This is a genomic window from Rhizobium sp. NZLR8, from assembly GCF_019685025.1.
GTDB lineage: Bacteria > Pseudomonadota > Alphaproteobacteria > Rhizobiales > Rhizobiaceae > Rhizobium.
The window spans coordinates 634,388-721,068 of sequence record NZ_JABDVY010000002.1 but is presented as its reverse complement, the minus strand read 5'-3'; the positions used below and the strand labels follow the sequence as shown (position 1 = coordinate 721,068).

The following is an 86,681-nucleotide window of genomic DNA, read 5'->3' as shown; positions in this document are numbered from 1 at the left end:
ATCAACACCGCCAAGGTCGAGATCGGCGCCACCGCCATCGTCTTCGGTCTCGGCGGCATCGGCCTCAACGTGCTGCAGGGCCTGCGGCTTGCCGGTGCCGACATGATCATCGGCGTCGACATCAACAATGACCGCAAGGAATGGGGCGAGAAGTTCGGCATGACGCATTTCGTCAATCCGAAGGAGGTCGGCGACGACATCGTGCCCTATCTCGTCAACCTGACGAAGCGCAATGGCGACCTGATCGGCGGCGCCGACTATACGTTCGACTGCACCGGCAACACCAAGGTGATGCGCCAGGCGCTCGAAGCCAGCCATCGCGGCTGGGGCAAGTCGATCATCATCGGCGTTGCCGGCGCCGGCCAGGAGATCTCCACCCGGCCGTTCCAGCTGGTCACCGGCCGCAACTGGATGGGCACCGCCTTCGGCGGCGCGCGTGGCCGCACCGACGTGCCGAAGATCGTCGACTGGTACATGCAGGGCAAGATCCAGATCGACCCGATGATCACCCACACCATGCCGCTCGAAGACATCAACAAAGGCTTCGACATGATGCACAAGGGCGAAAGCATCCGCGGCGTGGTGGTCTATTAAGCCATGAAAACCATCTCGACAGAGAAGTCACACGACGGCATCCAGGGGGGTTACGTTAATCGCTCGGAGGTCTGTGATTGCGACATGACCTTTGCTGTCTTCGTGCCGCCGCAGGCGCTCAAGGGCAACTGCCCGGTTCTATGGTACCTTTCCGGCCTGACATGCACGCATGCCAATGTCATGGACAAGGGCGAGTATCGGCGGCTTGCGGCTGAGCTCGGACTGATCGTCGTCTGCCCGGATACCAGCCCGCGCGGTGACCACGTCCCCGACGAAGCCGACAATTGGCAGTTCGGCAAGGGTGCGGGCTTTTATGTCGATTCCACCCAGCCGCCCTATTCGGCGAACTATCGGATGTACAGCTACATCGTCGACGAGTTGCCGCGGCTGCTGGCCGCGGAATTCCCGGTCGACATGGGCCGCCAGGGAATCTTCGGGCACTCGATGGGGGGGCATGGCGCGATCACCATCGCGCTCAAGAACCCGGATCGCTTCCAGAGCTGCTCGGCCTTCGCGCCGATCAGCCGTCCCTCGGTCTCCGGCTGGTCGAAACCGGCATTGCGGAAATATCTCGGGGCGGATGAAACGACCTGGCGGGCCTATGATGCCTGCTCGCTGATCGAAGACGGGTACCGGTTCCCGGAACTGTTCGTCGATCAGGGGACGGCGGATAGCTTCCTGGAGGACGGATTGCGTCCCGATGAGCTCAGGCAAGCCTGCGAAGCGGCGGGCATCGACCTGTCGCTTCGCATGCAGGAAGGCTACGGCCACTCCTACTCTTTCATTTCGACATTCATGGAAGACCATCTGCGCTGGCATGCGCAGAGGTTGGGAAATTAGTTTGGAAGGGCTCGGCCGGGCATAACGCAAACGGCCAGGGAGGGAAGGAGAAAAGCAATGAGCATAGCTATTCATCCGCTAGTGGATTCAGGCTTTCAGGCGACTGACGCTGCCTTTGCAGGCGGAACGCTCGTGTGCAAGTGCACGAGCAACCCCGTAAAGGTCAGGATCAAGGGCGATATCGCCCATAATCACGCCTGCGGCTGCACCAAGTGCTGGAAGCCAGAGGGCGCCGTCTTTTCGGTCGTGGCAGTTGCGCCGACCGACAGCGTCGAAGTGTTGGAGAACGGTGACAAACTTGCCGTCGTCGAAGCCGCGGCGCTGATCCAGCGGCATGCCTGCAAGCAATGCGGCGTGCATCTGTACGGCCCGGTCGAGCGTGAACATGCGTTCCAGGGATTGTCGTTCATCCATCCGGAGCGCTTCCAGGAAGGCGGCTGGGCAAAGCCGGGCTTTGCGGCCTTCGTGTCGTCGATCATCGAAAGCGGCTTCGATCCTGGCAAGATGGACGCCGTCAGAGCGCAGTTGAAGGCGTCGGGCCTCGAGCCGTACGATTGCCTCAACCCCGGCTTGATGGACTATATCGCAACCTGGACCGCCAAGAAGAGCGGAGCGCTCGCCCCGTGATCTAATGGGGACGCCGACCTCGGCGGCCCCAACAAAACCGCCGCCATCAGCGTGATATCCGCAGATGGCGGCGCGCCGCCGTGCCGCGGCCAGCTTTCGACGCCCGATGATTGGCGTTGACGCGCCGAAGGCGCTGATAACCCGCCACGAAGAACTCTCTCCGACGACCGACGCAGGTTTCCAGAAGGAATTGCCCGCGGTTTCGGCCAATCCGCGTATCGGGCGCAAGCCAATCCCTCACCTTGGAATTGAAACGGCGCCGAACCGGCAACGGCTCCGCGCGACTTCGCGATATTGTGTATCCTAGGAATAATAATTGTGTACGCAAAGTACACAATTATTTGACTCCTCCTGAGAGCCGTGCCATCTTCATGACGTAGAGCAACAATGGCTGGAGATCGACGATGGCGAGGACACCCAAGAGCAATCTCTACGAAGATCTGAAACGCCGGATTCTGACGATGGAACTGGACCCGGACGCCGATCTGGACGAGGCCAGTCTGAGCGAAAAATATGGGCTCTCCCGGACGCCGGTCCGCGACATATTCCGCCGCCTTGCCGGTGAGGGCTATATCGATATCCGCGAGAACAGGGGTGCGCGGGTCATCCCGATGAACCACTCCACGCTGCGCAATTTCTTTCTTGTCGCGCCGTTGATCTATGCGGCGATCGGCCGTCTCGCCGTGCAGAATTTCAAGCCCGCCCAGCTTGTCGACCTGAAGCAGACCCAGGAGCGCTTTCGCGCCGCCAGCGAGGACGCAGACGCCCTGAGAATGGTGCTGGAGAACAACCGCTTTCACGAGATCTTCGGCGAAATGTCGGGCAACGTCTATCTGCAGCCGAGTCTCGGCCGGCTGCTCATCGATCACGCGCGCATCGGCCACACGTTCTTCCGACCGAGGAACGAGGACATGAAGCGGCGGCTGCAGGTGGCGGTCGACCACCATGACGGCTTCATCGCCGCGCTCGGCGCTCACGACGAGAATGCCGTCGTCGATCTCGTTTTCGAACACTGGGAATTGTCCCGCGAGAACATGGAGATGTTCATCGCCCCGCAAGGCCTGAAAGCGGACGCCTTCCTCGGCGCTCCGGCCACGCAATTATTGGAGAAGTCACCGTGAAGTTTGAGGGGATCTATACGCCGGCGGTGACGCCACTCGATCAAAATGGACAGATCGACCGGGCCGGATTTACCGCCGTGCTCGAGTCGCTGATCGAGGCGGGAGTGCACGGCATCATCGTCGGCGGTTCGACGGGCGAATACTACGCCCAGAGCAGCCAGGAGCGTTTCGAACTCGCCGCCTATGCGCGAGAAGTCATCGGCACACGGCTGCCGCTCATCATCGGGACCGGTGCCATACGTACCGAAGATTCGGTCGAATATGCCAAGGCGGCGAAGGAAATCGGCGCGGATGCAATCCTGGTGTCGTCACCGCCCTACGCGCTGCCGACCGAACGCGAAAACGCCGTCCATGCGCTGACGGTCGATCGCGCCGCCAACCTGCCGATCATGCTCTACAACTATCCGGCCCGCATGGGCGTGGTGATGGGCGAGGAGTATTTCTCCCGCGTCGGCAAGTCGAAGAACGTCATCGCCATCAAGGAAAGCTCCGGCGACATGGGCAATCTTCATCGGCTCGCCCGGAAATTTCCGCATATCGCGCTGTCCTGCGGCTGGGACGATCAGGCGCTCGAATTCTTCGCATGGGGTGCGAAGAGCTGGGTCTGCGCCGGCTCAAACTTCCTGCCGCGCGAGCATGTCGCTCTCTATGAGGCCTGCGTCCTGGAAAAGAACTTCGACAAGGGCCGGGCGATCATGACGGCAATGCTGCCGCTGATGGATTTCCTTGAATGCGGCAAGTTCGTCCAGTCGATCAAGCACGGATGCGAATTGATCGGGCTGAATGTCGGATCGGTCCGCGCGCCGCTGCGTCCGCTCAACTCCGAAGAAAAGCGAACCCTCCAGACCGTCGTCGCCACATTGAAGCGCACGGTCGCCCAGATCACATCGGGAGCAAACCATGCATGAACCCTTGACCGCCGCCGAATACAAGGCGATCGCCACCGAGCTTCAGTTTCCGACGAATGCCTTCATCGATGGCGCATTCCGTCCGGCAAATTCCGGCAAGACCTTCGCCTCCACGAACCCCGCAACGGGCGAGGTCCTTGCCGAAATCGCCGCCTGCGATTCCAGCGACGTCGACTTCGCCGTTACGAAGGCGAGGGATGCGTTCGATGATGGACGCTGGCGGCTGCGCTCGCCGGGAGCGCGCAAGGAAGTGCTTCTGAAGCTCGCCAAGCTCATGGAGCAGAACAGGCACGAGCTTGCCGTCCTGGAAAGCATCGACAGCGGCAAGCCGGTGCGGGAATGCCAGACGGTCGATATTCCTGATGCCATTCATACGATCCGCTGGCATGCCGAGCTGATCGACAAGCTTTATGACAACACCGCCCCGGTCGGAGCCAACGCGCTGACGATGATCGTGCGCGAGCCGATCGGCGTCGTCGGATGTGTGCTTCCATGGAATTTCCCGCTGCTGATGCTGGCCTGGAAGATCGGCCCGGCGCTCGCCGCTGGCTGCTCGGTCATCGTCAAGCCGGCCCAGGAAACGACGCTGACGACGCTGCGTGTCGCCGAGCTTGCCCATGAAGCCGGCATTCCGGCTGGTGTGTTCAACGTCGTCACCGGCTCCGGCCGCGAAGTCGGCGAACCGATCGGCCTGCACATGGGTGTCGATATGGTCGCCTTCACCGGATCGACCCCGACCGGCCGCCGCTTTCTGCGTTATGCCGCGGATTCGAACCTCAAGAAGGTCGTACTCGAATGCGGCGGCAAGAATCCCGCGGTCGTTCTTGACGATGCCGAAGACCTGGATCTCGTTGCCGAGCAGGTGGTCAACGGCGCCTTCTGGAACATGGGTGAGAACTGCTCTGCCACGTCGCGTCTCATTGTTCATTCCAAGATCAAGGACGAGTTGCTGAAGCGCATCGGCGCCTATATGCGCGAATGGAAGACCGGCGATCCGCTCGATCCGGACAATCGCATCGGCGCACTGGTCAGCAAAGCGCATTTCGAGAAGGTGAAATCCTTCCTCGACGACGCCAAGACGGAGAAGCTAACGGTCGCCCACGGCGGCGAAACGCATGGCGGCATCTTCATCGAGCCGACGGTGTTCGATGGCGTAACGCCCGCCAGCCGCCTGTTCCAGGAAGAGATCTTCGGGCCGGTACTCTCGGTCACAACCTTCAATTCGCTTGCCGAAGCGATCGCCCTTGCCAACGACACCAATTACGGCCTGACGGCGTCGGTCTATACCGGCAGCCTGAGAAACGCCATCAAGCTCGCGCGCGAAATCCGCGCCGGCGTCGTCACCGTCAACTGCTTCGGCGAAGGTGATGCCACCACGCCGTTCGGCGGCTACAAGGAGTCCGGCTTCGGCGGCCGCGACAAGTCGGTCTTTGCTCACGACAATTACTGCGAACTCAAGACCATCTGGATCGACGTATCCGAGCGGTCGGTCGACGAGACCATCCGATGAGCCGCCATGTGATCAAGCACCTGCCGACCGACACCGGCGTTTCGGGATGGGAGGCGACCAGCGAACGCGCCTTTCCCGTAGCGGCGCTTGAGCACGACACTATTGCGGACTGGCTGATCATCGGCGGCGGATTTGCCGGCCTCTCGGCGGCGCGCCGCCTCTCGCAATTGCGCCCCCAGGACAAGATCGTCGTCCTGGAGGCTCGCGAGCTCGCCAAGGGTCCGGCCGGCCGGAATTCCGGTTTCATGATCGACGTGCCGCACAACCTGTCCTCGGGCGAGTATTCGGTGGCCGACGAAGAGGCGACCAAAGAGGAGATTCGGCAGAACCGCCTGGCGATTGCCTTCGCAGCCGATGTGGCGGCCGAAAACGGCCTGTCGCGGGAAACCTTTGACCCATCGGGCAAGGTGAATGCCGCGGCCTCCGACCGGGGCATGGGTCTCAACGACAATTACAGGAAGTCGCTCGAGAAGATCGGCGAGCAGCATCGCGTTCTCGATGCACATCAAATGCGAGAGATGACCGGTTCTCGCTATTACCATGGCGGCCTTTACACGCCGGGCGCGGTAATGATCCAGCCGGCCGACTATATTCGTGGCCTGGCGCGCGGGCTCCATTCGAAGGTCGCCATCCACGAGCACTCGCCGGTGCTGGAGCTTTCGCGCGAAGGCAGGACCTGGAAGGCGAAGACCGGTTGCGGCTCCGTTTCGGCGCCGAAGGTCATTTTGGGCGTCAACGGCCATATTCAAAGCTTCGGCCATTTCCGCGGCCGGCTGATGCACATCTTCACCTACGCGTCGATGACATCGGCCTTTTCCCAGAACGAATTCGCAGGTGACGTCACCGGTGTGGATCGCTGGGCGCTATTGCCGGCCGACCCGATGGGCGCGACGGTGCGCAAGATCACCAAGGACGGGCTTTCGAGGATCGTCGTCAGGACGAGGTTCACCTATGACCCGAGCCTGAAAGTGTCGGAGAAGCGCGTTGCCGGTATCGCGGTCGAACAGCGCCGGTCGTTCGATGCCCGGTTCCCCGGGCTGGAAAGCCTGCCGATGGAATATAGCTGGGCGGGCGCGCTCTGCCTTAGCCGGAACCATGTGCCGGCATTCGGCGAGGTCGAGGAAGGGCTCTTTTCCGCCTGCTGCGAGAACGGTCTCGGCACGGTCAAGAGCACTTTTGCGGGCATGATGGCGGCCGATCTGGCGGCGGGTGCCGGTAGCCTCGAACTCGACAAATACAGCAATCAGCCGGAACCGACGAGATTGCCTCCGGAGCCCATCGCGTGGCTCGGCGTCAACTCGGTCATCCGCTTTCAGGAATTGCGCGCAGGCCGCGAGGGATGATCCCTCTGCCCGCGCAATATGAAGACTGCCGCCCGCAGACTTCAATGAGTATGGGAACGAAAACCAGGAGTAAGAACAATGAAGAGTTTGTGGAAGGCGCTTTGCGCCGCTGCGGTGATAGGGATCAGCATCCTTCCTGCTCGCGCGGAAGAAAAGACGATCAATCTGGGCACGATGTCATGGGAAGACCTGACGCCCATCACCGGCATTACCAAGAAGGTTCTCGAAGATGCCGGTTACACCGTCAAGGTGACCGAGTTTTCCGAATGGGGCATCGCCTATGCCGCTCTTGCCAAGGGCGATATCCAGGCTCTCACCTCGCAGACCGACTACGTCGCTCAGGATTACTGGGACAAGAACAAGAACCGTCTCGAGAAGATTTCGCCGGTGTCGCACGGCCTCTACCAGGGCGTTGCCGTTCCGAAATATGTTCCGATCGACTCGCTCGATCAGCTCAGTGAAAATGCCGACAAATTCGGCGGCAAGATTATCGGCATCGAGCCGGGCGCCGGCCTGATGCGCGATACGGCGAATGCTGTCAAGGATTACGGCCTCAAGCTCCAGCTCGTCGAGGGCAGCACGGCCGCGATGACGGCGGCGCTGAAATCCGCCTATGATCGCAAGGAATGGATCGCGGTCACGATCTGGGAGCCGTCGTGGATGGTCCAGAAGTACGAGGTCAAGTATCTCAAGGACCCGAAGGGCGTATTCCCGCCGCCGCAGAGCTACTACTGGATCGGCCATAAGGGCTTCTCAGAAGAAAACCCGCACGCCCGCGAAGTCATGGCAAGCGTCTACGTGCCAATCGCCGACATCACCACCATCAACGGTGAAGTCAAGGACGGCAAGACGATGGACCAGGCCGTGCAGGATTGGATCGGCAGCCATGCCGACCTGATCAAGCGCTGGGAAAACATCAAGAAGAAGTAATCGCTTCATGGCCGTCCGATCCGTCGGGCGGCCAACCTGAAATGAAGAAGCCAGCGCCGATTGGCTCAAAGGGGATCGCGATGAAAACCGCCAATATCGATGCCGAAGATGTCCTGATCGACTGCCAATCCCTCTGGAAGGTCTTCGGAGGCAAATCCGCCGCAGCGATGAAGTCAATCAAGGAGCGCGGCCTCGGAAAGACAGACGTCTTGAAGGAATTCAATTGTGTCGTCGGCGTTTCCGATGCGAGCATCGAGGTCCGGCGGGGCGAAATCTTCTGCATCATGGGATTGTCGGGAAGCGGAAAATCGACGCTTATCCGCCTTCTCAACAAGCTGATCACGCCGAGTTCCGGCAAGGTGCTCGTCAAGGGACGCGACATCGCCGCCTTGTCGCCGGTTGATCTCAGGCAGATGCGGGCCAAGAACATCGGCATGGTGTTTCAGAGCGTCGCGCTGCTGCCGCACCGGACGGTGCTGGAAAATGCCGCCTTCGGCCTCGAGGTCCAGGGAATTTCCAAGCCGGAGCGAAACAAGACTGCCGCGGCCGCCCTCGAGAAGGTTGGCCTCGCCGACTGGCTCAGCCGATACCCCAACGAGCTTTCCGGCGGCATGCAGCAACGCGTCGGGCTTGCTCGCGCGCTCGCCTCCGACCCCGAGATCATTCTGATGGACGAGCCGTTCAGCGCGCTCGATCCACTGATCCGCCGTCAGCTTCAGGATGAATTCCGCCAGTTGACCAAAGCCCTGGGCAAATCCGCTGTCTTCATCACCCATGATCTCGACGAGGCGATCCGCATCGGCGACCGCATCGCGATCATGAAGGATGGCGTCATCATCCAGACCGGCACGGCCGAGGAGATCATCCTCAACCCGGCCGACGCCTATGTCGCCGAATTCGTCGCGGGAATATCCCGCCTTCATCTGATCAAGGCGCATTCGGTCATGCTTAGTGTCGCCGAATTCCAGCAGAGCACGCCGAACGTCGACATCGCGTTGCTGGCACGCACGACGCCGGACGCCGATATCGACGAACTCATCTCTTTGACGATGCAGTCGGAGCGCGATGCCATCGCCGTCGTCGACAGTGACCAGGTCGTCGGCGTGGTCACGCTGCGCAGCCTGCTGATGGGCGTCAAAGGAACCTCGGCCCACAATCTCACGGCGGCGTGACCCCAACTGGAGCTGATTGACATGGATAGTTCAGCCTTCACCGATGTTTTCGACGAATGGACGGACTCCGTGCTCGAATGGGTGAGCGACAATGGGGAGTTCCTGTTCGACTATATCAGACAGGTTCTCGAAGGGCTCTATGACGGAATCCTCTGGCTCCTGCAACTCCCGCCGTTCTACGTGGTTGCTCTGATCGTGGCGCTTATCGGCTGGCGGCTGGTCAATATCTGGTTCGCTCTGCTCAGCTGTATCGCGCTGGCGCTTTGTTTTTCGATGGGGCTGTGGCCGCAAACGATGAGCACCCTGGCTCTGGTCTTGACCGCAACCTCAATCGCCTTGGCGATCGGCATCCCGATCGGAATCGCCGCCGGCTTCTTCACGGCGCTGGATCGTTTCATGGAGCCCGGCCTCGATCTGATCCAGACGCTTCCGCCCTATATCTACCTGCTGCCGGCGATCGCTCTGCTCGGCTACGGACCGGCCACAGCGCTGATCGCCACCGTGATCGTCGCCGTGCCGCCGGCCATCCGCCTGACCTCGCTTGGTATCCGCATGACGCCCAAAGAGTTCATCGAACTTGGAGAGGCGCTTGGGACCACGCCGACCAAGATGTTCTTCAAGATCCGCCTTCCCTTTGCGCTGCCGAGCATCATGGCAGGCATCAATCAAAGCCTGATGATGGCCTTTGGCATGGTCGTCATCGCCGGCATCGTTGGTTCCGGCGGGCTCGGAGAGACGATCTACGGCGCGATCAGGACACTCGACATCGCCACCTCCATCAACGGCGCGATCGCCATCGTGGTACTGACTATGGTGCTTGACCGAATAACCCAGAGTGCCGCTCGGCTGGGCGCAGGGAGGAAGTCATGAATCCGTCAACCTTTCAGTTTTCGCCTGGCGCTTTCCTGGCTCCATCAGTCGATTGGCTCAACACCAACCTTCACCCGCTGTTTGCTGCCATCAGTTCCGTGGTCGAAGCGGTGCTTTCCGCATTCGAGGGGGCACTCCTCTTTGTGCCGCCCTATGCGCTGATTGCGATCGTCGTCCTCCTGGCATTTTTTGCCGTCAGCCTCCGCGCCGCAATCCTGGCAGGCCTCTGTCTGGGATTCTGCCTTCTTGTCGGGCTGTGGACGGCATCGATGCAGACCCTCTCGCTGGTGACCGTCGCAGTCCTTATCTCCGTGCTCATCGCCTTCCCGCTCGGCGTCCTGTGCTCACGCTACAAGACATTGGAGGCGGTGGTGCGACCGGTTCTCGACGTCATGCAGACCGTGCCGCCATGGGTCTACCTCATCCCCGCGGTGATGATCTTCAGCCTCGGACGGGTGCCGGCAATCATCGCCACCATCGTCTATGGCATTCCGCCGATGCTCCGCCTGACGACGCTGGCCTTCAACCAGGTCCCGAAGGTATTCATCGAACTCGGCAGCGCCATCGGCGCGCCGCCGCGATCGATCCTCTGGAAGATCGAAATCCCCCTGGCCAAGCAGACGCTGCTGGTCGGGCTCAACCAATGCATTCTCCTGTCGCTGGCGATGGTCGTGCTGGCCGGCCTCGTCGGCGCAGGCGGCCTCGGCGCGGAAGTGACGCGCGGCCTGACGCGCATGGAGATGGGCCTTGGCTTGAGAGCAGGCCTGGCGATCGTCGCGGTCGCCCTGCTACTCGACCGGGTATCCCGCGGCCTGCTCGACCGCGACAGGCTGCCGAAGGCGAGATGAGCAAGGACATAACAAGATGAGAAACAGCTTCTTCTGCATCGATGCGCATACCTGCGGCAATCCCGTCCGTCTCGTCGCCGGCGGTGGTCCGCTGCTTCCGCATGTGCCCATGGGCGAGCGCCGGGAGATCTTCGTCCGCGACCACGACTGGGTGCGCAAGGCACTGATGTTCGAGCCGAGGGGGCATGACATCATGTCAGGCTCGATCATTTACCCGGCCTATCGGGAGGACTGCGATTTCGCCGTTCTTTTCATCGAGGTGAGCGGCTGCCTGCCGATGTGCGGCGCCGGCACCATCGGCACCGTGACCGCCGCGATCGAGGAAGGGTTGATCAAGCCGCGCGAAGCTGGAAGGGTCGCCATCGAAACGCCTGCCGGCAGAGTGGACGTCACTTACGAGGAGAAGGGCGGATATGTCGATTCCGTTCGCCTCCACAATGTCGCGAGCTATCTCCATGAGGCCGATGTCGAGGTCGATGTGCCAGGAATGGGCCGTCTGCGCGTCGATATTTCCTATGGCGGCAACTATTATGCCGTCATCGAACCGCAAGAGAATTGGAGCGGGCTCGACGGCATGACGGCGTCCGATATCGTCGGCTGCAGCCAGAAGCTCAGGGCGGCACTTGCGAGTGTCTGCGATCCCGTTCATCCCGACGACGCCAGGATTTCCGGCGTGCATCACGCGATCTGGTGCGATCGCCCTGTGAACGACCACTCCGGTGGGCGCTGCGCGGTCTTCTACGGTGAGAAAGCCATCGACCGGTCACCAGGCGGCACCGGCACTTCGGCGCGCATGGCCCAACTCTATGGGAAGGGGCGGATGTCGGTCGGGTCGAGTTACCGTCATGAAAGCCTGATCGGAACCGTTTTCGAGGGCCGGGTTGAAGCCGAGGCAAGTATCGGATCTTATCGCGGTATTCTTCCGAGCATCGGCGGCTGGGCCCGCGTCATCGGGCACAACACCATTTTCGTTGACGATCGTGACCCCCTGGCGCACGGTTTTCAGATTCGATAAGCGCTGCTCAGCAGCGGCAAGGAGATGACTATGCGACCGGAGCAGCATCGGCAGGCAGACGGCGCCGCGAAACCCGCCCGGCTCAAGGTTGGGTTCGTTCTGGCGCGATCGTTCACGCTGTCGGCCTTCGCGCTCTTCATCGACACGCTGCGGCTTGCCAGCGACGAGCAGGATCGTTCCGGCAGGGTCCTTGCTGACTGGCAGGTGATTGGCAGCACGCGGCACCTGATAAACTCGAGCTGCGGCGTCCAGGTCGCTCCGACGTCCGATTTCGTCGATCCGTCGAATTTCAATTACATTGTGGTCGTCGGCGGTCTTCTGACGGTGGAGAACCCTGTCGACCAGCAGACCATCACCTTTCTCCGGCAGGCGGATGCCAAGAAGGTGCCGTTGATCGGCGTGTGCACGGGTTCGTTCATTCTTGCGGCGGCAGGCCTGATGAAGCGGCACGAGTCCTGCGTGAGCTGGCTGCATTACAAGGAGTTTCGCGAGCGGTTTCCCGACCTCGGCGTTCGGTCCGACCGGCTCTTCAATCTCGATCGCCAGCGTGGATCCTGCGCAGGCGGCAGCAGCGCCGCCGACATGGCTGCGTTGCTGGTCAGGAAGTATATCAGCCGCGATGCCGAGAGAAATGCGCTTGAAGTCCTTCAGATCGAGAAGGCCCGGACGACGGCTGATATACAGCCCCGACGTCCGCTATACGACGACTATGACGACGCCCGCGTCAAGGCGGCGATGATTACCATGGAGCAATTCGTCGACGGCAGCATATCGATCCAGAAGCTTGCCGCCATGGTCGGCCTGTCACGGCGGCAGTTGGAACGAATCTTCCTCGACAAGACGGGAATGTCTCCTGCCAAGGCCTATAATCGGGTTCGCATGGAGCGGGCAAAATCGATCCTCGTCCAATCGAAGGCGCCGCTGATCGAGATCGCGCTTGATGTCGGCTTCGAAAACGCCTCGCAGTTCACACGAACGTTCAAGCGCACCTTCGGGCAGACCCCGTCGCAGCATCGCGCAGCGGCTTCGAGAGTGCACTGAACGCACTTCAAATATCTTCCGCGGGAAACTGTCAGCCGCTCCCTTGGCCATGATCAGAGCCTGCGTTTCCAGTTTGATGCTCTCCGATCCCTTGGCGAGTGACGTCGCCCTCGCTCAGTGTTCAGCGCTCGATGACGAGATCGCTGAGCGGCTTCGAGCAGCAGGGCAGGAAAAAGCCGGCGTCGATTTCCCTCTGGCGGATTCCGCCATTGTGGCTCATGTCGACCGCGCCGGAGGTCAGCTTCGACTTGCAAGTGCCGCAGACGCCATTGGCGCAGGAGGAGGGAATCCTGACGCCCGCCTTCTTCGCGCAGGAGAGCACGCTTTGGCCGCTTGTTACTTCGATGCTGCGGGCCTGCTTGGAGAAGGTGACCTGAAAGGCCTTGGCGGCAGCATCCTGAACCGCGGGGATTTCCGGTTCGTCGATGACCGCGGCGTCGAAGCTTTCCTCGAGATAGTGCGAGGCGGGGACGCCGAGCTCGGCAGAAATGCCGCGCGCTGCCGCCATGAACGGCGCGGGGCCGCAGCACATCACCGTTCGCTCGGCGATATCCGGAACCGCAAGCCTGACATAGTCTGCCGAAATGCGACCGGTAAGGCCTGGCCACGACGCCTCGCCCGCGACGGTTTCCGGGAGGAAATGGAGCCGAAGGGCTTTCAGCCTACCGGCGATGCAGGCAAGCTCGTCGCGAAAGATCAGATCCAGCGGTGTGCGCGCGGCATGCATGAAGACGACGTTGGCAGGTTCGCAGCTGTCTGCGAGTTCCCGCAGAATGGACATGACTGGGGTAATGCCCGAGCCACCTGAAAGCAGCAGAAGCTTACGTCCCGGCGCCTCGGACCGGACGAAGTTGCCAAGCGGGCCGTTCGCCTTGACTGATGCCCCGGGAACGAGGGTGTCGTGAAGCCAGTTGGAAATCTTTCCGTCCGGAACGCGCTTCACCGTAACGGAGAAGGCGTTCGTCCGATGCGGCGAAGAGGAAATGCTGTAACACCGGTTTTCAGCATCTCCATTGTGTTCCAGGTCGAACAGAAAATACTGTCCGGCCTTGAATGCGAACCGCTTGCCCTCGCGTGATGCGAAAGTGAACGTCTTGACATCGTGGGTTTCCTGCTGGACGTCGAGGCAGACGAGCGCGTCGTCTTCCTCGGGATTCCAAACGCCGTTGAGAACGGCGTTTCCGGGCAATTCCTGCGGGTTCCTAGTATCCATGGGTGCGCATCCGGTCGATGTACCAGGTGGCGAACTTGTCGAGGTTCGTCTCGGAGAAGGGGGAGTAGGGCCCTGGCTCATAAGCGGGATCGAGCGTGCCGGCGTGGGAGCGGGCGACCAGGTCCGCGTCCTGATCCGTCGTCGCTACCCAGACATCCGTCAGCTTGTCGAGATCGTAATCGACCCCCTCGACGGCCTCCTTGTGGACCAGCCACTTGGTTCGGACAAGCGTCCTGCCTGCCGAGAGCGGGATGACAATTGCCACGACGGCATGGTCGCCCATGAAGTGGTTCCAGCTGTTGTGCCCCCAAAGATGCATGTCCCCGAGATCCTTGCGGGTCATCTGCCCGAGAAGCTTCGAGGATGCGGCGGTGGCATCATGGGTCTGGGATTCTCCGGCGCCTGATATGATCAGCCGCTGCGTGCGGAAGTTCGTGGCGCAGTCGGCGAGCTGCTCGACGGCGGCCGAAGGGAAGCCGTCGGCCTCCCATGCCTGCGTGCGCTTCTCATAGAGCCGAAAATGCTCCGCGGCCTGTTCACGATCTTCCGGGCTCAGCGTTTCTGGATCGAAGCCGAAGTCGAGATCGACGAAGGAGACGCAGAGTTCCGGGTGGTTGGCCGAGCAATGATAGCATTCACGATTGTTCTCCATGGTCAGCTTCCAGTTGCCGTCCTCGATGACGTCGGTCTGGTGGGCGATCTTGGCGTTGCGGATATCGTAGGGCGCGAGGCGCTCGGTCATCGCCTGCTCGAGGCCGGCAATGTCCTCGGGCGGATTGTCGGACAGGCAGACGTAAATCAGCCCACCGATCGATTTGAAGGTGACCGGCTTCAGGCCGCGACAGTCCTTGTCGAAATCCTTGCCCATATGAGGGGCGTAGCTGAGCTCGCCCGTCAGCTCATAGGTCCAGGTGTGATAGGGACAGACGAGCTTCGAAACGATCGTTTTGCCCGGATCGAGAAGGCGGGAGCCGCGATGGCGGCAGACATTGTGCAGCACGCGGATCTCGCCATCGTCGTCGCGCAGCAGGATCAGGCTCGTCTTGCCGATATCGATTACAGTGGCGTCGCCGGCTTCGGGAACATCGCAGTCGAGACCGACGCAGATCCAGTGCTTGTGGAAGAAGACCTCGATATCAGCGTCGAACACGTCCTCTCTGACATAAAGGCCGGCCGGCAGCGAATGGCCCTCGGAGCGGGAGTCCAGCAGCGCCGAAATCGAGGATGGAAGCCTGTTTAGCATGAGAACCCCTTATGTGATCGTTTCTGTAAATTGCTCTTGTATTGCAGGGGCTTCAACGGCATAAAAAATCACGTTCGCATAAGTTTTTATCATGCGAAAAGGAATTTCAGGATGCAGTTTCGAAGACGGCTCCCGTCGCTGACGGCGCTGGTGACCTTGGAAGCAGTGCTGCGCAGGAAGAGCTTCACCTTGGCTGCGAGCGAACTCGGCGTCACCCAGGCAGCGGTCAGCAGGCAGATTGCGGTGCTGGAGGAGGAGTTCGGCCAGCCCTTGTTCGTGCGCAAACATCGGGCGATCGAACCGACGGCGGCATGCGTCACCCTCGGCGCGACGCTGGCGAAGAGTTTTGCCGATATCGCCGAGAGCGTGGAAGCGATCCAGTCGCACGGCCAGGACGTCGTGACGATCGGGGCAACCGTCGCATTCTCCTCCTTCTGGCTGCTGCCGCGGCTGGCCGAGTTCCGCCGGGCGAACCCCGGCATTCTGGTGCGGGTGATATCGCAGGATAGCCCGATCGCTCTCCACGGCGGAGAGGTCGATGTGGCGATCCGATACGGCCTACCGCCCTTCAGCGATGGCACCGTCATCGCCTCGCGCGGCGACGTCATTTCCCCCGTCTGCTCCCCGGATTATCTCCGGCGTCGAGGCAATGGTCCGCTAGGCTCGGCTGACGAATTCATTGAAACGGACGTTCTCGATCGTTCCTGGTATAGCTGGGCACAATGGATTTCCCTGGCCGGCGCCAATATCGCGGTGAAGCCGTCGCTTCGGTTCAGCCACTATACCGAAACCATCGCCGCCGCCCGCGCAGGGCAGGGGATTGCGCTGGGATGGCGCATGCTGGTGGGTACTTTTCTGGAGGACGGAACCCTCGTGCAGGCCGACAGGGGCGAGCTTGCCGCCGAAGGCAGATACAACGTCATCGTGCCCGTCAAAGCCAAACGAAGCAATGCCCGCGACCTTGCCGCCGCCTGGCTGACGGCATCATTGCACGGTTGATCAAAAGCCCCCATTCACAAACCCAGTCCCACAGACGCCGTTCGGTGCACGCCCTTCGGGACGAAGGCGAAGCGATCGGAGAGGCTGAGGAAATCGGCCGCGAGGTGAATGACAGAAAGCCACATCTCCGTTCCCTGCAGGCTCGGTTCACCACCGTCGGCGAATGGGAAACCTTCGCCATCCCGCCATCTATCCAGAGCCCTCGAGATGAGATTGCGGGCAATCGCCTCCCCTTCGGCCCGTCGGTAGTCGGTCTGGCGGGCAATCAGCAGCAGAGGATGAATCGTATCGAGGAGATTGCACGCATTGTATTTCTGAGCAGCGAAGCCCTTGTGGTTACGATAGTTGAGGTGAACCGTTTCGAGCGAGGCGTACGGATGTGGAAGCGCGACGCCGAACTGGGCATAGGTGCCGCGCGTCAGACGGTAAAAGCCGTTCACCGGTTGCAGCCATCCTTCCAGCGCTGTCGGCTCGCCCCATAGGCCCGAGACGCTGTTGGCATGCCGGCTCAACCACTCGAAGAGTTCCTGGCGTGATTGCCTGATGCCGAAATACTTTGCATTGAAGTACATCGCGGTTCCGATGGCATCGACCACGCTCCCAGCCTGCCACGCCCGGGTCGACCAGGGCAGGGCACTCAGCCATTCGTCCAACTCTTTCGCGCCGAGCTCGACCGCGTGGACAGGATTCCTTGGACTGGAGCCAAGCAGCTCAAGCGCATATCCAACCGCAAGGACGTTATAGAGCGCCTTTGGATCCTCCCTCAATGACCCGCCATGCAGTCGCGAATGCTCTTCCGGGAACAGGCCGGCCTCTCGTTCCTGGAGATTTTGGAGAAGCTGGACGGTCTCCGACTGATTGATGTCGGGCGGCAGGTGGCCGAAGCCGGCCGCGATCTCGATTGCATCGCACAGATGCCGGATCGCCGGTCTCCTGATGCCGTCCGCCTCCAGCGATTCATAGGCCTCAGGCGTTTTCCAGCGTGCAAGAATATCAGGCCATTGCTCCTGCGCTTTCTGACCGAGCCTGATCAATCGATCTTCGACGTCTGCAGTGCCAGATTTCCTGGCCGGCGCGCCTCGGCTCCGCAGCACCTTTGCCGGTACGCCGCCGGCAATCGACAGGGCGGGAATGTCTTGCGTGACCACCGCCCCAGCGGCGATCACGGCGCCATTTCCGATGCTGACGCCATCGAGAATGACAGAATTGGCACCGATCCAGACATCGTCGCCGATCACGATGCCGAGGCTGATGACACCTTGGCGATGGATGGGTCGATCAGGATCGTCGAAGCCGTGATTGAAGCCGACAATCGATGCATGCGAGGCAATCCGCACGCCATTGCCGCACGTCACCTTGCCGGAAACACAGGCATAGGGATTGATGGAGCAATCGTCGCCGAGGATGACATCACCCCGAACAAGCGCGCGCCCGGCAATCCAGGACCTCTCACCCATCGCCAGGCTTTCGGTGAAGATTGCGGCATCTTCGGCGATATAGGACGTCTCGGCCAATTCAGCAGCGCAGGCTCGCCGAAGCTCCGCCTTACGGGCGAGATGGGCGGGATGATCGAGGTCCGACGCAATGCGCTCCCAGGGAAGATATTGCAGCCGGCGCGCTTCTCTCTGCTCGTTCGCCGATGCTTGCGAATTATTGGCCTGATCCATTTCGATCCTCGTCTTCGTTTCCGTGGCCGAATGTTGGCTTAGCAAGAGTGTCGGCAATCGTCACTCTTCATGAAAGACTCGACCCGAACTTGTCCCAGCTCTCCTTGACCGTTTCCATCGCGACATTCGTCGAGGTGCTGGCAACGTGGGGCAGTGTCGAGATGCGCTCGCCGAGAACGCGGCGGTAGCGGCCGATATCGCGGGTGCGGATCTTCAGGAGATAGTCGAACCTGCCGGCGATCATATGGCATTCTTCGACTTCCCTGATCTTCTTGATGGCTTCGTTGAAGCTTTTCAGCGCATCCTCGCGGGTATCGGAGAGTTTCACCTCGACGAAGGCGATATGGTCGAGCTGCATTTTCGATGGATTGAGGACGGCCTTGAAGCCTTCGATATATCCGTCGCTGATCAGCCTTTTGAAGCGGATCTGGCACGGCGTCTTCGATAGCCCGACACGCGCAGCGAGATCCGTGATCGACAGCCTGCCGTCCTCGGCGAGTTCGGCGAGGATCTTCCTGTCGAACTGGTCCAATTCACTAAAGATGCCGGTATCGATAGCCATTTGATCTTTCTGGTGTGAGTTAATAAGTTCATACAGCCTGGAAACTGAAAAAATCAAGTGAGATCGCGATTTGCGATTGTGTTAGATTGTCGACGGGCAATGGAGGAAGGGCGAAGCCGCCTGGCAGATTGCCGGGATGGCCGTCTGCGCCGAACCCAAAATGGGGATGATACATGCACAAGGGAGAGCCGGATGACGATCAAAAGCCGGACCTGCTCGTTCACTACCGGCCGCTGGCGATAAGGGCCGTGGCGGCGGCATTCACCGTCAAGCGCGACAAGCCGGATGCGCGCCCGCTTTGCGAGACGGAATATTCCGGCCCAGTTGTCACGGATGATGCCTGGGACGATGAGCCCGGTGTTCCATTTATCCGTTAGATCAGACACCGATTTGATAGGGACTCCCATGTTGAACGCAGCGATCGACCCCGCATCCTCCAGTAATCCCGCCAATGGCGCGCCGTTCTCCGGTTTTGCCCCGCCGATCCGGCCGCAATCCGAGCTTCGCCAGGCGATCACGGCTGCCTATCGCCGCCCGGAAACCGAATGCCTGCCGCCACTCGTTGCCGCCGCGCGCGTCTCCGAGGCGAAACGCTATGACATTCGCAGCACGGCCCGCACGCTGATCGAGGCTTTGCGCGCCAAACACAAGGGCACCGGCGTCGAAGGGCTGGTGCAGGAATATTCGCTTTCCAGCCAGGAAGGCGTGGCGCTCATGTGCCTTGCCGAAGCGCTGCTGCGCATTCCCGATACGGACACACGCGATGCGCTGATCCGCGACAAGATCGCCGAGGGCAACTGGACCTCGCATATCGGCGGCGGCAAATCCATGTTCGTCAACGCAGCCACCTGGGGCCTTGTCGTCACCGGCAAGCTGACCTCGACGGTCAACGACCGCAGCCTGTCGGCAGCGCTGACGCGGCTGATCGCGCGCGCCGGCGAGCCGGTCATCCGTCGCGGCGTCGATATGGCGATGCGCATGATGGGCGAGCAGTTCGTCACCGGCGAAACGATCGAGGAAGCGCTGAAGCGTGCCCGGCCGCTGGAAGCGCGCGGCTTCCGTTATTCCTACGACATGCTGGGCGAGGCCGCGACGACGGCCGCCGACGCCGAACGTTATTTCAAGGATTACGAAAAGGCGATCCACGCCATTGGCAAGGCCTCGGACGGGCGCGGCATCTATGATGGCCCTGGTATTTCGATCAAGCTTTCGGCCCTGCATCCCCGCTACGTGCGGGCGCAGGCCGGCCGGGTGATGAGCGAGCTGCTGCCGAAGGTCAGGGCGCTGGCCGTTCTCGCCAAGACCTATGATATCGGCCTCAACATCGATGCCGAGGAGGCCGACCGGCTGGAGCTTTCGCTCGATCTGCTCGAGGAGCTCTGCTTCGCCCCTGATCTCACCGGCTGGAACGGGCTGGGCTTTGTCGTCCAGGCCTACGGCAAGCGCTGCCCCTTTGTGCTCGATTACGTCATCGATCTCGCCCGTCGTTCCGGGCGCCGGGTCATGGTGCGTCTGGTCAAGGGCGCTTATTGGGATGCGGAGATCAAACGCGCCCAGCTGGACGGTCTCGACGACTATCCGGTCTATACCCGCAAGATCTACACCGACGTCGCCTATATCGCCTGCGCCCGCAAGCTGCTGAACGCACCGGATGCCGTCTTCCCGCAATTCGCCAGCCACAATGCGCAGACGCTCGCCACCATCTATCATCTTGCCGGTCCGGATTTCGCTGTCGGCAAATACGAGTTCCAGTGCCTGCACGGCATGGGCGAACCTCTCTACGATGAAGTCGTCGGCAAGGAAAAACTCGACCGGCCCTGCCGTATCTATGCGCCGGTGGGTACGCATGAGACGCTGCTTGCCTATCTGGTGCGGCGCCTTCTGGAAAACGGCGCCAATTCCTCTTTCGTGCATCGCATCTCCGATCCGCACGTCTCCGTCGAGGCGCTGATTGCCGATCCCGCCGAGACCGTTGCCGCCATGCCGGTCGTCGGCGCCCCGCACGCGCAGATCGCCTCGCCGAAGGCGCTTTACGGCAGTGCCCGCGCCAATTCCGACGGCCTCGATCTCTCGAACGAGGCGACCCTTTCCGATCTGGCGCAGACGCTTGTTTCCTCGGCAGCGAGCCCATGGCATGCGGGTCCGATCCTTGCCGATGGCTCCACGGACGGGGTGACGCGTGACGTCCTTAATCCTGCCGATCACCGCGACATCGTCGGCACGGTCACCGAGCTGAAGGTCGAGGAAGCAGCCCGGATCGTTGCCATGGCTGCCGAGCATGCGCCGCAATGGGCCGCCGTATCGCCCGCGGAGCGTGCCGCTTGCCTGGAGCGGGCGGCCGACATTATGCAGGCCCGCATCAAGACGCTGATGGGCATCATCATGCGCGAGGCCGGCAAATCGGCGGCCAATGCCGTCGGCGAGGTGCGTGAGGCGATCGACTTCCTGCGTTATTACGCCGAGCAGGCGCGCAAGACCCTCGGGCCGTCCCATGCGCCTCTCGGCCCGATCGTCTGCATCAGCCCGTGGAATTTCCCGTTGGCGATTTTCACCGGGCAGGTTGCCGCAGCCTTGGTGGCCGGAAATCCCGTGCTTGCCAAACCCGCCGGTGTCACGCCGATCATCGCTTCGGAGAGCGTGAAGATCCTCCACGAGGCGGGCGTGCCTGTGGCCGCCTTGCAGTTCGTGCCCGGCAGCGGTCGCCTCGGCGCCGGCATGGTGGGTGCCCCGGAAACAGCGGGTGTCATGTTTACCGGCTCGACCGAAGTCGCCCGGATGATCCAGGCGCAGCTGGCTGAACGGCTGTCTTCGACCGGCAAGCCGATCCCGCTGATTGCCGAAACCGGCGGCCAGAACGGCATGATCGTCGACTCCTCGGCCTTGGCCGAACAGGTGGTGGCCGATGTCATTGCGTCGGCTTTCGACAGCGCCGGCCAGCGGTGCTCGGCGCTCCGCGTCCTCTGCCTGCAGGATGATGTCGCCGACCGGACCCTCGCCATGCTGAAGGGCGCCTTCCGCGAGTTGACGATCGGCCGCACCGATCGGCTGAGCATCGATGTCGGACCCGTCATCAACGATGGCGCAAAGGCGGAGATCGACCAGCATATCGAGCAGATGCGTGGCATGGGTCGCAAGGTGGATCAACTGCCGCTGCCCGAAAGTGCGGCGGCCGGCACCTTCGTTCCGCCGACGATCATCGAGATCAAGTCCCTGTCGGACCTGACGAGGGAGATCTTCGGGCCGGTCCTGCATGTCGTCCGCTTCAAGCGAAACGGGCTCGACCGCCTGATCGACGACATCAACGCATCGGGTTACGGCCTCACCTTCGGGCTTCACACCCGGCTTGACGAAACGATCGCGCATGTGACCAGCCGCATCAAGGCCGGCAACCTCTACGTCAACCGCAACATCATCGGCGCTGTCGTCGGCGTGCAGCCTTTCGGCGGCCGCGGCCTGTCGGGCACCGGTCCGAAGGCCGGCGGTCCGCTCTATATCGGCCGGCTGGTGCAGCGTGCTCCGGTGCCGCCGCAGCAGGATTCCGTTCATACGGACCTCGCCCTTCGCGACTATATCGTCTGGCTCGACAAGAAGGGCTTGCCGGGCGAGGGAGAGGCAGCGCGTGGCTATGCGAGCCGTTCAGCGCTCGGACTTGAGCGTGAACTCACCGGCCCCGTCGGCGAGCTCAATCTCTATGCGCTCCATCCCCGCGGCCGCATTCTTGCCGTGCCGCAGACCGAAAGCGGGCTGCATCGCCAGATCGCCGCAGCCCTGTCGACCGGCAACCACATCGTCGTGGATGCGGGCTCCCTATCGAAATCGGTCCTGGCGGATCTCCCGGCGGCTGTCGCCGGCCGGGTTTCCTGGACGTCGGATTGGGAAAAGGAGGGGCCGTTCTCGGGCGCGCTCGTCGAAGGGGATCACGACAGTGTTCTGGTCGTCAATCGGAAGATCGCTGCTCTGCCCGGCCCGCTTCTGTTGGTCCAGGCCGCGACGATCGAGGAATTGGCGAGCGATCCCGAGGCCTATTGTTTGAACTGGCTGCTGGAAGAGGTGTCGACCTCGATCAACACCGCCGCTGCCGGCGGCAATGCCAGCCTGATGGCCATTGGCTGAGGAAACCGGATGGGGGCGTAGACAATGCGCCCTCTCCGCATGTTCCGCCAAAACTCGACACCATTGACCATTGTTTTAACAGTCGTGACTATTGTGGTGCGCTGAGGCGCGGCAACCCAACAGAGGGCTGCCGGTAAAAGTGCCTATTTTCCTGGGGCGGGGCTTCCTTATGGCGTTGATTGATCGACTGTTGCAGCGTGTGCGGATCGTGACGAAGGTCCTCTTCTTCGTGGTGCCGCTGATCGTCCTCATCGCCGGCATCGGGCTTTTCGGCTATTTCACCGCCGGTACGCTGAACGGGCAGATGACCCTGACCCGGCAGACGATCGAAGCTCTTTCTAGCTTTCAGCAACTGCGATCGGCTCTGACCGCCTTTACCGATCTTCCCACTGCCGCCACCCGCGATCGTCTGATCGCCAGCATTTCCGATCAGAATAAGGGCGCTGCGACGCTCGATGCGATGCTCTCCGATCCCGCGCAGAAACAGCAGATATCCATGGTGCGTGAACTAGGGGGCAAGATGCAGGGCGGCGCCGACGCGCTCTGGGCGGTGGCGCAGGAGCGCGCCAGTAACGAACAGGCGATCGACGACGCGGTCGCCCAACTGTTCAAGGAAAGCCAGACCGCCCGCAAACAGCTCGACGTTCTCCAGGATCAGGCGAATGGCAAGGAGGCCTTTGTCCGGGCGCTTCTTCTCGACGCCTCGGCCTATAAGAATCTGGCTGGACGCATTACAAAACTGCGCAAGGCGACCGGAGGGGCGACCGATCCCCAGAAGCTTGCCCAGGCGATCGCCAGCCTCCTGCCGCCGCTTGTCAAGGAGACGGGCGAAAGCGAGGCGCTTGCCTCCGAGAAAGCTCAAAGCCAGATTGCAGCGCTGAAGCCGATGCTGGACAAGCTCGCGGTCATGGCCAAGGACAGCAGCTTGTCGCTCGAGAGTTACGCTCCCGTCGACCAGGACCTGCAGGGCTTTCAGGAGCAGTTTGCAAAACTCGCCTCCGGCAATGCGGACACCGCGATCGAGCGCTTTGCCGGCATGGATGCGAGCATATCAACGCTTCGCTCGATGGTGATGATCGTCAACGCCGCTTTCAAATCGATCGACGATCTGCGCCTGCACCTGAGCGAACTGAACAGACGCGTCGACGCCGAGGCGCGGGATGCGGCTCTCGCCGATCTCAAGGCGCTGCGCGAAAGCGCCGCGACGCTTGCGCCTTTGAGCGGGCGAAATGCCGCGCTGCAGGATCTCGCGAAAGAGATCGAGCCTTCGCTTGCGGCGATCGAAAAGGATACGTCGCTTCTGATTTCGATTGCGGATCGGTGGCGGGCAGAGAAGGGGGCGGCCACCGAGCTCGTGGCCTCGGCAAGCCACACGCTCGAGCAGTTCGTCAGCACGGCGCAGGAGAGCGGCAAGGAAATCAGCCAGCGCTCGGCGACGATGTCGCTCGCGGCGATGATTGCGGGCACTGTGCTTGCGATCATCGGCGGCCTCATGCTGATCGAAACCCTGCGCGGGCCGCTGAAGCGGATTACCCAGACGATGATGCGGCTTGCCGACGGCGATCTGAACGTGCCGATCGGTGACGGCAAGCGCGGCGACGAGATCGGCGACATGATCCGATCGGTCACCGTCTTCCGCGATCAGGCGCTTGAGAAGACCAGGCTGGAAGAGGTGGCCGAAGCAAACAGGGCGCGGGACGAACGGGAGCAGGCCCGCCGCGCCGCCGAACAGGCGCGTGTCGAGGCTGAACAGAGCGAGGCTCTCAATGCTCTGTCGGACATGCTCGGCAAACTTGCCAATGGCAACCTTGCCGCCGAAATGAGCGAGGATCTGGCCGCAGATTATGTCGCCATGGCGAAAACCTACAATCACGCCATCGATGCGCTGCGCCTGACGCTCGCCGAGGTCCGCAACACGACCTACGAGATCGCCGAGGGCAGCACCAACCTTTCGGGAGCCGCCGACGATCTGGCGCGGCGCACGGAACAGCAGGCCGCGTCCCTCGAGGAAAGTTCGCGGGTACTGGGCGAATTGACCGTCAGCGTGCGGACGACAGCCGAAAACGCCCGTCAGACCTCGCTTTCGGTTGGCGAAGCCCACCGTCAGGCGGAGCATTCCGCGGCCGTCGTCGCCAAGGCCGTCGACGCCATGGGCGCCATCAATCGCTCATCCGAAAAAGTCAGCAGCATCATCGGCGTGATCGACGAGATCGCCTTCCAGACTAATCTCCTCGCCCTCAATGCCGGCGTGGAAGCGGCGCGCGCAGGAGAGGCCGGCAGAGGTTTTGCCGTCGTCGCCCAGGAGGTGCGCGAGCTTGCGCAGCGCTGCGCAAAGGCTGCCCGCGAGATCAAGGATCTCATCTCCACCAGCGCATCGCAGGTCGGCGCGGGCGTCAGGCTCGTCGAGGAGACCGGCGAGGCGCTTTCCTCGATCATGGAGCACTTCACCGCGATCAACGGGCTGGTGCAGGTCATCTCGACTGCGACGACCACGCAATATAAGGGGATCGATGAGGTGAACAACGCCGTTCGAGACGTCGAGCACATCACCCAGCACAACGCCGCCATGGTCGAGGAAAATACGGCGGAAATTCATCGGCTTCGGCAGCAGGTGGAAGTATTGAACGAAAGAATCTCTCACTTTCAGACGGCCGACGGTCGCAAGGCCGCCTCGCCTGCCAACAGTCCGCGGATGTCCGTGGCCTCCTGAACACTTGCTATCCCCGGTCTTTTTGAGGCGACAGATGAGTCTCCTGTCGGGATCGACCCATTCACAACCGAATTTGTGGGCGTTTCATGAAGCTCTCTTTCGGCCGAGCCGCATTCAAAAATCGGCCACTTTGCCCCAGGCGGACGTTCCGAATCGGTCGGGATTGTACGGCCGGGGATCGACGATCGGCTCGTCGCCTGTGACGATATCGGCAATCAGATGACCGGCGCCTGGCCCGATGCCGAAGCCATGGCCGCTGAATCCCGCAGCGAGGATGAAACCCGGAAGCGTGGCGATCTCGCCGATCCCCGGCACGCCGTCCGGCGTGCTGTCGATATAGCCCGCCCAGGCCGCGCTGATGCTCGTTTTTTTCAAGGCGGGCAGAAGCTCGAGTGCCCGTGAATGCGTGAGGGCAATGGTGGCCTGGTTGACCGCCGGGTCGAGGATGCGCATGCGCTCCATCGGCGTCGGCCTGTCGAGCCGCCAGCGTGCCAGAGACTCGTGACCGGAGCGAAACCCCTCCAACCCACCGGGTGCGAGACTGCGCCAGCGCCGGGCGAACATCGGCAAGAACTGCGACGCGAAGCGGAGCTGCTGCGCCGTGGGATCGACGCGGCCGCGGCCGCTGATCGCCAGCGTGTAGCCGCCATCGCTGCGGCGCGTGACGGAGACCGCAGATGTGTGCAGTGCATCCGGCAGGCCGCTGGCGCCCGGTGAAACGGAAAGGATCGACGAACGGATCGATGCCTGCGGAAATCGAATGCCCAGCTGGCGGCAGAAGGAGGAGGCCCAGGCGCCGCCGGCGAGGATCGCGATTTTTGTCCGGATCGTGCCATGCTCCGTGACGACGCCCGAGAGCCTGCCGCCTTCGACGGCGATGCCGCGGGCCGCACAGGACTGATGCACCGTGCCGCCGAGCTTCAGGATCGCGCGCGCGACGGCCGGCGCGGCACGTGCCGGATCGGCAGTGCCGTCGGTCGGCGAAAATACCCCGCCTTTCCACGCGGTGCCGGTGGCGCGCCCGCGTTCGGTCGCTTCTACGCCGCTCAGCATATGCGTCGTGACGCCGACCGAGCGCGCGAAATCCCGCCAGCGTGCCCAGCCGGCCAGTTCCTCGTCGCTATTGCTGAGATAGAAGAGGCCGCAGCGGCGAAAACCCGTGTCCTCCCCGGTCTCGGTGGCGAAGCGCTCCCAGAGATCGAGGCTCTTCGTCGACATCGGCAGTTCACGGGCGTCGCGGTTCTGCTGCCGGCACCAGCCCCAGTTGCGGCTTGATTGCTCCGCACCGATGAGGCCCTTCTCGACGAGGGCGACTTTCAATCCGCGCCGGGCCAGATAATAGGCCGCGAAAACACCGACGATGCCGGCGCCGATCACCACCGTATCGGCGGCGGTGGGCAGCTCCGGCGTGGTGTCGATGCGATCGAGTGGTGCGGGCATGGCAGGGTCTCCGTTTCAGCCTGTAGTCTAGCGGATCTGGCGCCACGCCTTTGCCGCAGTTGAGATGGCGGCAGCAGAAGATTCCGTCTTGCGGGGAGCCCGGCAGCCATTCGTGCTTCCGCCTATGTCGGAACGTGGTCAGCGTCGCCTCATCGGTTGAGTAGTCGATGTCGGAGAAGCCGCATCGCTATCTTCCGCGTCCTTAGCGATCTCAAACGGAGAAGGTGTAGGATCAGACTCGATCGGAACGAGGTAAGATCCTTTGCGGATTGCAGAAGAATGGCCGGTTCACGAATGCCAGAACAGGATGATTTTAGGCCGAGTCGGCCTAAAATCTGAATCCTGTTCTACATTATAGAGTTAGAGCATGATGTCGTCCGAAAACCGCTCACACTTTTCGGCATCATGCTCTAAACGTTGCCGGACAAAACGATCAGCACGCCGACCCTTATTGCCGACAATAGGCCCGCACCAATTCCGGATCCTGCTGGAGCCCATCAAGCCAGGCCGGATCAAGCGTCGGCACTGATGAGAAGAGCAGTTGCGAATAGGGGTGCGTCGGCGCCTTCACCGTCGAGTGGGTGATTTCCTCAACCTTCCGGCCCCCATACATCACCACGATCTCGTCGCAGATCGCCTCCACGACCGAGAGATCATGGCTGATGAAGATGTAGGAGAGGCCGAGTTCGCGCTGCAATTCCTTGAGCAGGTCGATGACCGCGGCGGCAACCACGGTGTCGAGCGCCGAGGTAATCTCGTCGCAGAGGATCAGCTTTGGATCGGCGGCGAGCGCCCGGGCGAAGTTGACGCGCTGCTTCTGCCCGCCCGAAAGTTCTCCCGGCCGGCGATGGCGGAGGTTGCGGGGCAGGCGAACCATGTCGAGCAGTTGATCGATCCGGGCGTTTCGCGCCTGCCGATCCATGCGGTGGTAAAAAACCAGCGGCCTCGCGAGGATGTCCTCAACCGATTTTGCCGGGTTGAGAGCGGTATCGGCATATTGGAAGACGATCTGCATCTCGCGCAGCTGGTCGCGCGAGCGCTCGCGAGCGCTGCGGCGCAATTCCGTTCCGTCGAAGACGATCTTGCCGACTGCGGCCGGCAGGATGCCGGCGATGGTGCGGGCGAGCGTTGATTTGCCGCAACCGGATTCTCCGATGATGCCGAGATTGCGCCCTTTTTCCACCTTCAGGCTCACGTGCTCGACCGCGCGAACGAGGGGCAGGCCGTCGGCCTGGCGTTGTCCATAACCCGCAACGAGATCGTCGATCTTCAGAAGCGGCTCCGTCGCGCTTCCTATAGCGCCTGCTACGCCACGCGATTTCGGCTCAAAGGCTGCGAGCAGCTCTCTGGTATAGGGGTGCTTCGCGTTATTGAGGATTTCCTTGGTCGTGCCGGTTTCCTGGGTCTCCCCGCCTTTCAACACGACGATGCGATCTGCGATCTGCGCGACGACGGCAAGGTCGTGCGAGACATAGACACCGGCTATGCCGCCCTTCTTCATGACCGACTTGAAAGCGCGCAGCACTTCGATCTGGGTGGTCACGTCGAGTGCCGTCGTCGGCTCGTCGAAGATGACTAGGCTCGGGTCGCCGATCAGCGCCATGGCCGCCGCCAGACGCTGCAGCTGGCCGCCGGAAACCTGGTGGGGATAACGGCTGCCGATCGTCTCGGGTTCGGGCAGCGACAGCGCCCGAAAGAGCTCGACTGCCCGGGCGCGCGCATCGTCCGGCGACATCAACTGATGAATACGCGTGACTTCAATCACCTGGTCCATGATCGATATGGCCGGGTTGAAGGCGGCGGCGGCTGATTGCGGGACATAGGCGACTTCGGTGCCGCGCACCTTGGCGCGCTGCTTCTCGCTAAGCGTGACCATGTCCTTGCCGCCAACCGAAACACTGCCGCCGCTGATGCGACAGCCCGTACGGGTATGGCCCATCAGGGTCAGGGCGATGGTTGTTTTGCCCGAGCCGCTCTCGCCGATCAGCGCGACGATCTCGCCCTTAGCAACGTCGAGGCTGACACCCTTGATGATCTCGACGCGTCGGCCGGAATCGGTGGTGGCCTCGACCTTCAGGTTACGGATTTCAATGAAATTGCTCATGACACGCTCCGGTCGCGAATTTTATGCGGCAGGTTGTCAATCAGCAGGTTGACGCTGATCGTCAGGCTGGCGATGGCAAGTGAAGGAAACATCACCGCCGGCGCACCGAACGGCAGCCCGCCGATGTTCTCGCGCACGAGCGCGCCCCAATCAGCATAGGGCGGCTGGACGCCAAGGCCCAGGAAGGAAAGCCCGGACAGCAGCAGAACGATGAACACAAAACGGATCCCGAGGTCGGCAAGCACCGGTCCGACGATGTTAGGCAGGATTTCCGAGCGAATGAGATAGAGGGTGCTTTCTCCACGGATGCGCGCAACCGTGATAAAATCCATCGCATTGATGTTCACGGCAAGCGCCCGCGCGAAGCGGTAGGCGCCGGGGATGTAGATCACCGATAGCGTTATGACCAGAACCGGGACTGAGGAACCGACGGCCGCGACGACCACCAGGCCGAACAGCTTGCTCGGGATGGAATTGAGGGCGTCGAGGAGGCGGCTGAGGATCGTGTCCAGCCAGCCGCCGGCCACCGCCGCGATCATGCCGAGCACGACGCCGCAGAAGCAGGCGATCGTTACCGCCACCAGCGAGATGCCGACCGTGTAGCGGGCGCCCATCAGAATTCGCGAGAGCATGTCGCGGCCGAGATAGTCGGAGCCGAGCCAGAGTTCCCGGCTCATTGGGCCGAAATAGTCGAGATCGACAATCTCGCCGACGGGGTGGGGGATGACCAAGGGCGCGAAGATCGCGACGAGCGCCCAGGAGAGGATGACGGCAAGGCCGATGGCTCCGACGATATTGAAGCGATAGCCAAGCCGGGTTCCGGACAGCCGGCCGGACGTGGTTTCGGAACTGGTCATGGTCATCGGAGCCTCGGATTTGAAAGGATGGCGATGATGTCGGCGATGGTGATCAGCAGCAGATAGCCCAGGCAGAAGATCATCGCGCAGCTCTGGATCAACGGCAGGTCGCGGGTGGCTACCGCATCCAGCATCAGCTTGGCGATACCGGGATAATTGAAAATGGTCTCGACGATGATGACGCCTCCGAGCAGATAGGACAGTGAAAGCGCAACGGCATTGACGATCGGACCCAGCGCATTGGGAAGTGCGTGGCGAAAGACGATGCGTGGCCGCGAGGCCCCCTTGAGTAGCGCCATCTCGACATAGGGTGTGTTGAGCGTCTCGATGACAGCCGCGCGCGTCATGCGGATCATCTGAGCCGAGACGACGAAGGTCAGGGTGATCACCGGCATGGCATAGACGCGCAACATGTCGGCCAGGCTGTGAATTTCATTGGCGAAAGATAGCGCCGGCAGCCATTTCAGATAGACGGCGAAGATCAGCGCGGCGGAGGTCGCGACCATGAACTCCGGTACGGAGATCACGCCGATGGTGATCACGGTAACGATCCGGTCGTAAACAGTGCCACGCAGCATCGCCGCGGTGATCCCGAGCGCCAGAGCAATCGGCACGGAGAAGAGCGCGGTGACGCCGGCGAGTTTCAACGTGTTGACGAAGCGGCCGGCAATGAGGTCGGCGATCGGCATTTGGTTGGCATAGGACGTGCCAAGGTCGCCCTGCAGCAGTCCGACGGACCAGCGCAGGAAACGAAAGAGCGCCGGCTCGTCGAGATGCATGGCCGTGCGAAGACCTTTGATGGCTTCAGGTGTGGCCGCCTGGCCAAGCAGGATCGTCGCCGTGTCTCCCGGCAAGAGCGTTGTTGCGAAGAACACGGCGAATGAGACGATCACCAGGGTGATCAGGGCGATGAGCAATCTGCTCAGCACAAGGGATAAGACCTGGTTGTTCACGCGCGGCTCCCTTTTGGCGTTCGAATTGAGCTTAATCAACGAAAATGGAAGCCGGGGGCGCGATTGCAGCCCCGGCCCCCGGTGCTTTATCAGGCTTCGAGCCAGACATATTCGGCAAATGCGTATCCCATCTGGCCGCCGAACGGGCTGGGTTCCAAACCCTTGAGCTTGGCTGTGGTGGCGTCGACATTCGATATATAGGCTGGAATGATGGTGCCGGCTTCCTGGGCGACCATGACCTGCATCTCATTGTAGATCGCCTTGCGCTTCTCCTGGTCGAGCGTACCGCGAGCCTCGATCAGCATCTTGTCGAACTTCTCCGACTTGTATTGGCTTTCATTCCACGGAGCGTCCGAGGTGTAGAGCAGGGAGAAGAGGATGTCAGGGGTCGGCCGTGGGTTGATATTGCCGAAGTGGATCGGCGCCTTGAGCCAGTAGTTGTCCCAGTAGCCGTCGGATGGCACGCGCTGGACATCGAGCTTCATGCCGATTTCAGCACCGGCGGCCTGGATGATCATCGCCATGTCGATCGACGAGCTCGCCGCGTCGGAAGCGATGATCGGAATTGATTGGCCGAGGACGCCTGCTTTTTCGAAGTGGAACTTCGCCTTCTCGGGATCGAAGTCCCGGGCTTTCAGGTCCGCATTATGATAGAAGTTTGCTGGTGAAACGGGTTGGTCGTTGCCAACCTCGCCGAGACCGCGCAACGCCGATTTGACGATCTGTTCGCGGTTGACGAGAGACTTCATGCCTTCGATGAAGTCCCGCTTGTTACCGGGCTCCATATCCAGCCGCATATTGAGGTTGGTATAGTTGCCGGAGGTCGTCTTCGACAATGTGAACCCGTCGCCCTGAGCCTCGATGAGGCGCATGGAGCGCGGATTGATCGTGGCTGCGAGGTGGATATCGCCCGCAAGCAGGGCGTTGACGCGGGCATTGTCGTCGCTGATCGCGAAATATTCGAAGGAATCGACGTTCGGGCCCGATTTCCAGTAGTTCTTGTTTTTGATCCCGACCGAGCGAACGCCGGGTTCGAAGACCTCCTTGACGAAAGCGCCGGTGCCATTCGCCTTCGAAAAGTCGGTCGTCCCGTCGGCAACGATCATGAAGTGATGGATCGACAGGATGGTCGGCAAGTCGGCATTTGCGCTGGCCAGCGTGATCTCGACGGTCTGTTTGTCGACCGCCTTGAAGCCCGTCATTTGGGCGGCGATCTTGGCGACCTTCGAACCGACGGAGGGGTCGAGATGGCGCTTCAGAGAGAAGACCACGTCGTCGGCGGTCAGCGGCTTGCCATCGTGAAATGTGACGCCGCTCTTCAGCTTCACCGTCCAGGTCTTCGCATCCTTGGAATCGATCGCCTCGGCAAGCTCCATCTGCGGCTTACCGCTTTTGTCGAGGATGGTAAGGCGGTTGTAGAAGGAGCAGCACCGAACATAGTCGGTGGAGAGCGACGCCTTGGCGGGGTCGAGCGTATCGGCAGTGGAGGACGACCAGCCGGCCGCCTTGAGCGCGCCGCCGGAAACGGGCGTCGCCGCAAGCGCCTTGCCGGCGCGGCCAAGCACGAGCCCGCCTGCGGACATGGCTACGCCGCCGGCGAGCATCATATGCAGCAGCTCGCGACGGGTCGCGCCATGACGGATGGCGGTTTCGACCATGGCGTCGTCGGAGCTGGTCCAATTGGTAATCTTGTTGTTCATCTCATTCCCCTTTTTTCTATGGCGGGCTGCCCGTTTCGGGCAGGCCCGATCCGGTTTTAAAGTCAGGCGCGTGCAGCAGCCACGGCATCTGTTAGGCCTGCCATGGACGTGAAATGGAAATCGGGTTTGGTGAACTCGACCGGCTCGATCGTTCCGCCGTAACCCTTTTGGGCTTGTCGCCGCTCGATCCAGCAATTGGCCAGCCCGAGTTCCCTGGAAATCCCGATATCGTGGTACTGGCTCTGGGCGACATGCAGGATGTCGTCCTTCGAATGGCCTTCCGAGGCAACGTAGGCGAAGACCGTCGCGAAGAACGCGGGATCGGGTTTTTCGGTGCCCGTATCGTCGGCCGTGAAGGCAGCATAAAACGGATTGCCGAGTTCCTTCTCGAACAAATTAAATGCCCAGCGGCGGGCATTGGTCATCGCAACGAGGCGGTAATCCTTCCCGAGTTTGGCCAGCGCTGCGGCGCTGTCAGCGAAACCCTTCCAGCTCTTCACAGAGTCCCGTAGTCGTTCGCCATATTTTCGATCAGCAGGCAGACCGAGCTTCGGTGCGATCGCGAGGTAAACGCGCACGAGGTCGTCGGGAAATAGGCCGGCATCCTCGGAGTAGCGGGCTGCGCGATAGAGGCTAAGCGCCTGCTCGCCATCCACCGTGCTTCCCACCTCGGCCGCGATCTCGGCGAAACAGGCCTTGATGCCGCCCTCGAAGTCGATGAGCGTACCGACGACGTCGAATGTCATGTATCTGAATTCCGGAAGGCTCTTGCTCACGTGAATTCCCCAGTGTTCGGCTCCAGCGGGAGCGCGGTTTCTCGAAGAAGAATATTCTGTTCCCGCAGGCAGGATCATTGTCCCGCTCTTATGTGGAAGGCCCCGCATTTGCCGGGATCCGAGCCCTTCACCGATATTAGTTTGTCACCTGCACTGCGCCGGAATCTCCTGAAAGGCGCTATATGGCGGCACAAAATACCGAATCTGCCCCTTTCGCGATATTCTCGCGCTTGCATCGCCGGTGCACATCCGATCGGTCACAGTCTCGTCCAGCGTGAAGCATGTGCGCCGGACGGAGCTTAGCGTTCCGGTGCAGCCGGTGGCAGTCTATCGATGAACGCCGTCGCGCCCGCTGAGAAAAGGAGGGTGCTTTCAGCCCAATCGAAGATGCCGCGACTGCCGATGTTCGCTGAGCGGCGCCAGCCCCGCATCAGTCGCGCATCGCTCTGATGCGGACTCAAGCCTGCGCCAACCCGGGATGAGCCGCAATATCGATCGAGATGAACTGATTGCGCTCAGGCTATCCTTGGGTATGCAGAAGTAGCGTGTGAAGCGGGTCGCAAACGATCGGTCGAGTCGCGTCTCGACCCGACGCCTAAGATGGCGCCTGGAGGGTGATGTGCCATAGCCGATTTCAAAGCCGCGCTGGCCAAGCGTAGAATTCGCGACAAGTCCAAGAATTTCTGCAAGCCCCGGCTTGGGGTATCCTGCATGCGCGGGACACACCTCAGTGCATCATCGCCAGCGCTGCCGCAAAGAAATCCTCGCCTCCAAAGTTTCCCGACTTCAACGCCAGAAGCATGTCGCCCTGGGTATTGCCGACCGTGCGCAGCACCGGCACGCCGGGCGCAATCTCCGGTCCGATCAGAAATGCCGGAATGGCGAGCCTGTCGACGGCTGCCCCCGAGGTTTCGCCGCCTGCGACCACGAGGCGCCGCACGCCTCTTGCCACCAGCTCGGCGGCGATGATCGATGTGGCGGTCTCGATCGCGTGGCCGGAGGCCTCTCGTCCATAAAGTGATTGCAGCCGAGACACGGTTTCGGGTGCGGCGCTCGCGGCGACCACGACGGGGCCGGCGGCGATGCGGTCTCCCGCCCAGGAAATCGCCGCGGCGATCTCATCCGGGCCGGCAAGCAGCCGCTCCGGGTCGAGCCGCAGGACGGGCATCGACCGTTCGGCGACGTCGAGCTGGCGCAGCGTTGCCTTGGAACAACTGCCGGCGACGATCGCTGAAAACCCGCCAACGGGGCGAATGGCATCCGCCGGCGCTGCACCGCCGGACGATATCCGACCGGAGCGGACGAGCGCGCGGGCAAGGCCGAGACCGAGGCCGGACGCACCGGTGGACACCGGCGTTTCGAGTGCGATCTCGCCGAGCGTTTCGAGATCCCGCTCGAAAATTGCATCGGCGATGGCGGCGGTGACGCCTGCATTGCGCAGGGCGTCGAGCCTCGCCTTGATGGCGCCGCGTCCGGCCGCAATGGCTGCCAGATCGATCAGCCCGACAGCGCCACGCGATTGTCGGGTGAGGACCCGCACGAGATTGGCATCGTGCATCGGATTGAGGGGATGGTCTTTGAGCGGACTTTCGTTCAAGGGCTGTCCGCCGACGAAGAGATGGCCAAGATAGACGGTGCGTCCCGTTTCCGGGAAAGCTGGTGTAACCAGCACGACGCCGCCGCCGGCCGCATCGTTCAACGCCTCTGTGACCGGACCGATATTGCCGGCATCGGTGGAATCGAAGGTCGAGCAGATCTTGTAAAGCACGTGACCCGCGCCGCGCCGGCGCAGCCATCGCTCGGCGCTGGTCGCGGCCGTCACGGCGTCCGAGGCCGGGACCGAGCGGATCTTCAGGGAAACGACGACGGCGTCGACATCCGGCAGCATGAGCGACGGATCGGGAATGCCGACCGTCTGTACCGTGCGCAGACCGTTCTTCGTCAGCGTGTTGGCGAGGTCGGAGGCGCCCGTATAGTCGTCAGCGATTGATCCGAGCAAAATAGCCATCGTCTAGCTCCGTGCAAAAGGTCTGAACCAGCCGAGGCCGTCCAGGGTGTGGCCGCGCGGGACGTATTCGCAGCCGATGAAACCGTCGTAACCCAGGCGGTCGATTTCGCTGAACAGATAGGGATAGTTCAGTTCCTCCCCGTCCGGCTCGTTGCGGGACGGCACGCTGGCAATCTGGATATGGCCGATGATCGGCAGCAGGCGTCGCAACGCCATCGTGACGTCGCCGTGGATGATTTGACGATGATAGATGTCGAACTGGAGTTTCAGGTTCGGCAGACCGCATTCGGCAATCAGGCTTTCCGCCGCGCCGAAGTCGCTGAGGAAATATCCCGGCATGTTTCGCCGGTTGATCGGCTCGAGCAGGAGATCGATGCCTCTTTCCGCGAGCCGTCCGGCAACGTAGGTGACGGAGCGCCGGTAAGAGGAGGAGGCGTCTTGGCCACCAGGGTCGGCGATGCCTGCCATCAGGTGCAGCCGCTTGACGCCGGTCGCCGCCGCATAGTCCAATGCCCGCTCGACATCCGCCTTCAGCGCATCGAACCGTCCGGGAAGAGCCGCGATGCCGCGCTCGCCTGCTGCCCAGTCGCCCGGCGGCAGGTTGAACAATGCCTGCTGCAGATTGTTGCGGGCAAGCCGTTCGGCGATTGCGTCCGGCGCCGCGTCGTAGGGAAAGAGATATTCGACGGCGGAGAAACCGGCATCGGCTGCGGCGTCGAAGCGATCGAGGAATGCCCATTCGTTGAACATCATCGTCAGGTTGGCGGCGAAAACCGGCATGATTGGAGTTCCTTTACAGGCTCTGCGGGTTTTTGGTGGAACCGGGCAATTCCGCGCCGGAAAGCTGGGCATAAAGCCGCGCGAGCGAGGAATCGTCGTCACGGCCCATGCCGGCGCCGGCGGCGGCCAGATACATTTGCAGGGCTGCTGCCGCGAGCGGCACCGGATAACGCTCGGAGCGGGCCATGTCTTGGACGATGCCAAGATCCTTGACGAAAATCTCGATGCTGCTGAGCGGCGTATAGTCTCCGGCCAGTACATGCGGCACGCGGTTTTCGAACATCCACGAATTGCCGGCCGAGGCCGTGATCACCTCATAGACCTTGTCGAGGTCGAGGCCTTGCTTGGCGGCAAACGTTATCGCTTCACAGGCGGCTGCGATGTGTACCCCAGCGAGAAGCTGGTTGATCATCTTGAAGGCCGCGCCCGCTCCGGCCGCATCGCCGAGTTCGTAGACCTTGCCGGCCATGGCGTCGAGACCCGGACGGGCGGTGTCGAAGGCCTGTCTGGAGCCGGACGCCATGATCGTCAGTTCGCCCAGCGCCGCCTTGGCCGCGCCGCCCGAAATCGGCGCGTCGAGATAGTGCAGGCCGAGAGCCTCGACCCGTTGTGCCAGATCGCGTGCGACCGCAGGATCCATGGTTGCCGACGAGATGAAAACGGCCCCGGGCTTCATCATCCTCGCGACGCCTTCGGGGCCGAACAACACGGCCTCGGTCTGCGCGCCGTTGACGACCACGGAGACGACGATGTTGGCGCCCTTCGCCGCGCCGGCTAGGGTCGCCGCGCCACGTCCGCCATCGGCGATGAAGCGGTCCACTGCCGCTTGCGTGATGTCATATCCAACGACATCGAGCCCCGCGCGCTTCATCGACCGGGCCATTCCGAGCCCCATGGAACCAAGGCCGATGACGGCCGCGACGACGGCAGGCCCCGAGTTTTCAGCAAATGGCGACATCAGGAGGTTCTCCAGTCCAGTGAGAAAAAGTCTGTGCTCCGCCGGGTGCAATCCCGGAGAGGCTTTAGAGCGCAGTGCGTCTGTAAGACGCGCCAAGGACACAGAGCCATGATTTTCTCCTCCGATTGTTGCCGCGGTCTCCTGTCGGTCCTCCCGCAGCACGCCAAGCCATTTGTGGCAGCGCTGCCATTTGCATTAGTCTATTTTGGCAGCGCTGCCAACACCAAATTGGTAGCGCTGCCAAAAAAACCTTGCTTCTTGGCAGGGGCAGTGAAAAATGGTGACAGCGCGGTGGTTGCCGGCCGACATCTAGCAGCCATCCCAAAAGCGTGAGTTCAGACATACCATGGAATTCAAACAGCAGGTGACGATAACGCTTGCCGAAGTCGCGGAAGCGGCCGGTGTTGGCGAGAGTACGGTGTCGCGTGTGCTGCGCAATCACGGCTCGTTTTCCGGCAAGACGCGAGAGCGGGTGATGGCCGCTGTCGAACGGTTGGGCTATGTGCCGAACCGGATCGCCGGGACGCTGGCCTCCACCGGTTCGCGTCTCGTTGCCTTCGTCATTCCCTCGCTGTCCAACATCGTCTTCCCCGATGTGCTGCGCGGCGCCAGCGCCGTCCTGGAGGAAAACCGTTATCAGGCGGTGTTCTCCGTCACCGACTATGATCAGGGCAAGGAGGAAGCGCTCGTCGCCGCGATGTTGGCCTGGCGGCCGGCGGCGGTCATGCTGGCCGGATACGAGCATACCGACGGGACAGTAAAGATGCTGCGCGCCAGCGGGTGCCGGGTCGTGGAACTGCTCGATCTGGACGGAGACGCGCTTGATATCGCGGTCGGCTTCTCGAACCGCGCGGCCGGGCGGGGGAGCGCTGCCTTCCTGCTTAAGCGGGGCTATCGCCGGATCGGCTATGTCGGTCACGACCTCAATCGTGATACCCGCGCCGGCAAGCGGTTTTCAAGCTTTTGCGAAACGCTCGAGGCCTCTGGCGCGCCCCTCGTCGCGCGCGAAATTCTCGCCGGCGCTTCGTCTGTGGAAAACGGCAGGCTGGGGCTGGAGCGGCTGCTTGGCCGGACGACCGATCTCGATGCGGTTTATTTCTCCAACGATGATATGGCGCTGGGCGGCTATTTTCACTGTCTGGCTGAGGGGATCTCTATCCCCTCGAAGCTCGCCATTTTCGGCTATAACGGCCTCGATATCGGCCGGGCGATACCGCAGCCCTTATCGACCATCCGAACACCGCGCGTGGCGACGGGAGAGATAGCCGCACAACTGGTCGTCGCCAACGCGCCGTCCCAGGCCGTCGATCTCGGTTTTGAACTGATCGAAGGAGCAACCGCGTAATATGGAGGAAGTGTCATGTCCGACGCGCGCCAGCGTGAAGAAATTTGCCGATACGGCCGCTCGCTGTTCGAGCGCGGACTGACGCCCGGATCTTCGGGCAACATATCGTTGCGGCTCGATGACGGTGGCTGGCTGGTCACGCCGACCAATGCCTCGCTCGGTTTTCTCGATCCGGCACGGATCTCCAGGCTCGACGCCGAAGGCCGGCTCTTGTCCGGCGACAAGCCGACCAAGGAAATTCCGCTGCACACTGCTCTCTACGATACACGCGGCAGCGCCCGCGCCATCGTCCATCTTCACTCCACCCACGCGGTGGCGCTGACCATGCTGCCGGAGATCGATCCGCGCGCCGCCCTGCCGCCGATGACGCCATATTATCTCATGCGCGCCGGTGAAACCGCTCTGGTGCCGTATTACCGTCCCGGCGATCCAGCGGTGGCCGACGCCATCCGCGGACTGGCGGGCAAGTATTCGTCGGTGCTTCTGGCCAACCACGGACCTGTCGTTGCCGGTGACAGTCTGGAGGCGGCGGTCTTTGCGACCGAGGAACTGGAGGAAACGGCGAAGCTCTATCTGCTGTTGCGCAATCTCAATCCCCGTTACCTCAGCCCCGGGCAGGTGACCGATTTGGTCGACACGTTTGGCCTCGACCTTCCTTCGCATCACGATCACGACGACCATTGAACGGCTAGAACAAGATTCTGAGTTTAGGGCGCGAAAACCGCTCACCCTTGTCGGTACTCTGCTCTAATCGAGCGCAGACAGCACCGATGCCGTGATCGCGTCCGTCTTGTCCTTGCCGGGAATTGCGCCGATGCCGCGTGCCGTCGTCGCCTCGATTGCGGCCATTACCTCTCCGGCAGCAGCCGTTTCTCCCAGATGCTCCAGCATCATTGCGCCCGACCAGATGGCGGCAATCGGATTGGCGTTGCCGAGATGGGCGATATCCGGCGCCGAGCCGTGCACCGGTTCGAACATCGACGGCGCCGAGCGATCGGGATTGATGTTGGCGGAGGCCGCGAAGCCGAGCCCGCCCTGGATGGCGGCGCCAAGGTCGGTCAGGATATCGCCGAACAAGTTGGACGCGACGACCACATCGAGGCTTTCCGGCGCCATGACCATGCGGGCGGCCATGGCGTCGATATGGTAGCTGGTCACCTCGACATCGGGATATTCAGCGGAAAGCCTGTGGGTGATCTCGTCCCAGAAAACCATCGAATATTTCTGCGCGTTGGACTTTGTCACCGAGGCAAGCTTGCCGCGGCGCGCACGGGCTTGTTCGAAACCGAACCTCAGGATGCGCTCGACCCCTTTGCGGGTGAAGATCGAGGTCTCCACTGCCACCTCGCTGTCGGTCCCCTGATGAACACGGCCACCGGCGCCGGAATATTCGCCTTCGGTATTTTCGCGAATGCAGAGGATGTCGAAGTTCTCCGACCGCAACGGTCCCTGCACACCCGGCAGCAGCCGGTGTGGGCGGATATTGGCATATTGCACGAAAGCCTTGCGGATCGGCAGCAGAAGCCCATGCAATGAAACGGAATCCGGCACTTTGCGAGGCCATCCGACCGCCCCGAGCAGGATGGCATCGAAGGATCTCAGCGTTTCGATGCCATTGCCGGGCATCATGCTGCCGTTCGCCAGATAGTAGTCGCAGGACCAGGGATAGCTGGTTGCATCAAGAGAAAATCCGTTCGATTGAGCTGCCTTTTCGAGTACGGCCCAGGTTGCTTCCGTCACGTCGTGGCCAATGCCATCTCCGGGCAGAAGGGCGATCTTGTAGGTCTTCATCGCAGGTCCTCATAGGCTGATGAGCACACGCTTGCTCTTGCTGTTGGCGAACTGGGCTTCGCGGCCGGGACCTTGCCGATCCCAGACGGCGTATTGCGGTCGCTCGGCAATGACTTTAGAGGGAGGCTCAGGCTTTATTTGCCGAAAGTGACCGAGATTTGGTCGATTGTTGTGTTTGCGCCGGCCTCGCCAGTGAATTGTATCGAGCGGCCTGTTCCGGTCCGGGCGGAAAAGTTTCCGAGCGCACGATACCGCCAATAAGGCTGCAGTGTCCCCGTTGAGGCCGGGCGGCTCAGATAATCGAACGCAGCCCGAGATAGGTCGCCAAACTGACGGCGGAGAGGGCAATCGTCAGCTTGGGCCTTGCATCGTCGAACATGGCCGCCAATAAAAGGCCGAGCATCACGATGACAAATTTTGCCCAAAGATCCTGATCGGAGACAGTGAAAGCGATTGTCGCCAGAAAGACGGCACTTGCGACGATTGTCACAGGGGCAGCTTTCTCGGCGAGATCGCCGCCTGGGAAATATGGTAGAAGGAAACGCCGCATGCTCAAGCCTGAAGCGACGCTCAAAAGAAGACAGGTCAAGACAAGGTGCAACATGGGGTCGTCGCCGATCGATCTGCAGATGGACTTGCAGATGCAAGCGCCATGCCAGCCGCAATCGCCGTACGGCAGGGCAGTGCCGCTGCTTAATGGCTATTTCCGCGGCGTAGCGATCCTTTTTTCGGCATTCGCCTGCTTGGTCGGTTCGCGGATGGCGTGACATTCAGTGGCGATCGCGTTGGGGATTGGAGCGTGGACGATGAGCCCTCAAAACAGGCCATCCGGATTTCCGGCTCGCTTTTTCGTCCGATGCCGAAACCGGCTTGAGCTGGGACAATGATTTTTATATAGAGAATTATCCTTCTCCTTAATTCTGGAACAGAGATCTTTCATTGGACCTTTCCTCGATCGAGATATTCCTCGCCGTTGCCGACGACCGCAGCGTTACCAAGGCCGCCAAGGCCGTCGGCCGGGTGCCATCGAATGTGACGACGCGCATCCGGCAATTGGAGGACGACCTCGGCGTTTCCCTGTTCAGCCGAGACGGCAAGAAGATGACGTTGACGCGGGAAGGCGAGACGTTTCTTGCCTATGCCAACCGGCTGATGGCGCTGGCACTCGAAGCGCGCCAGGCCGTTCGGCCTCTTGCCCCATCGGGGATATTGCGGGTCGGCACGATGGAGAGCACGGCGGCAAGCAGGCTGCCGGCGGCGCTGAGGCAGTTCAACCGGATGTGGCCTGATGTGTCGCTTCATCTGACGATGGGGGCGTCCCGCGATCTCGCCCGCGCCGTTGTGGCCGATGTGCTGGACTGCGCGCTGATTGCCCGCCCGCCCAAGATAATGCGCGGGGAAGACGTGGGTTTCGAGGCTGAACTCAAGGCGCTGGAGATGGAGCCGGTCTTTGTCGAAGATCTGTTGATCGTGCTGCCGTCCGGGCATCCCGCGGTCAAATCCGCTGCCGACCTGCGCGTCGGGTCGATTGCCGCTTTGGAGCCTGGCTGCACCTATCGCAGGATAGCCGAAAACTGGGCGCGCAAATCGAGCGCCCTGCCGACGAGCGAACTAGGCTCCTACCACGCGATCTTGGCGAGTGTGGCGACCGGGAATACGGCGGGTGTGATGCCGAGATCCGTTCTCGACCTCATGCACTGGCCGACGTCTGTTCAGACCCACCAGCTGGGGCTAGTCGAAACGCTGCTCGTCTACCGCAAGAATGATCGGCCGAGTGCGTTCAATGCATTCTATGAAGTCCTCAACGCGACAAAAGGCAGAGATATCAGGCTGGCAGCACACTAGCCCGCCCCTCTTCTTCTTCTTCTCTCAGTCCGCCAGATAATCCTCGCTTGAAAATTGGTGTTGTCATGCCGTATCCCGTTTCCCCGAAGGTGGGATTAAGCCGCCTCCGTCGCTTCCGGTTGTTTTCACCAATTCTGGCCGGCGCGACCTTACGAGAGCGTTTGATTGCATGTGTCGGCGCTTTGCTGGCCATTGGTTTTACCGGCGTCATCAGCGGTTATCTGTTCGGGCAGGGGCCGCATCTTCCCTTGATCGTCGCGCCGATGGGGGCGTCCGCGGTGCTGCTTTTCGCGGTGCCTGCAAGCCCGCTTGCGCAGCCTTGGTCGATCATCGGCGGCAATACGATTTCCGCCCTCATGGGAATCATTGCCGCCTACTTCATTCACGATCCGATCATCGCGACCGGTGTCGGCGTTTCGCTTGCCATCGGCGCGATGTCCTTTACGCGCTGCCTTCATCCGCCTGGCGGAGCGGCGGCGCTGACCGCGGTGCTCGGCGGTCCTGTCGTTGCCGGCTGGGGTTTCCTCTTTCCCTTCGTGCCCGTCGCTTTGAACTCCTGCATTCTCGTCGGCCTCGGCCTGCTGTTCCACAAGCTTTCCAAGCGGAATTATCCGCACGTCGTTCCGAAGCCGGCGGAGAACACCCATCAGACGATCGATCTGCCATCGGCCGTGCGGGTGGGTTTTCGTGAGGAGGATGTCGATGCCGCCCTCGAAGCGCTCGACGAAACCTTCGATGTCGATCGGGCGGACCTCGGCCGGCTGCTGCAACAGGTCGAGCTGCAGGCAGCCATCCGCTCCAACGACAAGATCAGTTGCGCGGATATCATGTCGCGTGACGTAATCGCTATTGGCGAAGCTGCAGAACCGGTTGCCGCGCGGCATCTTCTCTTGAAGCACAATATTCGTACCCTGCCGGTGAAAGATCCAGAGGGTCGCCTCATCGGCACCGTCGGCTTGCGGGAATTATCCGAAGGTACGGAGACCATCGCGCGCGCGATCTCGAGGCCGGCGGTAGCGAGACCTTCGGATGCCGCTTTGTCGCTATTGCCCGTTCTGAGCGACGGCCGTACGCATGCCGTCATCATTGTCGATGACGATTACCGCATCCTTGGCCTGATATCGCAGACGGATCTCTTAAGCGCAGTGGCGCGGCTGCTACCGAAGGACAGCGCCCCGATCCCGGCCGTGGCCTGGGTGGCGGCGCAAACCGGCTGCTATCGGGCAGCACAGTTGGAGGATAGCCGGTGCTGATCGAGCGCGATCCGAATGGGAATTTCATTTTGGAATCAACAGAACTGGCGGAACGGTTCGGGCTGTCGCTGGCCGACCTGCGCCGTCACATGCGGCATGGCTCCGTTGTCAGCACCGTGGAAATCGGCACCGCTGAACATGAGGGCACCAGGCGGGTATCGGTTCGGCTCGGCAACAGGCTTTGGCGAGCCGTTCTGAATGATGAAAATGAAGTGCAGCAGGAGCAAATGACCGTTCTTCGGGGAAAACCCTCTGGACGGCACCCGCGCTGACACCGGTATGCATCGTGCGTGACGCGTAGATGTCGGACCGCGTCACGTATCCGACCTGTTTCACCGCGTTCGCCTGTCGTAACAGTCATGCACGCCTTCAGGGAACCGATCATCGACTCCGGCGTTCGAAATAAAGACGATAGTTGAGTTGCCCCCGGCCCAGGCGAATGGTGCCGTGTTGAAAGGCGAGTTCAAGCTGCGCTCAGGCTCGAATCCACATTTCAGCGCTATTAGCTCCCGGTGATCGAGGCTCGATGAGCTCGGTTACTGACCCATGTCTTTTGGCCGATGTCTTTTGGCCGATGTCTTTTTGACACACGTTTTTGGAGTGAGTGATATGGAAGAGAAGACCAACATAATCAAAGACCTCAGCATTGAGGAACGCGAGGAAATCTTCGTCGATATCGCTCGTACGCTGGAAGACACGGCACGTGAGGCCTTGTCGAGGGCGATGCGCAGTTTGCAGAACTTTCCATCAACATGGCGGAAGCGATCCGGGTCAACGCCGATGAACTGGCCCGTGACGATCCCGAGAATGCCGAGCGCGTGCTGCTCCAGGCCACGGCGATGATCTCGCAGTTCGAGGCTGTGCATCCCTATCGGATGGTGAGCATGGCCGTTCATTGATGGCCGGATTACCAGCCGTGTGCTCCTGCTCGATCATCCGCTCAAATCATTGCCAATAGGCGGGAACTCTCGCTACCCGCGAGGGTTATCGGATTGCAACATCCTTTGAATGAATGGGAGGACAAGTGGTATGGTATCCAGATCCGCAGTGCCGCCGGAAAGCGGCACTGACGACGCGCGCTCCGCCGATACGCAGCAGGCCGCGAACGATCGTCGCAGGACATTGGAGAGTGCCCGCAGCAATATAAGCGCGGTGATAGACGAAGACAGCGACACCGAAACCCCAAGCCTGAAGCTTGCGAAGAAATATCTCAGGCTTGGCGGTCGCCGCCGGTCAAAAATTGACGACAACATCACCGATGTCCGCCAGTGGGATGAGGATCCGCCGGAGGCTGAGCGTTTCTGGAAGGAAAGGGTGGAGACCCTTTCAAAGGATGAGCGCAAACAGGTAGAGGATTTTCTTCCTACCATAAACACGCCCTAAGCGGCAGTCCGGCCGTATATTCGAACGGCTCACTCGAATGCGCTCGGAGGAAGTCATGGCTACAGACAAGCACGAGCAGATACGTCGCCGCGCCTACGAAATCTGGGAGGCCGAGGGCCGGCCGGATGGCGCGGACCAGCGCCATTGGCTGCAAGCCTGCGATGAACTGGCCGGCGAGGATGAGCACGAGACACTGCAAGACCTGCTCGATGAAGACGACAGGGATGATGCGGCGCTGCTTCAAGGCGCCGGTGAGAGCGGCGATCTCGATCGGCAACCACCTAAGCCCGGCCGGGCCGCCGAGACTACCATGCCTGATATCGAGATGACGACAGGCGAAAAGCCGTCTCAGCGGAAGATCAGGAAGGCCGAAGGGCCGTAATTCCATGCAGCATCTCGACCACGCCATCCAAATCGCTCTCGAGGCGCATGAAGGGCAGGCTGATAAGACCGACCGGCCGTTCTTCGAGCACTGCCAGCGGGTAGCGCTTCTGGTTTCCGGCGACGAGACGCGAACGGTCGCCTACCTTCACGACGTCGTCGAGAAGGGAAGTGGGTGGACGCTCGACAGGCTGAGGGAGGAAGGCTTTCCGCCGGGGATTATCTCCGCGGTGGATGCTTTGACGCGGCGGACGGACGAGCCGGATGACGACTTCGTCAGACGTGCGGCATCAAACCCGCTGGCCCTGCCGGTCAAACAGGCCGACCTCGAAGACAATCTCAGTCAAGCCGAACAGGCCGGCAAGAACGCGGAAAAATACCAGCGCGGCCTGGATCTCTTGCGCGAGCTGAAGAGCAGGTAATAAATTCGCCCGGTTCGCTGGCAATTGCCACCCAGCTCGGCAATCGGCGGTAGCGAATGATCGCTCACGTCAGCCATGCGACAGAACGGGCCCGCGGCTTGTGTCCGCGAGTGCCAACGTCCCGAAGTCTTCAATCCATTTCACGTTTTGTTGGTAAACCACACCGTCGGGGCGCCGAGCACGCCTCCCGTGCGCATCGCCGTTTTCAGCTCGTCAAGCTTGCTGAATGCCTGAGCCGCTTCCAGCGTGGCAAACTCGTGGGTGACGGTAATATCGTTCGGATTGTCGATCGCGCGATAAACGGCTTGCGCCATCACCCCGTTGGCCTTCTGCACCGGAGAAAACCCATCATATATCTTGCGCCAGGCGGCGTAGTCGGAGACCTCGTGCCGCACGAATAATGTCGTCATATCATCCTCCCGCGTTGAATTTTTCAGGTTTGGTCGGGACGCGTGTTATGATTGAACGAGGAGCACCAGACTCTCGGGCAAGACGCCGTCATGCGCCATCGCGTCGGCAGCTGCCTTGGTCTGCATGAAGGCCATCAACTTTTCCATATCGGCGACGTCCATGACCAGGCCGACGCGGTTAGACGTTTGGGGGTCTATAAACGTGCGAATGTTCGTGACGCCGATCGGTTCGAATACCTGTTTACGCATAGGTGAAGCGAGCCAGTGTTTTGTGTCTTTTACATTGTGATAGGCCATTATTGTAGGCATTGCCTTCTCCTCTGGCATTGGAAAATGAAAGCCGAGTACATCACTACGCTTACTGAGTTTCATTTCAACAATATTGCGTTGAATGGCCGTTTGCGATCGCTGCATCAAAAATATAAATATAATTATCCGGAGTAATCCGAATATACTATGGTCGGCAGCGGGTTTGACTGTTGCGTTAGTTTTCCGAGAATGGCTTGTGGTAGTTCCGGGGTCCGCGACCGCAGCCACGCGTGAGATGGCAGAGGTTCAGAATGATCGAACGCGAACCATTTAATCTCAAAGCCTATGTGCAAGGCATCGGAACAAGGCCATGCTTTATCTGCGGCTTGGTCGAGGATGACCCGGCCTTCTTTCATCATCGCGTTTATGACGACGACGAGACCATCATTTTCCTGAGCAAATATCCCACTCTGCCCGGCTATTGCCTTGTCTGTCCGAAGGAGCACCGTGAGGATCTGGCGCGAGACATATCGGCAGACGAATATCTGCGACTACAGGAGAAGGTTCACATTTTGTCGCGTGCCCTCAAAAGGGTGTTCGATGCCGAGCGAATTTATGTGCTTTCGCTCGGCAGTCAGCAAGCCAATAGCCATTTACATTTTCACGTCGTTCCCTTGCCTTCGGGCGTCCCGCTTGAGGAGCAGCAATACCACGCGTTGATGGCCGAACACGGCGTTCTGCAGATACCCGATGATCAAATGGCGGAACTGGCGCAGCGGATCGCTGAAGCGTACTATTCCGAGCGGACTAATCACAGTTAGCCTTACGACGCTCGAGTGGTCCAAGGATGGTGATGCCTTCGCTATGTGCGGCGTCCGCCATCTTTCGGTCGGCCGTCGCCAGAGGCAGGCCCTGTGTTTTCCCCAGGGCGACGTAACTCGCGTCATATCCCGTCAGCCCGTAGTGGCTCGCCGGCGGGATTTGCAGCTACATCCACAGAGCAAAGGCCGGCACACGCACGCCTTTCTCACGGAAGCACCGCTCCAGCTCGTCAAGATCCGGACCAGCCGGCGGATTGCCCAGCGCCTTTGTCCAGTTTTCGCGGCTCGGCAAAGCCATTGCCGCGGTTGCCAGCAAGGTGGTTCCCGGACTGATTTCGTCGCGTAGCTGCGGCAGCAGGGTCTTGGCGTGGATGAGGTTGGTATTCGGGATCGGGCTCATCGCATGGCCGGCCCTCGGATCGGGCGATAGATCCACGATGGCGCTGACGTCCGTCTGGCCGTACCAGATAGCCCGGCCTTTCGCCTGTTCGGATCGGTCGGCATTGAAATCCGCGCGTTCGATCGCAAAGCCGCCCTCGATGGTGCTCAGTGCCCGCGGCGTGGCGATGCGGTGAATGCGAATGTGCCAGGGGTTTTCGGGGATGAGCCAGGTCTCGACGGTGACATCGCTCCAAGGGTGCCAGCGCGAATAGAGCCGATCGCCAGATATCAGCGCCTCCTCGAGGGTTTCCCGCATGCGGAAGTGGACGCCGTCGTCGGAGAGGCCGAGCATGCCGTCGAAGCTTGCGGCCGAAAAATTCCGGTCGTCGGCTTCGATGTTGAAGGCGTAGCGGGTGGAATAGACGAATTTCGAATATTTCTCGTTTGCGCCGCGCATCTTGTCGTGCTGCTGGCCGGAGGAGAGCACGACGACGTTTCCCGGTGTGTGCATGGCGACCATTCCCGCTTGCTTCAACGCAACCGGCTCCGAAAATTCCGGCTGCGGCGCTTCCTCGGCGGTCCAGAATGGATGATCCCCCGCAAGTGCGAGCGGCAGGAAGAATTTCAACGCCCAATAGGGCGAGCCGGGCGAGTTGTAGCTCTCGCTCATCAGCAGGTTCGGATAGCCATAGCCGATGGAGAGAACGCCGTCTCGCTCCGCAATCGGCATGGCTGACCACCAACGGATATGGCGCATGTAGTAGCCCTTGATCTCAGCCCAGGGCAACGCTTCGACGCCGGCAAAGGCAAGTGCGCCCCAGAAGCCACCGGCCGCGAAGCGGTAGGTCTGGCTACGGCCGAAGGCAAGTGCGGCGCCATCGGGGCCGAACCAATGGCGGATATCCCCGGCGAAGGTCCGGGCGCGATCGCGGAAGCGGTCCTTACGCGCCTCGTCGCCACGCGCCAGCACGGCATAGATCAGGCCGTAAAAATGCATGGCGAAGGGGATGTAATGATCGACCCGCCGCACAGGCCCGTCGCGATACCAGCCTTCGCCGAGATCGAAAGTCTCGAGTTCGTCGAGATAGGTCAGGGTTTTCCCACGGTCGAACGCAACACCCACGCGCTCCAGCCCGAGATCGATGAGGACGCGGAAGAATTTCCAGTTGTTGTCGATGAATTCGAGATCTCGTGCCGCGACGAGATAGGCGGCGACCGTCTTCTTCTGGCTATCGCTCAACGGCTCCCAAATATGTTCAGGCACCAGCGCCAATGCGAAGCCGACGGCAGCCAGCTCGACCAGCCGCTGATTGCGGTCGGCAAGATCGCCCCAATATTCGGGATGATTAGGATTGGTCCCATTAGACAGTCCGCGCCGATAGAGATCCCAATGCGGGAAATGGCTGCCGCCGGCCGCGAGCGGGACAATGCCCCACAGTGGCCGCGCAAATCCTTCGAGATCCGCCGCTGCCCGGTCGAAGATCGCGCCGGTAGCACCGAGGCGCACACGGGCGCCGCCTTCGGAAAAATAGGGCAGAAGCGGTGCGAAGAGGTCGATGACGGCCTTCGCCAGGTCGTCGCGCGTCTTCAGAGGATTGCCGGAAAGCGGGTTGGCCGCGGTGGGATCATATATCATCGTCAGCTCGGAAATTTCCTGAAACAGGATTGGCCGCGGGCCATGTCCTGGTCCGCGGCCGTCGGCATCTCATGAAGTCTACTTGATGGCCTTCACGCCTTCGGTCATTTCCTTCAAGCCGTCGTCGACGGAGGTGTTGTCGGTCATCATCGCGTCATGGACGCGGTTGAGCACGACCTCGATCTTGGCAGCGTTCGGGTTGACCGCCATCTCCAGATAGGCTTTCGACGGTATCAGAGCCTCCTTGCTGGCCGCGTCCTCAGGGAAACCTGGCGTTGCGGCGATCTTTGCGCTGACGTCAGCGGTCTTAAGCGCCGGGAAGGTGCCCGTCGATGCTATGACTGCAGCGCCCTCGGGACCGGTGACGAACTTGATGAAATCGAGCGCGGCAGCCTTGTGGTCGGAATTGGCGTTGACTGCGAGGCCGGAGATCTGGGCAGCCGTGGTGCCGGCCGCTACGCCGTCCGGATGCGGAAACTTCACGATGCCCCAGTTCTTGCTCTTCGATTCACCCGATTTCACCTTGGCGATCTGGGTGCCGACGAACCAGGTTCCCATCGGCAGCATGCCGATCGTACCGTTGAAGAAGAGCGCCGAATAGTGCGTGTTCGATGTCTTCAGGAAGGCGTAGGAAGGAATGGCCCCATCTTTCTGCAGGGTGAGCGCTCGCTCGTACCAAGGCTTCAGGAAGGCGTAGTTGCCATCGACGAGCGTGTGTTTCCCGTCGAGGATGCCGGGCAGCTGAACGGTCGAACGCCAGGTATGCAAGAGCGCGCCATAGGTCTTGTTGGCGCCCATGCCGCCCGAAAGCTTCTCGGCGGTTGCGTCGAACTGCGCCCAGGTCATGTCATTGGTGGGGTAGGGAACGCCTGATTTGTCGAAGACGTCCTTGTTGTAATAGACGATCCAGAAGTCGGAGCGGAACGGCAGGGAATAGATCTTACCGTCGATGGTCAGTTCCTCGAGCAGGCCGCCATAGGGAGTTGGATCGATTTTCTGCTCGGTCACGAAGCTGCTGAGATCGGCGATATTGCCGGCACGCACCAGATTGGTGTAGCCCGGTACGTCCTTGATGGTGACGATGTCGATATCCTTAGAGCCACCGGTCAGCTGCGTCGAAATCATCTGCTGGTAGTCCTGCGAACCGAGATCCATCGGCTCGAATTTCACGTTCGGATGCTTGGCCTGATAGGCCTCGATCAGCGGCTTGTAATAGGCGGTCTTGTCCCAGTCCCACAAAGCCCATTTCAACGTCACCGCGTCCTGGGCAAGCGCTACGCCGGCCGTTGCCGCTGCCAGCGTGAAACCTGCTACGGCAAGTTTCATCGTCCTCCCGAGTTTATCCAAATACATTGCTGTTCTCCTTCCCTGGATCGTTTCTGAATCAGATATCTTATGAAGCGTCTTGTGCATGCGGTTTACGGTGCGGCTGCGTCGCCTCTGGCAAGTCCAGCACCAACACCGCCGCCCGATGGACGCCGAATGCGACGGCGAACATTCCGAGTGAAAAATTGACGGTTGCCGGCATGAAGGCGGAAACCGGATAGAAGAGGATATGCGCCAGCCACAGTGTGGCGACGAAGGTAAGCGCTGCAAGCGCCGGGAACGGACGGAGGACGGAGGCGAGCGCAGCCAACCGCAGCAGCCGGAGAGCCGGCAGATCGCGCATCACCATCAAAACGATGAGGTGACAGGCGAAAACCGCGACGAAGGCGGCGGCGGCGAGCGCGATCGTCAGCGGTGCGGCGAGCAACAGGTCATCCCGCGCGCCGGCGGCATAGGTCATGATCGCATGGATGCAGATCGCAAGAGCGCCCGTCAGTGCCAGGCCCCAGGCGGTGGCGCGCCAGAAGTAGCGCAGAAAAGCTTCGGTGAACTCTCTGAGGAGATAGGTGTTGCGATCCTCCACGAAGGCCACCGAGACGCGGGCCATGGCGGCGAGCGCGGCCGGCAGCGTTACGACGAAGAGCGAAGCCAGGATGAACAGGACGTTCAGCTTGACCATCTCCCACCATTCGCGGGCGAGGATCTCGGCAAACAAGGCAAGACCGGTCCGCTTCGGAGCATCCTTTCGAATGCCCGGCCCCTCCCTCGTCCACATGTCCCGCAACCGCTGCATAGCCTTCTCCCGCAGTCGCCTCAGTAAAGAATCGAGCGTTCCGTTTCCTTGTCGAACAGCTGCGCATTGCTCATGTCGGCGACGAGCCTTGCCGTCTCGCCGATCGCCGGACGGAAACGCGGCGAGACCCGGGCGATGAGATTGCGGCCGCCCGCCACCATGTTCAGGTGCACTTCCGAGCCCATTGGTTCTGCAAGTTCCACGACCGCATCCAGCGGCGCCAGATTCTCTTCCGAGATGTCGGCCGGCGGCAGTTCGTGAAAATTCTCAGGCCGGATGCCGAGCACCAGTTCACGTCCCTCATAGGGTGCGATCCTGCCCTTGTCGAAATGATCAGGCAGCGGCAATTCCCGACCATCGAAGACGGCGACATAGCCGTCGCCCCGGCGCTGAACAGTCGAGGGCAGCATGTTCATCTGCGGCGCGCCGATGAAGCCGGCGACGAACATGTTGACGGGACGATCGTAGAGGTTCTGCGGCGTATCGACCTGCTGGATGTGGCCGTCCTTCATGACGACGATCCGGTCCGCCATGGTCATGGCCTCCACCTGGTCGTGGGTGACGTAGATGAACGTGGCGTTGAGGCGCTTATGCAGCTTGGTGATTTCGGAGCGCATCGTGCCGCGCAGCTTGGCGTCGAGATTGGAAAGCGGCTCGTCGAGAAGGAAGACGGCGGGATTGCGCACCATCGCGCGGCCGAGCGCGACGCGCTGGCGCTGGCCGCCCGAAAGCGCCTTCGGCTTGCGGTTCAGGAGATGGGCGATGTCGAGGATCTTGGCTGCATCCTGCACTTGGGCATCGATGAAGTCTCGCGATACTTTTCTGAGCTGCAGGCCGAAGGCCATGTTTTTGTAGACGGTCATATGCGGATAGAGCGCATAGTTCTGGAAGACCATGGCGATATCCCGATCCTTGGAGGGGACGTCGTTCATCAGGTCGCCGCCGATCTTCAGTTCTCCTCCCGAGATCTCCTCGAGGCCGGCGATCATCCGCAGCGTTGTCGATTTACCGCAGCCGGAAGGGCCGACCAGGATGATGAATTCCTTATCGGCGATTTCCAGATCGATGTCGTGGACGACGGTGAGCGCGCCGTAGGATTTGTTCAGCTCTTTAAGCGAAATGCTGGCCATCGGGTCCTCCTGAATTCACCAATAGGAAGACCAGCGGCGCGAAAGGCGCGTCAAAGCTTCCATGTAATAATAATCTCCCCAGGAGACGCATTCATCGACGCCCTCGCCGCGGCAGGTGTTGAAGGGTGATTTCTTCGAATAGGTGGCGTGCAGCACCAGGCCGTTGGAGATCGTGGGATCCTTGACCGCATAGTGGTCGGCCAGGCTCTTCATCATCCGCCGCGCCAGCGTGCGATAACGCTCGGCGGCTTCGGCTTCGACGAGATCGGCCATCTCCAGAAGGCCACAGGCGGTAATTGAGGCCGACGAGCTGTCGCGCGGCTCGCCGTCTGCGTCCGAAAAGACGAGATCCCAATAGGGCACCATGTCGGCCGGCAGCCGGTTGAGATAGAAGGTGAGCAGCCGGTCGAAGGTCTGGCGATATTCCTCAATCCGCTCGTAACGATAGGAGAGCGCCATGCCTGAAATTCCCCAGGCCTGTCCGCGCGCCCAGGCGCTGTCGTCTTTGTAGCCTTGCTTGGTGGCGCCGCGCACCGGCGCTCCGGTGACCGGGTCCATATAGAAGGTGTGATAGGTGGAATCGTCAGGCCGCACCGAATTGGCGAGCGTGGTGCGGGCGTGGATGAGCGCGATCTCGCGGTATTTCGGATCACCGGTCTCGCGGCTTGCCCAGTAGAGAAGCGGCAGGTTCAAGAGGCAGTCGATGATGTAGCGGTATTCTTCTGCTTTACCCTTGCGGCCCCAGGCCTGGATGAATTGGCCGATCGGCTGAAAACGTTCGATCAGCTGGTCGGCGGCGAGGATCGCAGCCCGGCGCCCATCCTCGTCTCCGACGAGCTTCCAGGCGGCGATGCAGGAGGGCGAATAGAGAAAGCCCATGTCGTGATGATCGGTCTCGATGCGGTTAATGATCCGATGCAGGAACGACTGGACCTGGGTCTGCGCGGCATCTCGGAAAACTGCCTCGCCGCTGTGTTCGAAAGCGAGCCACAGCTCTCCCGGCCAGAAGCCTGCTGTCCATTGGTCGTTGGCGACAGCGGGGTAGAAATTCTTGACGCTCGAATGGTTCTGCGCGGCATGGGTGAATTCGGGAAGGTTGCGCCGGATCTGATCGACAGCGAGATCGAGCGCGGTTTTCACCTCCTCGTCGGTGATCGGCTGCGGGGCGACTGAGGAAATGGCGTTCATGGCCTAACCCTTCAATCCGGTCGAGGCGATGCCTTCGACGAAGAAGCGCTGGAGTACAAGGAAGACGACGAGAACCGGGATGAGCGCGACGACGGAGGCCGCCATGATCAGCCCATACTCGGCCGAATATTGCGAGATGAACATGCGCAGGCCGATCTGGACCGTCTTCAGCTCGGTCTTGGTCAGATAGATCATCGGCCCGAGAAAGTCGTTCCACGTGGTGACGAAGGTGAAGATCGTCAGGGTCGAGAGCGCCGGCTTCGACAGCGGCAGCATGATGCGTGCCCAGATCTGGTACTCGTTCATGCCGTCGATGCGGGCCGCCTCGCAAAGTTCGGTCGGAATCGACATATAGAATTGCCGCATGAGGAAGACGCCGAAGGCGGTGAAGGCTTGCAGGCAGATCAGCGCCAGATGGGTGTTGTTGAGGCCGAATTCGCGCATCAGCAGGAATTGCGGCACCATATAGACCTGCCAGGGCATGGCGATGGTGGCGATGTAGCCGAGGAACAGAGTGTTCTTATAGGGAAAATTCAGCTTGGCGAAGGCGTAGGCCGCAAAGCTGGAGGTCAAAAGCTGCAGCAGCGTGACGATGATCGTCAGTTTCGAGGTGTTGTAGATGAAGAGGGCGAGCGGGATCTTCGTCCAGATATCGACGTAGTTTTGCCATTGCGGTACGGACGGTATCCACTCGATCGGGAAGGCGAACACGTCGCGGCTGAGCTTCAGCGATGCCGAAAGCATCCAGGCAAAGGGCATCAGCATGATCAGCGTGACGGCGATGACGATGGCATAGATCGCGACCGTCCCGACGGTCACCTTGCGTCCGGCGATCCTCATGCCTCGTCCTCCCTCTGGCGCCGGAACTGGAAGACGGTGACCGCGAGGACGAGGAAGAACAGCACCAGCGAAACCATGCTGGAATAGCCGAGATCCCAGGAAATGAAAGCTTCGTTGTAGATGTGGTAGACGAGGACCAGCGTCGAGGTGCCGGGTCCGCCTTGGGTGATCATGTAGATCTGATCGAATACCTTGAAGGACTGGATGGTCAGCATGACGGTCACGAAGAAGGTCGTCGGGCCGAGCTGCGGCACTGTGACATGGATGAATTTCTGCCAGGAATTGGCGCCATCGAGGTCGGCGGCCTCGTAGAGTTCGGCATTGATGCCCTGCAGGCCGGCCAGATAGATGACCATGTAATACCCCATGTTCTTCCAGATGCCGAAGAGGATCACCGTCACCATCGCCCAGTGGCGATCGGCTGCCCATCCCGGCATGTTCTTCGGGTCGAGGCCGAGCGTGTAGAGGGCCATGTTCACCGGTCCCATCTCGGGGTTGAAGATCATGTTCCAGACGACCGCGACGGCGACCAGCGAGGCGACATAAGGGAAGAACATCGCCGTGCGGAAGAAATCGCGCCCGACGATCTTCTGGTTGAGGAGAACGGCGAGGCCGAGGGCGCAGACGAGCGTCGCCGGCACGGAGGCGACCGTGTAGATAACCGTGTTCCAGAACGCCGCGATGAAGGCCTTGTCCTCGAACAGCCGCCAGAAGTTGTCGAGGCCCGCGAATGTGATCGCGTTCGAGCCGTCCCAATGCATGAAGGCGAGCGCGAAGGCGAACAGGATCGGGCCGAGCGTGAAGACGGCAAAGCCGATGAAATTCGGCGCAATGAAGGAGTAGGCGACAAGCGCGTTGCGTATCCTGCGCTGGCGCTTGGACAGGACCGTGACCTTCCGGCCGGAGGCTGCCAGAGCGCCATCCGCTGCGATGACCGAATTCGATAGGGACACCGATGCCTCCTCTTCCTCTCGCATCGACATAGCACAAATCCCCTATTGGTCAAACAAGTTCTGAACGTGTCATATGAATTTTATGGAAATCGCAAAATACATATGATAAGTGGGCGGGAAAGCAGACGTCCATCAATGCTTTTCCGGTACGGGGAGAGACATGTTCAGTCAGATTTCAGGACAGCTGCCGGATGTGCTGGGCGATTTCACGCCCGGGGCGGTCTGCTCCGATCGCGTCAGATGGAATTCCGTGCCGCAGGCGACGCGCGAACTGGTCGTTCGGGAGGCCGAAGAGACTCTGGCGCGGGCCTGGCCTGTTATCACTGCGTCGGACTACCGGGCGTTCACCGCGACGGGCAACCGTTCGCGCTTCGAGGAGCTCTATTTCACACGGCGCCGGATGCTCAACAATCTGGTGCTTGGCGAACTTATCGAAGGTGCAGCCCGGTTCCTGCCGAAGATCGTCGACGGCATCTTCCTGATCGTCGAGGAAAGCGGCTGGCAGCTTCCGGCGCATAATGCCTATGAACGCAGCGGCGCGCGGCTGCCGCTACCCGACAATTCGCAACCGGTCGTCGATCTCTTCGCAGCCGAAACGGCTGCCCTGCTTGCCACTATCGTCGCCTTGCTCGGCGACGAACTCGACGGCATCAGCCCCGAGATCACCGCACGGGTGGACCGCGAGATCGAGGCCCGCATCCTTACGCCCTATCTCGCCCGGCATTTCTGGTGGATGGGCCGCGACGATGAGCGGATGAACAACTGGACGGCATGGATAACCCAGAACGTCCTCTTGACGGTCTTTTCGCTGAAAACAGATCAGGCGACGCGCCACGCCGTCGTCAGAAAGGCACTCGGCAGTCTTGATGCTTTCCTGAAGGACTACGCCGAGGACGGCGCCTGCGAGGAGGGCGTCGTCTACTACCGCCACGCCGCGCTTTGCCTCCACGGTGCATTGACCATCCTCGATACCGTGGCCCCGGGCCTGTTTGCCAGGTTCTGGCAGCAGCCGAAGGTCCGCAACATGGCCGAATATATCGCCAACATGCATGTCGCCGGCCGCTACTATTTCAACTTCGCCGATTCTTCCGCGGTGGTCGAACCCTGCAGTGCGCGGGAATACCTATTCGGACAAGCGGTCGGCTCGCCGATGCTGGCCGAGTTCGCCGCAGCCGACAGGGTCGCCGCCGACAATCCGCACCTGCCCGGGGAATGGAACCTCTGGTATCGCGTGCAGGAACTGCTGGTCGGCCCGACGCTTCCCGCTGCCGTCCACCCGCGTCATGCGCGCAGGCGCGAGATCTTCTATCCCGGCATTGGTCTGTTCATCGCTCGCGACGAGCAGTTTTCGCTTGCCGTCAAGGGCGGCAACAACGGCGAGGGCCACAATCACAACGATGTCGGAAGCGTGACGCTCTATAAGAACGGTCGTCCGTTGCTGATCGATGTCGGTGTCGAGACCTATACTGCAAAGACCTTTTCGGCGCAGCGCTACGAGATATGGACGATGCAGTCGGCTTTTCACAACCTGCCGACCTTCGCAGGCGTCATGCAATCCGCCGGCGAAGCGCTCGGCGCGCGCAATGTCGAGGTCGGGTATGACGAGCAGAGCGCGCGCATCTCTCTCGATATATCTGGCGCCTACCCCGCCGAAGCGCAGTTGCACAGCTACCGTCGCGTCGTTTCCCTGCTGCGCGGCCGCCATGTCGAGATCGTCGACACCTATGACGGCGGCAAGCCGGCCATCCTGTCGCTGATGACTTGCCTGGCACCGACCGTCACCTCGGACAGGATCGATCTCGCCGATCTCGGCAGCATTTTCGCCGACGGCAGTGGGCCGATCGAAATCGATGAGATCGACGTGGACGACATCAGGCTGAGAGCGGCCTGGCCGGAAAAAATCTACCGGCTGCGCCTATCGTTTCCCGGCAGGGTCCTGAGATTGCGGATCGTCTGAGGAGGACGAGCATGAAATTGACGCTAAAGATCACGGACGCCAATGGGTTCGTGCTGGCAAGCTCCACTGGGCAGGACGAGACGTTTCTAGTCTATCGCCAGAGCTATCGCGAGGGCGATTGCGTCGTCGTAGAAGCTTCAGAACTCGGGCATGTGTTCCTGGCGCTGGACAGCGCGATCCAGCCCGGCCTCGTCTATATCAGGGAAAGCGACTATTGCTTCGCCGTGCCCTTCGGCGACAAGCGCAAGTCCTATTCGCCGAACGCCTTTAAGGGTGATATCCATCGGCTTTCAGCAAAAAGCGCGCGGCCCGATGAGATCGCCCAGCGGCGCAATCTCGCCCTGAACCCCTGGGACGATCACGCCAATCGGACGCTTTTTCCGCATGCGCGCGCCAATGTCGAAACCCGAGGGGAAGCGGTCTTTGCGGCGCGCAACGCGATCGACGGCGAAAAGGCCAACGACGATCATGGCTTCTGGCCTTACACCAGCTGGGGCATCAATCGCGATCCTGAAGCCGCGCTGACCGTGGAGTTCGGCAGGCCCGTCCGGATCGATGAGATCGTCTTCTACCTCCGGGCCGACTTCCCGCATGATTCCTGGTGGGAGAAAGCCAGCGTCACCTTCTCGAATGGCAGAACCTCTTCTTTTCCGCTGGTGAAATCCGGCGCCGCGCAGGGTTTTTCCATCGAACCTTGCATCGTCGAATGGGTCGAAATGCATGGCCTGATCAAGGCGGAGGACGGCTCGCCCTATCCGGCGCTGACGCAGGTCGAAATCTGGGGAACGGAAGCGCCGGGCGCCGTCGACCGGAACGTCGCAGCCGTTGCTGCCGAAGGCGAAGCTGAGCACGCCTGATAGCAGAGAAACCGCGTCGCTTCCGTCAGAGCATGTGCCCATGCTAAGGAGGTCGGATGCGACTGCTTGTGGTGGAGGACAACAAGGATCTGGCGGCCTGGCTGGGGAAAGCCCTGCGACAGGCGCAATATGCTATCGATATCGCCCATGACGGCGAGGACGCCGAGCATATGCTCAAGGTTGCCGAGTATTCGGCAATGATCCTCGACCTTGCGCTGCCCAAGCTTGACGGCTTAACGCTCTTGAAGCGATTGAGGCAGTCGGGAAGTAAGCTGCCGGTCATCATCTTGACCGCGAATGCGAGCCTGGATGGGCGTGTGGCCGGGCTCGACAGCGGCGCCGACGATTATCTCGCCAAGCCTTTCGAAATCGCCGAGCTCGAAGCGAGAATCCGCGCAGTGGTGCGCCGCGGGCAGGATCGCGCATCGTCGGAAATCACCGTCGGAAACCTACGTTTTTCCGGTGGGACGCGGCAGTTTTTCGTCGCGGATGAGCTGTTGCAACTGACGCCGCGAGAATATGCTGTCCTTGAGCAGCTCGTCATGAAGCTTGGCACCACCGTCTCGAAAGCCACGCTTTCTGAAAGCGTGTTCGGTTTCGACGACGAGGCGGATCCGAGCGCCATCGAAATCTACGTCCACAGGCTGCGAAAGAAGCTCGAGAGCAGCTCGGTTCAGATCGCGACGTTGCGTGGGCTCGGTTATCTCCTCAGACATGTCCAGTAGCGTCGTCACAAAGGTAGGGGCGACGATCGCGCGGCTCAGCCGGAGCCTGAGGGTGCAACTGCTCTGCTGGGTGCTGCTGACCCTGCTCGGCGCCATCGGCTTCAATCTTTACGACAGCTTCTGGACGGCCGACGCGACGGCAAAGCTGGTGACGGATCGAACGCTTCTGGCCTCGGCCCGGGTCATCGCCGAGGCCGTCCGCGTCGACGAGGGCGGCAATGTTCAAGTGGACGTGCCGCCTTCCGCGCTGGAGATGTTCGATACAGGCTTCGGTGACCGGGTGTCCTATCAGGTGATCACTGCGTGGGGCAGTCTTGTGAGTGGCGTTCCCGACCTGCCGTTGCCGGCCATCCATCGCGCAGGTGAGGATCGCGCGTTTCATGGCGCCGATGTGCGCGTCATAATGCTCGACCATCCTGTCGTCGGGCTGCCCGATGACGGCACCATCTCCGTGACCGTCGCCGTGACCCATAACAGCCAGTACGCGATGCGACGGCAGCTGTGGCTCTCGGACTTTTCGAAGCAGTTTGTGCTCCTCTTCGTCGCAAGCCTGGTGACCATCCTCGGGCTTCAACGGGGCCTGGCGCCGGCTCTGCGACTGCGGGACGCTGTGCGACAGCGCGGTCGCAACCGTCTCGATCCGCTGCCGCCGGAGATGGTGCAGAGCGAACTGCAACCGCTCGTTCACGCACTCAACGACTACATGGAGCGCGTCCAGAACCAGATGGCCGCGCAGCGACGGTTCGTATCGAATGCTGCTCATCAGCTGCGAACGCCCTTGGCGCTGATTTCGACCCAGGCGAGCGTGGCGGCCCGCGAAGACGATGCGGGTCGCCGCGACGAGGCGCTCTTTGCGCTTCGCACCAGCACGAAGCAGATTTCGCGTCTCGCCAGCCAGCTCCTTACCTTGTCACGCGCCGAGCCCGGAAGCCGGCGCCCACGCAGCGACGCTGCCGACCTCAGCAAGGCAGCCCGTGAGATTTTGGAGGCGCATGCTGAAGAGGCGCTGAGGCGCAACATCGACGTCGGTCTGGAAGCGGATGGTCCCGTCATCGTCGAAGGCGACGGGACGATGTTGCGCGAGATGCTGGTCAACCTCATAGACAACGCGATCCGCTATACCAGCCCGAACGGACGGGTGACCGTCACGGTCGGGCAAGCGGACGGCAACGCCGTCGTTACCGTCGAGGACAGCGGGCCGGGGATTCCCCACGGGGAGCGGGAGCAGGTTTTCGAACGGTTCTACCGGATCATGGGGACCGAAGCGGAGGGCAGCGGTCTTGGGCTTGCGATCGTCCGGGAGGTCGTCGAAGGTGCGGGAGGTTCAGTCTCGCTCGATGATGCAGATGGCGGCGGTCTTGTCGTTACCGTGCGGCTTCCGCTGACCTGAACCCGAGGCGAGGTTCCTTTCAAGATTGACTGCATCAATGAAAGAAGGCCGGGCATGGCGCCCGGCCTTCAGTACGATCTGCCTAGGGAGGATCGATCTGTTTACTGCGTGTCGAGGTGCTGCTGCGGCCGCCACTTCGCCAGACGGTTCTCGACCAACGTCATGATGTATTCCGCAACAAGCGTGACGACCATGACGAGGAGGATTGCCGCGAACATGCCGGCCGCATCGAACGTACCCTTGGCGATCGAGATGAGCTGACCGATGCCAAACCGGGCGCCGACGAATTCGCCGACGATTGCGCCGATGATCGCGAAACCGAAGGACACGTGCAGACTGGCGAAGATCCAGCTCATCGCCGAAGGAATGATCACCGCGCGGGTCACCTGCCAGTCCGAGGCCCCAAGGATGCGGGCATTGGCGATCATATTGCGGTCGGCCTCGCGCACGCCCTGGAAGGCGTTTGCAAACACGACGAAGAACACCATGATGAAGGCGAGAGCGACTTTGGAGGGCAGGCCGAGGCCCATGATCATGATGAAAATGGGGGCGAGAACGACGCGCGGTATCGAGTTGATCGCCTTGATGTAGACGGAGAAGATGTCCGACAGAAAGCGGTTGCGGCCGAGGCCGACGCCGACGAAAACGCCGGTGATCGAGCCGGCGAAGAAGCCGATCAGCGCCTCTTCCATCGTCACCCAGAGATTGTACCACAGCGAACCTTCGGTGGTGCCTTCCGTTGCCCATTCATAGAGGCGCTGAACGACGCCGCTCGGGCTCGAATAGAAGAACGGGTCGATCCACTGCATATTGGAGGAGAGTTCCCACATGCCGATCGCGAAGACCAGGATGGCGATCTGCCAGAAACGCACCAGAAATTTCCGCTGACGCATCGCCTTCAGCGCCGACGCCTCGATTTCTGTATCAGACGTGCCCGGCCGAAACATGGTGGCCGAACCGGCCTCAAGAGTGGTGTGTGCCATGATATCCTCCCTCAGGCCGCTTCGCTTGCGCGGCGGTAGCTGGTCTCGACCTCTTCGCGGAGGTCCTCCCAGATCGTCTTGCAATAGTCGATGAAGCTCTGCTCGTAGCGGATTTCCGACACGACGCGCGGGCGTGGGAGATCGATCGTGTAGACCGACTTGACCGTCGCGGGGCCGGCGGTCAGCACATAGACTTTATCCGCGAGCGCCACAGCCTCTTCGAGATCGTGGGTCACGAACACTACCGAGGCCTTTCGCTCCGCCCAAAGCTTCAAGAGCTCTTCATGCATGACTGTGCGGGTCTGCACGTCGAGCGCCGAAAACGGCTCATCCATCAGCAGGATTTCGGGCTCGTTGATGAAGGTCTGCGCCAGCGAGACGCGCTTGCGCATGCCGCCCGAAAGCTGGTGGGGGTAGTGATGGAGAAATTTCGAAAGACCGACACGGGCGATCCAGTCGCGGGCGCTCTTTTCCGCCTCGGCGCGGGACTTTCCGCGGAACAGTGGACCGGCCATGACATTGTCGATGGCGTTCTTCCAGGGAAAGAGCGCGTCGGTCTGGAATACGAAGCCGACACGCGGGTCAATGCCGGTGATGGGCCCGCCCATCAGCCGGACTTCGCCGGCACTTGGGCGTGCGAGACCGGTCACGAGGTTGAGCGTCGTCGATTTCCCGCATCCGGTAGGACCGACGACGGCGACAAACTCTCCGCGGGCAACCGTCATGTTGAAATCGCGCAAGGCTGTCAGGGATTTTCCGGTCGGCGAGACGAAGCGCCGGCTGACGTTGATTAGCTCGATCGCCGGGATCTGCTTGTTGTCATGTTGCATGATGATACCTGAGGCGTGCCTTAGGGCGCGTGCACGCAATGCCCATGGATCGATCGGAGGCCGCTTCCGGCTGAAGCCGGAAGCGATATCACGCGTTACTTGACGTTCTTGACGAATTCCGTCGTGTAGGTCTTGGAAAGGTCGATCTGCTTGCCTTTGACGTTCTTGGAGAATTCCGAGAGCACGGCAAGCACGGTCTTCGGACCGTCTTCCGGCATGACACCATCAGTGGTGAACATGCCCTTGCCGTCGTTCAAAGCCTTGATGTAGCCGTCCTTGTCGCCGACGTAAAAGTCCTTCGGCATCTTGTCTGCGATCTCGGCGGCAGAATGCGTGTTGATGTAGCGCAGGGTCTTCACGAAAGCGTTGGCGAGCTTTTGTGCCTCGTCCTTGTGCGCATCGACCCAAGCGGTTTCCATATAGAGCGAGGCGGCCGGATAGGTCCCGCCGAGCGCCTTTCGGGTCGATTCGACCGTGCGCATGTCGACGAGAACGCTGGCTTCGCCGGTTTTGATCAGGCGCGAGATCGTCGGTTCCGTCGTCATGCCGGCCTGGATCTGATCCTGTTGCATGGCGGCGATGAACGTGCCGCCGGCACCGACTGGAACGGTGACGACGTCGCCCGGCTGCAGGCCGGCCTTCGACGCCATGAAGAGCGTCAGGAAGTTGGTGGAAGAGCCGAGGCCGGTAACGCCGAGGGTCTTGCCCTTGAAATCGGCCGGCGATTTGATCTCCGGATGCTTGCTCGAGACCATCTCGACCTCACCCGGCGCCTGACTGAACTGGACGAGAGATTCGACGAACTTGCCCTTGGCCTGCAGGTCCACGCAATGGTCGTAGAAGCCGACAACACCCTGGACGGCGCCCGCCAGCAGCTGGTTTTCGGCATCGACGCCGGCAGCTTCATTCAGGAGTTCGACGTCGAGGCCTTCGTCCTTGAAGTACCCGAGCGATTCGGCGAGCTTGGCCGGCAGATAGATCTGCTTTTCATAGCCGCCGACCATGATGGTGATCTTGTCGGCTGCGTTTGCGGCGCTCGCAGCGAAAGATGCTGCAGCGAAAAGCGTGGAAAGGGCTACGGTTTGAAAAAGGCTGCGTGAAGAACGCATGGAAATCTCCTCCTGGTGCTTGCATCGTCGTCTGGCCACCTTGACCGTGCTCCTCCACGATGCTGCCCTTTCCTATGACGTCGAAGCTTTCAACTAGCTTTCAGCCGCAGAAGGGTCAAATAGCGCGTCCAATCCATGCGACACGCCGAAAAACGCGTTGCGCGCGCTTCCATACAATGGAGGAGCCTGCTCAAATTGCCGGGAAAGTCGCTTTCGGCGTCGATTTTTGGATGGGTTGGTCGTGACTGTCGAAAAGCCTGCCGTGCGGCGGGAGCTTCTCGTTGGACTCAGGTCGCAAAACTCCGCAGGTCCTTCAGCAGGTTGCGGTACCTCGTCTGACTGCCGACCAGGTGCTCACGCATGGCGTTGCGGGCAGCCTGCTCGTCCCTGTCGGAGATCGCAACGATGATTGCTTCATGTTCCCTGTGGATCAGCTTTCGGTAGGCGGTCTGCTCGGCAGTCCTTGTTTCCGGGACAAGTCTCGATTGCGGGATGATCGCTGACCCCTGGGATTGAAGGAAGTGCTTGAACAGTGGATTGTTGGTCGCCTCGGCGATCGCGACATGGAGTTCGAGATCCGCCTCGCGGATGGATTGATCCGTCTCGATGCACTGGAGGATCTTCCGGTGGCATTCGAAGATCGCTTCCTCCTGCGCCGGCGAGCGGCGCAAGGCGGCAAGTCCGGCCGCCTCGATTTCGACGGGGGTTCGGATTTCGAGCACTTCCAAGTCGGAGGCGACACGGGCCTTGTCGTTGCGCCCGGAGAGCGCCGCGCCCAGATCGGCGCCAACCACGAAGATGCCGGCGCCCTGGCGTACTTCGACGAGCCCGTCGGAGCGAAGTGCGGCCACCGCCTCGCGCACGACGGTCCGACTGACGCGATGTGTTTCGGTCAGTTCATGCTCACTCGGGAGCTTGTCGCCGGCAGAATACTGGCCGCTCAATATTGCCTGTCGCAGGCTCTCGCCGACCCGTGAGACCAGCGACCCCGAGCCCTTACCGCGATCCTTCACCTGCATAGCCACGCCTCGCCCCTTGCATCGGCTGGATCCGGACGCCGCCGAGTTTGGTGGCATGCGAAATCTCGATTCATCACACATGTATGACAAATCGTATCGTCTTTCAATGAAGAACGGCACCCGTTGCTTGCCTGTTTTGCCGGGTAGGGTGCTGCGACCCAGAAGATCTCTTCGGCGTTAGCGAGGTATCCGCCCGCGCACCGCGTCTTCCTTCGCCTCACTAAGAGAGTTCAGGGAGGGGCGATTCAGAGGCGCTTGGTCGACTCCCCGCGCACGAATCTCGGCGTCAGGATGAAATCCTGCGGCGGCTCTGCGGCGGCCTCGGGGCTGGCTATTCTTGCCAGCAGACGCTGTGCGGCCAGTTCGCCGAGCTTCGGTGCATCCTGAACCACCATGGTGATGCGCGGCGTGATGACGTTGCTCCAGGGCACGTCGTCGACCATTGCCAGCGACACGTCGTCAGGGCAGCGGAAACCCATCTCCTGCATTACCTGCAGGGCCGCCAGCCCCGTCATATTGTTGGCGCCGATGATGGCGGTCGGCCGGTCGCGGCGGGTTAAGAGCCGCATCGCCTGCGCATGGCCGCCGGTCCTGGTGTAGCCGCCCTCGACGACCAGCGAAGGGTCGATGTCCGCGCCGGCGCCGGCCATCGTATCCATGAAGCCTTTCAGGCGTTCGTCGGCGGTGTGCAGGCCGCTTGGGCCGGAGATGAAGCCGATGCGCCGGTGGCCGAGCTGCAGCAGATGTTCGGTCAGGATAGTTGTCGTCAACGGATTGTCGGAGCCGACGAAATCGCGTTCTGCGCCCTCGACCTTCTGGTCGAACATCACGATCGGCGTCTTGAAGTCGCGCAGGAAGGTTGCGTACTCCTCGCCGCGCCCGTTGGCTGCCAAGGCAATGCCGGCAATCTTCTGTGCCTCCAGCCGCTCCAGCAGCGCCCGTTCAAGATCGGCCCTGCCGGAGGAGTCGGCGATCAGGACGAAATAGCCGTGATCGAGCGCCTGGTGTTCAATTTCGCGGCGGATGTCGCCGAAGAACATGTTGCCGAGATTGGCCGAAACAAAACCGATCAGCGAACTGCGTCCGCGCGCCAGCGTCTGGGCCACCGGATCGATACGGTAGCCGGTCGATTTTATCGCCTGCTGGATGCGATCGAGCGTCTCGGCGCCGACCCGCTTCGGACTGTTGAGCGCGAGCGAGACGGTCGAGATCGAAACCCCCGCAAGACGCGCTACATCACGTATGGTGGTCATTTTTTGTCGAACCGGTTCTATAGGTTATTTATGGCAGATTTTATTTGTCGGTGCAACACGTTGACGGCAAAAGCGGCAACGTGCGGGCGAGATTCCGACTTGAACTAGATGGATTTCGGCTTGACAGCTCGAAACTCGCGGCGGATGATCTGGCCACCGAACCGGTTCGATGATGTAACGAACCGGAAACAGGGAGGAGAAACCTGTGACGATAGCGGCACGCCAGCTGGAAAATTCGGCATCGGACAAGCACGCTTGGTTCAGCCAGGACCGCTTGGGCATGTTCATCCATTGGGGCCTCTATGCGCTCGGAGCCCGCCATGAGTGGTTGAAAAACCGCGAGGAGCTGAGCGACGAGCACTACCAGCGCTATTTCGACAATTTCGATCCCGATCTCTACGATCCCAAGGAATGGGCTCGACGCGCCCGTCTGGCCGGTATGAAATATGCCGTGGTGACGACCAAGCATCACGAGGGTTTCTGCCTCTGGGACAGCAAGGTCACCGATTACAAGGCGACGAACACACCTTGCGGCAAGGACCTGCTGACGCCCCTGGTCGAGGCGTTTCGCGCCGAGGGGCTGAAGATCGGCTTCTATTATTCGCTGCTCGACTGGCACCACCCGGACTTTCCGATCGACGTCCACCATCCCTTGCGCAACCATCCTGACGCCAAGGCGCTGAACGCCGACCGCAAGATCGCCAACTACGCCGCCTATATGCGCGAACAGGTGCGCGAGCTTCTGACCGGATTCGGCCGCATCGACATCATCTGGTTCGATTTCAGCTATCCCGGCCGCGAATATCACGGTCTGCCGGGCAAGGGGCGTGCCGATTGGGAGAGCGAACAACTGATCGAGCTGGTGCGCGAGTTGCAGCCCGAAATCATCGTCAACAACCGCCTCGATCTGCCACCGGGCAAGCTGCCTGATGTAACGACCCCAGAGCAATATACGCCGCGCGTGGCGCCAGCTATCGCCAGCCAGGGGGTGCTCTGGGAGGCATGCCATACCTTCAGCGGCTCCTGGGGTTATCACCGTGACGAGGATACTTGGAAGAGCCCGGAACAGATCATCCAACTGCTGATCGATTCCGTCGCGCTCGGCGGCAACCTGCTGATGAATGTCGGTCCGACTGGGCGCGGCGCGCTCGATGCGCGCGCCATCGATGCGCTCGAGGTTTACCAAAACTGGATGGCCGTCAACGGGCGCTCCATCTATGGGGCCGGGCCATCAGAGCTGCCGGTGCCTGCCGGCTGCCGCTACACCCAGCGCGGCAACCGCCTTTATCTGCATGTCTACAACTGGCCCTACCGCCACGTTCATATCGAGGGCCTCGCGGACAAGATCGCCTATGCGCAGTTCCTGCACGATGCCAGCGAAGTGCGCTGGCTCAGCCACACGAGGGATGTGGATTCCAATATCGGCGTGATGGTGCCGGAAGGCATGATCATGCTCGAACTGCCGGTCCGGCGACCTGATGTCACCGTTCCGGTAATCGAGATCATCCTCAAGGTGTGAGCTCGGTCGCATCCGCACGTTCATTGCGTCATGGAGGGAGGAGAAACCCATGAAGGTTCTGAAGAAAACGCTTTTGCTCGCCGCAATCGGCGGCAGTCTGTTGGCCACCACCGCATCGGCCGAGCAGGTGAACCTGACCTGGCAGATGTGGACCGGTTCCGATGCCGACACCAAGGGCTGGCAGCACCTGGCCGACATGGTGACCACCAAATACCCCGATATCAAGGTGACGCTGACGACGACGGGATGGGTCGACTACTGGACGCGGCTGCCGGTGCTGGCGGCATCCGGACAGCTCGCCGACATCGTTTCCATGCAGTCGCTGCGCATGCCGAATTTTGTTTCGCTGCTCGAGCCTCTGAATAAGCGGATTGCGGCCGACAAGTTCGACGTCGGCGCCTTTACGCCCTCGATCATCGGCGGCATGTCTGTCGACAAGCAGCTTTACGGCTTGCCTTACGACGTCGGTCCGTGGGTCATCTATTATAACCAGGACGCGCTCGAAGCTGCCGGCGTTCCGTTGCCGAAGCCGGGCTGGACGCTTGCCGAATTTACCGATGCCGCCAAGAAGTTGACCAAGGACGGTAAATACGGCTTTGGCATCACCCCGACCAATTATTCGGTTCTGGCCGCCGCCTGGGGCGATAAATATGTCAACGACGCAGGAGAGCTAGACCTCACCAATCCGAGTGCCGTTGCTGCCGCCGATAGGGTGATTGGCTTTGCCGCCAAGGACAAGGTCGCGCCGCTGGTGCCGTCGAGCGCCGATGCCGGCACGGTCATCCAAGGTCGGTTTTATTCGGGCAATGTCGCCATGTATATCGACGGTCCGTGGTCAATCATTGGCATGAAGGACAAGGTCAAGTTCAAAATTGGTTCTACCTCCCTGCCGCGCGGAGACGGCGAGCTTACCGCCGTCACGGCGGGCTCAGGTTTCGGCATCGCCACGACGAGCAAGAACAAGGATGCGGCGTGGAAAGCGATCCAGGTGCTGACCAGCCCGGAGGCGCTGCAGTATCTTGCCGAGCAGGGCCGTGCGCTGCCGGCGCGCACGGCTTCGCAACCCTCGTGGTACAAGGTAGCGGCCAAGGACATTACCAATGGCGGCGAGGCCATCGACTATTCCCTGGCGCATTCCGTGCCCTACGTGATCACCAACAACTGGGCGGCGGTCGAAAACCTGTTCAACCAGTATTTCCCGCCGGCCTTCGGCGGCAGCGCCGACGCCAAGCAGACGATGGAGTCCATCCAGAGCCTTGCGCAACAATAGAGCGCCCGCGCGTCTGAGAAGACGCGCCGTCGCTTTGGATCTGCGCATGATCGTTCGGACAATTGATTTCGATTTACGGGTCATGCGCCAGCTCTCGCCGCGGCAGGATTGTCACGCATGGAGGAAGACATGTCGCAAAGCGCCGTCGCCGAAATTCCGCTGCAGCCCGGTCAGCCACGGCGCTTTCTGATGCCCGAGACCCAGACCGCCATGCTGTTCCTGCTGCCGAGCTTCCTCGGCTTCATGATCTTCATGGCTCTGCCGATCCTGGCGTCGCTGGCGCTGAGCTTCACCAATTGGCAGCTGATCTCGACGCCATCCTTCGTCGGCTTTCAGAATTACATCAAGCTCTTCACCGTCGATCCGGCGTTTTACACCATCTTGCGCAATACGCTGTTCTTCGCCGTCGAATACCTGGCGCTGAACATTGCCGTTTCGCTGACGCTTGCGGTCTGGATATCCAGCCTGAAGCGCGGCAAGGCGATCTTCCGGGTGATCTTCTTCCTGCCGACCTTCACGCCGACGATCGCCGCGTCGGTGGTGTGGCTGCTAATCTTCACGCCGGACGGATTGGCCGACGCCGTCATCCGCGCGCTCGGCCTCGGCCTGCCGAATTTCCTGCTGAACCCGACCTGGGCCATGCAGGCGATCATCCTGGTCACGCTGTGGGCGAATGTCGGCTATAACGTCGTGATGTTCAACGCCGCGCTCGATCTGGTGCCGAAGCATTATCTCGAAGCGGCGACGATCGATGGCGCCAATGCCTGGCAGCAATTCTGGCGCATCCGCCTGCCTCTCATCTCGCCGACCGTCTTCTTCGCCACCGTGATGACGGCGATCACTTCGCTGCAGGTCTTCGACGAGATCTTTGCGATGACGCGCGGCGGCCCAGGCTCGGCGACGGCCACACTCGGCTTTGCCATTTATCAGAAAGGCTTCACCAACTTCCAGATGGGTTATGCCTCTGCTCTTGCCTGGGTGATGTTCGTCATGATCATGGCGCTCACCATTCTGCAGTTCCACATGCAGCGCAAATGGGTGCATTATGACGACTGACCCGACCTCACGGCATCCGCATTCCGTCTCTGCGGATCGGCAGCGCATCCTACGGCGCGCCGGCACCTTTATGAGTTATGCGGGAATTTCGCTGGTCGCGCTGCTTTTCCTCTTCCCATTTTTCTGGATGGTGTCGAACGCGGTGCGCTCCAACGCCGAAGTGATGGCCGTGCCGGTCCACATTCTGCCCGAGGAGTATCAGTGGGGCACCTTCGTCGATGCCTTCGTTTCGCTTCCGTTCGGAACCTTCCTGTTGAATTCCATTATTGTCGCCTGTGGGGTGACGGCGATCGTGGTCGCGGTTTCATGCCTTTCCGCCTACGCCTTCGCTCGGCTGAGGTTTCCCGGGCGGGAAGGGCTGCTGCTCACCTATCTGAGCACGCTGATGATCCCGCAGGTGATGCTGGTCATCCCGCTCTTCCTGCTGGTCAGCAAGCTCGGCTGGATCAATACCTATCACGGCATGATCCTGCCGGTCGCCTTCTCTTCCTTCGGCACGTTTTTGCTGAGGCAGTTTATCCTCGGCATTCCCAAGGATCTCGACGAGGCGGCGATGATGGACGGCGCTTCGCGCCTGCGTATCCTGGTCACGGTGATCGTTCCGCTTGCCATGCCGGCGATCGGCCTGCTGTCGCTCTTCACCTTCATCGCGCAATGGAAGAGTTTCCTCTGGCCGCTGATCGCTACCAGCGGCGTCGAAAAAGCCACGCTGCCGCTCGGGCTCACCCTGTTCCAGACGCAGCAGGGCACTTCGTGGAATTACATCATGGCGGGTGCGACGATTTCCATGCTGCCGGGCGTCATCCTAGCCATCGTGATGCAGAGGATAATCTACAAAGGCATCTCCGTCGGGTCCGGCTTCGGCGGACGATAATTTATATAAAAAACAGATTAGAGCGTGCCGCGTCAGGTTCGACGCGAAGCTGGTCAAGTTCGGCTGGTGGCCGCCGAAGATGGCGCTCCCGCGCCGCAAAATACACTCGCGCTTAACTTTTGCTTCGCGTCGAAAAGTAAAATTTAACCAAAATTTGAAATAACGCAGTTCTATCCGACTTGCCCAGGGGAACTCATGAAAACGGCCACGCTTGCATCCATCGCCCTGGCGATATCGATCTCTGCCGCCAATGCCCAGACGATCGGGGTTTCGATGTCCGATCTCGACAAATTCAGAACGGCGCTTCTAAACGGTGTCGTCGCGCATGGGCAGACGATATCCGGCCTCAAGCTCGTCACCGAGAATGCCAAGGGCGACAACGAGCTGCAGAAGAAGCAGGTTCAGAAGCTCATTGCCGACAAGGTCGACGCGATTATCCTTGCGGTCTCCGATGGCGACCTCGGGCCGCAAATGACCAAGATGGCCGCAGATGCAGGCATTCCGCTGGTCTATATCAACAACGTCCCCTCCAACCTGCTGGACCTGCCGGACAATCAGGTGGTGGTCGCCTCCAACGAAAAGGATTCCGGAACGCTGGAGACGAAGCAGGTCTGCTCCCTCCTTAAGGGCAAAGGCCGCGTCGTCGTGCTGATGGGCGAACCCTTCCATGCGGCCGCCCGCGCACGCACCCAGGACATTTCCGACGTCATCGCCACGCCTGACTGCAAGGGCCTTCAGATCGTCGAACGGCAGGCCGCTTACTGGTCAAGCGATTATGCCGACCAGCAGATGCAGGAATGGCTCGCGGCCGGGGTCAAATTCGATGCCGTCATCGCCAACAATGACGAAATGGCGCTCGGCGCGATCCGCGCCATGAAGAAGGCCAATATCCCGATGAAGGACGTCGTCGTCGCCGGCGTCGACGCGACCGACGACGCGCTGGCCGCGATGGTGGCCGGCGATCTCGACGTCACCATTCTCCAGAGCGCCGTCGGGCAGGGGGCGACGGCTGTCGATGCTGCCGTGAAGCTCGTCAATAAGGAAAAGGTGCCGCGCGAAAACAACGTTCCCTTCGAGCTCGTCACACCTGAGACCATTGCCCAGTATCTGCCGAAGAGCCAGTGAGCATAAGAGGACTATGATGTTGCATTTCTGGAATAAATTCGGCATTCGCGCACAGATCACCTCCGGCTTCGTGCCGCTGATCCTATTGATGAGCCTGCTCACGGTCAGCGCGATCTCTGGCATGAATGGGCTCGCCTCGATTTTCGCCTCCTATCGCACCACGGCAGGCCAGAGCCTCGCCATATCGGACTACAGCGACCAGCTGAACGAGATTCAGATGTCGGCTGAAGCTTTCCGCTCTACGCCGACGCAGGATGTCGTCGACCGCTTCCGTGCCGGCGTGAAGGCGTTCGACGCCGACGACCCGCGTTTTGCCGGCAACAAGGACCTGCAATCCGGCCTTGCCGCGATCCGCCAGGACATTGCTGCCTATGGCAAGGCTTTCGAACAGATCGTTTCTCTTCAGGCCCGGCGTGACGCCTTGATCTCCAAGGTCACCGAATTTGGCCCTTGGACCAGCATTGCTCTCAACGACGTCGTGCGAAGCGCCTGGCGCCAGAACGATGTGGCCCTGTTGCAAATGACGGCGGCGACGCTGGAGGCCTTGAACCGCAGTCTCTATTTCTCTGAGCGCTTCGTGCATTCCAACGATTTTGCGGCCTATGACACGGCGCAAGCTGCACTTGCCGAAGCGGTCAGCCTCAATGAAGCCGCCGCCAAGGCCGCGAAGAACGAGCTGCAGAAGAAGCGCCTGATGGGCGCCGGCCAGCTCATGCAGAACTACACCGCCCGTCTCGGCGACATGAAGGACGTCCTGCAGGCCTCGGGCAACATCCGCCAGACGCAGCTCGGCGTGCTTGCACCGAGAATATCAGGCGGTTTCAAGGACCTGCAGGCAACTGTCGCGGGGGCGCAGAAGACCCTGGATGGTTCGGTGGACGCAACGGTTGCCTCCGCGACCAGCACGACGCTGGCCATCAGCGGATTGTTGATCGTCATCGGCCTCGTGCTTTCCTATTTCGTCGGCCGGCTGATTTCCTCGGCGGTCCGCAACATGGCCCAGTCGATGGAGCAGCTTGCCCGCGGCGAGGAAGGGATCACGATAACGGGCGTCGAGCACCGCCATGAGCTGGGCGCCATGGCGCGTTCGCTGAAGGTGTTCCAGGAGACCGGCCGCGCCAAGCTGATCGCGGAAGCCAATGCCGAACGGGCTCGCCTGGCCGCCGAAGAAGAGCGGCTCCGCCAGGAGGCCGAGCGGCTCAGCGATGCGCAGGTGATGGAACATGCCTTCCGCCAGATCTCCGTCGGCCTCGATGCGTTGTCGAAGGGTGATCTCACCGTCCGCGTCGGCGAAGTCGACCATCGCTACGTCAGGATCCGGGATCATTTCAACAACTCGGTCGCGAGCCTCGAGGAAGCCGTCGACTCCGTCATTCGCGCGGTCGCCACCATCCGGTCCGGTCTGTCGGAAATCTCCACGGCCTCCAACGATCTCGCCCGCCGCACCGAGCAGCAGGCAGCCTCCCTGGAAGAAACGGTCGCAGCACTCGGCGACGTCACCCGCGGCGTCAACGGCACGGCGGAGGGCGCAGGCCGCGCCCAGGCTGTCGTGGCGACGGCCCGCACCAATGCCGAAAAGGGCGGCGAGATCGTCGCCCGCGCCATCGACGCGATGACGGAGATCCAGAATTCGTCCTCGAAGATCGGCAACATTATCAGCGTCATCGACGAGATCGCCTTCCAGACCAACCTGCTGGCGCTGAATGCCGGCGTCGAAGCCGCGCGCGCCGGTGAAGCAGGCAAGGGTTTTGCGGTGGTCGCCCAGGAAGTCCGCGAACTCGCCCAGCGTTCTGCCAATGCGGCAAGGGAGATCAAGCAACTGATCTCGACCTCCTCGGCGCAGGTCAAGACCGGCGTCGAGCTGGTCGGCCAATCCGGCCTCTCGCTCGAACAGATCGTCGAGCAGGTCACTGCGATGAATGCGACCGTCGCCGAGATCGCCGTTGCCGCCCGCGAACAGGCGACGAGCCTGCGCGAGGTCTCGGCCGCCGGCGACCAGATGGACAAGGTGACGCAGCAGAACGCCGCGATGGTCGAAGAAACCACGGCGGCCGCCCAGAGCCTGACACAGGAAACCGAAAGCCTTGCCCAGCTGCTGCTGCGGTTCAGGACGAGCAGCGGCCGGGCATCGGACCATCGCCACTACGCAATGGCATCGTGATGCTCTGCTGATGCAGATAATCTAGGAGCGCCGCTGGAAGGGCGGCGCCGCTCCTGCCTATTTCGGTGGACGCGGTGTGGTAGGCCCGGCGTCAGTGGCTTTCGGCTGCCGGGCCGTGCGGCGCACCGGCGATGCTCCTGCGCACATGACGGACAGCGGTCCAGACGGCGAAGAGCACGAGCGGGATAGCGCCGAGAACAGCGAGTTTTGTCACGTGCGGATCGACGCCCAGTTCGGAAATGCTTTCGAGGCAAATCTTCGCCAGGCCGACGGTGTAATAGGTAATGGCAATGACGGAGAAGCCTTCGACCGCCTGCTGGATATGCACCTGGATGCGGGCCCGCTCTTCCATCGACGTCAGCAGCGAGGCGTTCTGATCTTCGAGCTGAACCTGCACGGTGGTTCTGAGCAAGTCTCCGGCCAGGCTGACGCGTTCGGCCAGTTCATCGAGGCGCCGCTCTGCCGCATAGACCGAGCGCACAGCCGGTTGGAAGCGCCGGTCGATGAACGTACCCAGCCGTTGCCTCTGTTCGACCCGCTCTTCTCTGAGCTCGGAGAGCCGGCTCGCGACGATCTCGGCATAGGCTTTCGTCGCGCCGAAGCGGTGGCGGGCGAGTGCGGAGAAGTTCAGCACGTCGGAAGAGAGCCTAGTCACCTCGGACAGCAGCGCCTTGTCGACCTTGATGGCGCTCTGCATATGCGCGATCAGCAGATCGAGGCGCCGGTCAAAAGCTGAGAGCCTCGAGACGGTCTCGCGCGCCATCGGTAACGCCAGCAGCGCCATCATCCGGTATGTCTCAATTTCCAGGAAACGCCGGACCATGCGGCCGGTGCGATAGGCGTTGAGGTTGCGGTTGAAGAACAGGAATTCGACGAACCCGCTGTCGGTCAGGCGGAAGTTCGAATGCACTTCCGCATCGCCGCCGCCGACCTGGGATGCGACATAGTCCAGCTTTGGTTTTTCGAGACGCTGTCCATCCTTCTCGTCGCGCACCAGCACTCGGATGGCCGCCATGACCTTTCCTTCGATCTGACGGTAACAGGCCTGAAAGGCTTCCGGCGGATTGCTGCCGGGTTCGGACGAAGCGGGAACGACGAAGGTGAGGGTCAGGAACTCGGTATGCGCCTCCCACTTCAGCCGACCGGCGCCGACGCGGCCGATGCCGTGGTTGCCCCCGAGGGTCATAGTGACATCTTCCAATCCCGGCAGGCGCTCCAGGATCGAGGGAGGGGCATTGTCGCCGACGATCGCGACATGCCAGACATCGGTGTCGCCATCGAAATAAAGCGACGGCCGGGCATGCAACTCGTTGTGAAGCTCCCTGCGCAGCGGATGCTCGGAACCCATCGGCATGGAGATGCACCTCTATACGGTAGACAGTCGCTGGGTCGCCGGCGTAATGACCGGGTGCCGGCGCTTATGATTTGACATGGCGCCTGGGGCTGGCCAAGGCTGACAACGCCTATAGCCTCTCAGGAGGCTCGTGTCACGACGCCTTCGCACCAGTCGCCCAGCCGTGCGTTCAGAGTGAGCGCCAGGCAACGAAGCTCCCCAGTAATTGTACGCCGCCGCCGGCCGACATCGCGACGATGAAGCCGGTTTCGGCTTCTCCCAGGAAGGCGAAAATCGCTCCGAGTAAGGCGACGCCTATCGTCGCGCCCACCATGCGGGCAACGTTTATCAGGGCGCTCGCCGTGCCGGCGCGATCGGCGCTCACGGTTGAAACCGCGACCGCGGTCAGAGGCCCGGTCGCCATGCCCATGCCGACTCCGGTCAGCAGCAGTCCGATCTCTTCGGCGATGAACCAGTCGGCCAGGAAGGACGCGCCGAGCAGGAGGTTGCCCATGCCCATCAGCGTCAGCCCTGCCGATATGGTGCGTTTCTTCCCCAGGTGCTCCGAGATCGAGCCTGAGAAGGGTGAGATCGCGATGAAGCTGAGGGCCATCGGCAACAGCGACAGTCCTGCTTGAATCGAGGCCAGGCGGCCGAGGCCCAAGGAGGCAAGCGGAAAGAGAAACAGCGTGCCATACATGCCGAAGGTCATCGCCGCCGTTCCGGCCATTGCGCCGCGGAACTGGCTGTCCTGGAACATTGAGATGGGAACGAGGGCCGTCTGCTCCAGGCGCTTCTCCACCATGACGAAGAGCAGCAGGAGAGCCGCGCCGCCGATTGCCAGGAGCGCAGTCCATAGTGGCGGCAGATGCGATGATTCAATCGCGGTGAGGGTAAGGGCGGTGAGGGATGCGATCCCCAGCAATTGACCCGGCAGGTCGAAGGACCTGCCTTGCCGATCCGCGCTTTCCGGAATGAAAAGCCGCGCTCCTGCCGCCGCGATCAACGCGATCGGGATGACGACGAAGAAGACGGATCGCCAACCGAAATCGTGGATCAGGACGCCGCCGAGAGTCGGACCGAAGGCAAGCGACATCCCATTGCAGCCGGCCCAGATTCCGAGCACCTGTGCGCGGACCTTCTCATCCCGGTAGATGACCCGGATCAGCGAAAGCGACGCGGGCAGGAGGAGGGCGGAGCCGAGGCCCGTCAAGGCCCTGGTCACGATTAACATCGCGATGGTCGGGGCAAAGGCGCAGGCGAGGCTCGCCAGGGTAAAAACAGCACAGCCGATGACGAACATCCGGCGCCGGCCGTAGAGATCGGCAAACAGACCGCCGCTGATGAGAAGTGCTGCGTAAACGAGGTTATAGGCGTCGACGACCCATTGCAATTGCGTGACCGACGCCTTGAGGGCGAGGCCTATCGGCTGGACCGCCAGATTGACGACCGATGTGTCGACCTGCGCCACGATCACGCCGAGGCAGAGAATGGCGAGAGCGGCAGGTTTCAGGTCCGAGCGGGACCGTGAGTTTCGTTCGATGACATTCATGACGCTACCTTTCCATCGGCAAGACGTAGCGTGATTCAGGTCATCGACAATTCGAAACCGATCGAACTGTTAGAGACGGCAATGTGAGCAGAGCAAAAAAAACGATCAGCCACGGCCCGTTGCGAGACCGTGGCTGTACAGCGCGCATTCTGCGGAGGGCGCAGGCGCGGCCGGTTACTTGTTGGCAGCGAGCGCCACGTTGACCTTGTCGACGTCTGCACTCATCGCTTTGAATGTCTCGTCGAGGGAAAGCTCGCCGACAATCAGCTGGCTCATGCGCTGGACGATGAGCTGATAGATGGCCGAAGATCCCTTGAGGCGTTCCAGGTCGCGGGCTGCCTTCGGTGCGCTGGCACGGCTTGCAAGGAAGACGGCCATGGCGTCCTTGGCGTTCTTGCTCTCGAGCTTGTACTGCGGGTCCTTGATGTCGGCGCCGGTCAGGATGACGTAGTTTTCGGCGATTTCACGCTGGACCTTTTCAGAGCCGAGGAACTCGATGAAGGAGGCTACGGCCTGCGGGTACTTGGTGCGTTTGAAGCCGACGATCGCGGTGCCGCCCGGCATCGCATAGCAACCGGCATCGCCGCAGGGTGCGTTGATCGCCGTCCAGTCGAAGGCGTCGCCGATCTTCTTCTGGAACGGATTGACCATCCAGTTGCCGGCAACATAGGTCACGACATTGCCGTTGACGAACTCGTCACCCATGTTCTTGTACTGGGTTCCGCCGGCCGCCCCCCACATTTCCTTCGGGAAAGAGCCGTCCTTCGTCCAGTTATAGAGATCGGTGATGTAGTGCTTGGCGGCGTCGTCGGGGAAGGCGAACTTGCCGTCCTTGACGTAGTTCGAGCCGTAGGAGAAGGCCGCGCCGGAAAAGCGGTGGCCCGAGCGGTCCATCGTGAAGGGGATCTGGGCTCCGGTCGCCTTGGCGACGCGCGCGGAAGCTTCGACGATGTCCTTCAAGGTGGCGGTCGGCTTCGGAAGCGGTTCCTTAGCCTGTTCGAAGAGCGTCTTGTTGACGAAGGGCAGGTTGAAGGTCTGCGACGCGACATAGCCGTTGATTGAGTTCGGATCGTTGACGCCCGGGAAACGAAGCGTGTTCAGGCTGTCGCCGTGCAGCTTGGCGAAACCATCCGGGTCTTTCATCAAGGGGCGCATATCGAGATAGTAGGGCGCCAGCTGCCAATCGGTGATCTTGGCGATATCCGGGCCTTCGCCGACGGCAAGCTGCACCGGCAGCTGCTTGGCGACCGCATCATAACCCGACGAGACGAAATTCACCTTGATGTCTGGATGCGCGGTCTCGAATTCCTTGCTCAGCGCTTCCATCCGCTCGACGTAAGCCTGGTCGTCGTCGGTGAAGAGAAAGGTGATCGTCTGGGTTTCGGCCATGGCCACGCTGGACCATGCAAAAGAAACGGTGGCAAGCGCCAGTGCGAAAGCCCCTGAAAGGCAGGTTTTCATTTTCATCCTCCCATGAAAACATTTTCATCAATCGCGGCATAAACCGTCGATAGGCGAATTTCATATACTTGACATTCATTCCGTCAAGCTATTTTCTATGCCAATAGCGATGTTTTTGAGCAATTTTCAAAAATCAAGCACTCGAATAACATAATGAAAATATTTTCATTTGATTGCGGAGGAGGCGATCTGTGAAAACGGAAAGCATCAAGCAGCCGGGTGACGTGGCGCCGGCTTATAGCGTGGCCGAGGGCCAGACGATAACGGCATGGGCCGTTTCGGGCCTCATCGCCAGCTATTTCCCCGGCGAGCCGGCGCTCGCCGAAGATCGCGTGAACTATCGCTTCATCAACGGTTTCGTCGACGTCGGCGACCTGCCGTGTCGCAAGGCCTTCTGGTCGACCATGGTGGGGCGGGCGCTCATCGCCGACACGTCCTGGCCGACCGAAAGCCTGTATCTCCCAGGCTCGAACCGCCGCGTCGAGTTTACCAGCTTCTGGCATGTGCCGACGCATATCAGGCGATGGCTGAAGGGCACGTTCAGGACGGAAGCTCCGCGCACGCTCAATCTCGCGCTCAAGACCTGCGGCGGCGTTCGCATCTGGGTCAACGGGCAGGAGACGGTGCGCTTCGAGCCCTTCAAGCGCAACACCGAAAGCGCAACTGAAATAGCGCTGTCGCTCGATGCCGGCGACAATGAGATTCTCGTCCATACCGAAGATCTTGCCGAGCGCGACACGACCTGGTTCTTCGAGCTCGAAATGCTGGACAAGGAGCCGCTCTGCGTGCTGCTGCCGGTATCGCTTGATCAGGACGAGGTGCGCGAGCTGGAAGCGCTGTCACGCGGCGTGCGGCCGGCCCGCGACGTCTTCGTCAACCAGCCGCTGGAGATCATCTTCGACACGGCGCCCGAGCGCGACCTGCCGGTGGAACTCAAGGTCGTCGGCCATGGCCACGAGCGGCCCGTTCTCGCCCATTCGAAACTGACCCTGCGCGCCCATCAGAGCCGTCTGATCGCCGAAGATATCTGCGGCATTGCCGACGGTTATCACGGTATCCACATGACGATCGGCTCCGGCCCGGGTTCGGTCAGCCGCGTCATCGATGCCGCGTTCATGAGCAGCATTTCGCCATTGCCGCCCGAGCCGTCGCTTGCCGCCCGCAAGCAGCAGGCGTTGGAATACAGCGCCCGCTTCGGCGCCAACCGCGCCGGGCGCCTGATCGCGATGATGGAAATCGGCCATCAAGACCAGGAAAGCTTCGACCGCATCGTCGACGCGACACTTGCCTCGATCGAGGCACGGGAGGATTGCTCTGATTTCATTATGGTGCCGCTCTTGTGGCTGCTCGGCGCCTATGGCGACCGGATGCCCGAGGCGACGGTCAAGCGCATCCGCCGTTCCGTTCTCTCCTACCGTTACTGGGTCGACGAGCCGGGCAATGACGCGATGTGGTTCTGGAGCGAGAACCACGTGCTCTGCTTCCATACCAGTCAGCTGCTGGCCGGGCTTCTTCTCCCCGACGCGGTATTCTCGGCTTCGGGGCGGACGGGACGGCAGCAGGCGGAACTCGCCGTCACGCGCCTCGGGCGCTGGTTCGACAGCGTCGAGGCCCATGGCCTGGCGGAGTGGAATTCGGCCGCTTATTACCCGATCGATTTCATCGGCCTGCTCGCATTGGAACGTTGGGCCGAGAGCGAGATCGCCGATCGTTCTCGCGGGCAGATCGACCTCATCTTCCGGATGATCGCTCTTCATACTCTGGCCGGCGTTCCGGCCGGTTCGCAGGGCCGCGCTTACGACAAGGAATTGCGCGCCGGCCCGCTGACCGAGCTCGCGCCTTTCGCCCAGGTCGCCTTCGGAACTGGTTGGCTGAACAACGGTGTCGCCGCGTTGACCATGTTCTGCGCCGGCGGCTACGAGCCGCCCGCCGATCTCGCCGAGCTTGCAGCACTTTCGCGGGGCAGAAGCGTCGAGGCGCGTTACAGCCAGGGGCTTGAGAGCGGCAAACTCGTGCTGTTCAAGAACGAGGCGGCGCAGCTTTCGACGGTCATTGATCACAAGACTGGCCAGAAGGGGCACCAGCAGCATGTTCTCGATATCAGGCTGGCCGGCCATCCGATGGCGAGACTCTGGGTCAATCATCCCGGCGAGGACGATCCCTGGGGCAATCAAAGGCCATCCTATTGGGCCGGCAACGGCATCCTGCCCCGCGTCGCCCAGCATCGCGACGTCGCCCTCCTGATCGAAGATACTTGCGACGCACGGCATGCATGGATGCATGCCTATATCGGCCGCGATGGGCTCGACGATCTCATCATCGAAGACAAGTGGCTGATCGCGCGATCGGGCAGGGGATTTTCCGCCCTCTGGGCCTCGAACGGGTTGGAACTGATCACCGACGGCCCGACCGGCGGTCGCGAGGCGCGCTCCTATGGGCCGCTCTGCGGCTGGGCGGCCATCGTTGGGTGCGGCAATGGCGACGCCTTCAAAGCCTTCCTCGAGCGCCTGTGCCAGACGACGGTATCCTTCGATCCCGCGCTTCGGTGCCTTGCGCTGACGCCGCCGGGTGGCCCGGCGATCTCTCTCTCCTATGCCGACGGTCTTTCGATCGCCGGCCAGCCCCGGCCGTTCACGCATGATCAGCCGCACCCGATCCTCACCCACGACAGTGCGGCCTCCGGCGCCGGCGCTGACAGACCGTTCTACTCCTGAAAGATAGGGCTCCCGCATGAACACTACATCTGTCGACAACGCCGCCCTCCTGACGACGATCGATCGGGTGGCGACGGCTTTCAGCCGGCTCAGAGGCATCAAGGAAGGTCTGGTGACCGGAAGCTCCACCTCCGGGATCCAGTTCGACGAATGGGACTGGGAAGTCGGCGTCGGCCTCTACGGCTTCCTGCGGCGGGCCATATCCACCAATGACCGGAAGGCGCTGGAGGAGCTCGTCGCCTGGTATGCCGGCCAGATCGAACGCGGTCTGCCGCCGCGCCAGATCAACAGCACGGCGCCGATGCTGCCGCTGGCGATCCTCGTCCAGCATGTCGACCGTCCGGATTTTCGCGCGCTCGTCGAGGACTGGGCCGATTGGCTGGTCAAGGAATTGCCGAAGACCGAGGAGGGCGGCTTTCAGCACGTCGTCAAGGAGCGCCTCAACGACGGCGAATTGTGGGACGATACGCTGTTCATGGCCTGCCTGTTTCTCGCCCGAGCCGGCGTGCTCTGCGAGCGCAACGATTGGATCGACGAGGCCGTCTATCAGTTCGTGATCCACACCCGCTACCTCTCCGATCCGGTGAGCGGTCTCTGGTATCACGGCTGGACCTTCAACGGCCGGCACAATTTCGCCAATGCCTTCTGGGCGCGCGGCAATGCCTGGATCACCGTCGCCATTCCCGAGCTCTTCGATCTGGTTCCGACGCTTGGCGAAAAGGACCGGCGGTTCCTTTCGAACGTTCTCGTCAGCCAGGTGCGCTCGCTGAAGGAGTACCAGAGGCCGGACGGGATGTTCACGACCCTTCTGGACGACCCCTGGTCGCCGCTGGAAACCTCGGCCACGGCTGGCATTGCCTATGGCATATTGCGCGCCGTCGATGCCGGCATTCTCGACGATAGCGATAAGGCTTATGCGGAGCGCGCGCTTGCGGCGGTGCTGGCGCAGATCGACGAAGAAGGCATCGTTCACGGCGTCTCGGACGGCACGCCGATGGGCCATGACCTCGATTTCTACCGGCGCATCCCGAACGTGCCGACGCCTTACGGCCAGGCGCTGACCATGCTGCTGCTGACCGAAGTCATCCTCGAAAACGGTCGTCGCCAATGAGCGCTGTATCTCTCGTCGCGATTGAGGCGGTCGATGGCGACAACACGGCCCGCCTTCAGGCGGCGATCGATGCTCTATCGGCTTCCGGCGGCGGACGGCTGGAACTGCTTGCAGGCATCCACATCTGCCGGGGGCTCCGCCTTCGCTCCGGTGTCGATCTTCATCTCGCCGCCGGCGCGATCCTGCGTCCCGTTCCGGATTATAGCGCCTACGCGCATACGATTGTTTCGGTGATCGCCGAGAAGTCGGACCGTGGCATGATCGTCGCCAAGGGCGCGCAGCGGATCAGCCTGACGGGGGAAGGGCGTATCGAAGCCGGCGGCGACAGCTTCATCATCGGAGATGACGAGACGGTGGGAACTTTCACCCCCGCCGAATTCCGTCCCCGCGTCGTCGTCTTCGAGAGCTGCGACGAGGTCGAGATCAACGCGCTGCATATCAGCCGCTCGCCTATGTGGACGCTGCATTTTGTCGATTGCACCGATGTCAGAGTCCGGAACGTGACGATCGACAACGACCGCCGCCTTCCCAATACGGACGGCATCGTGCTCGACGCCTGCCGCGGCGCCGTCATCGAGGACTGCACGATATCGACGGCCGATGACGGCATCTGCCTGAAGACCAGTATCGGTCCTGATGGTGTAGCGATCGGCCGATGCGAAAATATCCTTGTCCGCCGCTGCTCGGTTCAGAGCCTCAGCTGCGCGCTGAAGATCGGCACGGAAACCCATGGCGACATCACCAATGTCGCTTTCGAGGATTGCAGTGTCTCATCATCCAACCGGGCGCTCGGCATATTTTCGCGCGACGGCGGCCGGATATCGAACGTCCGGTTTTCGCGGATCGCGGTAGAGTGCCGCGAAACGCCCGATGGGTTCTGGGGATCCGGGGAGGCGCTGACCGTTAATGTCGTCGACCGTGTCACCGAGCGCCCTGCGGGCGCCATCGGGAACCTCATCGTCGAGGACGTCAGCGGGCAGATGCAAGGGGCGATCACCGTCATTGCGGCCGCACCGGCCGGCATCCGCAACGTATCGCTGAGACGCATCGGCCTAGAACAGCAGCCGGGGCAACTCGGCACCGCTCAATCCTACGACCTGCGCCCGACCAGTGCCGATCTTGCCCCGAAGGTCGACGGCGGTGGCCGCGCAAATGCCTGGACGCGCGGCTCGGACGGGCGGGTGATCGGTCTTGAGAATTATCCGGACGGAATGCCGGCCATCTATGTGGCGGGGGTTGCCGGGATATTGATGAACGAGGTGCGGATCACGAGGCCGACACCGCTGCCGCAAGGCTGGAACGCAATTGACGTCGTCTTCGAAACGGCGGCACCCGATGGGAGTGGGGCATGGCAGAACTGAAACTTTCCAACGTCAACAAATCGTATGGCTCGGTCAAAGTCCTGCACGACGTCGAACTCGATATCAAGGACGGCGAGTTCGTTGTCTTCGTCGGTCCGTCGGGATGCGGCAAGTCGACCCTTTTGCGCGTCATCGCTGGCCTCGAAGAGGTCACGTCGGGGGCAATCGCGATCGGAGGCCGGGACGTCAGCGCACTCTCGCCGGCCGAGCGCAAGATCGCCATGGTCTTCCAGTCCTACGCGCTCTATCCGCATATGAGCGTTCGCAAGAACCTCGCTTTCGGCCTTGAAAATCTGAAGTTCAAGCGCGCCGAGATCGAGGCGCGCATTGCCGAGGCCGCCAGGATGCTGGCGATCGAACCCTATCTCGACCGGCGCCCGAAGCAACTTTCGGGCGGCCAGCGCCAACGTGTTGCCATCGGCCGGGCCATCGTGCGCGAACCGGATATTTTTCTCTTCGACGAGCCGTTGTCGAATCTCGACGCGGCGCTGCGCGTCCAGACCCGGGCTGAGATCACCAAGCTCCACCGCGAGATCAAGACGACGATGGTCTATGTGACGCATGACCAGGTCGAGGCGATGACGATGGCCGACAAGATCGTCGTGCTGCGCGCCGGGCGGGTCGAGCAGGTCGGCGCGCCGCTGGAACTCTTCGACAACCCGCGCAATCTCTTCGTCGCCGGCTTCCTCGGCTCACCGCGCATGAACATCATCAGGGGCAAGGTCTCGGCTATCGGTGAAAGCGGTGTGGCCATCGATGTCGACAACGGCGGCAAGATCGTCAGCGATGTCGACCCTGCCGGCATCGCGGTCGGGCAGGCCGTTCTTGCCGGTATAAGGCCTGCGCATTTTTCACGCGTCGGAGAGCAAGGACTGCCATTCGTCGTCCAGTATCACGAGGGCCTCGGCACCGAGACCTATGTCTACGGCAACCTTGCCGGCCACGACGAGCAGATCATCATTCATGAGGCCGGCCATTTCGCGCCCACGCAAGGCGACCTGATCTCGATCGACGCCGCTCCGGAACGGGTTCATCTGTTCGATCCCGAAAGCGGCCTGGCCTTTGGCCGGCGGCCCGGACAGGGGAGACGCTGAAGATGGCGGCGCTCAAAGCAGGTGCATTGCTGTCGCAGACAGGAGAAACGGCAATGAGGGTGGTCGAAGCCCCGATTAATGTGATTGAACGCATCTTCGGCCGCAAGCGCATGCCATGGCTGTTCCTGGCGCCGAACCTCGTTCTGTTCGCGATCTTCACGTTCCTTCCGATCGCGATTGCAGTGGGTTACGCCTTCACCGGCGGCACCAATCTTTTCGTGTCGGAGCGGCCCTTCGTCGGCCTGGACAATTTCCGGACGCTGCTTTCCTGCGGCAATTACCTGCAGCCGGGAACCTGCCGGGAATCGCTGTTCTGGACGGCGGTGTGGAATACGCTCTGGTTCGTGTCGTTCAACGTCGTCGCCACATTGCTGGTGGCGCTGATCACCGCGCTGATCCTCAACCGGGCGATTTTTGCGCGCGGCTTCTTCAGGGCGATGTTCTTCTATCCCGTCTTGCTGTCGCCCGTCGTCATCGGCCTGATCTGGAAATGGTTCCTCGATCGCAACGGGCTGCTGAACGCCTTCTTTCAGATGATCGGCGTTCCCCCGGAGATTTTCCTGCTGGATGTCGGCTGGTCGCGTTTCTTCGTCGTCGTGGTGTCGGTCTGGTTCCATATGGGCTTTTACACGCTCATCCTGCTCGCCGGCCTCCAGGCGATCCCGAAAGAACTCTACGAAGCAGCCTCCATCGACGCCGCTTCGCCGCGCCGCACGCTTTTCAGGATCACGCTTCCGCTGTTGGCCCCGAACCTGCTGGTCGTCTTCATCCTTCTGATGATCAAATCCGTGCAAATCTTCGATGAGGCGTGGGTTCTGACCAACGGCGGTGGCCCGGGCACGGCCAACAGCTTCATCGTCCAATACATCTACCAGATGGCGTTCAGCAGCGACCTTCGCCTCTTCGGACTTGCGTCGGCCGCATCGGTTCTCATGGGACTGGTGCTTCTGGTTCTCACCCTCATACAGCTGCGCCTCGGCAAGCGAATGGAGTCCTGAGATGACCAGCTCTATGAACCCGATCAGCTTCATGACGCGCACGCGCCGGGCCGGACGCATAGACATCACCGATATTCTGTCATGGGTCTGGCTGATCGGTGGAACGCTGGCGGTGCTCGTTCCCGTCGTCTGGGCGGGCCTCTCTTCGCTGAAGCCGGCGGCCGAGATCACCCGTTTTCCGCCGACGTTGCTTCCGCGCGCCGCCGTGGAGCAGACGGTGCCCGGCTTCGACAAGCCGCTCAGTCTCTGGCAGGTCACTATCGACGGTCAGCAGCGCGAAATGGCCATGGTGCGGCGCATCGGCCTCAAGGCGCAAGTGGTCGATCCGGCAAATCCGGGACCACCGGTCAGCGTCGACGTGAAGGGGATGACGCCGGTGCAGCATCTGACTATTGCCACCGAGAACTACACCGATCCGCTGACGCGCTTCAACTTCCTGACCTTCCTCAAGAATTCGGTGTTCGTCACGGTGGTTGCGACGCTGCTGACCCTCGTCGTCAATGCGATGGCGGCTTTTGCGCTGTCGAAATACAAATTTCGTGGCGACACAACTGTTTTCGTCATCATCATTTCAACCTTGATGATCCCGCTCGCCGTCGTCATGGTTCCGGCCTATCTCGTCATCGTCGGGGTCGGGCTTGCCGACAACCTCTGGGGTGTCATCCTGCCGACAGTCGCCTCTCCGACGGCCGTCTTCCTGCTGCGGCAATATATGCTGACCATACCCGATGAGCTGATCGAGGCGGCGCGCGTCGACGCGGCGAGCGAATTCTGCATTTTCTGGCGCATCATCCTGCCGCTGACGGCGCCGGCGCTGGCAGTGCTGGCGATCTTTTCGGTGCTCTGGCGCTGGAACGATTTCCTCTGGCCGCTCATCGTCCTCAACAGCCGCGAGAATTTCACGCTGCAGGTCGGTCTCAACGCATTTCAGGGAGAGTTCTCGGTGCAGTGGCACTATATCCTGGCGATGACCTTCCTCAGTCTGCTGCCTGTCACTATCGTGTTCCTGTTCCTGCAGAAATACATCACCACCGGCATCGCCGGAACAGGGATGAAGTGAAGGGCGAGGCGTGGAAATAGACCTGCGCCCAACATCGAAGAACCATACCCGTACCTCCCGGCTGAAGCGTGTCGCATCGAACGTGATTCATGCGGTGCGCTTTGGCCGTTGGTTTGGTCATGGTTCCGAAGGTCTGCGTCATCCAGGCACTGCTGGCAAAGGTATCACAAAACAGTTTCAAATAGCGGGATCAAGGCCGCGCCGATTGCGCCTGGGGCATCGATGATCTGTGCCACCGCAAGGCTGGGAACGTCGCGCAACACGCCGTGCCGAGGCAGATTGTTGAATTCGGTCCGTTCGATAAGCATTCTCGCGAGTGAATGCGGAAGCTCGCCGCCAAGGACGATCAGTGCCGGGTCGAATATCGCGCTGATCGCATTGATGGCGCGATTGTGGGCCGGAGTGACGCGGTCGACCCATTCGCGAACGCCATCCCAATCCACCAGGTTTTCGTTCTTCAGATCCTTGAGGGTCAAGTCGGAGCGACCTTTGCTGCGTAGGTATTCAAGCAATTGGCCGAGTGCAGGACGGTCGCCGTAATCCTGACGCGCGAAGAGAACGGAGAATTCACCGGCGTTACCGAAACTGCCGCGAAACGGCATGCCCCCGGAAACCAGGCCGCCGCCATAGCCATGAAGATGAGCGATATAAGCGAAATCCGCGGCATCACGGCCAACGCCGAAGATCGCTTCCGCCAAAGCTGCGGTCCTGGTGGCATTGTCTGCCCAGACCGGCAAGCCGAGCTGCTTCCCAAGCAAAGGCGCTAGGTCGATCAATGACCAATGAGCGAGCGGCAGAGGACAATTGAAGGCCGTTTCCA

The 86,681-nt window shown here is 61.3% G+C and carries 77 protein-coding genes and 1 pseudogene (1 of these 78 cut by a window edge); 45 read left to right on the top strand and 33 right to left on the bottom strand.

What is annotated here, in order from left to right; genetic code table 11:
* The 13 genes from HJB89_RS07375 to HJB89_RS07315 all read left to right on the top strand — a co-directional run.
* The coding region (locus tag HJB89_RS07375) for a zinc-binding dehydrogenase (RefSeq protein ID WP_221149431.1) at positions 1-594 on the top strand (594 nt) is incomplete at its 5' end.
* A gap of 3 nt (positions 595-597) precedes the next feature.
* Positions 598-1,434 carry an S-formylglutathione hydrolase gene (gene fghA / locus HJB89_RS07370; RefSeq protein WP_207584611.1) on the top strand — a complete coding sequence of 279 codons (837 nt, stop codon included), beginning with the start codon at positions 598-600 and terminating at the stop codon, positions 1,432-1,434.
* 57 nt (positions 1,435-1,491) lie between these two features.
* Entirely contained in the window at positions 1,492-2,061 is a 570-nt protein-coding gene (gene gfa, locus HJB89_RS07365) for an S-(hydroxymethyl)glutathione synthase (protein ID WP_221115162.1), read from the top strand.
* A gap of 404 nt (positions 2,062-2,465) precedes the next feature.
* Positions 2,466-3,182: a GntR family transcriptional regulator gene (locus HJB89_RS07360; protein WP_221115161.1), complete on the top strand. Its 717-nt coding sequence runs from the start codon at positions 2,466-2,468 to the stop codon at positions 3,180-3,182.
* Positions 3,179-4,090, top strand: coding sequence for a dihydrodipicolinate synthase family protein (locus HJB89_RS07355; RefSeq protein WP_207584614.1), 912 nt, complete (start codon positions 3,179-3,181; stop codon positions 4,088-4,090). Before HJB89_RS07360 ends, HJB89_RS07355 begins: the two co-directional genes overlap by 4 nt.
* Positions 4,083-5,600: an aldehyde dehydrogenase gene (locus HJB89_RS07350; RefSeq protein WP_221149430.1), complete on the top strand. Its 1,518-nt coding sequence runs from the start codon at positions 4,083-4,085 to the stop codon at positions 5,598-5,600. Before HJB89_RS07355 ends, HJB89_RS07350 begins: the two co-directional genes overlap by 8 nt.
* A complete protein-coding gene (locus HJB89_RS07345) occupies positions 5,597-6,943 on the top strand; it encodes an FAD-binding oxidoreductase (RefSeq protein ID WP_207584616.1) in 1,347 nt (448 codons plus the stop codon). The genes HJB89_RS07350 and HJB89_RS07345 overlap by 4 nt, the downstream gene beginning before the upstream one ends.
* Positions 6,944-7,021: 78 nt before the next feature.
* On the top strand, positions 7,022-7,873 hold the full coding sequence (locus HJB89_RS07340; RefSeq protein ID WP_221149414.1) for a glycine betaine ABC transporter substrate-binding protein: 852 nt from the start codon (positions 7,022-7,024) through the stop codon (positions 7,871-7,873).
* Between the two features lie 80 nt (positions 7,874-7,953).
* The gene (locus tag HJB89_RS07335; protein WP_259671979.1) at positions 7,954-9,045 is read left to right on the top strand and encodes a glycine betaine/L-proline ABC transporter ATP-binding protein; all 1,092 of its coding nucleotides are present in this window, start codon (positions 7,954-7,956) and stop codon (positions 9,043-9,045) included.
* A 21-nt stretch (positions 9,046-9,066) separates the two neighbouring features.
* The gene (locus HJB89_RS07330; RefSeq protein WP_207584619.1) at positions 9,067-9,915 is read left to right on the top strand and encodes a proline/glycine betaine ABC transporter permease; all 849 of its coding nucleotides are present in this window, start codon (positions 9,067-9,069) and stop codon (positions 9,913-9,915) included.
* Positions 9,912-10,763, top strand: a complete 852-nt coding sequence (locus tag HJB89_RS07325) for a proline/glycine betaine ABC transporter permease (protein ID WP_207584620.1) — start codon at positions 9,912-9,914, stop codon at positions 10,761-10,763. The genes HJB89_RS07330 and HJB89_RS07325 overlap by 4 nt, the downstream gene beginning before the upstream one ends.
* 16 nt (positions 10,764-10,779) lie before the next feature.
* Positions 10,780-11,778 (top strand): 4-hydroxyproline epimerase, encoded by a 999-nt coding sequence (locus HJB89_RS07320; protein WP_207584621.1) that lies wholly within the window; start codon positions 10,780-10,782, stop codon positions 11,776-11,778.
* A gap of 30 nt (positions 11,779-11,808) precedes the next feature.
* Positions 11,809-12,819: a GlxA family transcriptional regulator gene (locus HJB89_RS07315; RefSeq protein ID WP_207584622.1), complete on the top strand. Its 1,011-nt coding sequence runs from the start codon at positions 11,809-11,811 to the stop codon at positions 12,817-12,819.
* A gap of 121 nt (positions 12,820-12,940) precedes the next feature.
* Here HJB89_RS07315 and HJB89_RS07310 read toward each other — a convergent pair whose 3' ends face one another.
* A complete protein-coding gene (locus tag HJB89_RS07310) occupies positions 12,941-14,032 on the bottom strand; it encodes a hybrid-cluster NAD(P)-dependent oxidoreductase (protein WP_221149412.1) in 1,092 nt (363 codons plus the stop codon).
* Positions 14,022-15,275 carry an SRPBCC family protein gene (locus HJB89_RS07305; RefSeq protein ID WP_221132521.1) on the bottom strand — a complete coding sequence of 418 codons (1,254 nt, stop codon included), beginning with the start codon at positions 15,273-15,275 and terminating at the stop codon, positions 14,022-14,024. Before HJB89_RS07305 ends, HJB89_RS07310 begins: the two co-directional genes overlap by 11 nt.
* 111 nt (positions 15,276-15,386) lie before the next feature.
* On the opposite strand from HJB89_RS07305, the gene HJB89_RS07300 reads away from it, so the two are divergent.
* Entirely contained in the window at positions 15,387-16,274 is an 888-nt protein-coding gene (locus tag HJB89_RS07300) for a LysR substrate-binding domain-containing protein (protein WP_221149408.1), read from the top strand.
* A 14-nt stretch (positions 16,275-16,288) separates the two neighbouring features.
* Here the strand turns inward: HJB89_RS07300 and HJB89_RS07295 are convergent, their stop codons facing one another.
* Together HJB89_RS07295 and HJB89_RS07290 are read right to left on the bottom strand one after the other, a co-directional pair.
* Positions 16,289-17,941 (bottom strand): acyltransferase, encoded by a 1,653-nt coding sequence (locus tag HJB89_RS07295; RefSeq protein ID WP_221139564.1) that lies wholly within the window; start codon positions 17,939-17,941, stop codon positions 16,289-16,291.
* Positions 17,942-18,008: 67 nt separating this feature from the next.
* Complete coding sequence (locus tag HJB89_RS07290) at positions 18,009-18,503, bottom strand: Lrp/AsnC family transcriptional regulator (RefSeq protein WP_221149406.1); 495 nt, start codon at positions 18,501-18,503, stop codon at positions 18,009-18,011.
* A gap of 173 nt (positions 18,504-18,676) precedes the next feature.
* Here HJB89_RS07290 and HJB89_RS07285 point away from each other — a divergent pair, with 173 nt between their 5' ends.
* From HJB89_RS07285 to HJB89_RS07275, 3 genes are all read left to right on the top strand, one after another.
* Complete coding sequence (locus HJB89_RS07285; RefSeq protein ID WP_207584628.1) at positions 18,677-18,880, top strand: hypothetical protein; 204 nt, start codon at positions 18,677-18,679, stop codon at positions 18,878-18,880.
* Between the two features lie 28 nt (positions 18,881-18,908).
* Complete coding sequence (gene putA, locus HJB89_RS07280) at positions 18,909-22,616, top strand: trifunctional transcriptional regulator/proline dehydrogenase/L-glutamate gamma-semialdehyde dehydrogenase (protein ID WP_221149404.1); 3,708 nt, start codon at positions 18,909-18,911, stop codon at positions 22,614-22,616.
* A gap of 169 nt (positions 22,617-22,785) precedes the next feature.
* Entirely contained in the window at positions 22,786-25,326 is a 2,541-nt protein-coding gene (locus tag HJB89_RS07275; RefSeq protein WP_221149401.1) for a methyl-accepting chemotaxis protein, read from the top strand.
* 114 nt (positions 25,327-25,440) lie between these two features.
* Here HJB89_RS07275 and HJB89_RS07270 read toward each other — a convergent pair whose 3' ends face one another.
* The 9 genes from HJB89_RS07270 to ltnD form a co-directional block, all read right to left on the bottom strand.
* A complete protein-coding gene (locus HJB89_RS07270) occupies positions 25,441-26,766 on the bottom strand; it encodes an FAD-binding oxidoreductase (protein WP_221132525.1) in 1,326 nt (441 codons plus the stop codon).
* A gap of 448 nt (positions 26,767-27,214) precedes the next feature.
* Positions 27,215-28,870 carry an ABC transporter ATP-binding protein gene (locus HJB89_RS07265; RefSeq protein ID WP_207584632.1) on the bottom strand — a complete coding sequence of 552 codons (1,656 nt, stop codon included), beginning with the start codon at positions 28,868-28,870 and terminating at the stop codon, positions 27,215-27,217.
* Positions 28,867-29,733, bottom strand: coding sequence for an ABC transporter permease (locus tag HJB89_RS07260; RefSeq protein ID WP_207584633.1), 867 nt, complete (start codon positions 29,731-29,733; stop codon positions 28,867-28,869). The genes HJB89_RS07265 and HJB89_RS07260 overlap by 4 nt, the downstream gene beginning before the upstream one ends.
* On the bottom strand, positions 29,730-30,680 hold the full coding sequence (locus tag HJB89_RS07255) for an ABC transporter permease (RefSeq protein ID WP_207584634.1): 951 nt from the start codon (positions 30,678-30,680) through the stop codon (positions 29,730-29,732). The genes HJB89_RS07260 and HJB89_RS07255 overlap by 4 nt, the downstream gene beginning before the upstream one ends.
* Before the next feature lie 89 nt (positions 30,681-30,769).
* The gene (locus tag HJB89_RS07250) at positions 30,770-32,380 is read right to left on the bottom strand and encodes an ABC transporter substrate-binding protein (protein ID WP_221115149.1); all 1,611 of its coding nucleotides are present in this window, start codon (positions 32,378-32,380) and stop codon (positions 30,770-30,772) included.
* 62 nt (positions 32,381-32,442) lie between these two features.
* Positions 32,443-33,156, bottom strand: coding sequence for an HAD-IA family hydrolase (locus HJB89_RS07245; protein WP_221115148.1), 714 nt, complete (start codon positions 33,154-33,156; stop codon positions 32,443-32,445).
* A gap of 727 nt (positions 33,157-33,883) precedes the next feature.
* On the bottom strand, positions 33,884-35,164 hold the full coding sequence (gene otnK, locus HJB89_RS07240; protein WP_207584637.1) for a 3-oxo-tetronate kinase: 1,281 nt from the start codon (positions 35,162-35,164) through the stop codon (positions 33,884-33,886).
* 3 nt (positions 35,165-35,167) lie between these two features.
* A complete protein-coding gene (gene otnI, locus HJB89_RS07235; protein ID WP_221149398.1) occupies positions 35,168-35,944 on the bottom strand; it encodes a 2-oxo-tetronate isomerase in 777 nt (258 codons plus the stop codon).
* Between the two features lie 13 nt (positions 35,945-35,957).
* Positions 35,958-36,902: an L-threonate dehydrogenase gene (gene ltnD, locus HJB89_RS07230; protein WP_221132530.1), complete on the bottom strand. Its 945-nt coding sequence runs from the start codon at positions 36,900-36,902 to the stop codon at positions 35,958-35,960.
* Positions 36,903-37,010: 108 nt separating this feature from the next.
* Here ltnD and HJB89_RS07225 point away from each other — a divergent pair, with 108 nt between their 5' ends.
* Genes HJB89_RS07225 through HJB89_RS07215 form a run of 3 tightly spaced genes read left to right on the top strand, consistent with a single transcriptional unit; the run spans position 37,011 to position 38,931 of the window.
* A complete protein-coding gene (locus HJB89_RS07225; RefSeq protein WP_207584640.1) occupies positions 37,011-37,235 on the top strand; it encodes a hypothetical protein in 225 nt (74 codons plus the stop codon).
* A 13-nt stretch (positions 37,236-37,248) separates the two neighbouring features.
* The gene (locus tag HJB89_RS07220; RefSeq protein WP_221149396.1) at positions 37,249-38,247 is read left to right on the top strand and encodes a LacI family DNA-binding transcriptional regulator; all 999 of its coding nucleotides are present in this window, start codon (positions 37,249-37,251) and stop codon (positions 38,245-38,247) included.
* A gap of 15 nt (positions 38,248-38,262) precedes the next feature.
* Complete coding sequence (locus HJB89_RS07215; protein WP_207584642.1) at positions 38,263-38,931, top strand: aldolase; 669 nt, start codon at positions 38,263-38,265, stop codon at positions 38,929-38,931.
* Between the two features lie 63 nt (positions 38,932-38,994).
* On the opposite strand, the gene HJB89_RS07210 is transcribed toward HJB89_RS07215, so the two are convergent.
* Positions 38,995-40,038: a tartrate dehydrogenase gene (locus HJB89_RS07210; protein WP_207584643.1), complete on the bottom strand. Its 1,044-nt coding sequence runs from the start codon at positions 40,036-40,038 to the stop codon at positions 38,995-38,997.
* A 292-nt stretch (positions 40,039-40,330) separates the two neighbouring features.
* Positions 40,331-40,642 carry a hypothetical protein gene (locus HJB89_RS07205; protein WP_207584644.1) on the bottom strand — a complete coding sequence of 104 codons (312 nt, stop codon included), beginning with the start codon at positions 40,640-40,642 and terminating at the stop codon, positions 40,331-40,333.
* Here HJB89_RS07205 and HJB89_RS07200 point away from each other — a divergent pair.
* The 8 genes and pseudogenes from HJB89_RS07200 (at position 40,587) to HJB89_RS07165 (ending at position 45,322) form a co-directional block, all read left to right on the top strand.
* Entirely contained in the window at positions 40,587-40,805 is a 219-nt protein-coding gene (locus tag HJB89_RS07200; RefSeq protein WP_207585205.1) for a hypothetical protein, read from the top strand. The genes HJB89_RS07205 and HJB89_RS07200 overlap by 56 nt on opposite strands.
* Positions 40,806-40,977: 172 nt before the next feature.
* Positions 40,978-41,883 (top strand): LysR family transcriptional regulator, encoded by a 906-nt coding sequence (locus HJB89_RS07195; protein ID WP_221149393.1) that lies wholly within the window; start codon positions 40,978-40,980, stop codon positions 41,881-41,883.
* 65 nt (positions 41,884-41,948) lie between these two features.
* The gene (locus tag HJB89_RS07190; protein ID WP_221149391.1) at positions 41,949-43,136 is read left to right on the top strand and encodes an HPP family protein; all 1,188 of its coding nucleotides are present in this window, start codon (positions 41,949-41,951) and stop codon (positions 43,134-43,136) included.
* Positions 43,130-43,408, top strand: coding sequence for a DUF6522 family protein (locus HJB89_RS07185; RefSeq protein ID WP_207584647.1), 279 nt, complete (start codon positions 43,130-43,132; stop codon positions 43,406-43,408). Before HJB89_RS07190 ends, HJB89_RS07185 begins: the two co-directional genes overlap by 7 nt.
* Before the next feature lie 337 nt (positions 43,409-43,745).
* A pseudogene (locus HJB89_RS07180) lies at positions 43,746-44,035 on the top strand (hypothetical protein).
* Between the two features lie 130 nt (positions 44,036-44,165).
* Complete coding sequence (locus tag HJB89_RS07175) at positions 44,166-44,519, top strand: hypothetical protein (RefSeq protein ID WP_221149390.1); 354 nt, start codon at positions 44,166-44,168, stop codon at positions 44,517-44,519.
* Positions 44,520-44,574: 55 nt separating this feature from the next.
* Positions 44,575-44,901 (top strand): DUF2934 domain-containing protein, encoded by a 327-nt coding sequence (locus HJB89_RS07170; protein ID WP_207584650.1) that lies wholly within the window; start codon positions 44,575-44,577, stop codon positions 44,899-44,901.
* A gap of 4 nt (positions 44,902-44,905) precedes the next feature.
* Positions 44,906-45,322, top strand: coding sequence for an HD domain-containing protein (locus HJB89_RS07165; protein ID WP_207584651.1), 417 nt, complete (start codon positions 44,906-44,908; stop codon positions 45,320-45,322).
* A 140-nt stretch (positions 45,323-45,462) separates the two neighbouring features.
* Here HJB89_RS07165 and HJB89_RS07160 read toward each other — a convergent pair whose 3' ends face one another.
* On the bottom strand, positions 45,463-45,732 hold the full coding sequence (locus HJB89_RS07160) for a cyclase (protein ID WP_207584652.1): 270 nt from the start codon (positions 45,730-45,732) through the stop codon (positions 45,463-45,465).
* A 45-nt stretch (positions 45,733-45,777) separates the two neighbouring features.
* Positions 45,778-46,041, bottom strand: coding sequence for a hypothetical protein (locus HJB89_RS07155; protein WP_207584653.1), 264 nt, complete (start codon positions 46,039-46,041; stop codon positions 45,778-45,780).
* A gap of 251 nt (positions 46,042-46,292) precedes the next feature.
* Here HJB89_RS07155 and HJB89_RS07150 point away from each other — a divergent pair, with 251 nt between their 5' ends.
* Positions 46,293-46,802, top strand: coding sequence for an HIT family protein (locus HJB89_RS07150; RefSeq protein ID WP_207584654.1), 510 nt, complete (start codon positions 46,293-46,295; stop codon positions 46,800-46,802).
* Between the two features lie 166 nt (positions 46,803-46,968).
* Here HJB89_RS07150 and HJB89_RS07145 read toward each other — a convergent pair whose 3' ends face one another.
* The 7 genes from HJB89_RS07145 to HJB89_RS07115 form a co-directional block, all read right to left on the bottom strand.
* On the bottom strand, positions 46,969-48,819 hold the full coding sequence (locus tag HJB89_RS07145; RefSeq protein ID WP_207584655.1) for a DUF2264 domain-containing protein: 1,851 nt from the start codon (positions 48,817-48,819) through the stop codon (positions 46,969-46,971).
* A 78-nt stretch (positions 48,820-48,897) separates the two neighbouring features.
* Positions 48,898-50,172 (bottom strand): sugar ABC transporter substrate-binding protein, encoded by a 1,275-nt coding sequence (locus HJB89_RS07140; RefSeq protein ID WP_221115120.1) that lies wholly within the window; start codon positions 50,170-50,172, stop codon positions 48,898-48,900.
* A 40-nt stretch (positions 50,173-50,212) separates the two neighbouring features.
* Positions 50,213-50,938, bottom strand: coding sequence for a YesL family protein (locus HJB89_RS07135; RefSeq protein ID WP_207584657.1), 726 nt, complete (start codon positions 50,936-50,938; stop codon positions 50,213-50,215).
* A gap of 20 nt (positions 50,939-50,958) precedes the next feature.
* The gene (locus HJB89_RS07130; protein ID WP_207584658.1) at positions 50,959-52,068 is read right to left on the bottom strand and encodes an ABC transporter ATP-binding protein; all 1,110 of its coding nucleotides are present in this window, start codon (positions 52,066-52,068) and stop codon (positions 50,959-50,961) included.
* Between the two features lie 15 nt (positions 52,069-52,083).
* A complete protein-coding gene (locus HJB89_RS07125) occupies positions 52,084-53,256 on the bottom strand; it encodes a glycoside hydrolase family 88 protein (RefSeq protein ID WP_207584659.1) in 1,173 nt (390 codons plus the stop codon).
* 3 nt (positions 53,257-53,259) lie between these two features.
* Positions 53,260-54,096, bottom strand: coding sequence for a carbohydrate ABC transporter permease (locus tag HJB89_RS07120; RefSeq protein WP_207584660.1), 837 nt, complete (start codon positions 54,094-54,096; stop codon positions 53,260-53,262).
* Complete coding sequence (locus HJB89_RS07115; RefSeq protein WP_207584661.1) at positions 54,093-55,079, bottom strand: carbohydrate ABC transporter permease; 987 nt, start codon at positions 55,077-55,079, stop codon at positions 54,093-54,095. Before HJB89_RS07115 ends, HJB89_RS07120 begins: the two co-directional genes overlap by 4 nt.
* Positions 55,080-55,209: 130 nt before the next feature.
* On the opposite strand from HJB89_RS07115, the gene HJB89_RS07110 reads away from it, so the two are divergent.
* From HJB89_RS07110 to HJB89_RS07095, 4 genes are read left to right on the top strand one after another with little or no spacing between them, the layout of a single operon-like run.
* The gene (locus HJB89_RS07110) at positions 55,210-57,006 is read left to right on the top strand and encodes a heparinase II/III family protein (RefSeq protein WP_221149388.1); all 1,797 of its coding nucleotides are present in this window, start codon (positions 55,210-55,212) and stop codon (positions 57,004-57,006) included.
* A gap of 11 nt (positions 57,007-57,017) precedes the next feature.
* Positions 57,018-57,863, top strand: a complete 846-nt coding sequence (locus HJB89_RS07105) for a carbohydrate-binding protein (RefSeq protein ID WP_221115118.1) — start codon at positions 57,018-57,020, stop codon at positions 57,861-57,863.
* Between the two features lie 56 nt (positions 57,864-57,919).
* On the top strand, positions 57,920-58,588 hold the full coding sequence (locus tag HJB89_RS07100) for a response regulator (protein WP_007635395.1): 669 nt from the start codon (positions 57,920-57,922) through the stop codon (positions 58,586-58,588).
* Positions 58,578-59,978 (top strand): sensor histidine kinase, encoded by a 1,401-nt coding sequence (locus HJB89_RS07095; RefSeq protein WP_207584664.1) that lies wholly within the window; start codon positions 58,578-58,580, stop codon positions 59,976-59,978. The genes HJB89_RS07100 and HJB89_RS07095 overlap by 11 nt, the downstream gene beginning before the upstream one ends.
* Positions 59,979-60,079: 101 nt before the next feature.
* Here HJB89_RS07095 and HJB89_RS07090 read toward each other — a convergent pair whose 3' ends face one another.
* From HJB89_RS07090 to HJB89_RS07070, 5 genes are all read right to left on the bottom strand, one after another.
* Positions 60,080-60,961 carry an ABC transporter permease gene (locus HJB89_RS07090; protein ID WP_207584665.1) on the bottom strand — a complete coding sequence of 294 codons (882 nt, stop codon included), beginning with the start codon at positions 60,959-60,961 and terminating at the stop codon, positions 60,080-60,082.
* Between the two features lie 11 nt (positions 60,962-60,972).
* Positions 60,973-61,791, bottom strand: coding sequence for an ABC transporter ATP-binding protein (locus HJB89_RS07085; protein ID WP_221149386.1), 819 nt, complete (start codon positions 61,789-61,791; stop codon positions 60,973-60,975).
* Between the two features lie 95 nt (positions 61,792-61,886).
* Complete coding sequence (locus HJB89_RS07080) at positions 61,887-62,900, bottom strand: ABC transporter substrate-binding protein (RefSeq protein ID WP_207584667.1); 1,014 nt, start codon at positions 62,898-62,900, stop codon at positions 61,887-61,889.
* A 287-nt stretch (positions 62,901-63,187) separates the two neighbouring features.
* The gene (locus HJB89_RS07075) at positions 63,188-63,919 is read right to left on the bottom strand and encodes a FadR/GntR family transcriptional regulator (RefSeq protein ID WP_207585190.1); all 732 of its coding nucleotides are present in this window, start codon (positions 63,917-63,919) and stop codon (positions 63,188-63,190) included.
* Between the two features lie 245 nt (positions 63,920-64,164).
* Positions 64,165-65,172, bottom strand: a complete 1,008-nt coding sequence (locus HJB89_RS07070; protein WP_207584668.1) for a LacI family DNA-binding transcriptional regulator — start codon at positions 65,170-65,172, stop codon at positions 64,165-64,167.
* 205 nt (positions 65,173-65,377) lie between these two features.
* Between HJB89_RS07070 and HJB89_RS07065 the strand changes: the two genes are divergently transcribed.
* The 6 genes from HJB89_RS07065 (at position 65,378) to HJB89_RS07040 (ending at position 73,177) form a co-directional block, all read left to right on the top strand.
* Complete coding sequence (locus tag HJB89_RS07065; protein WP_221149385.1) at positions 65,378-66,691, top strand: alpha-L-fucosidase; 1,314 nt, start codon at positions 65,378-65,380, stop codon at positions 66,689-66,691.
* A gap of 49 nt (positions 66,692-66,740) precedes the next feature.
* Complete coding sequence (locus HJB89_RS07060; RefSeq protein WP_221139542.1) at positions 66,741-67,961, top strand: sugar ABC transporter substrate-binding protein; 1,221 nt, start codon at positions 66,741-66,743, stop codon at positions 67,959-67,961.
* Between the two features lie 129 nt (positions 67,962-68,090).
* The gene (locus HJB89_RS07055; protein ID WP_207584671.1) at positions 68,091-69,017 is read left to right on the top strand and encodes a carbohydrate ABC transporter permease; all 927 of its coding nucleotides are present in this window, start codon (positions 68,091-68,093) and stop codon (positions 69,015-69,017) included.
* The gene (locus tag HJB89_RS07050; RefSeq protein WP_221149383.1) at positions 69,007-69,891 is read left to right on the top strand and encodes a carbohydrate ABC transporter permease; all 885 of its coding nucleotides are present in this window, start codon (positions 69,007-69,009) and stop codon (positions 69,889-69,891) included. Before HJB89_RS07055 ends, HJB89_RS07050 begins: the two co-directional genes overlap by 11 nt.
* A 195-nt stretch (positions 69,892-70,086) precedes the next feature.
* Positions 70,087-71,016 (top strand): substrate-binding domain-containing protein, encoded by a 930-nt coding sequence (locus HJB89_RS07045; RefSeq protein ID WP_207584673.1) that lies wholly within the window; start codon positions 70,087-70,089, stop codon positions 71,014-71,016.
* A 16-nt stretch (positions 71,017-71,032) separates the two neighbouring features.
* The gene (locus tag HJB89_RS07040; RefSeq protein ID WP_221149381.1) at positions 71,033-73,177 is read left to right on the top strand and encodes a methyl-accepting chemotaxis protein; all 2,145 of its coding nucleotides are present in this window, start codon (positions 71,033-71,035) and stop codon (positions 73,175-73,177) included.
* Between the two features lie 91 nt (positions 73,178-73,268).
* Here HJB89_RS07040 and HJB89_RS07035 read toward each other — a convergent pair whose 3' ends face one another.
* The 3 genes from HJB89_RS07035 to HJB89_RS07025 all read right to left on the bottom strand — a co-directional run bounded on the left by HJB89_RS07035 (position 73,269) and on the right by HJB89_RS07025 (position 77,523).
* Entirely contained in the window at positions 73,269-74,531 is a 1,263-nt protein-coding gene (locus HJB89_RS07035; RefSeq protein ID WP_207584675.1) for a DUF3422 domain-containing protein, read from the bottom strand.
* Positions 74,532-74,700: 169 nt separating this feature from the next.
* Positions 74,701-76,062 carry an MFS transporter gene (locus HJB89_RS07030; protein ID WP_207584676.1) on the bottom strand — a complete coding sequence of 454 codons (1,362 nt, stop codon included), beginning with the start codon at positions 76,060-76,062 and terminating at the stop codon, positions 74,701-74,703.
* Positions 76,063-76,236: 174 nt separating this feature from the next.
* Positions 76,237-77,523 (bottom strand): ABC transporter substrate-binding protein, encoded by a 1,287-nt coding sequence (locus HJB89_RS07025; protein ID WP_207584677.1) that lies wholly within the window; start codon positions 77,521-77,523, stop codon positions 76,237-76,239.
* 191 nt (positions 77,524-77,714) lie between these two features.
* Here HJB89_RS07025 and HJB89_RS07020 point away from each other — a divergent pair, with 191 nt between their 5' ends.
* From HJB89_RS07020 to HJB89_RS06995, 6 genes are read left to right on the top strand one after another with little or no spacing between them, the layout of a single operon-like run.
* Complete coding sequence (locus tag HJB89_RS07020) at positions 77,715-80,237, top strand: hypothetical protein (RefSeq protein ID WP_221149379.1); 2,523 nt, start codon at positions 77,715-77,717, stop codon at positions 80,235-80,237.
* A 16-nt stretch (positions 80,238-80,253) separates the two neighbouring features.
* Entirely contained in the window at positions 80,254-81,348 is a 1,095-nt protein-coding gene (locus HJB89_RS07015) for a glycoside hydrolase family 105 protein (RefSeq protein WP_207584679.1), read from the top strand.
* The gene (locus tag HJB89_RS07010; protein WP_221149377.1) at positions 81,345-82,709 is read left to right on the top strand and encodes a glycoside hydrolase family 28 protein; all 1,365 of its coding nucleotides are present in this window, start codon (positions 81,345-81,347) and stop codon (positions 82,707-82,709) included. The genes HJB89_RS07015 and HJB89_RS07010 overlap by 4 nt, the downstream gene beginning before the upstream one ends.
* The gene (locus HJB89_RS07005) at positions 82,697-83,803 is read left to right on the top strand and encodes an ABC transporter ATP-binding protein (RefSeq protein WP_221115102.1); all 1,107 of its coding nucleotides are present in this window, start codon (positions 82,697-82,699) and stop codon (positions 83,801-83,803) included. Before HJB89_RS07010 ends, HJB89_RS07005 begins: the two co-directional genes overlap by 13 nt.
* A 2-nt stretch (positions 83,804-83,805) precedes the next feature.
* Positions 83,806-84,801 (top strand): carbohydrate ABC transporter permease, encoded by a 996-nt coding sequence (locus tag HJB89_RS07000; RefSeq protein WP_221149375.1) that lies wholly within the window; start codon positions 83,806-83,808, stop codon positions 84,799-84,801.
* 13 nt (positions 84,802-84,814) lie between these two features.
* Entirely contained in the window at positions 84,815-85,861 is a 1,047-nt protein-coding gene (locus HJB89_RS06995) for a carbohydrate ABC transporter permease (protein WP_221115175.1), read from the top strand.
* Between the two features lie 164 nt (positions 85,862-86,025).
* Here HJB89_RS06995 and HJB89_RS06990 read toward each other — a convergent pair whose 3' ends face one another.
* Positions 86,026-86,681, bottom strand: partial view of an ROK family transcriptional regulator gene (locus tag HJB89_RS06990; protein ID WP_221132582.1) — the 3' portion only. It continues 496 nt past the right edge of the window; only the last 656 of its 1,152 coding nucleotides appear in the window; the start codon falls outside the window, past its right edge; its stop codon occupies positions 86,026-86,028.

Bases quoted from the DNA above. Each gene is read 5' to 3' on its own strand.
- fghA (WP_207584611.1), top strand. From the start codon at position 598: ATGAAAACCATCTCGACAGAGAAGTCACACGACGGCATCCAGGGGGGT.
- gfa (WP_221115162.1), top strand. From the start codon at position 1,492: ATGAGCATAGCTATTCATCCGCTAGTGGATTCAGGCTTTCAGGCGACT.
- HJB89_RS07360 (WP_221115161.1), top strand. From the start codon at position 2,466: ATGGCGAGGACACCCAAGAGCAATCTCTACGAAGATCTGAAACGCCGG.
- HJB89_RS07350 (WP_221149430.1), top strand. From the start codon at position 4,083: ATGCATGAACCCTTGACCGCCGCCGAATACAAGGCGATCGCCACCGAG.
- HJB89_RS07345 (WP_207584616.1), top strand. From the start codon at position 5,597: ATGAGCCGCCATGTGATCAAGCACCTGCCGACCGACACCGGCGTTTCG.
- HJB89_RS07340 (WP_221149414.1), top strand. From the start codon at position 7,022: ATGAAGAGTTTGTGGAAGGCGCTTTGCGCCGCTGCGGTGATAGGGATC.
- HJB89_RS07335 (WP_259671979.1), top strand. From the start codon at position 7,954: ATGAAAACCGCCAATATCGATGCCGAAGATGTCCTGATCGACTGCCAA.
- HJB89_RS07330 (WP_207584619.1), top strand. From the start codon at position 9,067: ATGGATAGTTCAGCCTTCACCGATGTTTTCGACGAATGGACGGACTCC.
- HJB89_RS07325 (WP_207584620.1), top strand. From the start codon at position 9,912: ATGAATCCGTCAACCTTTCAGTTTTCGCCTGGCGCTTTCCTGGCTCCA.
- HJB89_RS07320 (WP_207584621.1), top strand. From the start codon at position 10,780: ATGAGAAACAGCTTCTTCTGCATCGATGCGCATACCTGCGGCAATCCC.
- HJB89_RS07315 (WP_207584622.1), top strand. From the start codon at position 11,809: ATGCGACCGGAGCAGCATCGGCAGGCAGACGGCGCCGCGAAACCCGCC.
- HJB89_RS07310 (WP_221149412.1), bottom strand. From the start codon at position 14,032: ATGGATACTAGGAACCCGCAGGAATTGCCCGGAAACGCCGTTCTCAAC.
- HJB89_RS07305 (WP_221132521.1), bottom strand. From the start codon at position 15,275: ATGCTAAACAGGCTTCCATCCTCGATTTCGGCGCTGCTGGACTCCCGC.
- HJB89_RS07300 (WP_221149408.1), top strand. From the start codon at position 15,387: ATGCAGTTTCGAAGACGGCTCCCGTCGCTGACGGCGCTGGTGACCTTG.
- HJB89_RS07295 (WP_221139564.1), bottom strand. From the start codon at position 17,941: ATGGATCAGGCCAATAATTCGCAAGCATCGGCGAACGAGCAGAGAGAA.
- HJB89_RS07290 (WP_221149406.1), bottom strand. From the start codon at position 18,503: ATGGCTATCGATACCGGCATCTTTAGTGAATTGGACCAGTTCGACAGG.
- HJB89_RS07285 (WP_207584628.1), top strand. From the start codon at position 18,677: ATGCACAAGGGAGAGCCGGATGACGATCAAAAGCCGGACCTGCTCGTT.
- putA (WP_221149404.1), top strand. From the start codon at position 18,909: ATGTTGAACGCAGCGATCGACCCCGCATCCTCCAGTAATCCCGCCAAT.
- HJB89_RS07275 (WP_221149401.1), top strand. From the start codon at position 22,786: ATGGCGTTGATTGATCGACTGTTGCAGCGTGTGCGGATCGTGACGAAG.
- HJB89_RS07270 (WP_221132525.1), bottom strand. From the start codon at position 26,766: ATGCCCGCACCACTCGATCGCATCGACACCACGCCGGAGCTGCCCACC.
- HJB89_RS07265 (WP_207584632.1), bottom strand. From the start codon at position 28,870: ATGAGCAATTTCATTGAAATCCGTAACCTGAAGGTCGAGGCCACCACC.
- HJB89_RS07260 (WP_207584633.1), bottom strand. From the start codon at position 29,733: ATGACCATGACCAGTTCCGAAACCACGTCCGGCCGGCTGTCCGGAACC.
- HJB89_RS07250 (WP_221115149.1), bottom strand. From the start codon at position 32,380: ATGAACAACAAGATTACCAATTGGACCAGCTCCGACGACGCCATGGTC.
- otnK (WP_207584637.1), bottom strand. From the start codon at position 35,164: ATGGCTATTTTGCTCGGATCAATCGCTGACGACTATACGGGCGCCTCC.
- otnI (WP_221149398.1), bottom strand. From the start codon at position 35,944: ATGCCGGTTTTCGCCGCCAACCTGACGATGATGTTCAACGAATGGGCA.
- ltnD (WP_221132530.1), bottom strand. From the start codon at position 36,902: ATGTCGCCATTTGCTGAAAACTCGGGGCCTGCCGTCGTCGCGGCCGTC.
- HJB89_RS07225 (WP_207584640.1), top strand. From the start codon at position 37,011: ATGATTTTCTCCTCCGATTGTTGCCGCGGTCTCCTGTCGGTCCTCCCG.
- HJB89_RS07220 (WP_221149396.1), top strand. From the start codon at position 37,249: ATGGAATTCAAACAGCAGGTGACGATAACGCTTGCCGAAGTCGCGGAA.
- HJB89_RS07215 (WP_207584642.1), top strand. From the start codon at position 38,263: ATGTCCGACGCGCGCCAGCGTGAAGAAATTTGCCGATACGGCCGCTCG.
- HJB89_RS07210 (WP_207584643.1), bottom strand. From the start codon at position 40,038: ATGAAGACCTACAAGATCGCCCTTCTGCCCGGAGATGGCATTGGCCAC.
- HJB89_RS07200 (WP_207585205.1), top strand. From the start codon at position 40,587: ATGCTCAAGCCTGAAGCGACGCTCAAAAGAAGACAGGTCAAGACAAGG.
- HJB89_RS07205 (WP_207584644.1), bottom strand. From the start codon at position 40,642: ATGTTGCACCTTGTCTTGACCTGTCTTCTTTTGAGCGTCGCTTCAGGC.
- HJB89_RS07190 (WP_221149391.1), top strand. From the start codon at position 41,949: ATGCCGTATCCCGTTTCCCCGAAGGTGGGATTAAGCCGCCTCCGTCGC.
- HJB89_RS07175 (WP_221149390.1), top strand. From the start codon at position 44,166: ATGGTATCCAGATCCGCAGTGCCGCCGGAAAGCGGCACTGACGACGCG.
- HJB89_RS07170 (WP_207584650.1), top strand. From the start codon at position 44,575: ATGGCTACAGACAAGCACGAGCAGATACGTCGCCGCGCCTACGAAATC.
- HJB89_RS07165 (WP_207584651.1), top strand. From the start codon at position 44,906: ATGCAGCATCTCGACCACGCCATCCAAATCGCTCTCGAGGCGCATGAA.
- HJB89_RS07160 (WP_207584652.1), bottom strand. From the start codon at position 45,732: ATGACGACATTATTCGTGCGGCACGAGGTCTCCGACTACGCCGCCTGG.
- HJB89_RS07155 (WP_207584653.1), bottom strand. From the start codon at position 46,041: ATGCCTACAATAATGGCCTATCACAATGTAAAAGACACAAAACACTGG.
- HJB89_RS07150 (WP_207584654.1), top strand. From the start codon at position 46,293: ATGATCGAACGCGAACCATTTAATCTCAAAGCCTATGTGCAAGGCATC.
- HJB89_RS07145 (WP_207584655.1), bottom strand. From the start codon at position 48,819: ATGATATATGATCCCACCGCGGCCAACCCGCTTTCCGGCAATCCTCTG.
- HJB89_RS07140 (WP_221115120.1), bottom strand. From the start codon at position 50,172: ATGTATTTGGATAAACTCGGGAGGACGATGAAACTTGCCGTAGCAGGT.
- HJB89_RS07135 (WP_207584657.1), bottom strand. From the start codon at position 50,938: ATGCAGCGGTTGCGGGACATGTGGACGAGGGAGGGGCCGGGCATTCGA.
- HJB89_RS07130 (WP_207584658.1), bottom strand. From the start codon at position 52,068: ATGGCCAGCATTTCGCTTAAAGAGCTGAACAAATCCTACGGCGCGCTC.
- HJB89_RS07125 (WP_207584659.1), bottom strand. From the start codon at position 53,256: ATGAACGCCATTTCCTCAGTCGCCCCGCAGCCGATCACCGACGAGGAG.
- HJB89_RS07120 (WP_207584660.1), bottom strand. From the start codon at position 54,096: ATGAGGATCGCCGGACGCAAGGTGACCGTCGGGACGGTCGCGATCTAT.
- HJB89_RS07115 (WP_207584661.1), bottom strand. From the start codon at position 55,079: ATGTCGATGCGAGAGGAAGAGGAGGCATCGGTGTCCCTATCGAATTCG.
- HJB89_RS07110 (WP_221149388.1), top strand. From the start codon at position 55,210: ATGTTCAGTCAGATTTCAGGACAGCTGCCGGATGTGCTGGGCGATTTC.
- HJB89_RS07105 (WP_221115118.1), top strand. From the start codon at position 57,018: ATGAAATTGACGCTAAAGATCACGGACGCCAATGGGTTCGTGCTGGCA.
- HJB89_RS07100 (WP_007635395.1), top strand. From the start codon at position 57,920: ATGCGACTGCTTGTGGTGGAGGACAACAAGGATCTGGCGGCCTGGCTG.
- HJB89_RS07095 (WP_207584664.1), top strand. From the start codon at position 58,578: ATGTCCAGTAGCGTCGTCACAAAGGTAGGGGCGACGATCGCGCGGCTC.
- HJB89_RS07090 (WP_207584665.1), bottom strand. From the start codon at position 60,961: ATGGCACACACCACTCTTGAGGCCGGTTCGGCCACCATGTTTCGGCCG.
- HJB89_RS07085 (WP_221149386.1), bottom strand. From the start codon at position 61,791: ATGCAACATGACAACAAGCAGATCCCGGCGATCGAGCTAATCAACGTC.
- HJB89_RS07080 (WP_207584667.1), bottom strand. From the start codon at position 62,900: ATGCGTTCTTCACGCAGCCTTTTTCAAACCGTAGCCCTTTCCACGCTT.
- HJB89_RS07075 (WP_207585190.1), bottom strand. From the start codon at position 63,919: ATGCAGGTGAAGGATCGCGGTAAGGGCTCGGGGTCGCTGGTCTCACGG.
- HJB89_RS07070 (WP_207584668.1), bottom strand. From the start codon at position 65,172: ATGACCACCATACGTGATGTAGCGCGTCTTGCGGGGGTTTCGATCTCG.
- HJB89_RS07060 (WP_221139542.1), top strand. From the start codon at position 66,741: ATGAAGGTTCTGAAGAAAACGCTTTTGCTCGCCGCAATCGGCGGCAGT.
- HJB89_RS07055 (WP_207584671.1), top strand. From the start codon at position 68,091: ATGTCGCAAAGCGCCGTCGCCGAAATTCCGCTGCAGCCCGGTCAGCCA.
- HJB89_RS07050 (WP_221149383.1), top strand. From the start codon at position 69,007: ATGACGACTGACCCGACCTCACGGCATCCGCATTCCGTCTCTGCGGAT.
- HJB89_RS07045 (WP_207584673.1), top strand. From the start codon at position 70,087: ATGAAAACGGCCACGCTTGCATCCATCGCCCTGGCGATATCGATCTCT.
- HJB89_RS07040 (WP_221149381.1), top strand. From the start codon at position 71,033: ATGTTGCATTTCTGGAATAAATTCGGCATTCGCGCACAGATCACCTCC.
- HJB89_RS07035 (WP_207584675.1), bottom strand. From the start codon at position 74,531: ATGCCGATGGGTTCCGAGCATCCGCTGCGCAGGGAGCTTCACAACGAG.
- HJB89_RS07030 (WP_207584676.1), bottom strand. From the start codon at position 76,062: ATGAATGTCATCGAACGAAACTCACGGTCCCGCTCGGACCTGAAACCT.
- HJB89_RS07025 (WP_207584677.1), bottom strand. From the start codon at position 77,523: ATGAAAACCTGCCTTTCAGGGGCTTTCGCACTGGCGCTTGCCACCGTT.
- HJB89_RS07015 (WP_207584679.1), top strand. From the start codon at position 80,254: ATGAACACTACATCTGTCGACAACGCCGCCCTCCTGACGACGATCGAT.
- HJB89_RS07010 (WP_221149377.1), top strand. From the start codon at position 81,345: ATGAGCGCTGTATCTCTCGTCGCGATTGAGGCGGTCGATGGCGACAAC.
- HJB89_RS07005 (WP_221115102.1), top strand. From the start codon at position 82,697: ATGGCAGAACTGAAACTTTCCAACGTCAACAAATCGTATGGCTCGGTC.
- HJB89_RS07000 (WP_221149375.1), top strand. From the start codon at position 83,806: ATGGCGGCGCTCAAAGCAGGTGCATTGCTGTCGCAGACAGGAGAAACG.
- HJB89_RS06995 (WP_221115175.1), top strand. From the start codon at position 84,815: ATGAACCCGATCAGCTTCATGACGCGCACGCGCCGGGCCGGACGCATA.